Source organism: Bradyrhizobium denitrificans (assembly GCF_013179005.1).
In the GTDB taxonomy this organism is placed as follows: domain Bacteria; phylum Pseudomonadota; class Alphaproteobacteria; order Rhizobiales; family Xanthobacteraceae; genus Bradyrhizobium; species Bradyrhizobium denitrificans.
Map to the genome: position 1 here is coordinate 56,948 of NZ_JABFDP010000004.1, position 115,343 is coordinate 172,290.

Annotated in this window: 96 protein-coding genes (2 of these 96 running past the window's edge); 46 read left to right on the forward strand and 50 right to left on the reverse strand. The window is 65.9% G+C overall.

From position 1 onward, the window contains the following. Positions 1–2,005 carry the 5' portion of a transglycosylase domain-containing protein gene (locus tag HL671_RS05090; RefSeq protein ID WP_172235794.1) on the reverse strand. Its footprint begins 200 nt before the window's first position, so 2,005 of the gene's 2,205 nt are visible here — the first part of the coding sequence; its start codon is at positions 2,003–2,005; its stop codon lies off the left edge, out of view. A 154-nt stretch (positions 2,006–2,159) separates the two neighbouring features. On the opposite strand from HL671_RS05090, the gene HL671_RS05095 reads away from it, so the two are divergent. Continuing rightward, a complete protein-coding gene (locus HL671_RS05095) occupies positions 2,160–2,588 on the forward strand; it encodes a DUF1330 domain-containing protein (protein ID WP_172235795.1) in 429 nt (142 codons plus the stop codon). Between the two features lie 453 nt (positions 2,589–3,041). Here the strand turns inward: HL671_RS05095 and HL671_RS05100 are convergent, their stop codons facing one another. From HL671_RS05100 to HL671_RS05115, 4 genes are all read right to left on the reverse strand, one after another. Further along, entirely contained in the window at positions 3,042–4,289 is a 1,248-nt protein-coding gene (locus HL671_RS05100) for an ABC transporter substrate-binding protein (RefSeq protein WP_012047387.1), read from the reverse strand. A 416-nt stretch (positions 4,290–4,705) separates the two neighbouring features. Further along, positions 4,706–5,932 carry an ABC transporter substrate-binding protein gene (locus tag HL671_RS05105; protein WP_041751123.1) on the reverse strand — a complete coding sequence of 409 codons (1,227 nt, stop codon included), beginning with the start codon at positions 5,930–5,932 and terminating at the stop codon, positions 4,706–4,708. 318 nt (positions 5,933–6,250) lie between these two features. Continuing rightward, positions 6,251–6,616: a DUF1304 domain-containing protein gene (locus tag HL671_RS05110; RefSeq protein WP_041751122.1), complete on the reverse strand. Its 366-nt coding sequence runs from the start codon at positions 6,614–6,616 to the stop codon at positions 6,251–6,253. 98 nt (positions 6,617–6,714) lie between these two features. Beyond that, positions 6,715–9,510 (reverse strand): [protein-PII] uridylyltransferase, encoded by a 2,796-nt coding sequence (locus HL671_RS05115; protein WP_172235796.1) that lies wholly within the window; start codon positions 9,508–9,510, stop codon positions 6,715–6,717. A gap of 195 nt (positions 9,511–9,705) precedes the next feature. Here HL671_RS05115 and HL671_RS05120 point away from each other — a divergent pair, with 195 nt between their 5' ends. The 5 genes from HL671_RS05120 to HL671_RS05140 all read left to right on the forward strand — a co-directional run bounded on the left by HL671_RS05120 (position 9,706) and on the right by HL671_RS05140 (position 14,094). Then, entirely contained in the window at positions 9,706–10,680 is a 975-nt protein-coding gene (locus HL671_RS05120; protein WP_172235881.1) for an aliphatic sulfonate ABC transporter substrate-binding protein, read from the forward strand. A gap of 191 nt (positions 10,681–10,871) precedes the next feature. After that, entirely contained in the window at positions 10,872–11,720 is an 849-nt protein-coding gene (locus tag HL671_RS05125) for an ABC transporter permease (protein ID WP_172235797.1), read from the forward strand. Further along, positions 11,720–12,505 (forward strand): ABC transporter ATP-binding protein, encoded by a 786-nt coding sequence (locus tag HL671_RS05130; protein ID WP_012047381.1) that lies wholly within the window; start codon positions 11,720–11,722, stop codon positions 12,503–12,505. Before HL671_RS05125 ends, HL671_RS05130 begins: the two co-directional genes overlap by 1 nt. 65 nt (positions 12,506–12,570) lie before the next feature. After that, complete coding sequence (locus HL671_RS05135) at positions 12,571–13,086, forward strand: OsmC family protein (protein ID WP_172235798.1); 516 nt, start codon at positions 12,571–12,573, stop codon at positions 13,084–13,086. A 207-nt stretch (positions 13,087–13,293) separates the two neighbouring features. Then, positions 13,294–14,094: a hypothetical protein gene (locus tag HL671_RS05140; RefSeq protein ID WP_172235799.1), complete on the forward strand. Its 801-nt coding sequence runs from the start codon at positions 13,294–13,296 to the stop codon at positions 14,092–14,094. Positions 14,095–14,196: 102 nt separating this feature from the next. On the opposite strand, the gene mutS is transcribed toward HL671_RS05140, so the two are convergent. Further along, on the reverse strand, positions 14,197–16,929 hold the full coding sequence (mutS, locus tag HL671_RS05145; RefSeq protein WP_172235800.1) for a DNA mismatch repair protein MutS: 2,733 nt from the start codon (positions 16,927–16,929) through the stop codon (positions 14,197–14,199). A 424-nt stretch (positions 16,930–17,353) separates the two neighbouring features. On the opposite strand from mutS, the gene pcaF reads away from it, so the two are divergent. Beyond that, positions 17,354–18,562, forward strand: coding sequence for a 3-oxoadipyl-CoA thiolase (gene pcaF / locus HL671_RS05150; RefSeq protein WP_172235801.1), 1,209 nt, complete (start codon positions 17,354–17,356; stop codon positions 18,560–18,562). A 112-nt stretch (positions 18,563–18,674) separates the two neighbouring features. Beyond that, entirely contained in the window at positions 18,675–19,568 is an 894-nt protein-coding gene (locus HL671_RS05155; protein WP_012047376.1) for a dioxygenase family protein, read from the forward strand. A 317-nt stretch (positions 19,569–19,885) separates the two neighbouring features. Here HL671_RS05155 and HL671_RS05160 read toward each other — a convergent pair whose 3' ends face one another. From HL671_RS05160 to HL671_RS05170, 3 genes are read right to left on the reverse strand one after another with little or no spacing between them, the layout of a single operon-like run. Then, positions 19,886–21,445, reverse strand: coding sequence for a DHA2 family efflux MFS transporter permease subunit (locus HL671_RS05160; RefSeq protein WP_041751121.1), 1,560 nt, complete (start codon positions 21,443–21,445; stop codon positions 19,886–19,888). Between the two features lie 5 nt (positions 21,446–21,450). Beyond that, positions 21,451–22,608: an HlyD family secretion protein gene (locus HL671_RS05165; protein ID WP_172235802.1), complete on the reverse strand. Its 1,158-nt coding sequence runs from the start codon at positions 22,606–22,608 to the stop codon at positions 21,451–21,453. Beyond that, positions 22,601–23,080: a MarR family winged helix-turn-helix transcriptional regulator gene (locus HL671_RS05170; RefSeq protein WP_012047373.1), complete on the reverse strand. Its 480-nt coding sequence runs from the start codon at positions 23,078–23,080 to the stop codon at positions 22,601–22,603. The genes HL671_RS05165 and HL671_RS05170 overlap by 8 nt, the downstream gene beginning before the upstream one ends. Positions 23,081–23,254: 174 nt before the next feature. On the opposite strand from HL671_RS05170, the gene HL671_RS05175 reads away from it, so the two are divergent. From HL671_RS05175 to HL671_RS05190, 4 genes are all read left to right on the forward strand, one after another. Beyond that, entirely contained in the window at positions 23,255–23,746 is a 492-nt protein-coding gene (locus HL671_RS05175; protein ID WP_172235803.1) for a Fur family transcriptional regulator, read from the forward strand. A 48-nt stretch (positions 23,747–23,794) separates the two neighbouring features. After that, entirely contained in the window at positions 23,795–24,748 is a 954-nt protein-coding gene (locus HL671_RS05180; protein ID WP_012047371.1) for a DMT family transporter, read from the forward strand. 13 nt (positions 24,749–24,761) lie between these two features. Continuing rightward, complete coding sequence (ispG, locus tag HL671_RS05185) at positions 24,762–26,051, forward strand: flavodoxin-dependent (E)-4-hydroxy-3-methylbut-2-enyl-diphosphate synthase (RefSeq protein WP_012047370.1); 1,290 nt, start codon at positions 24,762–24,764, stop codon at positions 26,049–26,051. Between the two features lie 467 nt (positions 26,052–26,518). Next, on the forward strand, positions 26,519–27,031 hold the full coding sequence (locus tag HL671_RS05190; protein ID WP_012047369.1) for a GNAT family N-acetyltransferase: 513 nt from the start codon (positions 26,519–26,521) through the stop codon (positions 27,029–27,031). A 120-nt stretch (positions 27,032–27,151) separates the two neighbouring features. Here the strand turns inward: HL671_RS05190 and aptA are convergent, their stop codons facing one another. The 8 genes from aptA to HL671_RS05230 form a co-directional block, all read right to left on the reverse strand. Beyond that, entirely contained in the window at positions 27,152–28,489 is a 1,338-nt protein-coding gene (gene aptA, locus HL671_RS05195; RefSeq protein ID WP_172235804.1) for an omega-aminotransferase AptA, read from the reverse strand. Between the two features lie 43 nt (positions 28,490–28,532). After that, a complete protein-coding gene (locus HL671_RS05200; protein ID WP_172235805.1) occupies positions 28,533–29,591 on the reverse strand; it encodes an ABC transporter substrate-binding protein in 1,059 nt (352 codons plus the stop codon). A gap of 64 nt (positions 29,592–29,655) precedes the next feature. After that, a complete protein-coding gene (locus tag HL671_RS05205; RefSeq protein ID WP_172235806.1) occupies positions 29,656–30,504 on the reverse strand; it encodes an ABC transporter permease in 849 nt (282 codons plus the stop codon). Then, the gene (locus tag HL671_RS05210) at positions 30,504–31,349 is read right to left on the reverse strand and encodes an ABC transporter ATP-binding protein (protein WP_172235807.1); all 846 of its coding nucleotides are present in this window, start codon (positions 31,347–31,349) and stop codon (positions 30,504–30,506) included. Before HL671_RS05210 ends, HL671_RS05205 begins: the two co-directional genes overlap by 1 nt. 19 nt (positions 31,350–31,368) lie before the next feature. Continuing rightward, the gene (gene ggt / locus HL671_RS05215; RefSeq protein ID WP_172235808.1) at positions 31,369–32,952 is read right to left on the reverse strand and encodes a gamma-glutamyltransferase; all 1,584 of its coding nucleotides are present in this window, start codon (positions 32,950–32,952) and stop codon (positions 31,369–31,371) included. Continuing rightward, positions 32,945–33,766, reverse strand: a complete 822-nt coding sequence (locus tag HL671_RS05220) for an IclR family transcriptional regulator (protein ID WP_172235809.1) — start codon at positions 33,764–33,766, stop codon at positions 32,945–32,947. The genes ggt and HL671_RS05220 overlap by 8 nt, the downstream gene beginning before the upstream one ends. A 393-nt stretch (positions 33,767–34,159) precedes the next feature. Then, positions 34,160–35,767, reverse strand: coding sequence for a Na+/H+ antiporter (locus tag HL671_RS05225; protein ID WP_172235810.1), 1,608 nt, complete (start codon positions 35,765–35,767; stop codon positions 34,160–34,162). A gap of 30 nt (positions 35,768–35,797) precedes the next feature. Further along, positions 35,798–36,172: a nuclear transport factor 2 family protein gene (locus HL671_RS05230; RefSeq protein WP_172235811.1), complete on the reverse strand. Its 375-nt coding sequence runs from the start codon at positions 36,170–36,172 to the stop codon at positions 35,798–35,800. A gap of 216 nt (positions 36,173–36,388) precedes the next feature. On the opposite strand from HL671_RS05230, the gene HL671_RS05235 reads away from it, so the two are divergent. Continuing rightward, complete coding sequence (locus HL671_RS05235; RefSeq protein ID WP_172235812.1) at positions 36,389–38,293, forward strand: caspase family protein; 1,905 nt, start codon at positions 36,389–36,391, stop codon at positions 38,291–38,293. Here the strand turns inward: HL671_RS05235 and HL671_RS05240 are convergent, their stop codons facing one another. Together HL671_RS05240 and HL671_RS05245 are read right to left on the reverse strand one after the other, a co-directional pair. Next, on the reverse strand, positions 38,294–38,986 hold the full coding sequence (locus tag HL671_RS05240; protein ID WP_012047359.1) for a DUF1345 domain-containing protein: 693 nt from the start codon (positions 38,984–38,986) through the stop codon (positions 38,294–38,296). Positions 38,987–38,995: 9 nt separating this feature from the next. Next, a complete protein-coding gene (locus HL671_RS05245) occupies positions 38,996–39,919 on the reverse strand; it encodes a polyprenyl synthetase family protein (protein ID WP_012047358.1) in 924 nt (307 codons plus the stop codon). 185 nt (positions 39,920–40,104) lie between these two features. Between HL671_RS05245 and mtgA the strand changes: the two genes are divergently transcribed. The 3 genes from mtgA to HL671_RS05260 all read left to right on the forward strand — a co-directional run bounded on the left by mtgA (position 40,105) and on the right by HL671_RS05260 (position 42,027). Then, positions 40,105–40,776 carry a monofunctional biosynthetic peptidoglycan transglycosylase gene (gene mtgA / locus HL671_RS05250; protein ID WP_012047357.1) on the forward strand — a complete coding sequence of 224 codons (672 nt, stop codon included), beginning with the start codon at positions 40,105–40,107 and terminating at the stop codon, positions 40,774–40,776. Positions 40,777–40,943: 167 nt separating this feature from the next. After that, positions 40,944–41,126: a 50S ribosomal protein L32 gene (rpmF, locus tag HL671_RS05255; RefSeq protein ID WP_006610266.1), complete on the forward strand. Its 183-nt coding sequence runs from the start codon at positions 40,944–40,946 to the stop codon at positions 41,124–41,126. A gap of 187 nt (positions 41,127–41,313) precedes the next feature. After that, positions 41,314–42,027: a hypothetical protein gene (locus tag HL671_RS05260; RefSeq protein WP_172235813.1), complete on the forward strand. Its 714-nt coding sequence runs from the start codon at positions 41,314–41,316 to the stop codon at positions 42,025–42,027. Positions 42,028–42,049: 22 nt separating this feature from the next. Here HL671_RS05260 and HL671_RS05265 read toward each other — a convergent pair whose 3' ends face one another. Beyond that, positions 42,050–42,331, reverse strand: a complete 282-nt coding sequence (locus HL671_RS05265; protein ID WP_172235814.1) for a hypothetical protein — start codon at positions 42,329–42,331, stop codon at positions 42,050–42,052. Between the two features lie 279 nt (positions 42,332–42,610). On the opposite strand from HL671_RS05265, the gene HL671_RS05270 reads away from it, so the two are divergent. Beyond that, the gene (locus HL671_RS05270) at positions 42,611–44,302 is read left to right on the forward strand and encodes a bifunctional diguanylate cyclase/phosphodiesterase (protein ID WP_012047353.1); all 1,692 of its coding nucleotides are present in this window, start codon (positions 42,611–42,613) and stop codon (positions 44,300–44,302) included. Between the two features lie 96 nt (positions 44,303–44,398). Here the strand turns inward: HL671_RS05270 and phaR are convergent, their stop codons facing one another. Next, positions 44,399–44,992, reverse strand: a complete 594-nt coding sequence (phaR, locus tag HL671_RS05275) for a polyhydroxyalkanoate synthesis repressor PhaR (protein WP_012047352.1) — start codon at positions 44,990–44,992, stop codon at positions 44,399–44,401. A 385-nt stretch (positions 44,993–45,377) separates the two neighbouring features. Here phaR and HL671_RS05280 point away from each other — a divergent pair, with 385 nt between their 5' ends. The 4 genes from HL671_RS05280 (at position 45,378) to HL671_RS05295 (ending at position 50,799) form a co-directional block, all read left to right on the forward strand. Next, positions 45,378–46,556, forward strand: coding sequence for an acetyl-CoA C-acetyltransferase (locus HL671_RS05280; RefSeq protein WP_012047351.1), 1,179 nt, complete (start codon positions 45,378–45,380; stop codon positions 46,554–46,556). Positions 46,557–46,826: 270 nt separating this feature from the next. Then, positions 46,827–47,552, forward strand: a complete 726-nt coding sequence (gene phbB, locus HL671_RS05285; RefSeq protein WP_012047350.1) for a beta-ketoacyl-ACP reductase — start codon at positions 46,827–46,829, stop codon at positions 47,550–47,552. Positions 47,553–47,700: 148 nt separating this feature from the next. Then, positions 47,701–48,573 carry an aromatic amino acid exporter YddG gene (yddG, locus tag HL671_RS05290; protein ID WP_172235815.1) on the forward strand — a complete coding sequence of 291 codons (873 nt, stop codon included), beginning with the start codon at positions 47,701–47,703 and terminating at the stop codon, positions 48,571–48,573. A 210-nt stretch (positions 48,574–48,783) separates the two neighbouring features. Further along, a complete protein-coding gene (locus HL671_RS05295) occupies positions 48,784–50,799 on the forward strand; it encodes a putative bifunctional diguanylate cyclase/phosphodiesterase (protein WP_172235883.1) in 2,016 nt (671 codons plus the stop codon). A gap of 61 nt (positions 50,800–50,860) precedes the next feature. Here the strand turns inward: HL671_RS05295 and HL671_RS05300 are convergent, their stop codons facing one another. Both HL671_RS05300 and gloB read right to left on the reverse strand, forming a co-directional pair. Beyond that, complete coding sequence (locus HL671_RS05300; protein ID WP_172235816.1) at positions 50,861–51,295, reverse strand: cupin domain-containing protein; 435 nt, start codon at positions 51,293–51,295, stop codon at positions 50,861–50,863. Positions 51,296–51,310: 15 nt separating this feature from the next. Next, on the reverse strand, positions 51,311–52,078 hold the full coding sequence (gene gloB, locus HL671_RS05305; protein WP_172235817.1) for a hydroxyacylglutathione hydrolase: 768 nt from the start codon (positions 52,076–52,078) through the stop codon (positions 51,311–51,313). Between the two features lie 189 nt (positions 52,079–52,267). Between gloB and HL671_RS05310 the strand changes: the two genes are divergently transcribed. Continuing rightward, positions 52,268–53,035, forward strand: a complete 768-nt coding sequence (locus HL671_RS05310; protein WP_172235818.1) for a class I SAM-dependent methyltransferase — start codon at positions 52,268–52,270, stop codon at positions 53,033–53,035. Positions 53,036–53,113: 78 nt separating this feature from the next. Here HL671_RS05310 and HL671_RS05315 read toward each other — a convergent pair whose 3' ends face one another. The 5 genes from HL671_RS05315 to HL671_RS05335 all read right to left on the reverse strand — a co-directional run bounded on the left by HL671_RS05315 (position 53,114) and on the right by HL671_RS05335 (position 60,416). After that, the gene (locus HL671_RS05315; RefSeq protein ID WP_172235819.1) at positions 53,114–53,950 is read right to left on the reverse strand and encodes a DUF4167 domain-containing protein; all 837 of its coding nucleotides are present in this window, start codon (positions 53,948–53,950) and stop codon (positions 53,114–53,116) included. 521 nt (positions 53,951–54,471) lie between these two features. Then, positions 54,472–55,359, reverse strand: coding sequence for a peptide chain release factor N(5)-glutamine methyltransferase (prmC, locus tag HL671_RS05320; protein ID WP_172235820.1), 888 nt, complete (start codon positions 55,357–55,359; stop codon positions 54,472–54,474). Positions 55,360–55,438: 79 nt separating this feature from the next. After that, a complete protein-coding gene (gene prfA / locus HL671_RS05325; RefSeq protein ID WP_012047342.1) occupies positions 55,439–56,524 on the reverse strand; it encodes a peptide chain release factor 1 in 1,086 nt (361 codons plus the stop codon). Positions 56,525–56,589: 65 nt separating this feature from the next. Then, positions 56,590–58,857, reverse strand: coding sequence for a phosphoenolpyruvate--protein phosphotransferase (gene ptsP / locus HL671_RS05330; RefSeq protein WP_012047341.1), 2,268 nt, complete (start codon positions 58,855–58,857; stop codon positions 56,590–56,592). Between the two features lie 302 nt (positions 58,858–59,159). Then, entirely contained in the window at positions 59,160–60,416 is a 1,257-nt protein-coding gene (locus HL671_RS05335; protein WP_172235821.1) for an aspartate kinase, read from the reverse strand. Positions 60,417–60,562: 146 nt separating this feature from the next. Here HL671_RS05335 and HL671_RS05340 point away from each other — a divergent pair, with 146 nt between their 5' ends. The 3 genes from HL671_RS05340 to HL671_RS05350 all read left to right on the forward strand — a co-directional run bounded on the left by HL671_RS05340 (position 60,563) and on the right by HL671_RS05350 (position 63,030). Next, a complete protein-coding gene (locus tag HL671_RS05340) occupies positions 60,563–61,030 on the forward strand; it encodes a PH domain-containing protein (RefSeq protein ID WP_012047339.1) in 468 nt (155 codons plus the stop codon). Between the two features lie 47 nt (positions 61,031–61,077). Then, the gene (gene ubiG, locus HL671_RS05345) at positions 61,078–61,842 is read left to right on the forward strand and encodes a bifunctional 2-polyprenyl-6-hydroxyphenol methylase/3-demethylubiquinol 3-O-methyltransferase UbiG (RefSeq protein ID WP_374050092.1); all 765 of its coding nucleotides are present in this window, start codon (positions 61,078–61,080) and stop codon (positions 61,840–61,842) included. 288 nt (positions 61,843–62,130) lie between these two features. Further along, positions 62,131–63,030: an EamA family transporter gene (locus tag HL671_RS05350; RefSeq protein ID WP_012047337.1), complete on the forward strand. Its 900-nt coding sequence runs from the start codon at positions 62,131–62,133 to the stop codon at positions 63,028–63,030. Between the two features lie 7 nt (positions 63,031–63,037). Here the strand turns inward: HL671_RS05350 and HL671_RS05355 are convergent, their stop codons facing one another. From HL671_RS05355 to HL671_RS05375, 5 genes are all read right to left on the reverse strand, one after another. Continuing rightward, the gene (locus tag HL671_RS05355) at positions 63,038–63,475 is read right to left on the reverse strand and encodes an EamA family transporter (RefSeq protein WP_172235823.1); all 438 of its coding nucleotides are present in this window, start codon (positions 63,473–63,475) and stop codon (positions 63,038–63,040) included. A 182-nt stretch (positions 63,476–63,657) separates the two neighbouring features. After that, on the reverse strand, positions 63,658–64,140 hold the full coding sequence (locus HL671_RS05360; RefSeq protein WP_012047335.1) for a DUF1178 family protein: 483 nt from the start codon (positions 64,138–64,140) through the stop codon (positions 63,658–63,660). After that, positions 64,137–65,015 (reverse strand): carbon-nitrogen hydrolase family protein, encoded by an 879-nt coding sequence (locus tag HL671_RS05365; RefSeq protein ID WP_172235824.1) that lies wholly within the window; start codon positions 65,013–65,015, stop codon positions 64,137–64,139. Before HL671_RS05365 ends, HL671_RS05360 begins: the two co-directional genes overlap by 4 nt. Continuing rightward, the gene (gene grxC, locus HL671_RS05370; RefSeq protein ID WP_012047333.1) at positions 65,012–65,284 is read right to left on the reverse strand and encodes a glutaredoxin 3; all 273 of its coding nucleotides are present in this window, start codon (positions 65,282–65,284) and stop codon (positions 65,012–65,014) included. The genes HL671_RS05365 and grxC overlap by 4 nt, the downstream gene beginning before the upstream one ends. A 29-nt stretch (positions 65,285–65,313) precedes the next feature. Further along, positions 65,314–66,117: a ComF family protein gene (locus HL671_RS05375; protein ID WP_012047332.1), complete on the reverse strand. Its 804-nt coding sequence runs from the start codon at positions 66,115–66,117 to the stop codon at positions 65,314–65,316. A gap of 77 nt (positions 66,118–66,194) precedes the next feature. On the opposite strand from HL671_RS05375, the gene HL671_RS05380 reads away from it, so the two are divergent. Continuing rightward, entirely contained in the window at positions 66,195–67,040 is an 846-nt protein-coding gene (locus HL671_RS05380) for a methyltransferase domain-containing protein (RefSeq protein WP_012047331.1), read from the forward strand. 151 nt (positions 67,041–67,191) lie between these two features. On the opposite strand, the gene HL671_RS05385 is transcribed toward HL671_RS05380, so the two are convergent. After that, entirely contained in the window at positions 67,192–67,602 is a 411-nt protein-coding gene (locus HL671_RS05385) for a (deoxy)nucleoside triphosphate pyrophosphohydrolase (protein ID WP_012047330.1), read from the reverse strand. Between the two features lie 189 nt (positions 67,603–67,791). Between HL671_RS05385 and HL671_RS05390 the strand changes: the two genes are divergently transcribed. Then, positions 67,792–69,141, forward strand: coding sequence for a TadE/TadG family type IV pilus assembly protein (locus HL671_RS05390; RefSeq protein WP_012047329.1), 1,350 nt, complete (start codon positions 67,792–67,794; stop codon positions 69,139–69,141). Positions 69,142–69,201: 60 nt separating this feature from the next. On the opposite strand, the gene argJ is transcribed toward HL671_RS05390, so the two are convergent. Together argJ and HL671_RS05400 are read right to left on the reverse strand one after the other, a co-directional pair. Continuing rightward, complete coding sequence (gene argJ / locus HL671_RS05395) at positions 69,202–70,443, reverse strand: bifunctional glutamate N-acetyltransferase/amino-acid acetyltransferase ArgJ (RefSeq protein ID WP_012047328.1); 1,242 nt, start codon at positions 70,441–70,443, stop codon at positions 69,202–69,204. Between the two features lie 372 nt (positions 70,444–70,815). Then, positions 70,816–71,715, reverse strand: a complete 900-nt coding sequence (locus HL671_RS05400; RefSeq protein WP_172235825.1) for a peptidylprolyl isomerase — start codon at positions 71,713–71,715, stop codon at positions 70,816–70,818. A 394-nt stretch (positions 71,716–72,109) separates the two neighbouring features. Here HL671_RS05400 and secA point away from each other — a divergent pair, with 394 nt between their 5' ends. Further along, a complete protein-coding gene (secA, locus tag HL671_RS05405; RefSeq protein ID WP_172235826.1) occupies positions 72,110–74,962 on the forward strand; it encodes a preprotein translocase subunit SecA in 2,853 nt (950 codons plus the stop codon). 316 nt (positions 74,963–75,278) lie between these two features. Here the strand turns inward: secA and HL671_RS05410 are convergent, their stop codons facing one another. Then, positions 75,279–76,577 carry a flavin-dependent oxidoreductase gene (locus tag HL671_RS05410; protein WP_172235827.1) on the reverse strand — a complete coding sequence of 433 codons (1,299 nt, stop codon included), beginning with the start codon at positions 76,575–76,577 and terminating at the stop codon, positions 75,279–75,281. 213 nt (positions 76,578–76,790) lie between these two features. On the opposite strand from HL671_RS05410, the gene HL671_RS05415 reads away from it, so the two are divergent. Then, entirely contained in the window at positions 76,791–77,798 is a 1,008-nt protein-coding gene (locus HL671_RS05415) for a glycerophosphodiester phosphodiesterase (RefSeq protein WP_012047324.1), read from the forward strand. A 102-nt stretch (positions 77,799–77,900) separates the two neighbouring features. Here the strand turns inward: HL671_RS05415 and HL671_RS05420 are convergent, their stop codons facing one another. Both HL671_RS05420 and HL671_RS05425 read right to left on the reverse strand, forming a co-directional pair. Further along, positions 77,901–79,811, reverse strand: coding sequence for an acyl-CoA synthetase (locus tag HL671_RS05420; RefSeq protein WP_172235828.1), 1,911 nt, complete (start codon positions 79,809–79,811; stop codon positions 77,901–77,903). Positions 79,812–80,114: 303 nt separating this feature from the next. Continuing rightward, on the reverse strand, positions 80,115–80,558 hold the full coding sequence (locus tag HL671_RS05425) for a MarR family winged helix-turn-helix transcriptional regulator (protein WP_012047322.1): 444 nt from the start codon (positions 80,556–80,558) through the stop codon (positions 80,115–80,117). Between the two features lie 186 nt (positions 80,559–80,744). On the opposite strand from HL671_RS05425, the gene HL671_RS05430 reads away from it, so the two are divergent. Continuing rightward, the gene (locus HL671_RS05430; protein WP_172235829.1) at positions 80,745–81,926 is read left to right on the forward strand and encodes a substrate-binding domain-containing protein; all 1,182 of its coding nucleotides are present in this window, start codon (positions 80,745–80,747) and stop codon (positions 81,924–81,926) included. Between the two features lie 262 nt (positions 81,927–82,188). Here the strand turns inward: HL671_RS05430 and HL671_RS05435 are convergent, their stop codons facing one another. Together HL671_RS05435 and HL671_RS05440 are read right to left on the reverse strand one after the other, a co-directional pair. Beyond that, entirely contained in the window at positions 82,189–84,261 is a 2,073-nt protein-coding gene (locus HL671_RS05435) for a putative bifunctional diguanylate cyclase/phosphodiesterase (protein ID WP_172235884.1), read from the reverse strand. A gap of 228 nt (positions 84,262–84,489) precedes the next feature. After that, positions 84,490–86,889, reverse strand: a complete 2,400-nt coding sequence (locus HL671_RS05440; RefSeq protein ID WP_172235830.1) for a membrane-bound PQQ-dependent dehydrogenase, glucose/quinate/shikimate family — start codon at positions 86,887–86,889, stop codon at positions 84,490–84,492. A gap of 402 nt (positions 86,890–87,291) precedes the next feature. Between HL671_RS05440 and HL671_RS05445 the strand changes: the two genes are divergently transcribed. Continuing rightward, on the forward strand, positions 87,292–88,182 hold the full coding sequence (locus tag HL671_RS05445) for a hypothetical protein (protein ID WP_172235831.1): 891 nt from the start codon (positions 87,292–87,294) through the stop codon (positions 88,180–88,182). Positions 88,183–88,254: 72 nt separating this feature from the next. On the opposite strand, the gene HL671_RS05450 is transcribed toward HL671_RS05445, so the two are convergent. From HL671_RS05450 to HL671_RS05475, 6 genes are all read right to left on the reverse strand, one after another. Then, complete coding sequence (locus HL671_RS05450) at positions 88,255–89,718, reverse strand: hypothetical protein (RefSeq protein WP_172235832.1); 1,464 nt, start codon at positions 89,716–89,718, stop codon at positions 88,255–88,257. Between the two features lie 126 nt (positions 89,719–89,844). Continuing rightward, complete coding sequence (locus tag HL671_RS05455) at positions 89,845–90,543, reverse strand: hypothetical protein (protein ID WP_244424258.1); 699 nt, start codon at positions 90,541–90,543, stop codon at positions 89,845–89,847. Between the two features lie 296 nt (positions 90,544–90,839). Next, on the reverse strand, positions 90,840–92,315 hold the full coding sequence (locus HL671_RS05460; protein ID WP_172235833.1) for a L,D-transpeptidase family protein: 1,476 nt from the start codon (positions 92,313–92,315) through the stop codon (positions 90,840–90,842). Positions 92,316–92,619: 304 nt separating this feature from the next. Beyond that, positions 92,620–93,582, reverse strand: coding sequence for an acetyl-CoA carboxylase carboxyltransferase subunit alpha (locus tag HL671_RS05465; protein ID WP_012047314.1), 963 nt, complete (start codon positions 93,580–93,582; stop codon positions 92,620–92,622). Positions 93,583–93,800: 218 nt separating this feature from the next. Further along, the gene (gene xerD, locus HL671_RS05470) at positions 93,801–94,757 is read right to left on the reverse strand and encodes a site-specific tyrosine recombinase XerD (RefSeq protein WP_172235834.1); all 957 of its coding nucleotides are present in this window, start codon (positions 94,755–94,757) and stop codon (positions 93,801–93,803) included. Between the two features lie 171 nt (positions 94,758–94,928). Then, positions 94,929–95,075, reverse strand: a complete 147-nt coding sequence (locus HL671_RS05475; protein WP_012047312.1) for a hypothetical protein — start codon at positions 95,073–95,075, stop codon at positions 94,929–94,931. Between the two features lie 338 nt (positions 95,076–95,413). Between HL671_RS05475 and HL671_RS05480 the strand changes: the two genes are divergently transcribed. The 3 genes from HL671_RS05480 (at position 95,414) to HL671_RS05490 (ending at position 98,637) form a co-directional block, all read left to right on the forward strand. Then, positions 95,414–96,112 (forward strand): shikimate kinase, encoded by a 699-nt coding sequence (locus HL671_RS05480; RefSeq protein WP_172235835.1) that lies wholly within the window; start codon positions 95,414–95,416, stop codon positions 96,110–96,112. Next, positions 96,109–97,257, forward strand: coding sequence for a 3-dehydroquinate synthase (gene aroB, locus HL671_RS05485; protein WP_172235836.1), 1,149 nt, complete (start codon positions 96,109–96,111; stop codon positions 97,255–97,257). The genes HL671_RS05480 and aroB overlap by 4 nt, the downstream gene beginning before the upstream one ends. A gap of 75 nt (positions 97,258–97,332) precedes the next feature. Further along, positions 97,333–98,637, forward strand: a complete 1,305-nt coding sequence (locus tag HL671_RS05490; protein WP_012047309.1) for an HlyC/CorC family transporter — start codon at positions 97,333–97,335, stop codon at positions 98,635–98,637. A 63-nt stretch (positions 98,638–98,700) separates the two neighbouring features. On the opposite strand, the gene HL671_RS05495 is transcribed toward HL671_RS05490, so the two are convergent. Continuing rightward, positions 98,701–98,970: a BolA family protein gene (locus HL671_RS05495; RefSeq protein WP_041751115.1), complete on the reverse strand. Its 270-nt coding sequence runs from the start codon at positions 98,968–98,970 to the stop codon at positions 98,701–98,703. A gap of 110 nt (positions 98,971–99,080) precedes the next feature. Here HL671_RS05495 and HL671_RS05500 point away from each other — a divergent pair, with 110 nt between their 5' ends. After that, complete coding sequence (locus tag HL671_RS05500; RefSeq protein ID WP_041751114.1) at positions 99,081–99,722, forward strand: J domain-containing protein; 642 nt, start codon at positions 99,081–99,083, stop codon at positions 99,720–99,722. 43 nt (positions 99,723–99,765) lie between these two features. Here HL671_RS05500 and HL671_RS05505 read toward each other — a convergent pair whose 3' ends face one another. Further along, complete coding sequence (locus tag HL671_RS05505; protein ID WP_012047306.1) at positions 99,766–100,854, reverse strand: citrate synthase/methylcitrate synthase; 1,089 nt, start codon at positions 100,852–100,854, stop codon at positions 99,766–99,768. Positions 100,855–100,937: 83 nt separating this feature from the next. On the opposite strand from HL671_RS05505, the gene HL671_RS05510 reads away from it, so the two are divergent. Continuing rightward, the gene (locus tag HL671_RS05510) at positions 100,938–102,161 is read left to right on the forward strand and encodes a citrate synthase family protein (RefSeq protein ID WP_012047305.1); all 1,224 of its coding nucleotides are present in this window, start codon (positions 100,938–100,940) and stop codon (positions 102,159–102,161) included. A gap of 15 nt (positions 102,162–102,176) precedes the next feature. Here the strand turns inward: HL671_RS05510 and HL671_RS05515 are convergent, their stop codons facing one another. Further along, positions 102,177–102,833: a DedA family protein gene (locus HL671_RS05515; protein ID WP_012047304.1), complete on the reverse strand. Its 657-nt coding sequence runs from the start codon at positions 102,831–102,833 to the stop codon at positions 102,177–102,179. Positions 102,834–103,126: 293 nt separating this feature from the next. Here HL671_RS05515 and cobS point away from each other — a divergent pair, with 293 nt between their 5' ends. From cobS to HL671_RS05565, 10 genes are all read left to right on the forward strand, one after another. Further along, positions 103,127–104,125: a cobaltochelatase subunit CobS gene (gene cobS / locus HL671_RS05520; protein WP_041751113.1), complete on the forward strand. Its 999-nt coding sequence runs from the start codon at positions 103,127–103,129 to the stop codon at positions 104,123–104,125. A gap of 140 nt (positions 104,126–104,265) precedes the next feature. Beyond that, entirely contained in the window at positions 104,266–106,167 is a 1,902-nt protein-coding gene (cobT, locus tag HL671_RS05525; RefSeq protein WP_012047302.1) for a cobaltochelatase subunit CobT, read from the forward strand. Positions 106,168–106,227: 60 nt separating this feature from the next. Next, on the forward strand, positions 106,228–107,304 hold the full coding sequence (locus HL671_RS05530) for an esterase-like activity of phytase family protein (RefSeq protein ID WP_172235837.1): 1,077 nt from the start codon (positions 106,228–106,230) through the stop codon (positions 107,302–107,304). Between the two features lie 109 nt (positions 107,305–107,413). Next, positions 107,414–108,526, forward strand: a complete 1,113-nt coding sequence (locus HL671_RS05535) for an NADH:flavin oxidoreductase/NADH oxidase (protein ID WP_012047300.1) — start codon at positions 107,414–107,416, stop codon at positions 108,524–108,526. Positions 108,527–108,759: 233 nt separating this feature from the next. Continuing rightward, positions 108,760–109,860 (forward strand): LLM class flavin-dependent oxidoreductase, encoded by a 1,101-nt coding sequence (locus tag HL671_RS05540; RefSeq protein WP_012047299.1) that lies wholly within the window; start codon positions 108,760–108,762, stop codon positions 109,858–109,860. A gap of 78 nt (positions 109,861–109,938) precedes the next feature. Continuing rightward, positions 109,939–110,364 (forward strand): hypothetical protein, encoded by a 426-nt coding sequence (locus HL671_RS05545; RefSeq protein ID WP_012047298.1) that lies wholly within the window; start codon positions 109,939–109,941, stop codon positions 110,362–110,364. A gap of 353 nt (positions 110,365–110,717) precedes the next feature. Then, positions 110,718–112,265: an ABC transporter substrate-binding protein gene (locus tag HL671_RS05550; RefSeq protein ID WP_012047297.1), complete on the forward strand. Its 1,548-nt coding sequence runs from the start codon at positions 110,718–110,720 to the stop codon at positions 112,263–112,265. 82 nt (positions 112,266–112,347) lie between these two features. Continuing rightward, a complete protein-coding gene (locus HL671_RS05555) occupies positions 112,348–113,319 on the forward strand; it encodes an ABC transporter permease (protein WP_012047296.1) in 972 nt (323 codons plus the stop codon). Next, entirely contained in the window at positions 113,316–114,155 is an 840-nt protein-coding gene (locus HL671_RS05560) for an ABC transporter permease (protein WP_012047295.1), read from the forward strand. Before HL671_RS05555 ends, HL671_RS05560 begins: the two co-directional genes overlap by 4 nt. A gap of 3 nt (positions 114,156–114,158) precedes the next feature. Continuing rightward, positions 114,159–115,343 carry the 5' portion of an ABC transporter ATP-binding protein gene (locus tag HL671_RS05565; protein WP_172235838.1) on the forward strand. It continues 450 nt past the right edge of the window, so 1,185 of the gene's 1,635 nt are visible here — the first part of the coding sequence; it begins with the start codon at positions 114,159–114,161; the stop codon falls past the right edge of the window.

Genomic DNA, 115,343 nt, shown 5'->3' on the forward strand with positions numbered 1-115,343 from the left:
CCGCGACCGGCACGCCTTGATGCGCCGCGCGCATGAAGCGGGTCCAGACCTCGACCGGCAGGCCACCGCCGGTCGCCTTCTTGGTCGGCGAATTGTCGTCATTGCCGAGCCAGACGCCGGTGACCAGGCGTGCCGTGTAGCCGATGAACCAGGCGTCGCGGAAATCCTGGCTGGTGCCGGTCTTGCCGGCGGCGACCCAGCCGGGGATCTCGGCCTTCTTGGCCGTGCCCGAGATCAGCGTTTCCTGCATCATCTGGTTCATCATCGCGGCATTGCGCGGCTCGATCACCTGCGCCGGCGGCTCGCTCTGGCGCATGTAGAGCAGCTTGCCGTCGAGCGTCTTGATCCGCGTCACGACATGCGGCGACACGCCGACGCCGCCATTGGCAAACGGCGCATAGGCGCCGACCAGCTCGATCATCGACACTTCCGACGTGCCGAGCGCGATCGACGGGTTGGGATCGAGCTTCGAGGCGATGCCGAGCCGATGCGCGGTCCGCACCACGTTCTTCGGTCCAACCTCGAGGCCGACGCGGACCGCGACGGTGTTGAGCGACATGGCCAGGGCTTGGGTCAGCGTCACCGGGCCGAAATATTCGCGGCTGTAGTTCTCCGGCTTCCAGCCCTTCAGATCGAGCGGCGCGTCCTGGCGCACCGTGTCGGGGGTGAGGCCCTGCTCGATCGCGGTGAGATACACGAAGGGCTTGAACGCCGAGCCGGGCTGACGCTTGGCCGTGACCGCACGGTTGAACTGGCTGTCCGCATAGTTGCGGCCGCCGACCATGGCGCGCACCGCGCCGTCCGGCGTCATCGCCACCAGCGCGCCCTGGCTGACATTGAACTTGACGCTCTTGGCCGCGAGCTCGTCGATGACGGCCGCCTCGGCGACGGCCTGCAGCTTCGGATCGATCGTGGTCTCCACCACGATCGACTGCTCGATCTGGCCGACGAGGTCGTCGAGCACCTCGCCGATCCAATCCGCGACGTAGTTCACGGTCCCGGCGCCGGCCGGCTTCACCGCGACGGACGGATGCGCGATCTGTGCCTGCGCCTGGGCCTCGGTGATGAACTTGGCGTCGGCCATCGCCGCGAGCACAGTCTGCGCCCGTTTGGCGGCGCCTTCGGGGTTGCGGTTCGGCGCCAGCCGCGACGGCGATTTGACGAGGCCGGCGAGCATCGCGGCCTCGCCGATCGTCACCTGCTTCGCCGACTTGCCGAAATAGCGCTGTGCCGCGGCCTCGACGCCATAGGCGCCGGAACCGAAATAGACGCGGTTCAGATACAGTTCCAGGATCTCGCGCTTGGAATATTTGCGCTCCAGCCACAGCGCGAGCTCGGCCTCCTGCAGCTTGCGCGCCAGCGTGCGCTCCTGGGTCAGGAAGAGGTTCTTGGCGAGCTGCTGGGTCAGGGTCGAGCCGCCTTGCGACACGCCGCGATGCAGGATGTTGGCGACGAGTGCGCGGGCGATGCCGATCGGATCGATGCCCCAGTGCTGGTAGAAGCGGCGGTCCTCGATGGCGATGAAGGCCTTGGGCAGATAGGGCGGCAGATCCTTCAGCGCGACATTGGCGCCGGCCATCTCGCCGCGCTGGGCCAGCATGGTGCCGTCGACACCGACGATGTCGATGGTCGGCGGGCGCTTGGGAATCTCCAATGATTGGATCGGCGGCAGATGCGCACCGGCCCAGACGACCACCCCGACCAGTGCGATCACCCCCCACAGGCCGCAGACCAGCGCCCAATAGGCCATGCGTCCGATCGAGAGTCCCCAGCGGGATTGGCCGCGGCTCGGCTTCGGCTTGGGTGGTGCGGCCTTGGGCTCGCGCGCCGGCACATCGTCCTCGTCGTCAGGCTCGACCGGCTTTTTCTTCGCAGCCGATTTCTTCGGGGCGTCTTCGCCGGCGGGGATGCGGTCCTTGGGATCAAGACGCAGATCGGCCATCGCCGCCGCAAGGCCGAATCGCGGCTCCTTGCGCCCGCCGCCCTGTTTCCGTCCCCGCGCCATACGCAACCCGAGCCCGCGACCTGCCGTCCAGCCACGCTAATGTCCGGAGTTTAAGGGGCAGTTAGGAAGAGCTTAACGCGCGATTAGGAGTTTCGCGCTGCTAACGCGGCGTTATGGTTAAGCTCTGGTAAACAACAAACCGGCGAGGACAATCATGGGTCATATCGATCCTACCAAGGAGGTGTTTGCGCAGTTCCGGGAGAGTGACCGGCCGGGCCCGATCCACATGCTGAACCTGGTCCGGCTGCGCAAGGAGGCGGACTATCCCGACGGACGCAAGGTGAGTGGCGCCGAGGCCTATGCCGCCTATGGACGCGAGAGCGGCCCGGTGTTCGAGCGTCTCGGCGGCCGCATCGTCTGGCAGGGCCGCTTCGAGCTGATGCTGATCGGTCCACAGGAGGAGCGCTGGGACCACTGCTTCATCGCGGAATATCCAAGCGTGCAGGCGTTCGTCGAGATGATCCGCGATCCGGTCTATCGCGAGGCGGTGAAACACCGGCAGGCCGCGGTGGAGGACTCGCGGCTGATTCGGCACGCTGTGCTGCCGGTCGGAAAGAATTTCGGCGAGGTGCCGGCGGCGTAACGGTCCTTCTCCATTCTCTCTGTTGGTTTGACATTAGCGCCGCCGCGCAACCAGTGCGTTCCCTCCCCCCTTGTGGGGGAGGGCTAGGGAGGGGGGGGGCACGGAGACGGTCGCCCGTGGGCTCCGCTCCCCAACCCTTCCCCACAAGGGCGGGAGCGCAGCGATGGGCTGGGTGAGAGATGGCCCTCACTCTGTGAAAGCGCAGCGCAATGACTGTCGATTGAGATTGCAGGCGCTTGCCCCAATGTCGTCATTCCGGGCTCGCGCTTCGCGCGCCCCGGAATGACGTGGGGAGAGAGCAGGGGCCGCGAAGATAGGTGACTTTGTTCGGCGAGACACTTCGGATCAGCCGAGAGGCTGCGGCGTACTGCATGCCCCGCCTGCGCGGGGCATGACAGTGCTGTGTGCGGAAGCAGGCTCGGCCTCAAACAGCCCTGCTTCAGACAGGTCGGCTTATCCCGCGGCCCCCGTGTCCTCGATGATCGGGCCGAACAGCTCCCAGCGCTCGCCATTGAACCTCATCATCTGCATCTGCTTGTTGATGCGGAAGTCGGTCGGCGAGGTGTTGATCGACAGGCCGGGCAGCGCCAGGCTCGGCACGAAGCCCTTGATGTTGGCGGCTTGGCGCATGACGTTCTCGCGCGTCAGGTCGTCGCCGCATTGGCGCAGGATCTGCACCAGCAGCTCCGCGGTCGAATAGCCGTAGGTGTTGACCGTGTTGAGCTTGTCGCCCTCCGGGTAATATTTGTCCATGAACTCGAAATAGGCCTTCACGCCCGGATCGTCCTTCCATTGCGGATCGGCCGGGTCCTTGCCGTAATTGGTGCTGATGATGTCCTTGGAAATGTCGAGGCCGGCCGGCTTCAAGGTCGCCGACACCGGGCTGGCATTGATGTCGAGGATGTGCACCGGCTTCCAGCCGAGATCGGCGAGCTTCTTGATCGCCTGCGCCGCGAATTTCGGCGTCGAGGCATTGTACAGCAGATCCGCACCCGACGATTTCAGCTTGACGATCTGGGAGTCGACCGTCGGATCGGACAGCTCGTAAGACGCCTCCGCGACGATCATGGAATCCGCCTTGGCGCCAAGACCGCTGCGCAGGCCGGCGATGTAGTCGCGGCCGAGATCGTCGTTTTGGTAGAGGATGCCGATCTTGGCGTTGGGATGGTTGGCGAGAATGTATTTCGCGTAGATCCGTCCCTCCGATTGGTAGTTCGGATTATAGGCGATGGTCCACGGGAAGTTCTGCGGATCGGTGAAGCGCGAGGCGCCGGTCGAGGCCAGCAGCTGCGGCACCTTCTTGCCGTTGAGATATTTCTGTACGGCAGCGTTCGACGGCGTGCCGATGATCTGGAAGGTGAACAACACCTCGTCGCCTTCGACCAGCTTGCGGACCTGCTCGACGGCCTTGGGCGGCGAATAGGCGTCGTCATATTGAATCAGGTTGAGCTTGCGTCCGTTGATGCCGCCTTTGTCGTTGATCATCCTGAGATAGGCAGCCTGGGTCTTGCCGATGCCGGCATAGGCCGAGGCCGGGCCGGAGAACGGTACGGTCTGGCCGATCTTGATCTCGGTGTCGGTGGCGCCGGTGTCGTATTTCTTTTGGGCGAAGGCTGATGAAGCAGGCAGCGCGACGGCAAGCGACGTAGCAAGCGCCATCGCACATGTTTTGGCGCCGAGACCGAACAGTGACGTTCTCATGCGAGTCCTCCCTTCGGTGAGATAGGCCGATGGTCTTGTTGGTTGTTATGTCGCCATCGCTACACGCGAGTGTGGAGGAACCAAGTCGACAACGCAACGCTTCGTGGCGCGACGAACGGGCGCAATCTGTGCCGCAACGCAAAACGGGGCCGCGCCATCGCGCAGCCCCGTACCGTTGATCAGCGTGTTCGATGACGACTGCCGACTACTCTATTCTGTGGTGCGGCAACGGAGGTTCACCTCTCCCATTGGGAGAGGTCGGATTGCATCGCAAGATGCAATCCGGGTGAGGGGCTACGGTCGATCTGATCGTGTGGAAACACCCCTCACCCGGCGCTGCGCGGCGACCTCTCCCCGATGGGGAGAGGTCGACTGAGATCGTGGCAGCTAACTTGGTCAGATCGCGCGTGAGCCAGCTAACCCGCTGCGCCCTTGTCCTCCAGGATCGGGCCGAACAGTTCCCAGCGCTCGCCGTTGAACTTCATCATCTGCAACTGCTTGTTGACGCGATAATCCGTCGGCGAGGTGTTGATCTTCATGCCGGGAAGCGCGAGGTCGCCGACGACATCCTTGAGCGAGGCCGCCTGCTTCATGACGTTCTCGCGGGTGAGATTGTCGCCGCACATCTCGAGCACGCGGGCGAGCAGCTGCGCGGTCGAATAGCCGTAGGTGTTGAAGTTCGAGTTCTTGTCGCCGTCCGGATAATACTTGGCCATGAAGTCGAGATAGCGCTTCAGGCCGGGATCGTCCTTCCAGGTCGGATCCAGCGGCTCCTTGCCGTAATTGACCGAGATCACGCCCTTGGCGGCGTCGAGGCCGGCCGGCTGCATGACGGCGCCGACGGAGGTCGCGTTGATGTCGACGATATGAACCGGCTTCCAATTGAGCTCGTGCAGCTTCTTGATCGCCTGCGCGGCCTGCTTGGGGGTGGCGGCGGAGAACAGCAGGTCGGCGCCGGCCGATTTCAGCTTCAGGATCTGCGAGTCGATGGTCGGGTCGGAGACCTCGTAGGACGCCTCGGCGACGATCATCGTCCCGGCCTTGTCGCCGAGCCCGGCTTTGATGCCGTTGAGATAGTCCTTGCCGAGATCGTCGTTCTGATAGAGCACGCCGACCTTGGCGGTGGGATGCTCCTTCAGAATGTATTGCCCGTAGATGCGGCCCTCGGTGAAGTAGTTGGGATTGTATCCCATGGTCCAGGGGAAGTTCTTCGGATCGGTGAATTTGGATGCGCCGGTCGCGGCGAACAACTGCGGCACTTTTTTGGCGTTCAGGTATTTCTGAACCGCGGCGTTGGACGGCGTGCCGATGATCTGGAACGTCAGCAGCACCTCGTCGTCTTCGACCAGCTTGCGGACCTGCTCGACGGCCTTCGGCGGCGAATAGGCGTCGTCATACTGGACGAGCTTGATCTTGCGGCCGTTGATGCCGCCCTGCTCATTGATCATGTTGAAATAGGCGGCCTGCGTCTTGCCGATCGAGGCATAGGCCGAAGCGGGACCCGAGAACGGCACGGTCTGGCCGACCTTGATCTCGGTGTCCGAGGCGCCGGGATCATACTTCTTCTGGGCCGAGGCTGACGTGACGGAGAGGGTGACAGCCAAAGCGGCCGCTCCCGCGAGACGGAAAAATCCCTGTCGCATGGGGTCTATCGTTCCTCCTGATGTTTTATGCGGCTGGTCTGCCCCGGGCAGGGCGCCATCGCTTTCGGCAGTGTGGAGGAAGGGCTGGGCCAGCGCAAGGCGAGCGGGGGGAGGCGAGGAGGGTTCCGCGAGGCTGGGCGCGCCGCCGTGCGCAGAGCCGGGATCCATAGCCGTAGGCGGTCGTGTGGTGACGACCCGGAGTGGCGATGGCGCCTCAAACAAGTCCCGGGATGATGGATCCCGGGTCGGCGCACGCCACCGACGCTTCGCGCCGTCGTGCTTGCCCGGGACGACACCAGTGATGGGATGCAGTCCGCCTCAGCCCGCGAGCCAGACCAACACGAGTCCGATCGTGGCCGGCACGCTCTGGATGAACAGGATCTTGCGGCTGGCGGTGGCGGCGCCGTAGAGGCCGGCCACCAGCACGCAGAGCAGGAAGAACACCTTGATCTGGAATGCGAATGCCGGCGCCGGGTGCGCGAGGCCCCAGAACAGGCCGGCGGCGAGGAAGCCGTTGTAGAGGCCCTGATTGGCGCCGAGCACCTTGGTGGCCTCTGCGCGCTCGGGCGTGTTGTTGAACGCCTTCAGCCCGGCCGGCTTGGTCCAGAGAAACATCTCGAGCACGAGAATATAGACATGCAGCAGGCCGATCAGCCCGACGACGATATTTGCAATCAATGCCATGGTTCGGCTCCCCCAAGCCCATCTGGACCGGCGGTGGCGCCGGTCCCCTCAATTCGTTCCGTCGCGGACAGCCGCCGCGTCTGACCTGCTCGATGCCTTCAGGCCGCCGGCTGAGCCGCCGTGTCGTCGCTGGCGAGCAGATGCAGCAGCGCGCTCTTGATCGCTGCCTGCCGCGTCGGCGCGTTGATCTGCGCGCCCAGCAGGTCGGTGACGTAGAACACGTCGCGCGCGCGCTCGCCGAAGGTCGCGACATGCGCCGAGGCGATGTTCAGGTTCAGCTTCGAGATCGCGGTTGTCAGCTCATAGAGCAGGCCAGGGCGGTCGAGGCCGGAGACCTCGATCACCGTGTAGAGTTCTGACCACTGATTGTTGATGCTGACCTCGGGCTCGACCGAGAACGCCTTGTGCTGCTTGCCGCGCGTGGTCCGCCGCGCCACGGCGTCCGGCAAACGCAGCTTGCCTTCCAGCACCTGCTCGATGGTTTCGCCGATCCGCGTCGCACGGCGGCCCTCGTCCTCGTCGCGCTCATATTCGCGGGAGATCGCGATGGTGTCGAGCGCGCGGCCGTCGGTCGTGGTGTAGATCTGGGCGTCGACGATGTTGGCGCCGGCCGAGGCGCAGGCGCCGGCGATGATCGACAAGAGCCACGGATGGTCCATGGCGAAGATCGTCAGCTCGGTGACGCCGCGCGCCGGATCGAAGCCGACATTGATCGCGAGCTTATGGCCGGCATCCTCGCTCGCGCGCACGAAGCGGGCGTGGCGGATCTTGCGCGGCAGCTCGACCTTGAGCCAGTAGGCCGGATAGTGCCGGCCGATATAGGTGTTGAGCTCGTCCTCGGGCCAATCGGTGAAGGCGTTGCGGAACTCGGCCTGCGCCGCGGTGATGCGCTTGGCGCGGTTGACCTCGGAGAAGCCGCCGGTCAGCACCGGCTCGGTCTCGTAATACAGCGTGCGCAACAGCTGCGCCTTCCAGCCGTTCCAGACGCCGGGGCCGACGCCGCGAATGTCGGCGGTGGTCAGGATCGTCAGCAGCTTCATCTGCTCGACCGACTGCACCACGGCGGCGAATTTCTCGATGGTCCGGCGGTCCGACAGGTCGCGCGACTGCGCCACCGTCGACATCGTCAGGTGCTCCTCGATCAGCCAGGCCACCAGTTCCGTGTCGGCATTGTTGAATCCGAGCCGCGGACATAGCCGGCGCGCCACTTTGGCGCCGGCAATCGAATGATCCTCGGGCCGGCCCTTGGCGACGTCGTGCAGCAGCACGCTGATATAGATGACGGCGCGGTGCTCGGGCCGGATCTTGCGCATCAGGTCGGAGGCCAGCGCGAACTCGTCGATGCCGCCGCGCTCGATCTCCTGCAGGAACCCGATGCAGCGGATCAAATGCTCGTCCACCGTATAGTGGTGATACATGTTGAACTGCATCATCGAGACGATCCGGCCGAAGGCCCGGATGAAATGGCCGAGGACCCCGGTCTCGTTCATCCGCCGCAGCACGGTCTCGGCGTCGTTGGAGGTCAGGATCTCCATGAACAGCCGGTTGGCGTCGGGATTGTCGCGCAGCTCGGTATTGATCAGGTTCAGCGAGCGCGTCACCGCGCGCATCGCGTCGGGATGGAAGGCGAGGTTGTTCTTCTGCGCCAGCCGGAAGATGCGGATTAGATTGACCGGGTCGTGCTTGAAGACGTCAGGTGCGGCGAGATTGATGCGGTTGTTGTCGACGATGAAATCGTCGCTTTCCGGCACGCGCCGCCAGCTGTTGCCGGTTTTGAGGCGCGAGATCACCCGGCTCAGCACCGGCGCCGGCTTGGCCTGCTGGTCCTCCAGCTTGGCGCAGAGGATGGCGGTGAGGTTGCCGACCTCCTTGGCGACCAGGAAATAGTGCTTCATGAAGCGCTCGACGTCCTGCATGCCGGGGTGGCTGGTGTAGCCCAGCCGGACGGCGATCTCGCGCTGCAGGTCGAACGACAGCCGCTCCTCGGGCCGGCCGCTGACGAAATGCAGATTGCAGCGCACCGACCACAGGAAATCGGCGCAGCGTCGGAAGGTCCGGTATTCGTGGGCGTCGAATACCCCGCGCTCCACCAGCTCGGCGGTCTCGCGCACCCGGTAGACGTATTTGGCGATCCAGAACAGCGTGTGCAGGTCGCGCAGCCCGCCTTTGCCGTCCTTGACGTTGGGCTCCACCAGATAGCGTGATTGGCCGCCGCGGCGGTGCCGCTCCTCGCGCTCGGCGAGCTTGGCAGCGACGAACTCGGCCGCGGTGCCCTGCACCACCTCGGTGTCGAAGCGTTCGACCAACTCGTCATAGAGCGGCCGGTCGCCGGCGAGATAGCGCGTCTCCAGAATGGCGGTGCGGATGGTCATGTCGCCGCGCGCCTGCCGGATCGATTCATCGACCGAGCGGGTGGCATGGCCGACCTTCAGGCCCATGTCCCACAGCGAGTAGAGGATGGCTTCGGCGACCTGCTCGCCCCAGGCGGTCTGCTTGTAGGGCAGGATGAACAGGAGATCGATGTCCGACTCCGGCGCCATCAGGCCGCGGCCATAGCCGCCGGTCGCGACCACGGCCATCCGCTCGGCGCCGCTCGGCACCTGCGACCGGTACAGATGCTGGGTGGCCGCCGCGTAAAGGATGCGGATGATCTCGTCCTGCACGAAGCACAGCCGCTCGGCGCAACGCCGGCCGTGGCGGTCCTTCAGGAGCTGCGCCTGGGCCACGGCGCGGGCCTTGACCAGCTCGGCCTTCAGCAACTGCACCACGGCGGCGCGGAACATGTCCTCCCGGCCGGAATGTTGCGCGGCGAGCGCATCGACGGTCGCCGCGAGGCCGGCGCTGTCAAATTCGGGGAAGCTTTCGGGTCTGGAATTCGGAGTGACGCTGTCCATGGATGCAACCGGATATCGAACAAGGCCAGTGCTGTCACGAAACTTCCAATGCGGCAATCGATCCATGCTGCCGTCGGCCGCATGGAGATGAGGATTGTTCTCGGCGAGGCAATCGAAAGGAAAAACAATTCTCGCGAGCCCCTGGCATAACGCATTGAAACAACAGCGATGTTTTCTCGATCAGGAGGATTGATGATGGGTGGACTGTCAAGGCGCGGATTCGCCGGGCTTGCGGCCGTGTTTCTACTGGGCTGCGGCGCCGCACGCGCCGCCGAACCGGTCAAGGAGATCCGCATCGACTGGGCGACCTATAATCCGGTGTCGCTGGTGCTGAAGCAGAAGGGGCTTCTCGAGAAGGAGTTCGCCAAGGACGGCATCAGCATCGTCTGGGTACAGTCGGCCGGCTCCAACAAGGCGCTCGAGTTCCTCAATGCCGGCTCGCTCGATTTCGGCTCGACCGCCGGCTCCGCCGCACTGGTCGCCAAGATCAACGGCAACCCGATCAAGTCGATCTATGTCTATTCGCGGCCGGAATGGACGGCGCTGGTGACGGGCAAGGACTCCAAGATCGCCTCGGTCGCCGATCTCAAGGGCAAGCGCGTCGCAGTGACCCGCGGCACCGATCCGCACATCTTCCTGGTCCGCGCGCTGCTGGCAGCGGGCCTCACCGACAAGGACATCACCCCGGTGCTGCTGCAGCATGCCGACGGCAAGGCGGCTTTGATCCGCGGCGACGTCGACGCCTGGGCCGGGCTCGATCCGATGATGGCGCAGGCCGAGGTCGAAGAGGGAGCCAAGCTGTTCTACCGCAAGGCCGATGCCAACACCTGGGGCATCCTCAATGTGCGTGAGCAGTTCCTGAAGGACAATCCCGACATTGTCCGCCGCGTGCTCGCCACCTACGAGGTCGCGCGCAAGGATGCGCTGGCCAATTACGACGACCTCAAGAAGACGTTCATCGCCGTCACCAAGCTGCCGGACAGCGTGGTCGACAAGCAGCTCAAGGAGCGCACCGAGCTGACCCACAGCCGCATCGGCGCCCCTCAGCGCGAGTCGATTTTGGCAGCCGGCCTCGCGCTGCAGCAGGCCGGTGTGGTGGACGCCAAGGTCGACGTGAAGGCGACGCTGGACGCTCTGATCGACGATCAGGTCCCGCTGCCGACGAATTGAGGCTTGCTTCATCCTCCAGGGGCACCAGACCCGCGGAGAGTCCCCCTCACCCGGATTGCATCTTCGATGCAATCCGGCCTCTCCCCGCAAGCGGGGCGAGGTAAAGGGGAGAGCGCCGCGGCATGGCCGCCTGACGCGGCATGAACGCCATCGTCACGCCTTGCATTCTCGCGCGAGACACTGTTCTCACTATGACCATGACCGTCGAACTCCAGGCCCCCGCCGCGGCGGCGACACCGCAGACCGCCAGCCAGCCATGGCTCACGCGGCTGACGCGTCCGCTGCTCGGCTTGCTGCTGCCGCTGTCGCTCGCACTCGCCTGGGAGCTTGCCGTCTGGGGCGGCTGGTCGAACGGCCGGCTGGTGCCGCCGCCGTCAAAGGTCTTTACCACCATCGCCGAGCTCGCCCGCTCGGGCGAGCTGACCCGGCACATCGTCGCGACGCTCTCCCGCGTCGGCATCGGTTTCGGCTTCGGCGTCGCCGCCGGCACCTTGCTCGGCGGCATCTGCGGCTATTGGGGTCTCGCCCGCCGGCTGGTCGATCCGACCATCCAGGCGCTGCGCGCGATCCCCTCGATCGCCTGGGTGCCGCTGTTCATCCTGTGGCTCGGCATCTTCGAGACCTCGAAAGTGGCGCTGATCGCGGTCGGCGTGTTTTTCCCGGTCTATCTCGGCCTGACCGGCGCGATCCTGTCGGTGGACCGCAAGATCGTCGAGGTCGGCCGCATCTTCCGCCTCTCCGGCCCGGCGATGATCCGCCGCATCCTCCTGCCGGCCGTGCTGCCCGCCTATGTCGTGTCGCTGCGCGTCGGCCTCGGTCTGGGGTGGATGTTCGTCGTTGCCGCCGAGTTCATGGGCGCGTCCGAAGGCCTCGGCTACCTGCTGATCGACGGTCAGCAGCTCGGCAAGCCGGCGCAGATCGTCGCCGCCATCGTGATCTTCGCCATCATCGGCAAGGCCACCGACTGGCTGCTCGAGATCGCCACCGCGCCGCTGCTGCGCTGGCAGGACAGTTTCGCGCGCCAGAGCGGAGCGGCCTGATGCTGCAGCTCGCGTCCGTCACCAAGGTCTATCCCAACGGCGTCCACGCGCTGGAGCGGTTCTCGGCCGAGATCCAGCTCGGCGAGATCATCGCCATCATCGGCGGCTCCGGCTGTGGCAAGTCGACGCTTCTCCGCGCTGTCGCCGGGCTCGACCGCGCCAGCGCCGGCACCGTGACGCTGGACGGCGAGACGATCACGGCGCCACACGCCAAGGTCGGCATCATTTTCCAGGAGCCGCGGCTGCTGCCCTGGCTCACGGTCGCCGACAATATCGGCTTCGGCCTGTCCGAGCTGCCTGCGGCCGAGCGCCGCGAGCGCGTGGCCAAGGCGTTGGCGCGCGTCGGCCTTGCGGACAAGGCCAAGGTCTGGCCGCGCGAATTGTCCGGCGGCCAGGCGCAGCGCGTCGCGATCGCCCGCGCCTTGGTGGCGCAGCCGGAGGTGCTGCTGCTCGACGAGCCGTTCTCGGCACTCGACGCCTTCACCCGCAAGGATTTGCAGGACCATCTGCTCGATCTCTGGGCCGATACCCGCCCGACCCTGGTGCTCGTCACCCACGATGTCGAGGAAGCGGTGGTGCTGGCCGACCGCGTGCTGGTGATGCGGCCGCATCCCGGCCGGTTGTTCGAGGAGATCACCATCAATTTGTCGCGCCCGCGCGACCGCAATGCGCCGCTGTTCGAACAGTTCAAGCGCCATGTGTTGACCGCGCTGGACCGGTCGCTCGACCGGACGGTGCCGGACATGCAGGGCAGGCGTGACGCGGGCGGCGGGCTGTGGTGGTGACATCGGCGGCGCGGCCCGGTACATCTCTTGCGAATGGTAGGAAATGAATCCGGGAGAGAACGACAATGGATGCTGCCGAGCTGCGCGCCATGCAGGCGCCGATCAAGGAACGCTACAAGGCTGATCCCTCCGCTGCGGTCATCACGTTGAAGGCCAAGGGCGAGGTCGGCGGCGAAGGCCTGACCTGCAAGCTCGAAACCGGCCGCGCGCTGGCCGTCGCCGGCCTGCATCCGGCCACCGGCGGCTCCGGGCTCGAACTGTGCTCCGGCGACATGCTCTTGGAGGCGCTGGTCGCCTGCGCCGGCGTCACGCTGAAATCCGTCGCCACCGCCGTCGAAGTCCCGCTGAAGAGCGGGCTGGTGCTGGCTGAAGGCGATCTTGATTTCCGCGGCACGCTCGGCGTCGACAAGGAGGCCCCGGTCGGCTTCCAGGAAATCCGCCTGCGCTTCGAGGTCGACACCGACGCCCCGCAGGACAAGCTCGACCTGTTGCTCAAGCTCACCGAGCGCTATTGCGTGGTCTACCAGACCATCAAGAACGGCCCGAAGGTCTCGGTCAGTTTGAAGCGGGTGGCGGCGTAGCCGCTAGCAACGGTGTCGTCCCGGCCTCGTGCGTAATTGCGCATGCGGAGCCGGGATCCATAACCACCGTCGGTCATCGCTGACCCGGTTGGTCACTCCGATCTGCTCTTTCTCATGACCGCCTGTGGTTATGGGTCCCGGGTCAGCGCTCGCCGTGGCGGTGCGTGCGCATCGCCGCGGTCCGCTTGCCCGGGACGACGGCTGGACATGTCCCTCGATCCCACCTTACTGCTCGTCCTCGGTCTGCGCATGGCGATCGCGGCGTCGTTCGTGGTGTCGGCGTCGATGATCGCCGAGCGCACCGGGCCGGTGATCGGTGCGCTGGTCGCCACCCTGCCGATCTCGGCGGGGCCGACCTATGTGTTCCTGGCGCTCGACCACGATGCCGCGTTCATCGCGGAAGGAGCACTGACCAGTCTGCCGATCAACGCCGCGACGATCTTTCTCAGCCTCGCTTACGCCGTGCTGGCACAGCGCCACAGCGTGTGGATTGCGAGCGCCACCGCCGTCGCGGTGTGGCTCGGTCTGGCGTCGCTGATCAAGAGCGTGCAATGGACGCTCGCGATGGGCATCGTCGCCAACATCATCACCTTCGCGATCTGCCTCCCGCTGCTGCAGCGCTATCGCCATGCCAAGATGCCGCTGCTCACGCGGCGCTGGTACGACGTGCCGTTGCGCGCCTCGCTGGTCGCGACACTCGTTGCCACGGTCACCTCTGTCTCCGGCTGGGCCGGCCCCAGCGTCTCCGGCATCCTGGCGCTGTTTCCGATCGTCTTCACCTCGATGATGCTGATCCTGCAGCCGCGCATCGGCGGTCCTGCGACCGCCGCCGTGATGGCCAACGGCGCCTGGGGCCTGATCGGCTTCTCGCTGGCGGTGGTCGTGCTGCATCTCGGCAGCCTGCATCTGGGCGCCGTCGCCGGCTTGAGCGGCGCGCTGGCGACTTGCGTCGGGTGGAATCTCGGCCTGTGGTGGCTGGGGAGAAAGACGGCGCCCGCGATTCGCTAGCTCCATCCCCCGTCATTGCGAGCGAAGCGACGCAATCCAGGGCTCGGATGGGACCCTGGATTGCTTCGGCGCAACGGCGCCTCGCAATGACGGAGAGACAAATTAGCCCTTCGGCAGCTTCGCCTTCAGCGCATACAGCGCGTCCATCGCTTCGCGCGGCGTCATCTCGTCGGGATGCAGCGCCTTGACCGCGGCGATCAGCTCCTCCGCTTCTTTCGACATCGCGGGCTCGGCCGCCGCGCGCGACGGTACGGCGAACAGCGGCAGGTCATCGACCAGCGCCCGCGCGTTCTGGCCGCGGTCGGCGGCCTCCAGCTTCGCCAACACCGATTTGGCGCGGCTGATTACGGCCGGCGGCAGGCCGGCGAGCTTCGCGACCTGGATGCCGTAGGAGCGGTCGGCGGAGCCGGGCAGCACCTCGTGCAGGAACACCACGTCGCCGTGCCATTCCTTGACCCGCACCGTGGCGTTGAACAGCCGCGGCAGCTTGGCGGCGAGCGCCGTCAGCTCGTGATAATGCGTGGCGAACAGCGTGCGGCAGCGGTTGCTCTCGTGCAGATGCTCGATCGCGGCCCAGGCGATCGACAGGCCGTCGAAGGTCGCGGTGCCCCTGCCGATCTCGTCCAGGATCACCAGCGCGCGCTCGCCGGCCTGGTTGAGGATCGCCGCCGTCTCGACCATCTCGACCATGAAGGTCGAGCGTCCGCGCGCCAGATCGTCGGCGGCGCCGACGCGCGAGAACAGCCGGTCGACGATGCCGATGCGGGCCCGCGTCGCCGGAACGAACGAGCCGATCTGCGCGAGCAGGGCGATCAAGGCGTTCTGGCGCAGGAAGGTCGATTTACCCGCCATGTTCGGGCCGGTGAGCAGCCACAACTGGCCGCTTTTGTGCCCCGGCGTCGGCGACAGATCGCAGGAATTGGCGATGAAGGGCTGGCCTTCGCGCTTCAAGGCCTGCTCGACCACCGGATGGCGGCCGCCCTCGATGGCGAAGCCGAGCGAGCCGTCGACCTCCGGCCTGATGTAGTTGTCATCGACCGCGAGCTTGGCCAGCGCAGTCGCGACATCGAGCATCGCAAAGCCATGGGCCGCAGCGCGCAGATCGTCGCCGATCGCCAGCGCTTGTCCGCACAGCCGGTCGAAGATCTCGAGCTCGAGATTGAGCGCGCGTTCGCCGGCGTTCGCGATCTTGGCCTCGATCTCGCCGAGCTCCGATGTCGTGAAGCGCACCTGTCCGGCGAGCGTCTGGCGATGGATGAAGGTCGCGTTCAGCGGCGCCGACATCAATTTATCGCCGTGCTGCGCGGTGACCTCGACGAAATAGCCGAGCACGTTGTTGTGGCGGATCTTGAGCGCCTTGACGCCGGTCTGGTCGGCATAGCGCGCTTGCATCGAGGCGACGACGAGGCGGGACGCGTCGCGCAGATTGCGCGTCTCGTCGAGGGTCGAATCATAGCCTGAGCGGACAAAGCCGCCGTCACGCTTGATCAGCGGCAACTGCTCGTCGAGCGCGCGGCTCAATTCTTCGGCGAGCGCGCGCGCCGGCCGCGCCAGCGCCGCCATCGCGGCCGCGATCTCCTGCGGCGGCTGATCCAGCGCCGACAGCCGCCCGAGCGCCTGGTCGGCGGCGAGGATGCCGTCGCGTAAGGCCGCGAGATCGCGCGGGCCGCCGCGGCCGACCGACAGCCGTGCCATCGCGCGCGTCATGTCCGGCGCGCCGCGCAGGATCGCGCGGATGTCCTCGCGCGCGGCGCTGTCGGCGACGAACACGTTGACGGCATCGAGCCGGCGGCCGATCTGCGCCGGCTCCGTCAAGGGCGCCGCAAGCCGCTGCGCCAGCAGGCGTGAGCCGGCCGAGGTCACCGTGCAGTCGATGGCGTCGAGCAGCGAGCCGCGGCGCTCGCCGGCGAGCGTGCGCGTCAGCTCGAGATTGGCCCGGGTGGCCGGGTCGATCGCCATGGTGCTGCCGGTCGCCTCGCGCGCCGGCGGCGCCAGCGGCGGGCGCTGGCCGACCTGGGTGCGCTCGACATAGGTGACGCAAGCGGCCGCTGCGGTCGCTTCCAGCCGCGACAGCACGGCCAGCCCATCCATGGTGGCGACGGCAAAATAGTCGCACAGCCGCCGCTCGGCGGTGGCGCCGTCGAACACGTCGCGCGTCAGCGGCGTCACCGCGGCGAGCTCGCGCAGCACCGGTTCGAAGACTTCATCCGAATACAGCGCATCCGAGATGATCACTTCGTTCGGATTGATGCGGGCGAGCGTCGCGGTCAGCTCGGCGAAGGCGCATTCGGTGACGATGAAGTCCGAGGTCGAAATGTCGATCCAGGCGAGCCCGAGCCGGTCGCCGCCGGAGGAGCCGCGGCTGCGCGCGATCGCCAGCAGATAATTATTGGCGCGGGCATCGAGCAGATTGTCTTCGGTGAGCGTGCCCGGCGTCACCACGCGCACCACGCCGCGCTTGACCACGCTCTTGTTACCGCGCGCCCGCGCTGCCGCCGGATCCTCCATCTGCTCGCAGACGGCGACGCGGATGCCTTGCGCGATCAGCCGGTGCAGATAGTCCTCGGAGCGCTCCACCGGCACGCCGCACATCGGGATGTCCTGGCCCTGATGCTTGCCGCGCTTGGTCAGCACGATGCCGAGCGCCTTCGACGCGACCTCCGCGTCCTCGAAAAACAGCTCGTAGAAGTCGCCCATCCGGTAGAACAAGAGGAGCCCCGGATGGGCGGCCTTGATGTCCAGATATTGCTCCATCATCGGCGTGAGCTTGGCCGGCGCCTCGGCGGGCGCGGTTTCCTGTGGAACCGGGGCGGTGATGGGCTGCTGGATCGTCATGGCGCGGAAACTAGCCAATTTGCCCGGACGGTCCTACCGCTTTGCAGGCGATGTCCCGGTTTTCCACGATGGCAATGTCGCCCCCGATATGGTGCCTGAGATGATCGCAGCTCTCTCCTCTCGTCATTCCGGGGCGTGCGCAGCACGAACCCGGAATCCATCATGCGGCGGGTCGTGTGGACCGATCGATTCCGGGCTCGTCGCGCTTGCGCGCGCCGCCCCGGAATGACGGAGAGTTTGAGGCGGGGCCTGCGCTGAACCTCGGACGGTGGCCGGCTTTGCTCCTCCCCCGCGGGCGGGGGAGGTCGCATCCGACGGCGCCACGCATACCACCCCGCGCCCCCGTCATTTGACCTGCCTTCGGCGCACTCCTAAAACCGCCGTCAATTCTGACCAGAAAACATCGAGATCCCGGGAGAGAGCGATGCGAGACGTGTTCATTTGCGATGCGGTGCGGACCCCGATTGGCCGTTTCGGCGGCTCGCTGGCGAAAGTGCGCACCGACGATCTCGCGGCGACGCCGCTGAAGGCGCTCAAGGCCAAGCATCCGAATCTCGACTGGGCCGCGGTCGACGAGGTGTTCTTCGGCTGCGCCAACCAGGCCGGCGAGGACAACCGCAACGTCGCGCGCATGGCGCTGCTGCTCGCGGGCCTGCCCGACTCCATTCCCGGCCAGACGCTCAACCGTCTCTGCGCCTCCGGCCTCGACGCGGTCGGCGCCGCGGGCCGCGCCATCCGTGCTGGCGAGGTCGATCTCGCGATTGCCGGCGGCGTCGAATCGATGACGCGAGCGCCGTTCGTGCAGGGCAAGGCGACGGAAGCGTTCTCGCGCTCGGCCGAGATCTTCGACACCACGATCGGCTGGCGCTTCATCAATCCCTTGATCAAGCAGCAGTACGGCGTCGATTCGATGCCGGAGACCGGCGAGAACGTCGCCGAGGAATTCCAGGTGTCGCGCGCCGACCAGGACGCGTTCGCGATCCGCTCCCAGCAGCGCGCCGGCCAGGCGATCGCGTCAGGCTATTTCGCCGCCGAGATCACGCCGGTGTCCGTACCCGGCGGCAAGGCTGGTCCCATCACCGTCGACAAGGACGAGCATCCGCGTCCCGAGACCACGCTGGAAGGTCTCGCCAAGCTGAAGCCGATCGTGCGCAATCCGGGTACGGTGACCGCCGGCAACGCCTCGGGTGTCAATGACGGCGCCGCCGCGATGATCCTGGCCTCGGAAGCGGCGGTGAAGAAGCACGGCCTGACGCCGCGTGCGCGCGTGCTCGGCCTTGCCTCGGCCGGCGTGCCGCCGCGCATCATGGGCATCGGTCCGGTCCCGGCCGTGCGCAAGCTGATGGAGCGGCTCGGCCTGAAGATCACCGATTTCGACCTGATCGAGCTGAACGAGGCGTTCGCCAGCCAGGGCATCGCCTGCCTGCGCCAGCTCGGCGTCGCCGAGGATGCCGATTTCGTCAACCCGCATGGCGGCGCCATCGCGCTCGGCCATCCGCTCGGCATGAGCGGCGCGCGCATCGCGATGACCGCCGTGCACGGGCTGGAAGTCCGCGGCGGCAAGCGCGCGCTGGCCACGATGTGCGTCGGCGTTGGGCAGGGCGTCGCGCTCGCCGTCGAGAAGCTCGACTAATACTCCGCCGTCATTGCGAGCGAAGCGAAGCAATCCAGAGTCGCATGTGTAGCCCTGGATTGCTTCGTCGCTGCGCTCCTCGCAATGACGGAGAATGCCGAGGGATCGTGCCATGACCATCTCCCGCGAACAGGACGTCACGCCGGCGGTGCTGGCGGTGATGGAGCAGACCTCCAATCCGCGGCTGCGCGAGATCATGGTCTCGCTCGTCAAGCACCTGCACGGCTTCGTGCGCGATGTCCGTCTCACCGAGGCCGAATTCCGCGAGGCCGCCGCCCTCATCGCTGAACTGGGACAGCGCACCAACGACACCCACAATGAAGTGGTGCTGATGGCCGGTTCGCTCGGCGTCTCGCCGCTGGTCTGCCTGCTCAACAATGGCGATGGCGGCAACACCGAGACGGCGCAGTCGCTGCTTGGCCCGTTCTGGCGGCTGAACTCGCCGCGGACCGAGAATGGCGGCTCGATCGTGCGCTCGGCCACACCGGGTCCGGCGCTGTTCGTCACCGGACGCGTGGTCGATCCGCACGGCGCGCCGGTCGCCGGCGCCGAGGTCGACGTCTGGCACGCCTCGCCGGTCGGCTATTACGAGAACCAGGATCCGGAGCAGGCCGACATGAACCTGCGCGGCAAGTTCACCACCGATGACGACGGCCGCTTCTGGTTCCGCTCGGTGATGATGGTCGGATATCCGATTCCGACCGACGGCGTGGTCGGCCGGCTCCTGAAGGCGCAGGGCCGGCATCCGTATCGCCCGGCGCATCTGCATGCGCTGATCGTCAAGCAAGGCTTCAAGGTGCTGATCTCGCAGGTCTACGACCCCCACGACCCGCACATCGACAGCGACGTGCAGTTCGGCGTGACCAAGGCCTTGTTGGGCAACTTCATCCGCCACGACGAACCGCATCCGACCGACGCCGACGTCACCGCGCCCTGGTACGCGCTTGATCACGTCTACCGCATGGAGATCGGCGACACCGTGCTGCCGCGCGCCCCGATCAAGTAGCCGCTAAGCGGTGGTCGTTGCAGGCTTTCTCGCCTGCAGGCGAAATACGGCATTTCATGAGCGGAAAATCCCCGGGGGCTGGGGGCGGCGCTGGAGGAGCCACCGCCCCCGCCCGGCACATCACGAGTGGGGCGCTCATGAGGTGCAGTCTCTGCGCGCAACTCATACGCAGAGATCCGAGTGGGGTATGGAAACGATAGCTGGAATCGGGCCGGCTTGAAGTTACAATTGCATCACGAGCCGGTCACCTTTTCGCTATCCGACGCGCGCCGCGTCCGAACGCCGCACGCGCGTCCGCAGCATACGCATACCGGGAACTACTCCATCACAGCGTGCTCCGCCGGCGCGGACTGGGCGCGGAGCGCGGTGCGGGTCGAGCCGATCATGACGGCGAGCGGGATCGACACCAGGATGAACGTCATCACCAGCTGGTAATCGTGGGAGAACGCCAGGATCTGGGCCTGCATCATGACCATGGCATCGGCCATCGCGCGTCCGGCATCGGTCGACAGGTTGAGCAGCCCCGCCACGTTCGGCATCTGCAGAGCGTGGTTGAACGGGTTGATGTGCTCGACCAGGATCGCGTGGCTGCGGCGTGTTCCTTCCGTCAGCTGCGCGATCGCGATCGAGATCCCGATCGAGCTTGCGACGTTGCGCACCAAAGTCAGCATTGATGTTCCATCCGTGCGCAAATGGCCCGGCAAGGTGAGGAACGCCACGGTCGACAGCGGCACGAACACCAGGCCGAAGCCAAAGCCCTGCATGATGCTGACGGTGATGATCTCGGGCACGCCGGTGTGGTCGGTCCAGCCGGTCATCTGGAACAGCGACAACGCCGTCAGCGACAGTCCGACCACGATCAAGGTGCGCGCCTCGATAAAACGCAACAGCCGGCCGACCAGCATCATTGCGACCAACGTGCCGCAGCCACGGGTCGCCAGGAGGACGCCGGCGGTGATGATCGGATAGCCGATGACGTTCTGCAGATACGGCGAGGACAGCGCCATGGTCGAGAATAGCACAAGGCCCATCACGGTCATGAACACGCAGCCGCCGACGAAATTACGGTCCTTGAACAGCGCGAACTGGATGAACGGCCGTTGCGTGGTCAGCGAATGGGCAAGGAAGTAGTAGAAGCCGACGCCGGCAATGATGAACTCGATGATGATCTCGTTGCTCTCGAGCCAGCCTTGATCCTCGCCGCGATCGAGCGCGATCTGCAGCGAGCCGATGCCGATGGCGAGCGCGACGAAGCCGAACCAGTCGAACGTGAGTTCCGCATTCGGCTTGGTTTCCTCCATGAAGGCCATCAGGCCGAGCACGGTCACGGCGCCGAACGGCAGGTTGACGAAGAACACCCAATGCCAGGAATAAGTCTCGGTCAGCCAGGCGCCCAGCGAGGGCCCCATGATCGGGCCGAGCATCACGCCCATGCCCCAGATCGCCATCGCCTTGGCGCGCTCATGCAGCGCGTAGGAGTCGAGCATCACGGCCTGCGACAGCGGCACCAGCGAGGCACCGAACACGCCCTGCAACAGGCGGAACAGCACCATCTGGGTGATGTCCTGGGCCAGACCGCACATGACCGAAGCAATAGTGAAGCCGGCCGAGCAGACGATGAAGGTGCGCTTGCGGCCGAAGCGGTTGGCGATCCAGCCCACCGGCGCGGTCATGATCGCGGCCGCGACGATGTAGGAGGTCAGCACCCAGTTGATCTGGTCGGTCGAGGCTGACAGCGTGCCTTGCATGTAGGGCAAGGCGACATTGGCGATGGTGGTGTCGAGCGCCTGCATGATCGTCGCCGTCATGGCGCAGATCGTCACCATGTTGCGGCGGAACCCAGGAACCGCCGAGGATGAGGCCGCCGGCGCAGTCATCGCGGCTACTCCTCCTTCTCCGCCGCGTGGGCGGCGCCGAAAAGACCCGCCAGCGTGCGCTGATGGCCGGTGTCGATCGACACGTTGACGCTCATGCCGGCCTTGAGCCTGGTGACGAACTTGTCGGTCTTGTCGAAATAGATCCGGACCGGCACGCGCTGTACCACCTTGACGAAATTGCCGCTGGCATTCTGCGGCGGCAGGATCGCGAATTGCGCGCCGGTGCCCGGCGACAGCGAGCCGATGGTGCCCTTGAAGCGATGGTTCGGGAAGGCGTCGACATCGAGCTCGACCGGCTGGCCGACCGCGACATAGGTGAAGTCGCTCTCCTTCGGATTGGCGTCGACCCAGGGATTGCTGACGTCGATCACCGAGAACACCGGCGTGCCCGCGGTGACGAAGCGGCCGAGCTGGATCTGGTCCACCTGGGTGGCGACGCCCGGCATCGGCGCGCGCAGGGTGGTGTGGTCGAGGTCGCGCTGCGCGTCCTCGAGCTTGGCCTTGGCCTGGACGTAAGGCGGGAACTGCTCCAGCGGCAGATCGGGATTGCCGAGCAGCTGCGTCCTGGCGTTCGACAGCTGCTGCTTGATGAACTGCGCCTGCGCGCTCGCCGTCACCAGCGCATTCGCGGCATTGTCGAGATCGAGCTGCGAGCCGAAATTGTTCTTGGCCAGGGTCTGCTTGCGCTCGACGTCCTTCTGCTTCAGGTCGATGCCCTGCTGTGCCAGATCGAGCATCTGGCCGTAGATCTTGACGTTGGCGGTGAGATTCTCATAGCTCGTGCGCGCCTGCTCCAGCGCCGCCTTGGCTTGGTCCACCGCGAGGCGATAGGGCACCGGATCGATTTCGAACAGTTCGTCGCCCTTCTGTACCTGCTGGCCTTCCTTCACGACGACCTTGACGATCTTGCCGGAGATGTCGGGGGTGATGAGCACCTTTTGCGCCCCGACATAGGCGTCGTCCGTGGTCACGTAGCGGCCGCCATTGAGATAGAGCGCGAGGCCGCCGGCCGCGGCGAGCAGCGGCAGCACGACCAGCAGCAGCGGGCGGCGATAACGCCGCAAAAATCCAGGCCGCGCCGGCTTGGCTTCCACGGCCGGAGGCGGCGCCGCATCGGGATTGGTCTTCTGGTCAGGGGCGAGTTTCAGGGCTGGCTCAGCCATAGCGCTGCTCCTTTCGCTGCGCGTCACACAGGGACTGCAGGGCGTTTCTGACATTTTCTTTGATGGCTTCGAGATGGGTCATCAGCCGTTCGGCCTCGGCCGGGCTGATGCCCTGAAGGGCGGTGTCGGTCAGCTCGCCGCGCAGCACCGCCAGCTTGGCGAGCAAGGGGCGTGCAGCCTTCTTCAGATAAAGCCGGTTGACGCGGCGATCGGTATCGTCGCCGCGGCGCTCGATCAGACCGGCCTCGGCCAGCTTGTCGATCAGCCGCGTCAGGGTGATCGGCTGCATCTCCATCTGCTCGGCGAGCTCCGATTGTTTCAGGCCTTCGTTGCGCTCGACCTTGGCGAGCACCGCCCATTGCGCGCGGGTCATGCCGAAGCGCGCCGCCTCCTTGTCGGCATAGGCGCGCACCAGGCGCTGCAACTCGCCGAGCGTAAACAGGAAATTCACGTCCACGGACGTGCGGGGCATGGCTGATCTCGGGTGCAAGCGGGAAACGAAGCTGAGGCTCTTATGAGCCTCGAATATAATAAGCAAGCTTATGAATATTTGATGGTGACGGAGTGCGGCCGGGCCTTGTCACAAATGCATGGCTCGGCCGCCCGCCCTTTGGCGGGAGCCGAAGGGAATGCTAGATTGTCTGCAATGACCCTCGCAAAACCCACCTTCCCGGCGCCGGACCATGATCATGGCCGCTGTGCGGCCGATGGTCTGACCCACGCCGAGCGCGTCTGCGCCCAGCGCGGCCAGAAGTTCACGCCCTTGCGGCGCCAGGTGTTGGAGGCGTTGCTCTCCAGCCATCGGCCGCTCGGCGCCTATGAGATCATCGAGGAACTCGCGAAGGTGGCGCCGCGGCCGGCCCCGATCACGGTGTATCGCGCGCTCGAGTTCCTGATGGCCAACGGCCTGGTGCACCGCATCGAAAGCCGCAACGCCTTTCTCGCCTGCGCGCATGACCATGAGCAGACCGCGCTGGTGGCGTTCCTTATCTGCGAGAGCTGCGGTGCCGTCGGCGAGGTTCCCGCCGCGCCGATTGCGGAGAGTTTGAAGAGCGCGGCGGCGGCGTCGGGGTTCCTGCCCAAGATGTCGGTGGTCGAGATCACCGGCCTCTGCGCACATTGCCAGAAGGCGGCCTGAGCGCGATAAGCGTTCGGCCCAACGAAAATCAACGTCGGCCGGGAGCAAATGTCCGCAAACTCATCGCCACCGGCCGGGACCCGGCCGCTCGGTCCGGGCGCGATCGCCATCGTGCTCGTGCTCTGTCTGTCCTGGGCCTTCAACCAGATCGCGATCAAGCTGGCGCTGCCGGAGATTCCGCCGCTGCTGCAGGCGACGTTCCGATCGGCCGGTGCGCTGCCGGTGCTGCTGATCTTTGCGCAGCTGCGCGGCGTGAAAATGTTCGAGCGCGACGGAACGCTAGGGCTTGGTCTGGTCGCGGGGGCGCTATTCGGGTTCGAGTTCGTGCTGATCTATCAGGGCCTGCTGCTGACCTCGGCGTCGCGGGCCGTGGTGTTTCTCTACACGGCGCCGTTCTTCGTCGCGCTCGGCTCGTTCCGCTTCCTTGGCGAGCGGCTCGGCCCGGCGCAATGGGGCGGCCTCGCCATGAGCTTCACCGGCGTGGCGCTGGCGATCGGCATTCCCCAGGCCAATGTCGACGGCAGGGTGCTGCTCGGCGATCTCCTGGTGGTCGGTGGCGGCCTGCTGTGGGGCGTGACCACCGTGTTCGTCAAAGGCACAAGGCTGCGCTTCATCGCGCCCGAGCGCGCACTGGGATACCAGGTCGGTGTCTCGGTCCCGATCATGGCGGCGGCGGCCCTGATCGCCGGCGAACGGCTGGCCCAGGTTCCCAGCCCCTTCGTGATCGGGCTGATGGCCTACCAGTCGATCTGGGTGGTCGGCACCACGTTCACGATCTGGTTCGCGCTGATCAAGGCCTATTCGGCCAGCAAATTGTCGGCATTTACCTTCATCACCCCTTTATTCGGGGTCGTGGCGAGCTATTTCATCCTGCATGACGCCCTGACGCTGGCCTTTGGCCTGGCTGCTGTGCTTGTGATCATTGGGCTTTTTCTCGTCAACCGCCCGAACCGTGCGGTCCTGGCCGCGACTGATCCATTGCTGAACGTCACCAAAACCTGATATCCGAGCGCCCATGAACAAGCCCGAGATCATGACCCAGACCGATATCGCCGGACCCGCTCCCCGGCATCAGACCACCAAAGTCATGGTCGGCAACGTCGCCGTGGGCGGCGGTGCGCCGATCGTGGTCCAGTCCATGACCAACACCGACACCGCCGATGTTGAATCGACGGTGGCCCAGGTCGCAGCGCTGGCGCGCGCCGGGTCCGAGATGGTCCGCATCACCGTGGATCGCGAGGAGGCCGCGGCGGCCGTCCCGCATATCCGCGAGCAGCTCGACAAGCGCGGCATCACCACGCCCCTGATCGGCGATTTCCATTACATCGGCCACAAGCTCCTGACCGATTATCCGGCCTGCGCCGAGGCGCTGGCCAAGTATCGCATCAATCCCGGCAATGTCGGCTTCAAGGACAAGCGCGACACCCAGTTCTCGACCATCATCGAGCTCGCCAACAAATATGGCAAGCCGGTGCGCATCGGCGCCAATTGGGGCTCGCTCGACCAGGAGCTGTTGTCCAAGCTGATGGATGAGAACGCCGCGTCGGCGACGCCGCGCGACGCCCGCGCCGTGACCCGCGAGGCCATGGTGCAGTCGGCGCTGCTGTCGGCCGCACGGGCGCAAGAGCTCGGCATGCCCAAGGACCGCATCATCCTGTCGGCCAAGGTCTCGGCCGTGCAGGACCTGATCGCGGTCTATCAGGACCTCGCCGCACGCTCCGACTACGCCATCCATCTCGGCCTCACCGAGGCGGGCATGGGCTCCAAGGGCATCGTCGCCTCCTCGGCCGCGCTCGGCATCCTCCTGCAGCAGGGCATCGGTGACACCATCCGCATTTCGCTGACGCCGGAGCCCGGCGGCGATCGCACCCTCGAGGTCCAGGTCGCGCAGGAGCTGCTGCAGACCATGGGCTTCCGCACCTTCGTGCCGCTGGTCGCGGCCTGCCCGGGCTGCGGCCGCACCACCTCGACAACGTTCCAGGAACTGGCGCGTTCGATCCAGGATTTCATCCGCGAGGAAATGCCGGCCTGGAAGTCGAAATATCCGGGCGTCGAGAATCTCAACGTCGCCGTCATGGGCTGCATCGTCAACGGCCCCGGCGAATCCAAGCACGCCAATATCGGCATCTCCCTGCCGGGCACCGGCGAGGCCCCGGCCGCCCCCGTGTTCGTCGACGGCAAGAAGTTCCGCACGTTGCGCGGGCCGACCATTGCCGCCGATTTCAAGGCGCTGGTCATCGACTACATCGACCAGCGCTACGGCAGCGGCGCGAAGGCGCCGGAGAGCGTGACCGCGGCGGAGTAGGACGCGCCCGGATCTGGGCCGGCGGCGCCTCCTGCGCCGTGGGCTGATTGCGCGGTGCGTCAGATCGCGGCGCAAACGTCTGCCCTTGAGTTTCTCCGTCATGCCCGGGCTGTCCGGGCATCCACGTCCTTCCGTGGATGCCGAACGACGTGGATGGCCGGGACAAGCCCGGCATCACGGTGGGGAAGCAGACGAGCGCATCACTCCGGTCGCCATCGGCGATGGTGCTGTTGCAGACGGGTGGAGCTCAAGAAGACAAAGCCCGCGGTGAGATCTCGTCCTCAAGATCTCGTCTTCAAGATTTCGTCGTGAGCACGACAGCTGACTCAGCAGCCGTTGGCCGCTTGTGCAGCTTACCTCGGTCTGAAATTCGTCGCCCGCGGATCGGCCGCAACGCGCCGCCGCCGTGCCGCCCTACTGCAGCCCCGCATGATCGGCACCCTGACGCCTGGGGAAACGGCGTCTCGATGAATCTCGACATCCGCGACATGACACTCGACGAGACCGCGATGGTCATCGACTATTTCTATTCGTCGACGGTCGAGCAGCTCGATTTGATGGGTATCGATCCGACGCGGATGCCGACCAGGCCGGTCTGGAGCCATCTGTTCAAGTCACTCTATGAAACGCCGGTTGCCGAGCGCGCGGTGCTGATGGTGGTCTGGCAACTCGACGGCCGGCCGATCGGCTTCTCCAGCTGCGATCGGATCGTGCGCGGCAGCCACGCCAATATGCATCTGCACGTCACCGCGCCGGAGCTGCGCGGCCGCGGCCTCGGCACCGCCTGCGTCAGCCGCAGCGTCGACCTCTATGTCGAGCGGCTCGAGCTCAAGCGGCTGTTCTGCGAGCCGCATGCCTACAACACCGCCCCCAACCGCGCGTTGCAGAAGGCCGGCTTCCGCTATGTGAAGACCTATAAGACCGTGCCGGGTCCGATGAACTACCACCAGGCGGTGACGCGCTGGATGATCGAGCGGTAAGGCCGCCGGATCGCTCCGGCTGGGCCACAAGCGCCCGCGAATGTCGCCTTGCGTTCTCAGGAGGTGTTTGCGCCCGTCCTGAGGATCAGCCGGTGCCGGCGTTCGATCGCCGGCCCGCGCTCACGCGGCAAGTCGCCTGAGGCCGCTGCCGATGGCGTCGACGATCTGTCCGATCTGTCCCTCGTCGATCACCAGAGGAGGCGAGAGAATCAGGGTGTCGCCGAGGGCGCGGATGAACACCCCGCGCTCCAGGCAGACCTCGGCGCAGGCGCGCGCGCGTTCGCCCGGGGCGCCGTCTCCGCCGTCGATCTCGATGGCGCCCAGCAGGCCGAGATTGCGGATGTCCCTGACCGGTCCGAGCGTGCGCAGTCCGTGCAGCGCATCCTCCCAGATCGGCGCCAGCCGGGCAGCCCGCTCGAACAGCCCTTCGTCGCGGTAGACGTCGAGCGCGGCAAGTCCCGCTGCGCAGGCGAGCGGGTGGCCTGAATACGTGTAGCCGTGGGCGAGTTCCGGAACCGCCTCGGGCCCCTGTGACAGCCCGTCGTGAACGCGATCGCTGATCAACACGCCGCCCATCGGCACGGTGCCGCTGGTCATGCCCTTGGCGCAGGTGATGAGGTCGGGGCCGACCCCGAGGGCCTGGGCCGCGAAGGGGGCGCCGAGCCGGCCGAAGCCGGTCACCACCTCATCGAAGATCAACAGAATGCCGTGGCGGTCGCAGATCTCGCGCAGCCGCTGCAGATAACCTTGCGGCGGCGGCAGCACGCCGCCCGCGCCGGCGACCGGCTCGACGATGACCGCGGCCACCGTCGATGGATCGACCGCGAACAACAATCCCTCGAGCGCATCGGCGAATTCGACGCCATGCGCCGGCTGGCCGCGGCTGAACGCGTTGCGCGCCAGATCATGCGTGTGCGGCAGGTGGGACGTCGCCGGCAACAACGCGCCGAACTGCGCGCGCTGCCAGCCGATGCCCGATACCGACAGGCCGCCGAAGCCGACGCCGTGATAGGCGCGCTGCCGGCCGATCAGTCGCTGGCGGTGTCCCTCGCCACGCGCCCGATGATAGGCCAGGGCGAACTTCAGGGCGCTGTCGACGGCTTCCGATCCGGAGCCGGCAAGAAACAGATGGCGAAAGCCGGGTGGTGCGATCTCGACTACACGGTTCGCGAAATGGAAGGCCAGCGGATGACCGACGCCGAAGCTCGACGCGTAATCCAGCTTGCCGGCCTGAGCCCTGATCGCCTCGACGATCCTGGGATGGCAATGGCCCGCATTGACGCACCAGAGTCCGGCGATCGCATCCAGCACGCGGCGGCCATCGGGCGTCGCATAATACATGCCTTCGGCGGCGGAGAAGAACATCGGCGTCTTCTTGAAGCGCCGGTTCGCCGTCATCGGCATCCAGAAGGCTTCGAGATCGTTGGGTGGAACGTCGATCGATATCGCGTCTGGCATCTGTTTCTCTCTCGGGTGTTGATGAGACGGGTGCGGCTCGGACTTAGTTGGCCAGCGCGGCTTCGACAGCCTTCAGGTCAAGGTCCTTGTTGATGGCGTCGACCAGCTCGTTGGTCGCGATGTCGCGCGCATCCACCTTGTCCTTCAGGATGCCGGCATCGCGGAGCCAGTCGAGATAGCGCTGATAGGTATCGAGGCTGCTCTCGCCCCAGCGGATGTCGGTCGACTCGAGCGTCCATTTCGCGATGACCGTGCTGAGCATCGTGGTGGCCTGGTCCAGGGCCTGGACCGGGTCCATGCCAGCCGGGACCACCTGCGGATAGACGGCATGGAACATCTCGCTGGCTGCGCGCGGCTTGGCGATCGTGTACAGCACGCCCATCGTGTAGGCGCGCATCATGCGGCTCAAGAGATCGCTCTTGGTCTTGATGGTGTCGGGTGTGGCCACGAAGCTGTTGGCAGGGAAAGAGCTGAGAGATTTGTCGTCGAGCTGGCGCATCGGCACGCCGGCCAGTTCCATCAGCGCGTATTGCGTGTCCCATTGCGATACCGCGTCGATGTCGCCCCGCTTGAGCAGGACCGCAGTCTGGGCCGGCTGCCCGGACACCACGATCCGAATGTCGCGGTCGGGGTCCAGCGACGTTGATTTGGCGACCGATCGCGCGACGATCACACCCGCCGACGCCATCGAGGTGACGCCGATCTTCTTGCCGCGCAGGTCGGCGTAGGTCTTGATGGGACTGTCGGCCGGCACCGCCAGCCCGAAGATGTTGCGGCGATAGGCGGTGTAGAACACCTGGGTTCTGACGCCGGTCAGACTCAGGATGGCGACTGGATCGACCGTTGGCACGGCGACCAGCACCTCGCCGGTGGCGACATTGCGGACGCAATCGGAGGAGCCGGGAAAATTGACGAGCTCGACATCCACGCCGGCCTGCTTGAACCAGCCCAGCTTCGTCGCCACGGCGAACGGCACGGCACCTGTGGTCGGAACGCTGGTGCACCAGCCCACCCTGACCTTGGTCTGCGCGATGGCGGCCGTAGCCTGGAGCAGCACCGCAACGCCCAGCGATGCGGCGACGAGTGCAGACTTGTAGTTCATGTCCTCTTCCTCCGTTTGACCGACCCGCGACACGCAACGTCATGCTGCCGGGGGAGACGTTGGCTCAGCGCGAAACGGCCAGCGTGTTCTCGACCTCGGTCGCAGGCGACGCGCGCTTTGATGGGGTCGATGCGGCGCGGCCGGCATTTTCCCAGAAGATCATCCGGCGGCGCGCCGACTTCAGCGCCTGGTTCAGGACCAGGCCGACGATTGCGAGCACGATCAGGATCGAGAACACGCCGGCGGTATCCATGGAGAAATTCATGCTTTGCATCAGCATGCCCAGGCCCTGCTCGGCTCCGATCAGCTCGGCGACCACCGTTCCAATCAAGGAAAGTGTCATCGCGATCTCGAGCCCGGCGACGATCATGGGCAGAGCCGCGGGCAGCCGAAGCATGGTGAAGATCTGGCGCTCGGTACCGCCAAGCGAGCGGATCAGGTCGATGCCGTCGCGATCGGCGGCGTTGAGGCCGGCGATGGTGTTGACCATCACCGGGAAAAAGGTGACCAGCGCGGCGGTGACGATCTTCGATGTGATGCCGAGGCCGAACCAGAGCACGATCAGCGGCGCCAGCGCCACTTTCGGCATCGACAGGAACATCACGATGTAGGGATAGACGAAATAGGCGATGTGTCGATTGAGCGCGATTCCGACGCCGAGCACCAGGCCGACGGCGGAGCCGAAGATGAAGCCGAGCAGCACCTCCGCAACGGTGATCAAAGTGTGCTGAAGGAACGGCCCATTCGCAAAGCCGCGCCACAGCGCCTGTGCGACGGCCGATGGCGCCGGAAGGATGAAGGGCGCGATGCCGAACACGCGGATCACGACCTCCCAACTCACGAGCAGGCCGGCGAGCAGCAGAACACTCAGAAGACGGTTGCGCGGCGTGTCGACGGAGGCGAGGTCGAGCATTAGTCCGCTCCTTTGGCGCCGAAATGGGTTCTGATGCGGTTGACGTAGTGGCCGAACGCGGTGCTGCCCATCATCTCGAGCGTGCGAGGCCGCGGCAGATCGATCTCCAGCACTTCGGCGATCCGTCCCGGTCGCGCGGTCATCACCACGACGCGGTCGGCGAGGAAGACGGCTTCGGAGATCGAATGGGTGATGAGCAGGACGGTGTTGCCGTTGCTCTGCCAGAGCCGCTGCAATTCGACGTTGAGGTTCTCTCGCGTCATGGCGTCGAGGGCGCCGAAGGGCTCGTCCATGAGCAGGATCGCCGGATTGTTCACCAGCGCCCGCGCGATGCCGACGCGCTGTTGCATGCCGCCCGACAACTCCGCTGGATATCGGTGGGCGAAATCGGCAAGGCCGACCATGGCGAGCAGGTCGCGCGCCTTCGGCAGGTTCTGCTGGCGGCCGCGGCGCTGAACGTCGATGGGAATCAGGACGTTTTCGAGCACGGTGCGCCACGGAAACAGGACGGGTGACTGGAAGACGATGCCGATGTCGCGCCGCGTTCCCCGGACGATGTCGCCGCCCAGCCTGATCTCGCCGCGGCTCGGCGCGATCAGCCCGGCGATCATGCGCATCAATGTCGATTTTCCGCAGCCGGATGGGCCGACGACCGTGACGAACTCCCCTGCACGGATGTCCAGGTTGATGTCGTCCAACGCCATGACGCCGGTGTCGTCGGTGCCATAGGTCTTGCAGAGCGCGGAGACATGGATCGCGGAGGGGTGAGCACCGGGAGCGGCGGAGAAGTTCGGCGATGAAGCCCGGTATGGGGTCCGTTGGTCCTGCGAGATCCGGTCATCCATGGCTTCTTCCCTCTCCGCCTTAGAACCCGAGCGCCATCCCGTCCTTGCGCTGGTCGGATGCCCCGATCAGAATGCCGCGTTCGCGATCGATCCAGACCGCTTGGGCGCCACCGATCGGAAAATCAGACCACTCGACCGTGTGGCCGCGGCCTTCGAGGTCGCGCTTCACGTCGGCTGAGATGGCCGTCTCCAGAGACAGCTTGCCGTCGAAGGCGAACGAACGCGGCACGTCGGCAGCTTCCTGGACGCTGCGTCCGTGATCGAGGATCTGCGAGACGAAGTGGGCGTGGCCCGTCGCCTGGTAGTGGCCGCCCATCACGCCGAACGGCATCATGGGAAGGCCGTCGCGATAGAGCATCCCCGGAATGATGGTGTGCATCGGGCGCTTTCCAGGGGCGATCGCGCTTGGATGCGCCGGATCGGTCCGAAAGCCGAGCCCGCGATTATGCAAGAGCACGCCGGTCGTGGGCTCGTAGAGGCCGCTGCCGAACGGGGCGAACAACGAATTGATCAGCGAGACGGCGTTCAGATCGCGATCGACGACGGAGACATAGACCGTGTCCTTGTGCTCGATCTCGCCCCAGGCCTCCGGCGCGGTGGCGCGGTCGGGTTGGATCAGATCGCTCGCGCGCTGCGTCCAATCGTCGGACAGAAAGCTGGCGGCAGGCGTGTGTCCGAACGCGGGGTCGCAGAAATAGGCGTCGCGCGCACGGTAGGCGGCCTTGGTCGCTTCGGCCAAATAGTGGATCCGGTCGGCCTCGGAGTGCCGCGCATGGCCGAGCGCGAAGCGTTCGATCAGGCGCAGAATCATCAGCGCCGCCAAGCCCTGTCCCGCTGGAGGGCATTCGTAGACCGTGTGGCCGCGATAGGCCGTGCTGACCGGCTGCACATAGTCGCTGTGCTCGCTGGCGAAGTCGTTGATGCTGTGCAGCCCGTCATGGGCGCGCAGCTTGCGTGTCAACGCCTCCGCCACGCTGCCGCGATAGAACGCAGCCGCGCCGTCTTGAGCCACCGCACGCAAGGTGCGGCCAAGGGCCGGATTACGGAAGAGGTCACCGAACGCCGGCGGCTTGCCGCCAGGCAGGAAAACTGCGCGGGCATCGGGATCGCGCGAGAGCTTGTCGACCTGTCGTGCCCAGTCCCATGCGACGCGCGCGGTGACCCGCATGCCCTGCTCGGCGAGGCCGATCGCCGGCGCGAGGACCTCCGCGAGGGACTTTGCGCCATAATCCTTGTTGAGCGTGCACCAGGCTGCGATCGCGCCGGGGATGGTCACGGCATGGGCCGACTGGTCCGGAATCGCCGTCAGGCCGCGCTCGACGTACCACGCGGCCGTCGCAGCCTGCGGCGCGCGGCCCGAGCCGTTCAGCGCGATCGGCGACGCGCCGTTCCAGGATAACAGAGCGAAGCAGTCACCGCCGATTCCGGTCATATGCGGCTCGACCACGCATTGGACGGCGACGGCGGCGATCGCCGCGTCCATGGCGTTGCCGCCTGATCGGAGCATCTCGAGGCCCGCTGCCGACGCCGCCGGATGCGACGTACAGACCATGCCGCGTTCGCCGATGGCGTCCGAGCGTCCGGGCCTGCTGAAGTCACGCATGGCTGCGGTCCTGTGCCGAGAGTTGTGATGCTGCGCGGGCGAGTCGTGGACCGATCTCATGTTCGAGCCGCTCGGCCGTGACTTCCGACGGCATGCCGCCGCAATTGAGCGCGAGCACCAGCCCCTCGGGCGTGACCAGCGGCGCGCCGACCGCGAACACGTCCGGGCGCCTATCGCCGAGCGAGACGCAGAAGCCGCGCTCGGCCAGCGACGTGAACGCCTTGTCGATGCCGCCATCGATCGTCTGCCACTCCGCCTTGGTCCATTTCAGGCGCAGCCGGCGCAGCAGCAGCGTGCGCTCGTCCGCCGGCAGCGCAAACAGATAGGCCCGTCCCATCGACGTTGTTTCGATGGGAAGCCGCGCGCCGAGATCGAAGCGGGGCGGGCGCAGGCCCGCGTGCCGCGCTGTTTCGATCGTCAGCATCTCGTTCTGATCCGGCATGCCGAGAGAGGCGGGCAACCGGGCGAAATCGGCGATGTCCTGCAGCAGTGGCCGGGCGGCGAGGCGGTGCGGCATGCCGGCCAGCAGCGAGTGGCACAGCGCGACCACGCCGCCCCCCAATTGGTAACGACCCAGGCGCGGCACATAGGACAGATAGCCCAACGCGGTCAGCGTCTGCGTCAGCCGTGAGATCGTGCACTTGGCGAGACCGGTGCGTGCCGCCAGCTCGGTATTGCTCAGCGATGTCTCGCCGGGCTGGAAGGCCCTGAGCACCGCGAGGCCGCGAGCCAGTCCCTGAACGATCCGCGTATCCTCGCCGGGGTCCAGCAGGGCCGTATCGGTCTTGCGTTGCACCGGGGTGAGCCGAGCCATCGTGCACCTCATTTCTGAAATAGAATTTCAGATATCGAAATTAATCTGTCAAACGGTCATGAGGCCGCGGCTGCGGAACTTTTGAGCCTGACGTGCGGAAATTGGCGGCAAACGGCTGCCGCTTGGTCAGATCAGATCATCAGAGCGAGCGACGGTGCCGACGGTCATGTCCTGGGCATGATCCATCGAAGTTGTCCGGCATCTCCGCTACGGCGACCCGGGATCGTCGTTGGCGGGGATGGCCGACGCCGGCGTGCTGGGGGCATCGTGCGGCGGGCGTATGCGCCGCGGCGTCATCGGCGCCATCCGGCTCACGGATCGGCGCCGTTCGTCCACCGGAGAACGGGTGCTATTTCGGACGAGCAGCGCTGGCCGAGGACGGGATGTCGTCCGTTAAAGCGGCAGGTGCTCGTATTCCCGATTGGCGAGGCTTGCCTCCTCCAGATCGAGGTCGCGCTCGATGCGGCGGCGGGTCTCGTCGGTGATCTTGCCGTCGCGCAGCATCACATGGATGAACTTGCGTTCCGCCGTGATCAATTCGCGCGTCAGTTCGATGCCGAGCGCGGACGCGTCGTTGTCATCCGGCTTGAGACCCTCGGGCAGCTGGTTGGCCCGCACCTCGTGGCGTGCCCGCAGCAGCCGAACCACCTCATCCGACAGGTCGCGATCATTGGTCATCGTCTCCAGCGACCGCAGTGCGCTGTCGAGCGCCTCGCGCCGGGCGGCGATTTCCTGCTCGTGCTCGCGGGCATGCTCGGCGCGTCCCGTGCGGGCGACGCCGAGCCATTGCACGACCGTCGGCAGTGTGAGGCCGAGCCCGATCAGGGTGAAGAAGATGACGCCGAAGGCGATGAATAGGATCTGGTCACGATAGGGGAAGGCATCGCCGGTCGACAATGTCAGCGGCAGCGCCAGGGCGGTCGCCAGCGAAACCGTGCCGCGCACGCCGGTGAAGCCGATGATGAAGGTCTGCTGCCAAGGCGGCAGCGGATCGCGGGCGCGGAGCGAACTGCTCAAGAGGCGCGGCAGGATGGTCGCCGGAAACGTCCAGGCGAAGCGAGCGATCACGACGATGGCGAGCACCAGAGCGGTCGCGATGACGATCTCGTCGAGCGGAAAGATCTTCGACTTCTCGTAGATCAGCCGCATCTGGAAGCCGGTGAGCAGGAACAGCATGCCCTCGATCAGGTAGATCATGAGGTCCCAGAAGAAGACGCCCTGCAGGCGGGTTGCCGAGGAAATCCACAGCGGCCCGTTCCAGCTCATATAGAGGCCGCAGGCGACCGTTGCGATTACGCCGGAGCCCCCGACATGCTCGGGGATCCAGAACGCCAGATAGGGCGTCAGCACGGACAATGTGATCTCGACCTGCGGGTCGCGCGCATAGTGGCGGGCGCGCAGCATCAGCCAGCCGACGCCGATGCCGAAGGCGATCTCGCCGACCACGATCGCGGCAAACTCGCCGGCGGCAACCGGGAGCGAGAAGGTGCCGGTGATGATCGCGGCCACCGCGAAGCGATAGAGGATCAGCGCGGTCGCGTCGTTGGCGAGGCCCTCGCCTTCGAGGATCACCATGACCCGGCGCGGCAGATGCAGCCGGCGGGCGATGGCGAGCGGCGCCACGACATCAGGCGGTGCGACGATGGCGCCGAGCAGGAAGCCGATGCTCCAGGGGAGGCCGAGAAGATAGTGGGTCGCGATCGCCACCGCGGAGGCGGTGAAGAGCACGCAACCGACCGCCAGCAGCACGATCGGCCGCAGATTGCGCTTGAACTCGCGCCAGCTCATCGCGACGCTGGAGGAATAGATCAGCGGCGGCAGCACGACGAGCAGCACCAGCTCTGGCGGCAGTGCGAAGGCCGGCATGGTCGGCACGAAGGCCAGCGCGATGCCGGCCAGCATCATGAGGATCGCCGGCGCGAGATTGGCGCGCCGCGCGATCAATGCGGTTCCCGCCAGCACCGCCAGCAGGACCAGGAATATCTGAAAGTGAGCTTCCATCGGGATCGGCCGGGCGTCGCTGCGCCGGGCTCAGTCCCTGAGATCGTAGCGGTAGGACTTCGAGACGATCTGCCAGCCATCCTTCAGCTTCATGGCGACGAGATAATCGGTGAAATAGCGCGGTGGCAGCTGACAGTGCACCTTGATGAAGGCGGTCTTGTCGTCCGAGCGGTCGATGGTGACGATGAAGTCCTCGCGCGGCTTGCCCTCGGCCTTGGCGGACGGACGTTTGCGGACCCAGGCCAGCCAGTCCGGCACGGTCAGAATCTTGAGCTCGCCATTCTCGACCCAGCGCAGATCGGCCGTCGGATGGAACACGGCGCCCAATTTGTCGGCATCGCCCTCGTAGAGCGCGTCGAAATAACCCTGCACGACGGCCTCGATGCTGGAACGGTCTGTGCTCACGGCTCTCTCCATTGCGGCGAACGAACAACGATCGCATTTTCGATGCAAAAGCGTGCTTGGCAAGGCTTGAACTGCCGCCACCCCGAGAGCGACGCAATAAACGTGGGGAACTGGGCGAGAGCGGGATAATGGCTGCGTGATCCCAGTCACAAGCCGAACGATCCGGAATCTGATAGACAGGTTCCAGCAGGTCTCCCAGCGGTATGGGGAAGTCAAATGTCTTGGTCAGCTCGATGCGGCGGGTTCCTTTTGGCGGCAGCGTTGGTGCTGCTCTGCCATCCGGCGCTCGCGGAGAAGCGCGTGGCGCTCGTGATCGGCAACTCGGCCTATCAGAACGTGCCGCAGCTGACGAACCCCGCCAATGACGGGGCAGTCATGACCACGACGTTCAAGAACGCAGGCTTCGATGTCGTCGACTATCGCCGCGACCTGACGGCCAGAGAGACGCGGCGGGCGCTGCGCGATTTCGCCGATGCCGCCCGTGATGCCGATATCGCGGTGGTGTATTACGCCGGCCATGGCATGGAGGTCGAAGGCTCCAACTACCTGATCCCGATCGATGCCCGGCTCGAGCGCGACACCGACGTCTATGATGAGACGCTGTCGCTCGACCGGATCCTGGTTGCCGTCGAGCCGGCCAAGAAGCTGCGGCTGGTCATTCTCGACGCCTGTCGCGACAATCCGTTTACCAGGACGATGCAGCGCACGGTCGCGACCCGCAGCCTCGGCCGCGGCCTGGCCAAGGTCGAGCCGACCAGCCCCAACACGCTGATCGCCTATTCCGCCAAGGCCGGCTCCACCGCGCAGGATGGCGACGGCACGAACAGCCCGTTTACGCTTGCACTGTCGCGGCACATCGCGACTCCCGGTCTGGACGTCCGTAAGGCGTTCGGCTTCGTGCGCGACGAGGTGTTGAAATCGACCTCCAACCGCCAGGAGCCGTTTGTTTATGGGTCGCTCGGCGGCGAGGACGTGCCACTGGTGCCGGGCGTGCCGCGCGTCGTCACCCAGATGCCGGTGGCGCCGCCGGTCAATGCGCAGGCCGACACCCGTCGCGACTACGAACTCGCGATGCAGATCGGCAACAAAGGCGCGCTGAACGCTTTCCTGGCGCAATATCCCGACGGCTTCTATGCGAGCCTCGCCAAGCTGCAGCTCGAGAAGCTGGCCGCCGAGGAGAATCGCGCCGCTGCCGCCGAGAAGGCGCGCGTGACGGAGGCGGAGCGTGCGCGCCTCGCCTCCGAGGGGGCGCGCAAGGATACGCTCGCCAAGGCGGAGGCCGAGGCCAAGGCGGCCGAGCAGGCCCGCATCGCGGCCGAAAAGGCCAATCAGTTGGCGCAGCAGCAGGCCGCCGACGCCGAAAGGAAGCGGCAGGAGCAGCAGCTCGCGGCGACCGACAATCCGCGTGCGGCGACATCACCGGCCGCTTCCCCGCAACAGGGGCCGCAGGTCGCCGCGCTCACGCCGGCGTCGCAGCCCGCCGATTTGACCAAATCCGTGCAGCTCGAGTTGCGCCGCGTCGGTTGCCTCACCGAGGACGCCGATGGCGACTGGGGCTCCGCCTCGCGGCGTTCGATGTCGCAGTTCAACCGCTATGCCGGCACCAGGCTCGACACCCAGGCCGCCTCGGCCGATGCGCTGCAGGCGATCAAGCTCAAGCAGGCGCGGGTCTGCCCGCTGGTCTGCCAGCACGGCTACAAATCGGATGGCGATCGCTGCACCCGCATCGTCTGCGCCGAGGGTTCCTTCGTGAATGACGACAATGAATGCGAGAAGCGGCGCGACAAAAAGCCGGTCGTCAGGCGCGACACCAGCGATGACGAGGAGGCGCCGTCGCGCCGCCGTGCCCGTGCGACGCCTGAGCCGGGCATGCCGATGCCGCCTCCCAACGTGGGCGTCGGGGTGGGGATCGGTGTCGGCGGCGGTGGTCTCGGTGTCGGCATCGGCGTGGCGCCGAGCATTGCCCCGCCCAGGCCGCAGGCGCAGGCGCGTCCCAAGCCGTCCTCGGGCCAGATCTATTGCGACGCCTATCTGTGCCGTCCTGTCAGGCAGGGCTGCCGGCTCGAATATCGCGGCGGCGGCGGCCCCGCCAACAACGCCAGCGTGGAAGTCTGCAACTGATCAGGACGAGATCGCGCTGGCGGCGATATTGACCATCAGGGCGACCAGCGCGGTGTTGTAGACGAACGAGATGATGCCGTGGACGGTCGCGGTGCGGCGGATGATCTTGTCGGTGATGCCGACGTCCGAGACCTGGGCGGTCATGCCGATGATGAAGGAGAAGTAGACGAAGTCCCAGTAGTCGGCGTGCTCGTCCGTGTCGCCGCTCGGGAATTGCAGGCCGCCGGGCTTGGCGCCGCGGTAATAGTCATGGGCGTAGTGCAGGGCGAAGGTCGCATGCACCGCGGCCCAGGACAGGCTGACGGTGAGCAGCGCCAGCGTCAGCGCGGGCGCATCGCGCTTGGAGGCGCCGAGCTCGAACACGATGGCGGCGATGCTGGCGAAGGCGCCGAGTGCGGTGACCATCAGGATCACGAAGCGGCCGTCGTCCTGCATGATCGCCTTGCGGCGGATGTCATGATGCTCGCTGCGCAGCATCATGACCGCGACCAGGACGAGATAGATCGCGGTGAAGATGTCCCAGCTGATCAGGAGCCGCGTGACCAGCCGCAGCGCCGACGGCAACAGCACGAACGCGACGATCGCGATGCCGAGCGAGACGAAGGTGCGCGGACGCGCATAGACGATGCGCAGCGGCGCCGGCAGCCTGACGAAGCGGGCGAGGGCCGGATCATCGGGATGGAGTCCGGCCAACGCCTCGCCTCAGCTCTTGCGCTCGGCGACGAAATGGGCGGCGGCGCGCAGCACGTCGCCCTTGCTGCCGAAGATCGACAGCGCGGCATCGCCGCGGGCGAGCAGATCGCGCACGCGCTGCTTGGCGCCCTCGATGCCAAGCTGGGTAACGAAGGTGGTCTTGCCGAGTTCGGCATCCGCGCCGGCCGGCTTGCCGAGCGTGGCGGCGTCGCCCTCGACGTCGAGCAGGTCGTCGGCGATCTGGAAGGCCTCGCCGAGCGCGCGACCGTAATCGTCGAGCGCCTGGTATTCGGCCGGAGAGGCCTGGCCGAGCAGGGCGCCGGCGATGCAGCCGAAGCGCAGCAGGGCGCCGGTCTTCATCTGCTGGACGCGTGCGACGTCGACCGGGCCGCTGTCGCCGAACCGACCCTCGCCAGCGAGATCGAGGATCTGGCCGCCGGCCATACCGCCGACACCGGCGCAGCGCGCCAGCGCCCGGGTCAGCGCCAGACGGACGCCGGCGTCGGGGTGGATCTCGTCGCGGGTGATGATGTCGAAGGCGATGGTCAAGAGCGCGTCGCCGGCCAGGATCGCGGTGGCATCGTCATAGACCTTGTGCAGGGTCGGACGTCCGCGGCGGAGGTCGGAATTGTCCATCGCCGGCAGGTCGTCGTGGATCAGCGAGTAGCAGTGGATGCATTCGAGCGCTGCGCCCGCCAGCAGCGCGCCCTTGCGTGGCACGCCGAACACGGCAGCGCTTTCGACCACCAGGAACGGCCGCAGCCGCTTGCCGCCGCCCAGGCTGGAATAGCGCATCGACTCGATCAGCCGCTGTGGCCTGGCGATCTCGTCCGCCAGCGGCGCATCGCCAAGCAGCTCGCCGAGCAGGGCTTCGGTCTCTTCCGCGGTCTTGTCCAGGCGTTGGGTGAAGTCGGTGAGGGCCGTCGCAGTCATTTAAGAAGAGCTCCAGGGACGAAATTCGCCGGACAATCGTTGATGGCGGCGACTTCGTCAATTGCGGGGACAATGGGCCCTTTCGGCCATAATGACGGAAAAAAGCAGGAATCCTCATGCAGATGTCGGATAATCCGGGGCAACTGACCGCCGCCTCGGCGGTCCAACCCGGGCGACGCCTGCCATTGCGTACCGTCAGAACCATCCTGCTGATCGTCGTGCTGGTGCTGCTCGTGCCCTATGTGTTGACGCCGTTCTATGCTGCCGGTCACCCGGTTTCGACCCTGATGCTCTGGCGGTCCCTGACTGGCCAGCCGGTGACGCGGCATTGGATCGACCTTTCGGCGATGTCGCCTTATCTGCCGCGGTCCGTTGTGGCGGCCGAGGATGCCAAATTCTGCAGCCATCACGGCATCGATTGGGGCGCGCTGCGCGAGGTGATGGACGATGCCGAGGAGGGCGACGTCAGCCGTGGCGGCTCGACCATCACTCAGCAGGTCGCCAAGAACCTGTTCCTGTGGCAGGGCCGCAGCTATGTCCGCAAGGCGCTGGAACTGCCGCTGGCGCTCTGGATCGACCTCGTCCTCGGCAAGCGGCGCATCCTGGAGATCTACCTCAACATCGCCGAGCTCGGTCCATCCGGCCAATTCGGGGTCGAAGCCGGGGCAAATTACGCCTTCAACCGCTCAGCCGCCGGGCTGGGGCCGCGCGAGGCGGCGCTGCTGGCCGCGATCCTGCCGAATCCGGTCCGGCGCTCCGCCCGAACCCCTGGTCCTGGCGTGCGCCGTTTGTCGGGGACCTATATGGTGCGGGGCCAGGCCTCGGCCCTGCAGACCTGCTGGGGCGAGCGGCATTGAGCGCGGCGGGGACGCAAATTTGGCCAAAAATGCCTCGGAGAGCCCTAGCCATACCGGACCCCTTCCTCTATAAGCGCGGCCTGATCGGCATCCGGGCTCGCCAGCTTCATGGCTGCAGCCGTCCTTCGCGGACGATGCCTTACAAATTACCCCTAGAGGATACCGATATGGCCGTCCCCAGAAGAAAAACTTCGCCGTCGCGCCGTGGCATGCGCCGCTCGGCTGACGCGATCAAGAAGCCGACCTATGTCGAGGACAAGGACTCCGGCGAACTGCGTCGTCCGCACCACCTGGACCTCAAGACCGGCATGTACAAGGGCCGTCAGGTCCTGAAGAAGAAAGACGCCTGAGTGCCCGCAGGGCCGCTTTCCAAGCGGCCCGAATTCGGCCATCGATTGGGGTGAAAGCGGTCCCGTGCGATTTGATTCGCAGGGGCCGTTACGCATGAGTGCTGCGTGATCCCATCTCGCCGCCATTATCTTTCGACCAATCGATTTCGCGCAGGGCCGTGGCCCGCCCCACCCAAGGCTTTAACCGATGTCGATGATCGGTTTTCCGCTGCTGCTGATCCCGTTGGCGATCTACAACATGATCGTCTTCCTGATGCCTGGGGTCGCGTTCAGCGAAACGCTGCTGCGCCTTCAGCTCCCGTCCGGCGAGGTCTGGACGGTCTCGCTCGGCGACATGCTCCTGGCGCTGGCCGTGCTGCTGCTTCTGCTGGAGGTCATCAAGGCGGCGAAGCCCAATGGCAAATACCTGACCGACCATCTGCTCTCGCTGCTGGTGTTCGGCGGCGCCGCGGCCGAGTTCGCGATGTGGCCGAAATTCGGGAACTCCACCTTCCTGCTGCTGACGCTGCTGTCCATGGTCGATTTCTTCGGCGGCGTCGCGTTGCGCACCAAGCGCCGCGCCCGGGCGGCCGTCGCCGTGCCGGCCCCAGTGCCGGCCGCAGAGCCAGCAACGCTTCCGGAACCCACGGCGACGGAAGAACCGGCCAAGGCAGAGGCCGTTCAGCCGGGGGATGCTCCAGCGGTTGCGACGCCTGTTCATGCGGAGCCCAGCGATGCCGTGCCGGCCGCGGCCTCGGTCGCGGAATCGGTGCTGCTGGATCACTCGCTGCCGCGCCCGCCGAGCGCAGCGCCCGCTCCGGCCGAGCCGACCGCGCCGGACTTGCAGGCCGAAGGTGCCGCCGAGGCGCCGGCCGATCCCGCAAAAGACCCCATCAAGGCGCCGGACGCGTCGAAGCCCTGATTCCGGCGCACCACCTTCCTGTTCAAACCACCTGGCGGGTTCTGCCGCCGAGAGCGGTGGCCGGCTGAAGCCGGGCCGTATAGGCCGATTTCGCATCGGCTGGGGCCGCCCGTCGGAGCGCGCGGGTCTGCGGCAGCTTTTCGGCTGACGCGATCAGATGGGCGACGAAGCCGGCATCTGGGCGTGGGGCGCGAACCTTGGGCGCCTGCTGCTCGACCTGCGCATCGGTCCGGACCAGGGTCAGGCAGCGTGAGGCCTCGTCGGCGGTTGCCGGTCCGGTCTGATCCTGATCGATCGTTAACATCGTCCCACCATACCCGGCGCGATTGTCACGTTCTGAGACGCCGGAGCCCTTCACCATCCGATCTCGCAAGAGCAATGCCGCTCCCGGAGAGCGCGTTCCGACATGTTGCGTGATGGTTGACGTGGATTCCGACGCGTGTCTGTCGCATCGGCATGCTCTCCGTTAACCAGAGATGCGTAGTCTGATTCGCGAAATCCGGTGCTGTCGCTCGCGAGAGTAGGCGCCGGCTCCTTGCTGTTGACCTCGGGCCGCGCCCGCTTGTCCCGAAACGAGGCGATCTTGACACCCGAATTGCCCCAGACCGCGACGATCCTGTCGTCCCTCGGCCAAGCTGCCTTTGTATGGGATCTGGCCAGCGACGTGATCGTCTGGAGCGACCATGTCGGCGCCGTGTTTCCGGACGTGCCGCTGCCGCAGCTCTGCAACGGCACCGAATTCGGCAAGCTCATCGAGCCGGAGCGTGGCGTCCGTTCCGAGGCCATGCGTCAGGTCGCGCCGCTGCACGGCGTCGACGGCACGCCCTACCGCATCGAATATGGTGTGCGGACCCACTCAGCGGCGCCGCTGATCTGGGTCGAGGAAACCGGGTGCTGGTTCGCCGGCCCCGATGGCCGGCCTGCGCGCGCGCAAGGCATTGTCAGGATCAACAACGAGCGCCATGCGCGTGACGAGCAGCTGCTCAAATTGTCACGCCATGATCCGCTGACCGGCGAGCTCAACCGCACCCATTTGCTGGCGACGCTGGCGGAGGTGATCGAGGAGTCGCAGCGGTTTCGCTTTGCCTGCGCCTTCATGCTGATCGGGATCGATCATCTCGCCCGCATCAATGACGCGTTCGGCTTCGACGTTGCCGACGGGGTGGTGCTCGAGGTCGCGCAGCGCATCCGCGCCCGCTTGCGGGGCGGCGATACGCTCGGACGGTTTTCGGGCAACAAATTCGGGTTGATCCTGAAGAACTGCACGATGGACGACATGACCGTCGCCGCCGAACGCTTTCTCGCGGCCGTGCGCGACGAGGTGGTGCCGACCAAATCGGGTCCGGTGGCGGTGACCGTGACGATCGGCGCGGTCAGTGTGCCGCGGCACGCAAGGTCGGTCGAAGAGGCGGTCAACCGCGCCCATGAGACGCTGGATTCGGCCAAGCGGCGCCGCATCGGCTCGTTCTCGACCTGGCGGCCGAATGTCGAGCGCGACGCGCAGCGCAAGGTCAATATCCGGGTCACCGACGAGATCGTCACCGCGCTGAACGAGCGGCGCATCGTCACCGCGTTCGAGCCGGTGGTGCATGCCGACACGCGCCAGACCGCCTTCTATGAGTGCCTGGTGCGCATGCGTCAGGACGATGGACGCGCCGTGCTGGCGCCGGACATCGTGCCCGTCGCCGAGCGACTCGGCCTGATTCGCCTGGTGGATCACAGGATCCTGGAGCTCGTCGTGGCCGAGCTGGCCAGCGCGCCCGACGTGACCCTGAGCCTGAATATTTCCCCGGAAACGACGATGGACCCGGATTGGTGGGCCTCGATCGAATCGATGATGCGGGCCCATCCCGGCGTCGCCGAAAGGCTCATTGTCGAGATCACCGAGACGGTCGAAATTCAGGATATCGACGACCTCCGCGGCTTCGTGACGCGGCTGAAGGACCTGGGCAGCCGGATCGCGATCGACGATTTCGGGGCCGGTCACACCTCGTTCCGGAATTTGCGCAAGCTCGGCGTCGACATCGTCAAGATCGATGGCGCGTTCGTCCAGAACCTGGCGCGCTCGGCCGACGATCGCGCCTTCGTGCAGACCCTGGTCGAGCTGGCGCGGCGGCTGCAGATCAAGACGGTGGCGGAATGGGTCCAGGACGACAGCTCGGTCACGCTGCTGCGCGACTGGGGCTGCGACTACATCCAGGGCCGATTGATTGGGCTTGCCTCGATCGAGAAGCCGTGGGTCGCGAGCAGGGCTGTGCTGCCTGCGGCGAGCTGACGACGGGCGGCGCAAGCGGATTCGCGCAGCCCACCAGAGGCGTCGATCATGATGCGATGTCGTCGCATCGCACCATGATCCAAGCTCAGCCCTGATTTAGCTCTGCTCGTCCTTTTTCGGCTCGGACATGCGGTCCAGCCGGTCCTGCATTTCCTTCATCTGGCGGCGCAGATCGTCGATATTATCCTCCGCGGCGGCGGCCGGCTCGGCCGCCTTCTCGTCGGTGCGTGCAGGCACCGGCGCGAACGGCTTGAACATCGAGAAGGTTTGCTGGAACAGCTCCATGTTGCGGCGCACCTGCTCTTCCAGCGGGGCAAAGGGTGTGCCGCTGAAGGTGTCGGCGATCTGCTTGCGGAACTTCTCCTGCTCTCGGGTCAGCGTGTCGATCGACTGTTCCAGGTACTTCGGAACGACCATCTGCATGCTGTCACCGTAGAACCGGATCAGCTGGCGCAGGAAGGTGGTCGGCAGCAGGTTCTGACCGGCCTTGTTTTCCTGCTCGAAGATGATCTGGGCCAGCACTGAACGGGTAATGTCGTCACCGGTCTTGGCGTCATAAACGAGGAAATCCTCCCCGTTCTTAACCATTGCGGCCAGATCCTCGAGGGTCACGTATGTACTCGTCCCGGTATTGTAGAGCCGCCGGTTCGCGTATTTCTTGATTGTGGTCGGTTGGTCTGATTTCGCCATGGAGCTCACACATGCAATCCGGGAACGGGAAACCCTGCGGCGTTGCCGCAGGGCAAACGAGCTGCGCAATGCAATAACGTAATCACTTTCGAGCGAGTTCGGCTACGGTTTTGTGCGGAACGGTTAATCCGGCAGCAGAAATCTTGCCCATCAAACCGCCAAGCGTCCCATTTTGCGTGCGCCGCAACAGGAATTGCCCATGCCGCCAATTGACATGTCGCAACGACGTTCACAGGATAAAGAGCGAAGGTTGCGCACTTGCCAATCCCTCGGCTTGCGGACGGCCGGCACGACCGTGAACTAAAATATTTGGCTTCGTTTCAAATACTCCCAAGTCCTCAAGCCCTCGCTTCACCTCTCAAGATCAAGAACCCAGGAGATGCCCATGTCAGACGATGTCGTCATCGTCAGCGCCGCCCGCACCGCGGTTGGAAGCTTCAACGGTGCTTTCGCCAACCTTCCGGCCCATGAATTGGGGGCGGTGGCCATCAAGGCCGCACTGGAGCGCGCCGGCCTCGAGCCCGGCCGTGTCTCCGAGGTGATCATGGGACAGATCCTGACGGCCGCTCAGGGGCAGAACCCCGCGCGGCAGGCGTCAATCGCAGCCGGCATCCCGGTCGACAGCCCGGCCTGGGGTATCAATCAGCTCTGCGGGTCCGGCCTGCGCTCGGTGGCGCTCGGCTATCAGGCCCTGAAGAACGGCGATTCGGACATCGTGGTCGCTGGCGGCCAGGAGTCGATGAGCATGGCGCCGCATGCGCAATATCTGCGCGGTGGCGTGAAGATGGGCGCGCTCGAATTCGTCGACACGATGATCAAGGACGGCCTGTGGGATGCCTTCAACGGCTACCACATGGGCAACACCGCCGAGAATGTCGCGAAGCAATATCAGATCACGCGCGCGCAGCAGGACGAGTTTGCCGTTGCATCGCAGAACAAGGCCGAGGCCGCGCAGAAGGCTGGCAGGTTCAAGGACGAAATCGCGCCGGTGACGGTCAAGAGCCGCAAGGGCGACGTTGTGGTCGACACCGACGAATATCCGCGTCACGGCGCCACGCTCGATTCGATGGGCAAGCTGCGGCCGGCCTTCGAGAAGGACGGCACGGTCACCGCGGGCAACGCCTCGGGCATCAACGACGGCGCTGCGGCCGTGGTGCTGATGACCGCGAAGCAGGCGGCCAAGGAAGGCAAGACGCCGCTCGCCCGGATCGTGTCGTGGGGGCAGGCCGGCGTCGACCCGAAGATCATGGGCACCGGCCCGATCCCGGCGTCGCGCACCGCGTTGAAGAAGGCCGGCTGGAACATCGCCGACCTCGATCTGATCGAAGCCAACGAGGCTTTCGCCGCGCAGGCCTGTGCGGTGAACAAGGACCTCGGTTGGGATCCCGCCAAGGTGAATGTCAACGGCGGCGCGATCGCGATCGGTCATCCGATCGGTGCGTCGGGCGCGCGCGTGCTCGTCACGCTGCTGCATGAGATGCAGAAGCGCGATGCCAAGAAAGGCCTTGCTACGCTTTGCATCGGCGGTGGCATGGGCATCGCACTGTGCGTTGCACGCGACTAAAATCGCGGCACTGATTGCGAAGCATATCGCCTTCGCATTCGCACGCGCTTCAACTAAAGATCAACGCCCGGCGATTTCGCCGGGCGTTTTGTTCTTGATGTCCGTCAAACACGTCGCATAATCGATCAGTAAAAAAGAGCAGTTGAGCGATCAGGGATATCTCAGCGACAAGTTGATGTCGCGCAGCGGTCCATGGTCCAATAACAACGGAATGCGCGGCAGCATCTACAGGTTGTCGTGCTGGAGCAGTCATCGAGGGAAGGATTCGACATGGCACGTGTGGCGTTGGTGACGGGGGGAACGCGCGGTATTGGCGCAGCAATCAGCAAGGCCCTGAAGGCTGCGGGACATAAGGTCGCAGCGAACTATGGCGGCAACGATGCCGCTGCGGAGAAGTTCAAGAGCGAGACCGAGATCCCCGTCTACAAATGGGACGTCAGCTCATTCGACGCCTGCGCCGAGGGGATCAAGAAGGTCGAGGCCGAGCTCGGTCCTGTCGACATTCTCGTCAACAATGCCGGCATCACCCGGGACACGGCCTTTCACAAAATGACGCTCGAGCAATGGAGCGCGGTGATCAACACCAATCTCGGCTCGCTGTTCAACATGACCCGTCCGGTGATCGAGGGCATGCGCGCGCGGAAGTTCGGCCGCATCATCAACATCTCCTCGATCAACGGCCAGAAAGGTCAGTTCGGCCAGGTGAACTACTCCGCCGCGAAGGCGGGCGACATCGGCTTCACCAAGGCGCTGGCGCTGGAGACCGCCAAGGCCGGCATCACCGTCAACGTGATCTGCCCCGGCTACATCAACACCGAGATGGTGCAGGCGGTGCCGAAGGACGTGCTCGAGAAGGCCATCCTGCCGCTGATTCCGGTGGGCCGGCTCGGCGAGCCGGAAGAGATCGCGCGCGCCGTGGTGTTCCTCGCGGCCGACGAGGCGGGTGCGATCACCGGGTCGACCTTGTCGATCAATGGCGGCCAGTACATGGCCTGACACGCGCAGCGGCGTTGCGCCGGGATTAAATCTACGGCATGGACAAGGAATGCCCGCGCTCGCCGCGGGCATTCACGTCTCTGCGATTGCTCGATGCGGGCATCGGCGTGAATGGCCGGCCTGAGCCGGCCGCGACGGAGCCGGCCGGATGTCTCAACGCACAGCCACCCTCATTGGTCTGGCGGCGATCCTGATGTGGTCGCTGCTCGCCGTCATGACCGTTGCAACGGGTACCATCCCGGCTTTCCAGCTCGCCGCGATGACCTTCGCGATCGGCGGCGCCGTCGGCCTGCTGACATTGTTGCGCAATCCCCAGGCGCTGCAATTGCTGCGGCAGCCGGCGGCCGCATGGGCCGTCGGCGTCGGCGGCCTGTTCGGCTATCACGCGCTGTACTTCCTGGCGCTGCGCTTCGCGCCACCGGCCGAGGCCGGCCTGTTGAACTATCTCTGGCCGCTGCTCATCGTGCTGTTCTCGGCCTTTCTGCCCGGCGAGCGGCTGGCGATCCATCATGTCATCGGCGCCGCCCTGGGCCTGGTCGGAACTGTGCTGCTGTTCGTCGGCAATGGCGCGAGCTTTGCGGCGAGCCAGCTGCCGGGGCTGGCGGCGGCTTTCGTCGCTGCGTTCGTCTGGGCGATCTATTCAGTGCTGTCGCGGCGGCTGAAGGCGGTGCCGACGGAGGCCGTGGCCGGCTTCTGCCTCGCGACGTCGCTGCTCGCGGCAATTGTTCACGCTGCGATCGAGCGTACCGTGTGGCCCGGCACTCCAGCGCAATGGCTTGCGGTGATCGGCCTCGGAATAGGCCCGGTGGGCGCGGCGTTCTACGCCTGGGACATCGGCATGAAGCGCGGCGACATTCGCGTGCTCGGCGCCGCCTCCTATGCGACGCCGCTGCTGTCGACGGCTTTCCTGATTCTCGGCGGCTACGCCCGGCCGAGTGCCGCGATCGCGGTTGCGGCCTTGCTGATCGCCGGTGGAGGTTTGGTCGCAGCCAAGGACATGTTCCGTCTGCGTGGCCGATAGCGCAACGCTTTGCTCGGCTCGGCTCAAGGCCGCCGTCGCGTTCGCGAATCCGGTGCCATCCTTGATGCAAGCTTAACGGTGGGGCGGCACGAGCCGGTGTGGCGGTAGTTCGCAACCGTCCGTCGATGCGGCCAGTGCTGGCACCTAACGCGCCCTTTACCCGTCACGGGCAAAACTCTGCAAGCAATAGTGCTGATGACGGGGCAGCGGATGCCGGATGTGAGGGGCTATTTCGCTCGCGCTGCGGACTTGTTTCGCGTGCCTCCAGACCAGCCCGAGCTGACGCGGGCGCAGTTCCAGGCGTTCTCCAAACAGGTGCCGCTGCTCTATTTCATTCTGATCACCAACAGTCTCGCCCTCGCTTATACGTTCCTGCCGCTGGCGCCGATATGGCTGACGATGGCGGTTCCGGCGCTGCTGTCGGCGCTGACCGGCTTTCGCATGCTGTGGTGGTTGCGCCAGCGCGACGTCGGAGCCAGCAGTGATCAGATCCTGCACAAGCTGCGCGTCACCAATCGAATCGCCGGGCCGATCGGAGCGTTGTTCGTGGCCTGGTCGTTCGCGCTGTTTCCCTATGGCGATCCGTTCGCGAAGGGGCAGGTCGCTTTCTACATGGCCGTCACGGTCATCGGCATCATCTTCTGCCTGATGCATCTGCGATCGGCCGCGCTGATCGTCACGCTCGTGGTGATCGTGCCCTATGTGATCTTCTTCATGTCCACCGGCGTCCACGCGTTGCGTGCAATTGCAGTCAATCAGCTGCTCGTCTCGTGCGCGATGGTGATCGTGCTCTTTATCTACTACCGGGATTTCGCCGCGCTGGTCGCCAGTCGCAAGTCTCTGCTGGCCGAGCAGGCCGCGACCCAGGCGCTGTCGGACGAGAACTTCCGTCTCGCCAATCTCGATTCGTTGACGGATCTTCCCAATCGCCGTCGCTTCTTCTCGGAGCTTGCGCAAGCCTTCGAGGACGCCGAGCGGGACGGCACGCGGCTCGCGGTCGGCATCATCGATCTCGATGGCTTCAAGCCCGTCAACGACACCTACGGCCATAGCGTCGGCGATCGCGTCCTGATCGAGGCTGCGCGCCGGATCAGCGACGTGTGCGACAGCGTGGGCGACAACGTGCATCTCGCGCGGCTCGGTGGCGATGAATTCGGACTGATCGTCGCGGGCGATCCGGAGGATGACGAGCTTCTCGCGCTTGGACGACAAATCACCGAGCGGATCCAGCTGCCCTACGAGCTCGATACGGCGCATACGGGAGTGTCGTGCTCGACAGGTTTCGCGCTGTATCCTCGCTCCGCGACCGCCGCCGATGCGTTGTACGAATGCGCCGACTATGCGCTGTATCATGCCAAGCGCCATGCGCGCGGCCAGACGGTGATCTTCTCGAGCGAGCTGGAGGCGGAGATCCGCAGCCGCAACGTGATCGAGCATCTGCTGCTTGCCGCCGATTTCGAGCGCGAAATGGAGCTGGCGTTCCAGCCCATCGTCGACGCCGCGAGCGCGCGCACGACGGGCTTCGAGGTGCTCGCACGCTGGCGCAGTCCCAAGCTGGGCCTGGTCTCGCCGTCGGCTTTCATTCCGGCTGCCGAGCGCATCGGAGTCATCCGCACGCTGACGCGCGTCCTGCTGGTGAAGGCGCTGGCTGCGGCGCGGACCTGGCCGGAGGACATCCGGATGTCCTTCAATCTGTCGGCGCATGACATCTGCTCGCCTGACGGCATTCTGCCGTTGATCTCCGTCATTCACGCCAGCGGTGTGCCGCCACGGCGCATCGAGTTCGAGATCACCGAGACCGCGGTGACCTTCGATTTCGTTCATGCCGAGCAGTCGATCTCAGCGCTCAAAGCCATCGGTTGCGGGATCTCCCTGGATGATTTTGGCACCGGCTATTCCTCGCTCAGCCACGTTCACCGGTTGCCGCTCGACAAGCTCAAGGTCGATCGCAGCTTTGTCCATGACGTGAACGCCAACCCGATCAGCCACAAGATCATCAAGTCGCTGACCGGCCTCTGCGCCGACATGGAGATTTCGTGCGTCGTCGAGGGCGTCGAAACCAAGGAGCAGCTCGACAGCCTGTGCCGGCTCGGGGCCGACTACATTCAGGGTTATTATTTCGCTGAGCCGATGCCGGCAGACGCCGTGCTCGGCTTCCTGACCAGGGAGCGCCAACGTCTGGCCGAGCCGTCCGAAGGCAAGCTCGCCGGCGCCGGCGCTGCGTAGTCCGGAGCATGATCCGGTCGGCGAACGCACGTTCCGAACGGATCGTCCGCAAACAGCGGATCTAAATCGACGGCTCCCAGCCCTGCGGCGCGAGCTCGAATCCGGCAAATTCAAATCCCGGTGCCACCGTGCAGCCGACCAGGGTCCAGTCGCCGGTGCTCTCGGCGGCTTGCCAGGCATGAGCCGGGACCACCGCCTGCGGCTCCTGGCCGCCAGCGAGGTCAATGCCGAGCGTCGTTGTGCGCGGTGGCTGTCCTGCGGCAGCGATCCGCAAAGTGAGCGGCGCGCCGGCATAGAAGTGCCAGGTCTCGACCGCATCGACCCTGTGCCAATGTGAGCGCTCGCCGCGGGCGAGCAGGAAGTAGATGAGGGTCGACGCGGCGCGCCCGGCGGCATTCAAAGCCGGATCACGGAAGGTCTCACGAAAATGCCCGCCTTCAGGATGCGGCTGCAGACCAAGGCGTGCGATGATGTCGGCGGCCGACAAGGCGGTCATTGGGGACGTTCCGGCTCAGGATTTGTTCTTGCGCTCGCGCAATTCACTGAACACCTGCTCGGCCGTCGCGCCCTTCATCCGCAGCTTGATGGCGACGGCTGGGTCGTCGGCGCGCAGGAACACGTTGGTCTGCTTCTCGTCCCCGAGCAGAGACGGAATTGTCGACTCGTTCGCGGCGCGCAAACGCGTCACCTCGGCGGCGCGGGCCTTGAGGGCCTCGTTGTCGCCGTCGACGGTCAACGCGAACTTCACATTCGAGGCGGTGTATTCGTGGCCGCAATACAGCCTGAAATCGTCCGGCAGCGCCCGCAGTTTCAAGAGCGAGTCCCACATCATCGGATAGGTGCCCTCGAACACCCGGCCACATCCGACTGAGAACAGCGTGTCGGCCGCGAACACCGCCTTGTCGGCATCGAACACGTAGGAGACGTGATCAAGCGTATGGCCGGGCGTCTCCAGCACGCGGGCAAGCAACTCGCCGACCTTGATGACGTCGCCATGGCCGACGCGCAGATCGACATCGGCAATCGCGGTCGTCTTGTCATGCGGCGCGACCACCCGGCAGCCATACTTCTGTTTGAGTTCGGCGACCGCGCCGACATGGTCGTGGTGATGATGGGTGATCAGAATGTCGGTCAGGGTCCAGCCGGCAGCCTCGAGCTGGCGGATGATCGGACCTGCTTCGGGCGCGTCGACCGACGCGGTGGCGCCGGTGGCCGGGTCATGGATCAGATAGCCGAAATTGTCGGACAGGCAGGTGAAGACGCGGATGTCGGCGGCCATGATGTCTCCGTCGGCGGTACCTGGGCGGGAGCGCGGGGGTGGCGCTTGCTGTCAGAGGTCGGGGGAGGCCGGGCACGACGTTGCGGGCGGTCTCCGGGTCTCCAGTCGGCAGAGATATGGCGTTAACGTTGCAGGCGCAACGCAATATTGGGCGGGCGGCAACGTCCTCGAGCATGGTACATTGACGCGATGGACGTGATCGATCTGCGGAATTTCTATTCGGGTCGCCTTGGCATCGTCGCGCGGCTGTTGATCAACCGCGGCATCCGCGCGCGCTGGCCGAGCGCGACGGGACAGCGCGTGCTCGGCATCGGCTATCCCACGCCCTATCTCGGACTGTTTCGGGAAGATTCCGAGCGCTGCATCGCCTTCATGCCGGCGGCGCAGGGCGTGTTGAAATGGCCGACGGCGCGCCCGACGCTTGCGTCTTTGGTGGACGAGTTCTCGCTGCCGCTGCCGGATTCCGCCGTCGACCGCATTCTCATCGTGCATGCCCTCGAAATGTCGGACGATCCGGCCGGCTTGCTGCGCGAAGTCTGGCGCGTGCTGGCGCCCTCCGGACGATTGATCATCGTCATCCCGAACCGGCGCGGCGTTTGGACGCGGACCGACAACACGCCGTTCGGTCATGGCCGCCCCTATTCGCGCTCCCAGATCACGCAATTGCTGCGGCAGACCTGGTTCACGCCCAGCGCCTGGGGGGAAGCGCTGTTCATGCCGCCGATCGGCGGCTGGTTCCTGAAATCGGCAATGGCCTGGGAGCGGGTCGGCGCCGCGTTGTCGCTGCCGTTTGCCGGGGTCCATATCGTCGAGGCGACCAAGCAGGTCTATCGGGTGATCCCCGCCCGGCGCGAGCGCATCAGGCTGATCCCGCGGCTCGAGCCGGTGCTGGCGCCGTCGCCGTCAACCCAAGGGTCGAGCCGGGAAGGAACTGCTCCGTCCCCGCGCGACCGGTAGAAGCTGTTTGTTGCCGCCGGAAAAAAAAAGCGGGCGGGCTCGTCGCCCACCCGCTTCTTCAACAGTGGTCCTGATCGATTACTCGCCCGGATTGAGGTCTTCGCTCGGGGCCGGCGCGGCAGCGGCTGCTTCCGGACGCGGACCATGCGGGCGGCGGCGCCGACGCGGATAGCGCTCAGCGGCACCTTCGAACGCCGCCGGCGCATTGGCGATCTGCGGCTGCGGGCCGGTGATGAAGGACGGCAGGCGGTCGACCCCGCTATCGGCGATCACCGGCTGCGGCTGCGGTTGCGGCTGATACTGGGCTGGCTGCGGACGCTCGCGGTGCTCGCGCGGCTCCCGTTCGCGATGCTCGCGCGGCTCGCGATGCTCCCGGGGCTCGCGATGCTCACGGGGTTCGCGGTGCTCACGAGGTTCGCGCGGCTCACGCGCTTCCCTGTGCTCGCGCGGCTGCTGATCGCGCTGATAGGGAGGCTGGTTGTCGCCGCGCTCGCGCTGGCCGCCTTCGCGCATGAACGGTTGAGGCTGCGGCTGCGCGGGAACGAAACCGGGCTCCTGGCCGAAATGCGAGAAGCTCTCGCCCTCGTCATCGAGATCGTCAACGGTCAGGTCATCGGTGTTGCGCGGCTGCTGCGGCTGGTTCTGGCGGAACTGCTCCTGGGCGGCGGCAATCAGGCGGAAATAGTGCTCAGCATGCTGGTAGTAGTTCTCGGCAGCCACCGGGTCGCCCGAGGAGCGGGCGTCACGGGCGAGTTGGACATATTTCTCGGCCACATGGGAGGCGGTGCCGCGGATCTTGATGTCCGGCCCGTTGGATTCGAACACGCGGGTCAGCGGGTTCTGGCCGCGCCGGTTATTATTATTGTTACCGCTATTCCGGTTGCGCATCCGCTTGTTGTTCTGACCGTTTCTCATGTCCTGCCTTTATTCCAACCCTGCGTTAGGACCACTGATTGTCATCGGAATACCGATACCGTATTGAAATACCGCAGCGGATTTGGCCGCATCTTGCGCGGTCCAAAGGGGCTGGCCCGGCTCATGCCGGTTCCGACCCGTGCCGATCTGATCGACAGCCGATTCTCTCGACAAAAGCGCGTTCAAAACGCGTTCCCCACCCACCAGCCCGTTCGGCCGGCGAACCACGTCATTCAGCCCGCGTGCGCGACATGCGCCACGACAGACCCAGTTTGCTTAGCGTAAGACGTCAAGTGCAAAGTCAGGCTTTCGTTCGCTTTGCAGTCGCGGGCTGCGCAGCCATCCGGCTCTCGCGCTCAACAGATCTGCGTTCTGGAACCAATCGCCCGGCGCGGCTCTCTGGTATCTCTCCGCAGCGGTGTTCCGTGAATACCGCTCAGCGGGGCCTGCGCCGATGCTATGAGCGGAACGTAGTCGCTCCCGGGGGATATTCCAAGAGCTTTTTCTGCAATTACGGGCCTTCAGCGGACCTTTTTTAGACCCCTGACGGCGCGTGGAATACCGGCAAGATCGGCCTTGATGGCCGACGAGTCGATCGCCAGCCGGGCCGCCCTCATCAGCTCTGCGACGTCCTCGCTCTGGCCCTGACCGACCTCCACCACGAGCGTGCCGCCCGGCTGCAGCAGCTGCGCAGCCTGCGGGATCAGCGCCCGATAGGCGTCGAGCCCGTCCGCGCCGCCATCGAGCGCGCGCAGCGGGTCGTAAGCGCGGACGTCGATGGCGAGATCATCGATCTCTCGCGATGGAATGTAGGGCGGGTTCGATACGATCAGGTCAAAGGGCGGCGACAGCGCCGAGGCATAGGAGCCGGCGATGAAGCCGGCGCGATCGCCGAGCCCGAGGATCCGCGCATTGTCCCGTGCGGTCTGAAGCGCCGCGTGGCTGATATCGGTGCCGACGCCATAAGCCGCCGGCAGCTCGGACAACAGCGCCAGCAGGATGGCGCCGGAGCCGGTGCCGAGATCGGCGATGCGCAGCGGCCGCTTCAGGTCGCCGCCGGCGGCGAGATGCTCCAGCGCCAGTTCGACCACGGTCTCGGTGTCCGGCCGCGGCACCAGCGTATCGGCCGACAATTGCAGCTCCAGGCCCCAGAACTCCTTGGTGCCAAGGATGCGCGCCACTGGCTCGCCGGCAAGCCGGCGCTGCATCAGCGCCTCAAGCCATGTAATGTCGGCGGCAGAGAGCGCGCGTTGGCCATGCATGACGAGGCCGGTGAGGTCGAGCTGGAGCGCATGGCCCACCAGCAGCCGCGCATCGAGCTCCGGCGACTCGAGACCCGCAGCAGACAAGCGCGACGCCAGCATACGCCGGGCCGAGTCGATGGTCGCGCCGGCGACGATCTCGGTCATCGCCAAGGTTCCCTCGCCGGGACGACACCGTGGTTGTCGCGACAATGCCGCGAGACGAACAACAGCGTTCGGACGCTCGTCACGCCGCGGCGCCTTGCGCCGCGAGCTGCGCCGCCTGGTGCTCGGTGGTGAGCGCGTCGATCAGTTCGCCCAGCGCTTCGCCGGCGATCACCTGCGGCAGCTTGTAGAGCGTCAGATTGATGCGGTGGTCGGTGACGCGTCCTTGCGGAAAATTATAGGTGCGGATGCGCTCCGAGCGGTCGCCCGATCCGACCTTCTCCTTGCGCTCGGCAGAGCGCGCCGCGTCGACCTTCTGGCGCTCGGCATCGTAGATCCGCGAGCGCAGGATATTCATCGCCGAGGCCCGGTTCTTATGCTGCGAGCGGCTGTCCTGCATCATCACGACGATCCCGGTCGGGATGTGGGTGATGCGGATCGCCGATTCCGTCTTGTTGACGTGCTGGCCGCCGGCGCCTTGCGCGCGCATGGTCTCGATGCGCAAATCGTCCTGCTTGATGTCGACGTCGACCTCCTCGACCTCGGGCAGCACGGCAACCGTCGCGGCCGAGGTATGGATGCGTCCCTGGGTCTCGGTGTCAGGCACGCGCTGCACACGGTGCACGCCGGATTCGAATTTCAGCTTGGCGAAGGCGCCGCGGCCCTGCACCTCGGCGATGATTTCCTTGTAGCCGCCGACCGTGCCCTCGGACGCCGAGATCACCTCGACCTTCCAGCCCTGCAGGGAGGCGAACCGCTCATACATGCGGAACAGGTCGCCGGCGAACAACGAGGCCTCGTCGCCGCCGGTGCCGGCGCGGATTTCGAGCACGACGTTGCGGTCGTCCATCGCGTCCTTCGGCAGCAGTGCGACGCGGATCTTCTGCTCCAGCTCGCCGCGGCGCGCGATCAGCTCGTCGCGCTCGGCCTCGGCCATCGCGCGCATCTCGGCATCGGTGGCCGGGTCCGCGATCAGCGCCTCGGTGTCGGCGAGCTCCTTCACGCCGGCGCGATAGGCCTTCACGGCCTCGATCAGCGGATTGAGCTCGGCGAGCTCGCGGGTGATCTGCACGTAACGGTCGGAATTAACCTGGCCGAGCAGCTCCGCCTCCAGCGAGGCGTGGTGCGCGAGCAGGACATCCAGTTTGGCTTCGGGGAGCGACGACATCGTGCGATCTCAGGACGGCAATAGGGAACATGGGGCTCAGGCGGAGCGGACGCGAGGCAAGCCCGCTACAACGCCAGGCCTTCGCTCTCGGCGAACTCGGTCAGCTTCTGCCGCATCGAGAGGCTGCCCGCCGGCGCGGCCAGCCATTCCGCCATCTTCGCCTCCGCCTTGGCGGCGTCGAGCTCGAGGATCATCGCCTTGACGGGCCCATGCGCGGTGGCCGACAGCGACAGCGAGCGGTAGCCGAGCGCGATCAGCGCCAGCGCGCCGATCGGCTTGGAGGCCATCTCGCCGCACAGCGACACCGACCGCTTGGCGGCCTTGGCCTTGCGCACGATCTGCTGCAAGGCCCGCAGGATCGGCGTCGACAGCGTGTCGAAACGCTCGGACACTTTGGCATTGCCGCGGTCGACCGCGAACAGGAACTGAAACAGGTCGTTCGAGCCCACCGAGATGAAGTCGACCCTCGAGAGCAGCTCGTCGAGCTGATAAAGCAGGGCCGGCACTTCAAGCATGGTGCCGATGTCGACGCGCTCCGGCAGTGTATGGCCATGCTGGCGCAGATAGGTCAGCTCGCGTTCGACGATCGCCTTGGCGGTGTCGAACTCGGCGACCTCCGAGATCATCGGGAACATGATGCGCAGCGAGCGGCCGCCGCCAGCGCGCAGCAGCGCCCGGATCTGACCACGCAGCAGGCCCGGACGATCGAGCCCGAGTCGGATCGCGCGCCAGCCGAGCGCCGGGTTCTCCTCGATCACGGTCTCCATGTAAGGCAGCGCCTTGTCGCCGCCGATGTCGAGCGTCCTGAACGTCACCGGCTTGGTGCCGGCGGCGTCCAGCACACTGCGATACAGCGCAAGCTGGTCGCTCGAGCGCGGCAGGCTGGCTGAGACCATGAACTGCAGCTCGGTGCGGAACAGGCCGATACCGGCGCTGCCGGTGTCCTCGATATGCGGCAGGTCGATGACAAGGCCGGCATTGATCATCAGCTCGACCGGCTGACCGTCCTTGGTGACGCAGGGCTTGTTGCGCAGCTCGCTATATTGCGCCTGGCGGCGGGCGCGGAAACGCACCCGCTCGGCATAGGCCGATTCGATCTCGGCCGAGGGCCGCACATAGATCGAGCCGGAGGTGCCGTCGACGATGATGGCGTCGCCGGGATCGGCGATGCCCGGCGCATTCGGCACCTCGCCCACGGCGGGAATGCCGAGCGCGCGGGCGACGATGGCGACATGCGAGTTGGCGGTGCCTTCCTCCAGCACCAGGCCACGCAGCCGCTTGCGGTCGTAGTCGAGCAGCGCCGCAGGACCCATCGCGCGGGCGATCAGGATCGCATTGTCCGGCAGGTGCTCACGGCTCGGCGCGTGGTCCTGGCCGACCAGCTGGCGCAGCAGCCGATAGCCGAGATCTTCCAGATCGTGCAGGCGCTCGCGCAAATAAGGGTCGGTGGAACGCAGCATGCGGGCGCGGGTGTCGGACTGCACGCGCTCGACGGCGGCTTCCGCGGTGAGGCCGGTCGCGACCGCCTCATGCAGCTTGTGCGACCAGCCCTGGTCGTTGGCGAACATGCGATAGGCTTCGAGCACCTCGCGATGCTCGCCGCCATCGGCGACGTCGCCGCGTTCCAGCATGCGATCGAGATCGGCGCGCAGCTTGACCAGCGCGGCATCGAGCCGCTTGATCTCCTTCGGCAGGTCCTCCGCGATGTAATTGTTGACGACGACGCGCGGCTCGTGGAGCACGACATGGCCGAGCGCGATGCCGTCGGACAGCACGGCGCCGGTCTTGTGGACCGAATGCCGGACCGCCGGCTCGGCACCGGGCTGCGCCAGCGCCGCGAGCTCGCCGGAGGCGATCATCTCGGCGAGCACCATCGCGGTGGTCTGCAGCGCCTCGACCTCTTCCTCGACATAAGTGCGCTTGGCGCGGTTCTGCACCACCAGCACGCCGAGCGTATTGCCGGCGCGCAGGATCGGCACGCCGAGGAAGGAGTGGTAGATCTCTTCGCCGGTCTCCGGGCGATAGGAGAAGGCCGGGTGATTCTGTGCGTCGCTCAGATTGAGCGGGGTCGCCTCGCTGGCGACGAGGCCGACCAGGCCTTCATGCGCACTCAGAACCGTCATGTGGACGGCGTCGCGGTTCAGACCCTCGGTGGCATAAAGTTCGAGCGTATTGTCGACGCGCAGCACATAGACCGAGCAGACCTCCGCGACCATGTTGGCCGCGATCAGCACCACGATCTTGTCGAGCCGCTCCTGTGCCGAGACCTGCTCCGCCATGGTCTCGCGAAGCCGTCTGAGCAGGACGCGGGGGCCTCCCGACGTGCTTCGCATGTGGCACAATCCCCCTTCCTGGGGCCAGCCCGGCGCGGAGCCGGGATCTGGCGCTAAACTCGCGAAATCGAACAGCTTTCTTGATTCGCAGCTGTAGCACGCCAAGAGTGCCGGTTCGAATCAGGACAACCATCACTGAGCACACTTCGCGGCAGCCATCCTGCGAGGCGTATAGCGAATTAGGGCTTGTTTTGCCAAGCAAAACGCCTGCCAAGGAGGGCGGCGTCAACCGCTTTCGCGCACGTCTGCGCGATGTCCCGCTGTTGCGAAACGGGACATCGGGCGCGACGGGGGAGATTATTCTAGGCTTGGTCCAATCCGTAGAGCGTATGCAGCGTGCGGACGGCCAGCTCGGTATAGACGGCGTCGATCAGCACCGAGAACTTGATCTCGGAGGTCGTGATCGCGCGAATATTGATGTTGCGGGCGGCCAGGGCCGCAAAGCCCTTGGCGGCGACGCCGGCATGGCTGCGCATGCCCGAGCCGATCACCGAGACCTTGGCGACGTCGGTCGCGGTATCGAGGCGCTGGTAGCCGATCTTGTCCTTGGCCGCCGCGATCGTCTCGCGGGCCCGGTTATAATCGGTGGCCGGCACCGTGAAGGTCAGATCGGTGGTCTTGCCGTCTTCCGACACGTTCTGCACGATCATGTCGACATTGATGTTGGCATCGGCCAGCGGCCCGAAGATCGAGGCGGCGATCCCGGGCTTGTCCTCGATCTGGCGCACCGAGATCTGGGCCTCGTCCTTGGAGAAGGCGATGCCGGTCACGACGTGATTTTCCATGATTTGTTCCTCGCTGCAGATCAGCGTCCCCGGCGGCTGCTTGGCGTGCGGGTCGATATCCTCGGGCTTGTCGAATGAGGAGCGGACGAAGATCGGCATGTTGTGGACCATGCCCAGTTCCACCGAACGGACCTGCAGGACCTTGGCGCCCTGGGAGGCCAGTTCCAGCATGTCCTCGAAGGCGATCTTGTCGAGCCGCTTGGCCTTCGGCACGACCCTGGGATCGGTGGTGTAGACGCCGTCGACGTCGGTATAGATGTCGCAGCGGTTGGCCTTGATGGCGGCGGCGATCGCGACCGCCGAGGTGTCGGAGCCGCCGCGGCCCAGCGTGGTGATTCGATTGGTGGCGGGATTGATGCCCTGGAAGCCGGCGATGACCGCGACCTCCTTGCGCTCCTGGAAGCGCTGAATCAGCTCGGAGCCGTCGATGTCGACGATGCGCGCCGAAGCATGCGCGTCGCTGGTCTTGATCGGGATCTGCCAGCCCTGCCAAGAGCGGGCCTGGATGCCCATGCTCTGCAGCACGATGGCCAGCAGGCCGGACGTGACCTGCTCGCCCGAGGCCACCACGGCGTCATATTCCCGCGCATCGTGCATCGGCGACGCCTCGGTGCACCAGGCGACCAGTTCGTTGGTCTTGCCGGACATCGCCGAGACCACGACGGCGACCTCGTGGCCGGCGTCGACCTCGCGCTTCACGTGGCGGGCGACATTGCGGATGCGGTCGATGTTGGCGACGGAGGTGCCGCCGAATTTCAGCACGAGGCGACCCATGACGACGCGCCCATTCCCATCAGGAGGATAAGTTGACCGGCCCTGCGCGAAACCGGAGGCGCGCCAGCCGAAACGCGCGTATACATAGCGGCGCGGCCCGGGGCAAGACGGTTCCTGGTGGTGTTGGAGTGGGCTAGAGGCGGAGTATGGCGCGTTACATCGACGAAATCCTGCAACCCGGCGAGAAGGTGCTGTATTCCACCAATGCACACTGGATGTTCTACCTGCCCGCCATCGGCGCCTGGATCGTGGCCTTCGCGCTGGTCATCCTGTCCCGCACGACCGTCAACGATAATCTGACGATGCTCTGTCTGGCTTCGGCCGCCGTCATCGCCGTGGTCGCGCTGTATTGGACGGTCCGCGCCTGGTTCCACCGGCTGACCACCGAGACCGACGTCACCAACCGCCGGGTCGTCCACAAAACCGGCTTCATCCGCCGCCGGACCTTCGAAATGGCCCTCGACAAGGTCGAGAGCGTCGACGTCAACCAGACCATCATGGGCCGGCTTCTCAATTACGGCGACGTTACCATCTTGGGTGTCGGTGAGGGCAGGGAGACCATCTCGACCATTGCCGAGCCGCTGGCGTTCCGCAACGCCATCACCGCGCGTTAGGCCGATACGACGCGTCAGGTCAGATCATTGAGTATTCAGCGATGACAATGCCTCAGGATTCCCACAGCACCTCCGTTCCTCCGGGCTCGACCGTCGATCCGGCCGAGATCGCGAAGTTCTCGAAACTGTCTGAGACCTGGTGGGACCCCAAGGGCAAGATGGCGCCCCTGCACAAAATCAATCCGTTGCGCCTGACCTATATTCGCGATGCCGCCTGCCGGAAATTCGAGCGCAATGCCAAGAGCCTGAACTGCCTGTCGGGCTTGCGCATGCTCGACATCGGCTGCGGCGCGGGCCTGTTGTGCGAGCCATTCACGCGGCTGGGCGCCCAGGTCGTCGGCGTCGATCCGTCGCCCAGCAACATTGCCGCCGCCAGGCTGCACGCGGAAAAGGGCCATCTGTCGATCGACTATCGCTGCACCACGATCGAGGACATGGATCCGCGCGAGCGCTTCGACATCGTGCTGGCGATGGAGGTGGTCGAGCACGTTACCGACGTCGGCGCCTTCCTCAGCCGCTGTGCCGCGGTGCTGAAGCCGGGCGGCATGATGGTGGTCTCGACCCTGAACCGCAACTGGAAGAGTTTTGCCCTCGCCATCGTCGGCGCCGAATATGTGCTGCGCTGGCTGCCGCGCGGAACGCATGAATGGAGCAAATTCGTCACCCCGGATGAGCTGACGAAATACCTGCTCGACAATCGCCTCGTCATCACCGAGCAGAGCGGCGTCGTCTACAGCCCGTTCGCCGACCGCTGGAGCCTGTCGACCGACATGGACGTGAACTACATGGTCGTCGCCGAGCAGATGGTGTAGCCCGGCCGTTCGCTTCGGCCGCTGGCGAGAATATAGACGTAGTACATGGCCACACCATCGCGTGGAGGGACCGCCCAAGAACAACGGGAGCCGGTGGTTATGGGTCCCTGCGTTCGCAGGGACGACACCGTCATTGTAGCGCGATTGTACCATAGCGACCCGAGTTTGGCCGGCCATCCCGCCGCGATCTGCAATCCTGACATGCGGCTGAATTTCCGCCTGCACGGTTGACCCGGCGCGCCCCGCTGGTCACGGTGGCCGTCCCTCACCGCCGCGCAGTCGCCCCGAATGTTGTCCGTCGCCTCGCTCTGGATTCCCTTCACGCTGGTCGCTGCCGCCGGTCAGGTCGCGCGCAATGCGATGCAGCGCTCGTTGACGGCCAAGCTCGGCACCTGGGGCGCGACCAATATCCGCTTCCTGTTCGGTTTCCCGTTCTCGCTGGTGTTCCTGGCCGCGGTGCTGCTGGCCACGGGGGACCATCTGCGCTGGCCTCCGGCTCTGTTCTGGCCGTGGCTGCTGCTCGGCGCGCTCAGCCAGATCGTCGGCACCGGACTGATGTTGCTGGCCATGACCGACCGGTCCTTCGTGGTGACCACGGCCTATCTGAAGACGGAGGCGATCCAGACCGCCATCTTTGGCTTTGTCTTTCTCGGCGACCCGCTCTCGCTGCCGAAGGTGATTGCGATCCTGATCGCCACCATCGGCGTCGTGATCACCGCGCTGCGGCCCGGTGGCGACAAGAGCTTTGCGGAGCTGAAGCCGACCGTCACCGGTTTGGTGGCTGCGGCGGCGTTTGCGCTCTCGGCGGTCGGCTTTCGTGGCGCCATCATCAACGTCCAAGGCGTCTCCTTCGTCACCGCGGCGTCGACCACGCTGGTCTGGGGCCTGTTCGCGCAGACGGCGATCCTCACCATCTATCTGCTGGCGCGCGCGCCGGACATCCTGCGCGGCATCCTGTCGCTGTGGCGGCCATCGATGATGGCTGGCTTCATCGGCGCCTTCGCCTCGCAATTCTGGTTCCTGGCCTTTGCGCTGACGGCGGCGGCCAACGTCCGCACCCTGGCGCTGGTCGAGGTGCTGTTCGCACAGGGCGTGTCCTACTACTCGTTCAAGCAGCCAGTGTCGCTGCGCGAGGTCTGCGGCATCGTGCTGATCGTCGGCGGCGTGGCGCTGCTGATCGCGGTGTAGTCAGCCCTCAGCTCTTGATGGCGATCAGCACGGCACCGCAGGCGATCAGCCCGATGCCGATCCAGCCCTGCAGGCTGGGGCGCTCGCCGAGAAAGACGACGCCGAACAGGGCGACCAGCACGACGCTGAGCTTGTCGATCGGTGCCACCAATGTGGCGGGGCCGAGCTTCAGGGCGCGGAAGTAGCACAGCCAGGACGCGCCGGTACCGAGCGCGGACAGGGCCAGGAAGATCCAGCTCTTTGTGGAAATCGGGCCGGGACTCGTGAGCTGGCCGGTCGTGAACAGGATCAGCGCCAACGTCACCAGCACGATCGCGGTGCGGATCAGCGTCGCGAGATCGGAGTTGATGCCCTCCACGCCGACCTTGGCGAAGATTGCGGTGAGCGCGGCGAAGAATGCCGAGAGGAGCGCCCAGAGCTGCCAGGAGGAGGAGAGAGGAGACATCGTCATCTCGCGGAAAACGGTCGTCGTTCAAGCCGAACTGTCTCGACCGTCATTGCGAGCGCAGCGAAGCAATCCAGGGCTGCGGGCGGGACTCTGGATTGCTTCGCTGCGCTCGCAATGACGAAGTGCGAATTGACGGAACGCAAAACTGAATGCGCCGCTGATGATCGACGCGCCTCGCCTCAGTTCCGATCATCCGGCAGCACCGGGATCGGTGCGACTTCGATGCCTTCCTCGATCAGTTCGCGCGCTTCCTCGATGGACGCCTCGCCATAGATCGGCCGGTGCTCGGTCTCGCCGTAATGCATCTTGCGCGCCTCGGTCGGGAAGCGCTCGCCGACATCGTCGGCATTCTTGACGATATGGTCGCGCAGCTCCTTGAGCTTGGCGCGCAGCTCGCGCTCCTGCGCCATCAACAGCGAGGTCGGTCCGGGCGGGATCACCTCCGGGGCCGGCGCGGGCACCGGGGCGGCCGGCACCGGCGCAGCGTCGCGGCCCTTCTTGCTGACGATGCGCGGCGCCATGATCGCCTTCTCGACCTTGGTCGAGCCGCAGGTCGGGCATTCCACCAGCTTGCGCTTCACCTGGGACTCGTAAGCCGAGGAGCTCTGAAACCAGCTTTCGAACGTATGATCACGCTCGCAGCGCAAGGCGTAGCGGATCATGCCGAGCCCCGCACCAGGTGCAGATGATCCGGCCCCGCTTTGGGATCGGCGATGCCGAACCGGCGGCCATGCTGCAGCGAAGGGATGGTCTGGCGGACGGTCTCGACGCGCGCCGGGTCGATCCGCGCCACGATGACGCCGGGTTCGACGCCGCCCTCGGCGAGGATCTCGCCCCAGGGATCGATGATCAGCGAGTGTCCGAAGGTCTCGCGCTTGTTCTCGTGCAGGCCGCATTGCGCGGCGGCGAACACGAAGCAGCCGGTCTCGATCGCGCGCGCGCGCAACAGCGTGTGCCAATGCGCCTCGCCGGTTTTGCGGGTGAAGGCCGAGGGCACGCTGATGAAGGAGGCGCCGCTCTCGGCCAGCGCGCGATACAGCGCCGGGAAGCGGACATCGTAGCAGATCGTCAGTCCCAGCCGGCCCCACGGCAGATCCGAGATCACGGCGGTCTCGCCGGGCTGGTAATTGGCGGATTCGCGATAGCTCTCGCCGCCGGGCAGGTCGATGTCGAACATGTGGATCTTGTCGTAGCTCGCCAGCACAGTGCCGTCGGGCCCGATCAGGAACGAGCGGTTCACCGCCTTCTCATCCGAGAAGCGCAGCGCCAGCGATCCGATATGCAGATGGATACCCAGCTCCTTGGCCAGCGCGCGATAGGCCTTCAGCGAGGGATCGTCCTCCTCGCTCTTGAGCTGCGCGAACAATGCCGTCCGGTTGAGCTGCATCATGTTGCTCACTTCGGGCGTCTGAACATATTCGGCGCCCTGCGCGACCGCTTCCCGGATCAGCCTGGTGCCCTGCTCGAGGCTCGGCTCGGGCAGCAGCGCGGTGCGCATCTGCATCATGGCGGCGGTAAAGCTGCGGTCATTGCTCATGATGTCGTCTCTCCGGCCAGCATGGCGTCGAGCTTGCCTTCGCGATCGAGCGCATAGAGATCGTCGCAGCCGCCGACATGGGTCGTCCCGATGAAGATCTGCGGAAAGGTCGAGCCGGGTCCGACCCGATCATACATCTTCTGCCGGATCGTCGGATCCTTGCCCGCGTCGTGCTCGGTGAAAGGGACGTTCTTGCGGGTCAGGAGCGATTTGGCAGCGGTGCAGTAGCCGCACCCCGGACGGGTATAGATTTCAATCGCAGCGGTCATGTCGCGCTCAGCTGTTACGGAACGTTGGATTATATGGGAGCGCGGGGCGCATCGACAACCCGGGCGAAGACCAGCACGCTGACCTCGGCCGCCTTGGCGCGCAGCAGCGCGCGGGCGCAGGCATCGACCGTCGCGCCGGTGGTCAGGACATCGTCGACGATCACGATGCGGCGCCCCTGCACCTCGTGCAGACGGTCTGGGGATACCTGGAATGCACCCTGCACATTGCTGCTGCGCTGGGACCGCGACAACCCGACCTGCTGCGCGGTGGCCCGGACGCGGCGCAGCGCATCGCCCTGGAGTCTGACGCCGCTGCAGCGGGCGATCACCCGCGCCAGCGCGCCGGACTGGTTGTAGCGGCGGCTGAAGCCGCGCTGCCAGTGCAGCGGCACGGGGACCAGGAGATCCGCATCCGCCAGCAGTTCGCGGCCCGCGCGCGCCATCCAGCGCCCCATGATCGGCGCCAGATCGGTACGATCCTGATATTTCAGTTGATGCACCAGGGTGCGCGCGACCTCGTCATAGCGCACGGCGGCGCGCGCCTTGGCATAGGCCGGCGGCGCCGCGATCGCCTCCATCGACAGCAACTCGGGGCCGGGATCGTACACGAAGGGGATGCCGAGCTTCGGGCAGTAGGGCCGCTCGATGAACGACAATTTGCCCCAGCACGCCGCGCAGACGCCTTCGCCATCCACCGGCTCGCGACAGGAGATGCAAAGAGTCGGCAGGGCAATGTCGAGCGCGAGCTTGGCGATGTGGGCGAAGGCGCCCCGCGCCGCATGGGCGGCAGGACCGAGTCGTCTGATGCTGATCGGAGCAAAGTTGAGGCCCATGCATTGAGGCTAGCCGCGCACTTGGTTTGGCTCAAGCGCGCATTGCCCGGTCGGCAGGATCGTCGTAACCAGCCGCCATGACCCAGCCTGCCACCGCTCCCGTTCTGTTCGATCGACGCCTGCTTGCGCTGAGGCAGCGCCGGGCAGCAGGCGCGCCGGAGACGTTCCTGCTGGAGCGCGTCGCCGAGGATCTCGGAGATCGGCTTGCCGCGGTGAACCGGTCCTTTACGGCAGCCGCCGATGTGTGGACGCCCGGCGCCGGCCTCAAGCCGCTTCTGACGGACCCTATGGCGCAGCTGGTGCATCTCGCGGCACCCGAGACGGCCGATGAGACGCTGCCGCTGGCGCCGCATTCGCTCGATCTCGCGCTGTCGGCGCTGGCGTTCCAGTTCGTCAATGATCTCCCCGGCGTGCTCGCGCAGATCCGCCGCGCCTTGCGCCCCGATGGGCTGTTGCTCGCGGCGATGATCGGCGGCGATACGCTGACCGAGCTCAGGCAATCCTTTGCCGCCGCCGAGGCCGAATGCGAGGGCGGCGTCTCGCCGCGCGTCGCGCCGTTCGCCGATCTGCGCGACATTGGCGGCCTGTTGCAGCGCGCCGGCTTTGCGCTGCCGGTCACGGACGTCGATCGTGTCGTCGTCCGCTATGCCAGCGCGTTCGGGCTGATGCATGATCTGCGCCGCATGGGGGCCGCCAACAGCCTGGTCGAGCGCCGCCGCACGCCGCTGCGCCGCGCCACCTTGCTGCGTATGGCCGAGATCTATTCCGAACGCTTCGCCGATGCCGATGGCCGCATCCGCGCCACCTTCGATATCATCTGGATCTCCGGCTGGGCGCCGCATGAAAGCCAGCAGAAGCCGCTGAAGCCGGGCTCGGCGACGGCAAGCCTGGAGGCGGCGGTGAAGCGAACGCCGCGGGAATGATCGCACTGCTCGTCATCGCCGGGCTTGACCCGGCGATCCATCGTCTTCGGAACTGATGGATGCGCGGGCCTTCGCCGCGCCGAAGGGGCTTCGGCCCCGCAGGCGGGTCAAGCCCGCGCATGACGACTGGGGATAGGCAAATCGCCGTGCCTCACAGCAACAGATCAATCAGATGCGGCAGCAGCGGAATGTCCGCCGGTGGCATCGGATAGTCGCGCAGCTTGTTGGGCCGCACCCAGGCCAATTGCTGGCCCTCGCGCGCGGTCACCACGCCTTCCCAGCGCCGGCAGATGTAGAGCGGCATCAGCAGATGGAATGTCTCATAGGCGTGGCTCGCGAAGGTCAGCGGCGCCAGACAGGCTTCGCGCACGGTGATGCCGAGCTCCTCGTCGAGCTCGCGGATCAGGCTGGCCTCCGGCCGTTCGCCGGGCTCGAGCTTGCCGCCGGGAAACTCCCAGAGTCCGGCCAGGGCCTTGCCGGCGGGGCGCTGGGCCAGAAGGACGCGATTGTCGGCATCGACCAGCGCGCAGGCGACCACGAGGGTGAGTTTCAAGTCAGGCATGATCCGGTCGGGCGAGGTGGCAACGCATCACGGCATGATCGCATGCGTGAGCTGCGTCTGTTGAGGGAATCTTAACCTAGGCGGTTTCGTGCCGTGTTTCCACGATTGAGATAAGCCAACCTTAATCGGCCCATGCGTATTTTCACGGGAGAACGCCGTGACCCCATCATGGTTCGTTAGGCATCCTTCATGCGCATGTTATCGAGTCTGCTCGCCCGCTTCCGCAGCGACATCCAGGGCAACGTCGCGGTGACGTTCGCCATCGTCTGCGTGCCGCTGATCACGGCGGTCGGTTGCGGCGTCGATTACAGCCGGGCGAACCAGCTGCGCGCCAAGTTGCAATCAGCGGTGGACGCCGCCTCGGTCGGAGCGGTGTCGCGGACGTCGCCGGCCTTCATCGCCGCTGGCGCGATGACCGCGGACGGCATCATCACTGCCGGCAATGACGATGCCCGCAATATCTTCAACGGCAACATGAACGGCACCACCGGCTACACGCTGAACAGCGTCACGCCTGAGGTGAAGAAGACCGGCTCGGTACTGACCGCAACCGTGTCGTTCTCGGCGAGCGTGCCGATGATGTTCATGAACATCGTCGGGATCAAGACGATGACGTTGCAGGGCATGTCGAAGGCGACCGCCTCGATGCCGAAATATATCGACTTCTATCTGCTGCTCGACAACTCGCCTTCGATGGGCGTGGCGGCGACGCCCGACGACGTCACCAAGATGGTCAACGCGACCTCGGATGCGAAGTATGGCAGCAACCGCTATTGTGCCTTCGCCTGCCACGACTACAACGATTCGAACAACTTCTATAATCTCGCGAAGAGCATCGGCGTCACGACGCGGATCGACGTTCTGCGCAGCGCCACCCAGCAGCTGATGGATACGGCCACGCAGACCCAGACCTATCCCAATCAGTTCCGCATGGCGATCTATGATTTCGGCGCGGCGTCGAAGACGATCGGCCTGCGCGCTCTGTTCGCGCTGTCGGCCAATCTGTCGAGCGCCAAGAGTGCCGCAGGAAATATCGACCTGATGGGCGTCTACGGCAACAACGATGCCTATACCGCCGACAAGGACACGCCGTTCACGGCGGTCTTTCCGGCCGTCAACAATGAGATCTCGACGCCGGGCGATGGCACCACGGGATCACCGCTGAAATATCTGTTCTTCGTGTCCGACGGCGTTGCCGACGAAAGCAATGCGGCGTGCCTGAAGCCCAAGGCAAGCGGCAATCGCTGCCAGTCGCCGATCAACCCGGCGCTCTGCACCACGCTGAAGAACCGCGGCATCAAGATCGCGGTGCTCTATACGACCTATCTGCAGCTGCCGACCAACAGCTGGTACATGAGCTGGATCGATCCCTTCAACAAAGGGCCGTTCGGCCCGTCGCCGAACAGCGAGATCGCGCAGAACATGCAGGCCTGCGCTTCGCCCGGCTTCTATTTCGAGGTGTCGCCGACACAGGGCATCGCCGACGCCATGAATGCGCTGTTCAAGAAGGCGGTGGCGGACGCGCGCATTTCGAGCTGACCCAGCAATCATCCCGGGACGGCCGAGCCCGGCCCGGGATCTGTTGCAGAGCGTGGAAAGCTACGAGCGGTAGTCGCCGTTGATCGCGACATACTCCTTGGTCAGGTCGCAGGTCAGCACGCGGTCGCGGCCCTTGCCGAGGCCGAGCGCGACCTTGATCTGAATGGTCTGCGCCTTCATCGCATTCGACACTTCCGTCTCGTCATAGGACGGATCGCGCGCGCCCTTCGACGCGACGCGGATGCCGTTGAACGAGATCGACAGCTTGTCGCGATCGGCCGGCTCGCCAGCCTTGCCGACGGCCATCACGACGCGGCCCCAATTGGCGTCCTCGCCGGCGATCGCGGTCTTCACCAGCGGCGAGTTGGCGATCGACATCGCGATCCTGCGCGCCGACTGCTTGGTCTTGGCGCCTTCGACGATGATCTCGACCAGCTTGCGCGCGCCCTCGCCGTCACGCGCCACCTGCTCGGCGAGATCGGCCAGCACGGCGTTGAACGCCTTCACGAAGGCCTTGGCGTTGGGATCGCTGATGCGGCTGATCTTCGGTGCGCCCTTGGCGGCGGCGGCGCCGGTGGCGAAGGCAAGCAGCGTGTCGGAGGTCGAGGTGTCGCCGTCGATCGTCACGGCGTTGAAGGTGTCCTCGACGCCGGCCTTGAGCAGCGCCTGCAGCGCGGGCGCCGTGATCGGCGCGTCGGTGAAGATGAAGGACAGCATCGTCGCCATATCAGGCGCGATCATGCCGGCGCCCTTGGCCATGCCGTTGATCGTCACCTTGGCCTTGCCGAGCTTGACGGTGGCGGTCGCGACTTTCGGGAACGTGTCGGTGGTCATGATGGCGCGCGCGGCGCCCATCCAGTCCTCCGCGTCAGCGGTCCCGGCGAGACCTTCGAGCACGCCGTCGAATTTGGTGGCATCCAGCGGCTCGCCGATCACGCCGGTCGAAGCGAGGAAGATCTCGTCCTGCTTGCAGCCGACCGCCTTGGCGGCGATCGCCGCGGTCAGCGCCGTCGACTGCTTGCCGGTCTTGCCGGTGAAGGCATTGGCATTGCCGGAATTGACGACCAGCGCGCGCGCCTTGCCGCCCTTCAATTTGGCGCGGCACCATTCGACCGGCGCCGACGGGCATTTGGATTTGGTGAATACGCCCGCGACGGTGGTGCCGGGATCCAGCAGCGCCAGCAGCACGTCGGTGCGGTTCTTGTAGCGGATGCCGGCCGCGGCGGTGGCGAGCCTGACGCCGGCAAGCGCCGGCATGTCGGGGACGTCGGTCGGGGCGAGCGGGGAGACGGCTGAGGACATCGAGAGGCTTCCGACAGGGAATGAGCGGGAAGCGCTCTGTATCATCTCGCTTGTCGTTGGGGGAGTGGATGTTGCCACGTCAACAGCTGCCAACGTCGCTGCGGCAAACTCAGTGTCACCCTCCCCTGGAGGGGGAGGGTCGGCGCGTGTCGCGATAGCGATACGCGCCGGGGTGGGGTGAAGCCACGGGCACCGGCGCGCATGGAGAGATCACCCCACCCCGCCTCGCATCTCGCTTCGCTCGTTGCGACCCTCCCCCTCCAGGGGAGGGTGGCGGCAGGCTTTAGTCGGGACGACACCTTTTGTGACGCGAAGGTGACGACCCTGACGCGACGACAGCGTGTCGCGCCTCAAGCCAAGCGGCCTCGCCGCTTACTTCTTCGCCGGCTCGGCCGGCTTCGCGTCTGCCGGCTTGGCGGCGTCGGCGGCCGGCTTGTCCAGACGCTCGATCTTGGCGGCCTCGCGCAGCTTGCTGACATAGTCGGCCTGGGCCTTGCGGGTGACATAGGTCTCGATCTGGCTCTTGACCTGGTCGAACTCCGGCGGCTTGCGGTTGCGCTTTTCCTCGACCTTGATGATGTGCCAGCCGAACTGGGTCTTCACCGGGTCCGAGATCTTGCCCGGCTCCAGCGCGAATGCCACGTTGGCGAATTCCGGCACCATCTGCTCCTTGGTGAAGAAGCCGAGATCGCCGCCATCGGAGGCGCCGGGGTCCTTGGACTTCTTCTTGGCGAGTTCGGCGAAGTCGCCGCCCTTGGCGAGCTCGGCCTTGACGGCCTTGGCCTCGTCCTCGGTCTCGACCAGGATGTGGCGGGCATGCACTTCCTGCTCGCCGCCGATCTGCTTGGAGGCCTCCTCATAGACCTTCTTCATCGCGTCCGGCGTGGTCGCGGCCTTGCCCTCGCTGGCGAGCAGGCTGTCCATCAGCAGGCGGTTGCGGGTGAAGGCAAGGCGCTTCTTGAACTCCTCGCTGTCGGCGACCTTCTTGTCCTCGGCCGCCTTGGCGACGAGCTTCATGTCGATGAGGAACGACAGCACGTTGTCGTCCTTGGTCGCCGGATCCATCTGCGCGAGGCTCGGCCCGAGTTCCTCCTCGGCGAGCGTCACGTCGCTCTTGCGGATTTCGGCGCCGTTCACCTTGGCCAGCACCGGGTTGGCATCGTCAGCCGCGCGTGCCGGGGCGACCAGCAGGGACAATGCGAGACTGCCGGCGAGAGCGGTGGCAAGGCCGAAGCGCAGGCCGGTTTTCGTAACCGGGAACGACGTGGTCATGGAAAATCCTTGTCTTGGAAGAGGGGGCTCCAGGGGCGTGGCCTCAGGGCGGCGGGGACACTCGCCCAATCGCGATGCCTTGGCAACGCGAAAAGTCTGTCAATTTCGTGAAATCGGCGACAGGTTTGGGGCTGATGTCCCGGTGTCGGGCGCCGTTGACAACGTTCCCCCCCAGCCATATCTCTCCCCGATCGCTGCAAGGGCGATAGCGCTTATTTTGCTGCGTTTTTGGCCGTTGAACCCTGGTTTGCTCGTCTCCCACTCATCTGACGGCCGCCCCCCGGCGCCGACGTTCGAGCCTGGCGCGGGTGCTGCGGTGCATCACGTCGGGAACAGCAAACCCAAAGCATGAGTTACGGCTGCAACGCAGACCCATAGAGGCAGGATTTCAGCAATGATCGGCGCGCTCGCCCGTAAGCTTTTCGGCTCCGCCAATGACCGTCGCGTCAAGGGTTACCAGGCCCGTGTCAACGCCATCAACGCGCTGGAGCCGGAGCTCGCCAAGCTGACCGACGAGCAGCTGAAGGCGCGCACCGCGGAGTTCAAGGCGCAGCTCGCCGAGGGCAAGACGCTCGACGACATCCTGGTCCCGGCCTTCGCCACCGTCCGCGAGGCCTCCAAGCGCACCCTCGGCCAGCGCCATTTCGACGTCCAGCTGATCGGCGGCATGGTGCTGCACGAGGGCGACATCGCCGAGATGAAGACCGGTGAAGGCAAGACGCTGGTGGCCACCCTCGCCGTCTACCTCAACGCGCTGGCCGGCAAGGGCGCCCACGTCGTGACGGTGAATGATTACCTCGCCCGGCGCGACGCCGGCTGGATGAGCCAGATCTACGGCTTCCTCGGCCTGACCACCGGCGTGATCGTCCACGGCCTCGACGATGCCGAGCGCAAGTTGGCCTATGCCTGCGACATCACCTACGGCACCAACAACGAATACGGCTTCGACTATCTGCGCGACAACATGAAGTACCGGCTGGAGGACATGGTCCAGCGCGGGCACTATTTCGCCATCGTCGACGAGGTCGACTCCATCCTGATCGACGAGGCGCGCACGCCGCTGATCATCTCCGGCCCGCTCGACGACCGCTCCGACTTCTACAACACCATCGACACCTTCGTGCCGAAGCTCGACAAGTCCGACTACGATGTCGACGAGAAGCAGCGCACGGTGACCTTGACCGAAGCCGGCATGGAGAAGATCGAGACCCTGCTGCGCGACGCCGGTCAGCTCAAGGGCGAGTCGCTCTACGACGTCGAGAACGTCTCCGTCGTCCACCACATCAACCAGGCGCTGCGCGCCCACACGCTGTTCACCCGCGACAAGGACTATATCGTCCGCGACGGCGAGGTCGTGATCATCGATGAGTTCACCGGCCGCATGATGCCGGGCCGGCGCTATTCGGAGGGCCTCCACCAGGCGCTCGAGGCCAAGGAGCACGTCCAGGTCCAGCCGGAGAACCAGACGCTGGCCTCGATCACCTTCCAGAACTATTTCCGCATGTACGAGAAGCTCGCCGGCATGACCGGCACGGCCGCCACCGAGGCGGACGAGCTGTTCGACATCTACAAGCTCGAGGTCGTGGAGATCCCGACCAACCTGCCGGTCGCGCGCCTCGACGAGGACGACGAGGTCTACCGCACCCAGCAGGAGAAATACGCCGCCATCCTGGCCGAAATCGAGCGCGCGAATTCCCGCCTGCAGCCGGTGCTGGTCGGCACCGCCTCGATCGAGAAGTCGGAAGTGCTGGCCGCCTATCTCAAGCAGCACGGCTACAAGCAGATCGATTTCGGCAGCGAACGTGCGCTCGACAAGCTCTATGCGGCGGCCCGCGCCGGCAAGCCGGCGAAGCTGTTTGCGGTGCTGAATGCGCGCTTCCACGAGCAGGAGGCCTATATCGTGGCCGAAGCCGGCGTGCCCGGCGCGATCACGATCGCGACCAACATGGCGGGACGCGGCACCGACATCAAGCTCGGCGGCTCCTTGGAGATGCGCATCCAGCAGGAGACGGCCGGGATCACCGACGAGACGGAGAAGGCCGCCAAGATCGAGCAGATCAAGGCCGACATCGCACGCTTCCGCGAGATCGTGCTGAAGGCCGAGGAGACGGTCGAGATCGAGCCGGCCAAGGGCTCCAAGCCGGCCAAGACGGTGGTCAAGCCGGGCGGCCTCTACATCATCGGCTCCGAGCGCCACGAATCCCGCCGCATCGACAACCAGCTGCGCGGCCGTTCCGGCCGCCAGGGCGATCCCGGCCGCTCGAAGTTCTTCCTGTCCCTGGAAGACGATCTGATGCGGATCTTCGGCTCCGACCGGCTCGACAGCATGCTGACCCGGCTCGGCCTGAAGGAAGGCGAGGCCATCATCCATCCGTGGATCAACAAGGCGCTGGAGAAGGCTCAGCAGAAGGTCGAGGCGCGCAACTTCGACATCCGCAAGAACCTCCTGAAGTTCGACAACGTCCAGAACGACCAGCGCAAGGTGATCTTCGACCAGCGCGTCGAGCTGATGCAGGACGAGAGCGTCGCCGAGACCATCGCCGACATGCGCCACGCCTTCATCGACGACCTCGTCAGCAAGCACGTGCCCGAGCATGCCTATGCCGAGCAGTGGGACGTGGCCGGGCTGAAGGAGGAGCTGAAGCGCGTGCTCGACATCGAGCTGCCGGTCGACGAATGGGCCAAGGAAGAAGGCATCGCCGACGAGGAGCTGCTCAAGCGCATCGAGACCTATGCCGACGAGCGCATGGCCGCCAAGGTCGGGCAGTGGGGCCCGGATGTGATGCGCTACGTCGAAAAGACGATCCTGCTGCAGACGCTCGATCATCTGTGGCGCGAACATCTGGTCATGCTCGACCATCTGCGCCAGGTGATCGGCCTGCGCGGCTATGGCCAGCGCGACCCGCTGCAGGAGTACAAGTCGGAAGCCTTCACGCTGTTCGAGGCGATGATCGCGCATTTGCGCGAGGCGGTCACCGCGCAACTGATGCGGGTCGAGATCGTGCCGCCCGAGGAGCAGCAGCCGGTGCTGCCGCCGATGCAGGCGCATCACGCCAACCCGACCACCGGCGAGGACGAGATGGCCTTTGCCAACGTCTCCCTGGTGCCGTCCTCCGGCGCCGCTCCGGTCCCCGCCGAAGCGCGCAATCCGAACGACCCCTCGACCTGGGGCAAGGTCGGCCGCAACGAGGACTGCCCCTGCGGCTCCGGCAAGAAGTACAAGCACTGCCACGGCCGCTACGCGTAAGCGCGGCCGCAGCATTCTCCATCGTCATTGCGAGCGGCAGCGAAGCAATCCAGAGTCCCGCCCACGACTCTGGATTGCTTCGCTCGCAGTGACGTTGTTGGTGGAGCTGTTTGCCAAACTAACAGTGTCGTCCCTGCGGACGCAGGGGCCCATCACCACAGGACGATGTGCTGAGGCACGCCGGTAGCTCCAGCGTTGCGCCGCACTGCTGCCTGGGAGTATGGGGTCGTGGGTCGGCGCCCCGCCACGCTACGCGTCGCAGGGCTTGCCCGGGACGACAGTTGCGGGATGGGCTGCGTTAGGCCGCCTTCGCCAATTAGGCCGCCTTTGCCGCGTCGACTCGTGCGCCGTCCGCAATCGTGCGCGGCGCCGTGTTCAGCTGTTCGATGGCAAAGCCTGCGGCCTTCTTGTAGCCGGCCATGAAGGCCTCGCGCTCGGCCGGCGGGATCACGTCGTCGATATTGCTGAACGTGCCGCCGCAGCGCTCGTCGACCAGGTTGAGCAGGCCGAACGGGCCGGCACCGCGGTTGCGCAGGATGACCTGCGAGATCGGGCCGCAGAGTTTCTCGTCATAGGCTGACAGCGCCGCAGGCGTGACGCCATGTGCCAGCAGTGATGCGCCGAGCACGCGGGCATCGACGATGGCCTGGCTGGCCCCGTTGGAGCCGGTCGGGTACATCGCATGCGCGGCGTCGCCCATCAGCGCCACCGGGCCGTCGACCCAGGTCGGCACCGGATCGCGGTCGATCATCGGGTTCTCATAGGCGCCGTCGGCGCCGGCGATCAGCGCGGGCACGTCCAGCCATTCATAGGTCCAGCCGGCGAAATGATGCGCGAACTCGCTCACCGGCACCTGGCGGAACCAGCCGGTCTGCTTCCAGCCCTCGCTGTTGTCCATCGTGACTTCCGCGATCCAGTTGATCAGCGCCAGCCCGGTGTTCGGATCGGGATGCGAGATCGGATAGACCACGACGCGGTGCCGATGGGTGCCGAGCCCGACGAAGGACGCACCGGTGCGCATCGGCTTCGCCCAGGTGACGCCGCGCCACATCACCGCGCCGCCCCAATGGATCGGCGGCTGCGTCGGATGCATCTGGGCGCGGATCGCCGAATGGATGCCGTCGGCGCCGATTAGCAGCCGCCCGCGGGCCTCCGATGCCGATCCATCGGCATGCTCGATATGGGCCGTGACTGAGCCGTCCGCATTCTTCTGATAGCCCGCGATGCGGCTGCCGAGCCGCACGGTCTGAGCCCCCGCGCGCTCCACCAGCCGGCTGTGCAGCAGCATATGCAGCTTGCCGCGATGCACGGCATATTGCGGCCAGTCGTAGCCGGCGAGCAGGCCGCGCGGCTCGGAATAGATGTCGTTGCCGTTCAGCCCGACCAGCGCCCATTCCTTGGCGGGGACGCCGACCTGGTCGAGATCACCGGCCCCGATGCCGAGATCGTACAGCTCGCGCACTGCGTTGGGCTGCAGGTTGATACCGACCCCGAGCGGCCGCATCTCGCGCACGCTCTCATAGACGACGCAGGGCACGCCGATCTGCTGCAGGGTCAGCGCGGTCGCGAGGCCGCCAATGCCGCCGCCGGCGATGATTACGGGAAGGTCGGTCATACGCGTGATCCGTTGGACGCTGAAAGGGAGCGGTGGGGACGAAGCGGGCCGGCAGCCGCCGCGGTGAGCCGGTTCTGGCTGCCCAAACCTGTCCTCCCATGGTCTCGCCGGCCGGTGTCCCGCCCGGCCGCTGCCGAAAGGCCTAATTCAGAAGAATTGCCGAGACAAGCGAAATGGCCCGCGGGGTCTGACAGGGTATGATAGTCTGCCCCGATGTCGCAAACCTCTCTTGTTTTCAGCCTGCTGTTCCTGGGTCTCGCCAGCCCCGCAACGGCGTTCGATATCCAGGCGCATCGCGGCGGTCGCGGCTTGCATCCGGAGAACACGCTGCAGGCGTTCAGCAGGGCGCTGGACCTTCATGTCGATACGCTCGAGCTCGACGTCGGTGTGACCCGCGACGGCGTGCTCGTCGTCTCGCATGAGCGGCGGCTCAACCCCGATCTCGCCCGCGATGCGGCCGGCGACTATGTTGCGCCGCCCGGGCCGCTGTTGAACGCGCTGCCGCTCGCCGAGGTGCAGTCCTACGATATCGGCCAGATTCGACCCGGCAGTGAGTACGCCAAGCAGTTCTCCGAGCAGCGCGCGCTGCACGGCCCCGGCGTCGCGCCGCCGCGCATTCCGACGCTGAAAGAGGTGATCGATTTCGTGCGGAGCTCGGGAGACGAGCATGTCCGTCTCAACATCGAGACCAAGCTCGATCCGGCGTTTCCCGCCGAGTCGCCGAACCCGGAGCGCTTCGTGACGCTGCTGCTCGGCCTGATTCAGGCGGAGCATTTCGCTGGCCGCGTCATGATCCAGTCGTTCGACTGGCGGACCCTGCAGCTGGTGCAGCAGCGCGCGCCGGACATCCCGACCGTGTATCTGTCCCGGCAGAGCGGCGAGACGCCCACGGTGTCGCTGACCGCGGCGACCCGCTGGACCGCGGGATTCAACCCCGCCGATCATGGCGGCTCGTTGCCGCGGACCGTCAAGGCGGCCGGCGGCAAGGTCTGGTCGCCCTATTTCACCGAAGTGACGCCGGAGCTGATCGCCGAGGCGCATGCGCTGGGGTTGAGCGTGATCGTCTGGACCGTCAACCGTCCGCAGGACATGGGGCGGCTGATGGACATTGGGGTCGACGGCATCATCTCCGACCGGCCGGAACTGCTGCGTCAGGTCGCGCTCGGCAGGGGCGCCACCCAGCCGCTCGGGCTGTCGCTGAAGCCGTCGTCCCCGAAATAGGGCGTGATCCGGAAACAGGAAGCTGGATTTTCCGAACAGATCGGAGAAGAGGGCGGCTGCTCCAGCCGCCCGAATGGTTGCGAGGACAGCGACCCAGGTCGTTCACTCCTGCACCACCTCGTGCCGGATCACGAACGGCGCGAGCAGGGTGTGCACCTCGTTCGCGATCGCCTCGCGGCTCTCCGCCGGCACGTTGCGCAGGGTGACCGTGGCGATGCTGCCATGGCTGCCATGGGCGCCGACCTTGACGGTGCAGTCGATGCCGCGATCGGTCAGTTGCGACAGCACCTTCGTGAACACGCGCGTCGCCGCGTCCCAGCGCAGCTGCGGTTTGAACACCTTGCCGACGCCGGTCACCGGCATCGGATCGATCGGGATGATCTGCACCGGCACCGCGGCGCGCTCCGGCGTGCGGGCGCGCACCCAATCCTCCAACTCGCCCGGCTGCACGCTCGCGCCCGGCTTGAGCTGGACGTAGCCGATCGGCAGCTCGCCGGCATAGGCGTCGGGCTGGCCGACCACCGCGGCGAAGCCGACGGCCGGATGCTGGAAGAGGATCTCCTCGACCGGCGCGGGATCGATGTTGTGGCCGCCTCGGATCACCAGGTCCTTAGCGCGGCCGGTGATCCAGAGGAAGCCGTCGGCATCGAGTCGGCCGAGATCGCCGGAATTGACCCAATGGCCGTCGATGAAGGCACCCTTGTTGTGCGCGGCGTCGAGATAGCCGGAGAACACGCCGGGGCCGGCCATGATGACGACGCCGATCTCGTCCACGGCACAGTCGCGTTCATAACGCCCGTCGGCATCGAGCTTGACGATGCGCACCTGCGCGTAAGGCAAGGGCAGGCCGACCGAGCCGAGCCGGATCGGCTGGTCCGGATAGGCCATGGTGTGCACGCTCGCGGTCTCGGTCATGCCGTAGACCTCGACCACCGGCAGCTTGAGCTTGTCCATGATCGCCTGCCCGACCGCGACCGGAATGGCCGAGCCGCCGCCCGCGGCATAGCGCAGGCTGGAGATGTCGGCTGCGCCTGGCGGCACGGCGAGCGTTGCCGCCAGCACCGTCGGCACGCTCGACAGCGTCTCCGGCCTGTAGCGGGCGACCAGGCTCCAGATGTTGCGCACCGCATTCGGATTGCGCCAGCCGGCGCCGGAGAGCACGACGAGGCTGCCGCCCGCCGAAAAAGTCTGCAGCGCCTGCGTCAGCGAGCCGCCGACGTGGAACAGCGGCATGCCGAACAGCAAGGTGCCGCCGGGCTTGGCTTTCAGGACGAGGTTGATCGCCCAGGCCTGGTAGACCTGGTTGCCATGGCTGTGTCGCACCAGCTTCGGCGTGCCCGTGGTGCCGCCGGTGTGGAAATAGGCCGCGGTGTCGCTGGCCTTGATCTGCCGGCCACTGACGAGGTGATCCGCGGGCTGCGGCTTGATCAGGTCGTTGAAGGCGTGGATGCCGTTCGCCGGATCACCGCCGCCGCCATACACCTGCACGATCGCCTTGAGGTGCTTGAGGCTACCGCGCACCTTCTCGACCTTCTGCCAGATGTCGGTGCCGGGCAGGGGACCGAGCGCCACCAGCACCTTGGTCTTGGCGGCCTCCAGGATCTCGGCGATCTGGTGCGGCTCCAGCAGCGGGTTGACCGGGTTGGCGATGCCAGCGGCCTCGGCGCCGAACAGCGTGATGAAAGCTTCCGGCACCAAGGGCAGCATGAAGCTGACGACGTCATTGGGGCCGACGCCGAGCGCATGAAACATGTTGGCGGCCTGCGTCACCTTCGCGATGAAATCGCGATAGGTGATCACGACCGGCGTGTCGGCCGGATCGGCATTTGGCAGGAACTGGATCGCCGGCGCGTCAGGATTGGCGGAAGCCCCGCATTTGAGGGCCTCGTAGGTGCTCTGTGCGGCGATGCGTTCGCTGTACGGCGTCTGCTCGAAGGCGCGGATGTCAGCGGTGCTGGCGAATGTCGGATAATCGCTGCCGATGGCGCGATCGAGCAGATGAATGCCCGTCATGGCCTGTCCTCCCTGTGTCGTGTCCTCGTCCGGCCGGACATGGTCCAGCCGGTGGTCGCGCGCGGGCTCTGTGCGGCCCGTTCGTCGCGATCGTGATGGAGCAGGATGAGGGAGGATTCGTCTTGCGTCTATCCCGGCGTTGCCGGGCAAGCCGATACATTTGCCGCAGGCAAGTCGGCGAACAGGGATCAAGTCTCTTTGATGCGCCGCGAGACCGCTCCGAACTCCGCGTCATTGCGAGCGCAGCGCGCAGCGACGGGGAGGATGGAGCTCGGTCTTGAATGCCTGCCGAGCAGAGTGCCGTCAGCTCGCCGCGTCGATCAGGTTCTCCAGCAGCCGCTTCAGCTCGCCGGTCGCCTTGTCGCCGTAATTCTCCAGGATATGCGCCTCCTGGCTGGCGGCGAGCGAGTTCAGCCGCTTGCACAGCGCCTTGCCGCGGTCGCTGATGAACATCAGCACCTTGCGGCGGTCATGGGCGTCCTGGCGGCGGTAGACCAAGGAGTCCGACACCATGCGGTCGATCATCTTGGTCAGGGTCGGATGGTTCAGCAGCACCGCCTCGGCAAGATCACCCATCGAATGCCCTTCGCCGTCGGAGAGCACCTTGAGGATGCGCCATTGCTCGACGGGCACGCCCTCCGTGCTTAGGCGTGTCTCCAACTGCCGGTTGATCTCCCGGTTGGCTTGCGCGAGCAGGTAGGCGAGGTGTTCGGTGAGGGGGGTGTTGGGATGGGGCGATTTGGCCACGGTGAACTTCGCTTGCGGGTCCCGAATTGAATGATTGTCCGGCAGTTGCTGCCCGATCTATATGCATCCCAATTCTTGAACATTCAACATTTTCGAATAGGATATTTGTCGAACCTGTGCTGATTTTGACGGCGTATGACCGCCGGCCCACAGTGGGCCAACCACGGTGCGGGCCAAGGAGTGGGTGTGCTCTCGACAGGATCTGTCACGGCCGGGCGCCCCGGCCTGCCGCCATCCCTGCTATTCAGGAGCCCGCCCCGGCGGGGCGCCGTTCCGTTCCTCGCTCCCTTCGATCCTGACCGCGCCGAACGGCGCGGCGCGCGCAACCGGCTGCGCATCGGCAACTTTCTCACCTTCTCCGGCTCACCCGGCATCTGGGGCCCGGCGGCGACCAACAGCGCGCTGCTCGCGGTGTCCGAGATCAACCGCCGCGGCGGCATTCTCGGCCGCGAGATCGAATTGTCGTTCTACGACTCCGGCGGGGCGGTCGAGGACGTCGCTGCGCGCGCCAGGGACGCGCTCGACTTCGACGACATCGACGTCGTGATGGGCTCGCATATCAGCGCCGTCAGGCTGGCGCTGCGCCGGCTGACCCGCGGCCGCATTCCTTACGTCTACACCCCGGTCTATGAAGGCGGCGAACGCACGCCGGGGGTGATGGCGATCGGCGAGACGCCGCACAGCCAGACCCGCCCCGCCATTCACTGGCTGGCCGAGAACAAGGGCGCCAAACGCTGGTATCTGATCGGCAGCGACTATGTCTGGCCGTGGCAATCGCACCTCCAGACCAAGATCTATATCGGCGAGGCCGGCGGCCATGTCGTCGGCGAGGAGTTCGTCCCGGTCGGCCATGATGATCACGAGGCGCATCTGGCGCGCATTCGCGCCACCAGGCCCGACGTTGTGTTGATCTCGTTGATCGGCACCGACAGCATCACCTTCAACCGCGCTTTCGGCGAGTCCGGCCTCGCCGCGACCACCCTGCGCCTGGCCGGCGCCGTCGATGAGACCGTGCTGCTCGGCATCGGCGCCGACAACACCGAGAACCTGTATTCCGCCTCGGGCTATTTCAACTGCATCGGCTCCCGCGCCAATGACGAGTTCATGAGCCTGTACACCGCGATGTTCGGCGTCGATGCGCCGCCGGTCGGTTCGGTCGGTCAGTCGAACTATGAAGGTCTGCGCTTCCTGAAGGCCGCCGCGGAGCGGGCCGGTTCGCTGTCCCTGCATCCGCTGGCCGCCGCCGGCCGCAACATCGTCTATTCCGGTGCCCGTGGCGAGGTTGCCATCCGCCAGGGCTGCGCCGGAATGGCGATGCATCTCGCCGCCGCCGACGGGCTGGATTTCAGGATCATCCGCACGTTCTGACCCACGCCACGGAAGGTCTTCCGCGGGACGTTCCGCTGCCACCCTCCCCTGGAGGGGGAGGGTCGTCTCGCATGGAGCGAAGCGGAATGTGAGACGGGGTGGGGTGATCTCTCCTCTGGCACCGGCGTCTGTGGAGAGATCGCCCCACCCCGCTCTCCCGCTGCGCGTGCGATCGACCCTCCCCCTCCAGGGGAGGATGGCCCTGCATTGGCGGTCGGGTGCCCAGTCAGCAACGAGGACATCACCATCACCAGATCTGCGGTTACGCCGCCGCGGCGTTCTTGACAGCCACCTCGGCGACCACCGCCTGCGTGGCACCGACGTCACGGATCATCCGGTGGATCGCCTCCTGCGGCAACGGCTTGCCGAACAGGAAACCCTGCACGCTGCTGCAGCCTTCCTCGCGCAGGAAGGCGAGATGCTGCTCGGTCTCGACGCCTTCGGCCAGTACGGGGATGTTGAGGCTGCGCCCGAGCAGCAACGTCGCCTTGACGATCGCCGCGGCATGCACGCTGGTCTCGACCGACTGGATGAAGCTCTTGTCGACCTTGATCTTGTCGAACGGAAACACCTGGAGGGTGGATAGCGACGAATAGCCGGTGCCGAAATCATCCATCGCCACGGTGACGCCGATCGCCTTCAGCGCCTGCATCACCTGCAGCGCGTGCTGGCGGTCGGCGATGATGCCGGTCTCGGTCAGCTCGATTTCGAGCCGCTCCGGCGCCAGGCCGGTCTCGCGCAGCACCTCGGCGACACGCTTCGGCAGGTCGTGATTGAGCTGCATCGGCGCGACGTTGACGGCCACCTTGAACGGCTGGCTCCAGCTGGCCGCAGTGGCGCAGGCGGTGCGCAGCACCCAGTCGCCGATGTCGACAATCAGCCCGGTCTGCTCGGCCATCGGGATGAAATCATTCGGCGGCACGCGGCCTTTCACCGGATGATTCCAGCGCAGCAGCGCCTCGAAGCCGATGATCTCGCCGCTCTGCGTATCGTTCTGCACCTGGTAGTGCAGCTCGAACTCGTTGCGCACCAGCGCGCGCTTCAGATCGATGGCGAGCTCGGCGCGACGACGGCTCGCTTCGTCCATCGACGGCTCATAGGTGCAGATCTTGCCTTGGCCGAGGCTCTTGGCGCGGTACATCGCCAGATCCGCGCGGGTGAGCAATTCGTCCGATGTGAGGCCGTGCTCGGGATGCAGCGCGATGCCGATGCTGCAGCCGACCGAGAGGCTGCGTTCCTCCCAATCGACCGGCGCGAGCACCAGGCTGCGAATGCGGTCGGCGAATTTCGCGGCTTCCGTGCGTGCGAAGATCTCGCTCTTGACCGCAACGAACTCATCGCCACCGATGCGTGCCAGAAACTCGCCCCGCTGCAAGGTCGCCGCGATGCGTTCGGCGACGGTCTTCAGCACCGCGTCGCCAGCGGCGTGGCCATGCGCGTCGTTGATGTCCTTGAAGCGGTCGAGGTCGATCGCGAGCACGACGAGATGGGCGGTTTCGTCGCCTGTCGCCAGCAGCGGCGCCAGCCGGTGGCCGAGACCGTTGCGGTTGGGCAGTCCGGTCAGTGGATCCTGCAGCGCCAGCTGCCGATAGCCCTCCACCGCCTCCTGCGCCGCCTGCATGTCGATCATGTAGGCCGAGGCCGCCATCGCCATGATCAGGCCGATGCCGGTGACGATGCTGATCAGCAGCAGGCTGTCCGGCAGCGCTTGCGCGGGGGTGTCGAGGCCGGCCATCGGCGCCACGGTCAGCGCGGCCATGCCGGTGAAATGCAGACTGAGGATCGCGAGCGCCATCGCCAGCGAGCCGCCATACTTGCAGAACCGCGTCACAGGGCGCGCGATGCGGTTGGCGGCGACGGCGCCGAAGCCCATCGCCAGCACGAGCGAGAGCCAGATTGCCGGCGCGTGCCAGGTCTTGATGCCATCGAGATTGAGCGCGCTCATGCCGGTGTAGTGCATCGCGGCAATGCCGAAGCCGAACACCGCGCCACCGGCCTCGATCAGCGGCCCGCGCTGGGTGCGCGTGGTGATGAAGAAGCCGAGCAGGGAAAACACGACGGCGAGGCCGAGCGAGGCGAAGGTAAGCCCTGCCTCGAACGAGCGATGTCCCGGCGCATCGTAACCGAGGATGGCCGCGAAATGCGTGGTCCACACCGTGCCGCCGGCGACGAGGCCGGCCAGGAATAACAGGTGAAAGCGGCGAAGGCCGGTGTTGCGGCGTACGCGGGCGAGCAGCCGCATCGACAGAATCGAGCCGAGCCCGCAGACCAGCAGCGCGGCGGCGACGTAACGCAGATCGTGATCGGCAGGCAGGCAGGACAGGATCGTCAGCATCGGCAATGAACCCTCATGCAGGCGAGCTACGCATCGCGGCAGGACGGGTTTTGCGCGATGGACATCGCGGTTACCGAAGCGTCAACCCGACCGGCAGCGACAGCCTCGAGTGATGCATGAGCTTCGGAAGCCGATGCTTAAGGCCGTCCGGGTTCCAGGCGGGAACCCGGGACATCATGACGAAACCAACAATTTGGCGCGTCATTCTGGGCGCAGCTGGAACCCGCTTCAGCGGCTGGCGACGTTGCCCGGCAGTGCATAGGCGCGGACGTAATCGCCGAGCCTGGTGCCGAACGATCCGTGGCCGCCATCCACGGTCACGATGTACTGCCTGCCGCCGGCCTCATAGGTCATGGGCGTGGACTGTCCGCCGGCGGGCAGCCGGTCCTGCCACAGCAGGCGGCCGTCCTTGACGTCGAAGGCGCGGATATAGTCGTCCATCGTGCCGGTCAGGAAGGCCACGCCGCCCGCAGTCACCATCGGGCCGCCGAGCATCGGCACGCCGAGCTTGAACGGCAGCGGCAGCGGCGCCTGGTCGCGGATGGTGCCGACGCGGTGCTGCCAGACGATCTGGTTGGTCTTCAGGTCGATCGCAGCGAGACTTCCCCAGGGCGGCGCCATGCAGGGGATGCCGAGCGGCGACAGGAAGATGCCGAGCTCGACGCCATAGGGCGTGCCGTACATCGGCTGCACGCCGAGCTCGGTGCCCGGCGGATGCGCCGAATTCGGCGCGGCCGGATTGTCCTTGCCGCGCGGCACCAGCCGCGACACGAACGGGATCGATTGCGGATTGGCGATCGCGATCTTCCTCACAGGATCGATGGCGATGCCGCCCCATTCGAACATGCCGAAATCGCCGGGAAACACCAGCGTGCCCTGCTCGGACGGCGGCGTGAACGGCCCCTCATAGCGCAGCCGCTTGAACATGATGCGGCAGGCGAGCTGATCGAATATCGTCGCGCCCCACATCTGCGCGCCGGTGAGATCCTTGCGCGGGCGGAAGCTCAGCTCGGAGAACGGCTGCGTCGGCGACAGCCGCTCGCCGGGCGCAGCCCCCTGCGGTACCGGCTTCTCCGGCGCGGGGACCGACAGATGGCCATCGCGGCGGTCGAGCACGAAGATGTTGCCGGTCTTGGCCGGCACGTAGATCGCCGGCACCACGCCGTCCTTGCCGGGCATGTCGACCAGGCTCGGCTGCGACGGCATGTCCATGTCCCAGAGATCGTGATGCACGTTCTGGAACGACCAGCGCAGCTTTCCCGTGGCGATGTCGAGCGCCACCAGCGCGGAATCGTAGCGCTCATTGTTGGCCGAACGATTGCCGCCCCAGATGTCTGGCGAGCTCGAGCCGAGCGGGATGTAGACGAGGCCGAGCGCCTCGTCGGCGGCGCCGACGCTCCAGCCATTCGGCGAGCCTGGCGTGAAATGATGCGTCGCCGACGGCATCTCGTTCGGATCGGGATTGCCTGGATCGAACGCCCACAGCAGTTTGCCCGTGTAGACGTCGAAGCCGCGGATCGCGCCCGACGGCACCTTGTTGGAGTAGTTGTCAATCACGGCGCCCGCCATGATCACCACCTTGTCGGTGACCACCGGCGGCGACGTGCCCTCGTAGAAGCCGAGTGTGGTGATCTCGTTGCCGGCCTTGAGATCGATCTGGCCGTGGGCACCAAAACCCTCGCACGGCTTGCCGCTGTCGGCATCGAGCGCGAACAGCCGTCCGTCATCGGTCGGCAGGAAGATGCGCCTGGCGCATTCGGCCGGCGCCGCGGCGCCTGCGATATCGACCGCGCCCGGCCTGGTCTCGTGATAGGCGACGCCGCGGCAGGTCATGTGCTGGAAGTTCTTGTGGTGCTCGATCTTGGGATCGAATCTCCAGCGCAGTCTGCCGGTGGCGGCGTCCAGCGCGAACACGATCTGGTGCGGCGAGCAGGTGTAGAGCAGATCGCCGATCTTCAGCGGCGTTACCTCGTTGGTGAACTCGTCGGGATCGTCGGGGCCCTTGTGGTCGCCGGTCTGGAATTCCCAGGCGAGTTGGAGGTTCTTCACGTTGTCCGCGGTGATCTGCTTCAGGCTCGAGAACCGGGTGCCGAAATTGCTGGCGCCATAGGCGGTCCAGTCGGCTTTCGCCTCGGCCGGCGCGGTGTCGGTGCCAGCCGAGGCCTCTGCAGCCTGCGGCAAAGCGCCATTGACCCCGAAACGATCGCCGTGGAGCGCGGCGCCGAGCACGACCAAGGCGACCGCGAGCACCGCGACCAAACCCCAGCGCGCGGAGCGCATGTCGCCGACCAAATGCGCGGTGATGAACGGCAGCAGCAGCCAGACGCCGAGCGGCGCCAGCACGTCGCCGCGCGGGGCCAGTGACCAGAAATCCAGCCCGACCTCAGAGATTGCCCAAGTCATCGTGCCCAGCAGCAGCGCTGCATACAGCCACAACGCCGCGGCCCGCCGCTGCCACAGCAGCCACGCGGTGCCGAGCAGGGCGGCGCCTGCCATGACGTAATAGAGCGAGCCGCCGATCGCCGCGAGCCAGGCGCCGCCGGCAAGCAGAGCAAGGCCCATCAGGCCGACGATGACGGCAGTGAAGGTCAGCAGCGGTGCACGCTGCAGATCGCGGGCAGCGGCCATGTGCTTCTCCAGGCTGAGGATGACCAAAGCGCGGCGCAACGCCGCAGTCGCGTCATGAACGGCGCGGCAGGGCGGAAGTTCCCTGCTGGGAGACAGCATCTCCTGTGGCCATCCTGCGAGACGACCGCCTGCGGCGGTCTCCTCAGGACGAGGACTGAATGCGTAGCATGACGCCGGGGGCGTGACCCTCATGGTGAGAAGCGCCGCACCTGTGTCTGGCGATTGCTGATACCGCCAGCTCGCGGCGCGTCTCGAACCATGAGGCCCGTGAACGCTCCGGTTCATAGCCCCGCCCGCTGCCTCCACACGGTCTTTTGCTTCCCCCCGGGCCTGCAACGGGTTGCTGATACATGACAGAATTAATACGATCACATGTCGTTCACATGAAGATTGGAGTGCCGGATGCGTGCGCAGTCGCGAGCCTTGTCGAACCCGGTCGCCCTGTGGTGGGCGATGCTGACCCTGGTCAGCTTCGCCAACATCGCATTCTGGTTCATCCTGTACCGGCAGCTCAGCGGCGCTGGCGCCGCGGTGACCCACTCCTCCGACACCAGCTCGATGCTGGCGCTGTCGGCCGCCTATGTGTTCGGCTGCGCCTTCCGCTCGGTGCTGCCGCGCGCCGACGTGCAGCGGATCTGTCTTGTCGACAGCTGGCTGTCGAGCGTGTTCGTCGGCCGCAGCGTCGCGACCATCGCCGAGATCGCCTTCGCGGCGCAATGGGCCATCATTCTGGCGCAGCTCGGCGCGATCGCCGATGCCGAGACCGCGGTGAACATGGCGCGCGTCATCGTGCCGATCATCGTCGTCGCCGAGATCTGCTCCTGGTACGCGGTCGTCACCAAGAACTTCCTCTACAATGCGATCGAGAACTCGCTGTGGGCCGTCGCCTTCCTGTTCGTCGGCATCGGGCTCGGCCGGCTGTTGCCGGAGTTCGACGGCCTGGTGCGCTGGCTGCTGATCGCCGGCCTCGTCGGCATCGCCTGCTATCTCGCCTTTCTCGTCGTGGTCGATGTGCCGATGTATGTGAGGCGCTGGCGGATCGAGCGCGCCGCCGGCACGCCGCTGCTGCACCCGCTGGTCGGCCTGCGCGATTCCGCGACGCGTTGGACCGTCACCCACGACATCGAGCACTGGAGGGAAGAGATCGCCTGGATGTCGCTGTATTTCAGTGCCGCGGTGTGGGGCTCGCTGGCTCTCTGTGCATTGTCGGCGATGAACGATCATCTGCCGCATGATCGCGCGCAGGCCTCCGTGGCGCCGCCGGCGATCGCCCAGCCGGCCACTGTGCGCTAAGCATCCGGCATCCCTGAGACAACAGAGAACCCGCGGTGATGGTCACCGCGGGTTTTGCGTGTCTCGCCCATCTCAGCCATGCAGCGTGAAGTGATGCGAGTCGTCCATGTGAGCGACGTGGCTGAAATCGTGGTGCGGGGCGTCGTGCGCGCCACCGGCGTGGCCGATGTCGAAGTGCGGCGGAACGATGCCGGTGTTGCCCGCATGGCCATGATCGCCATGGCCGTGATCGCCAATCCCATGGTCGCCGAAGCCGTCGGCGATGATCGGGTGATGCGACGAGCCGTCGCCATGCAGCGGCAGGTGGAACACGCCGGAATTCGCGTTGCCGCCGTGGGCGTTGTCGCCGGCATGGTGGATCGCCTGCGCGATCTGGTCCCAGAACCCGCCATGACCGCTCTCATGGCCGCCGCTGTGGCCGCCATCATGGCTGCCGAGCACGTCACCGGCGAGCTTGAACAGGTCATTGAGCGCCGCATGCGCGTTGCCGTGGCTGAGGTCGCTGGCCAGCGCGCCGAGATCGTGGCTGATGGCGCCTGCCTGGTGTCCGATCGATTGCGACAGGTCACCGGCGGCATTCAGCACGCCCGACACGCCCGCGCCGACCGCGTGGCTGATGCCGCTCGTCAGGCCTGAGCCGAGCGTATCGGCGGTGTGTGCGACGTCCGAGATGATGTGACCGAGCGGTCCGCCGACGAGGTGACCCGCGCCCGAGACCGCGTCGGTGACCGCGCCGAGCGCACCGTGACCCAGCGACGTTCCGACGTCGAGGCCGCCCTTGACCACGTCGCCGGCCAGATGCAGCGCGTCGGCGCCGACATGGCCCGCGGTGTCGACGATCGTGCCGGCCATGCCGAGCGCGCCGTGACCGATCGCGCCGGCCGCTTCGAGCCCGGCGTGTCCGAGACCGACGGCGCCGTGGATGGCATCACCCGCCGTGGCGATCACACCATGCGCGAGATCGCCGCCGACCTTCACGCCGCCATTGACGATATCGCTGCCGATATGCGCGACGTCGTGGAGAACTCCGCCGATATCGCCATGAGCAAGATGGTTGAGGCCGGAGCCGACGTCGCCGATCACATGGGCGCCAGTGTTGACGATATCGCCGGCCACATGCCCGGCGGTCGAGACGACGTCCTGAACCGTGTGAATGAGGCTGCCGCCGACCGCGGCGCCGGCATGCTCGACCGCGTGGACTACGCCGCCGACGGTATGGATGGCTTCGCTGCCGAGATGGCCGATGCCGTGCGCCACATCGCTCACGGCATGCCCGACGTCGCCGGCGACATGCCCGACGGTATGGACCGCGCTCGACGCCGCGTCGCCCACCGCATGGGTGACCTTGCCGATGGTATGGATCAGCGACCCGCCGAGATGGCCGACCTCATGCGCGACGCCGCTCGCCGCATGCTCCACGGTATGCACCACCCCGGAGGCGGCGTGACCGACCGCATGACCGACGTCCGACGCCACATGCGCCACACCCTTCACCGCCGACCCCAGAGCGTGTCCGATATCGCCGAATAAGCTCATTGTTGTTCTCCCTCGGTTTGACGTCACCTCACCGCGGGTGACGGCCGAGTTGTCGCAGAGCTTGCGCTTGCGCTCCGTGAGGGACGTCACGCAGCGATGTGAGCTGGCGGAGGGCTGCGGGACGCGTCAGGCGTCGCGGGCCGGGTCCGCCTTCACCACCCGGACCCCCACCACATGCGTGCCCTCGAACTCGCGCACGATGCGCTCGTCCCGACCGACTTCGCCGAGATCGAAATCCTGCCCCGGCGTGATCAGGATCATGCGACGGCCAATGATGACGAGAACCGTGACGTCATTGTCTTCCCCGCGACGCGCCCATTCACGGATCTGCGCCTCATAAGGCGGACGCCGCCACGCCTCGGGAAAGCCAGGGTCGCAGCGAACCTCGACGCCATCCGCCGACATCGTCAGCACGAGCTTCGCCCGGCTCGGTTTCCAGCTGTCGTCGAGCTGGACGTTGGAGAGCCACAGGCAGCGGAAGTCCACGCATTCGATTGGACGGGTCTGATAGATGGCGCAGCCGTGCCGGGGCCGGCAATGCCGGCACCATGTCTGCGCCGGCTTATCGAGCTGCTCGATTTCCATGATCTTGCAGCAGAGCGTGCAGTCGCCGCACTGGCGCGATGTCTCGCATGAGGATGTCATGCCGATATCGTCTCGCTGACGAGGCTTGTCATCAAGCGGCCGCGCGTCGGGCGACTCGGTCATTGCTGCTGGAGTTCGACGGGCCGAAAGCGTTTCGCTCGGCCTCGGCGCGGCCGGCGCGAGTAAACCGATTATACTTGCGCGTTCAAGCTGATTTGCCCTGTCCAGTCCCGCCAGCAAAGATTGTTAAATTCGATTTTTCAGAATTTTATGATCTTATCCGGTCGTCCCGCCTCATCGACGAGGTGCGCTGCGCGGTCGTCACGAAGCGTGGAACCGCGAGGACAAAGGCGCATGTCCAAAACTGCCGCAGAACCTGTTGACCGCGGCGCTGCGGCGAGCGCCGCTCGCCCGCTTCGCGTGCGATCGACCCTCCCCCTTCAGGGGAGAGTGGCAACGCGTGTGGAGTTTAGCTGTTGTGAAGCCGATTCTCGTGAAGCCGGGCAGCGACGGAGCAAGGGCGCCGATGATTGGGCCTACTTGAACCCGGCGAAGCGGCTGTCGAACGAGTTCGACTGCAGCACCGGAGCGGCGCCGGAGACCAGCGCGGTCTGGGTCTGGGCGGACGCCGAGCCGGTCGTCGTCGGCGCCTCATTTGCGGCGGGCTTGTACGGGGGCCGCGCAGCGGCCTGCTTGGTCTCAGCCGGCTTGGCAGCGACCGGCTTCGGCGCCGGCTTGCCCTCGGTGGGCTTGGCCTCGGCGGTCTTGCTGTCAGCGGTCCTCTCGGCCGGTTTCGCTGTCGCGGTCGTCTCGGCTGACGCAATGCCGACCTTGCGGGCGAGGTTCGACATGAAGCTTGGCTTGTCGGGCGCGCTGACGGCGGCTACCCGGGCCGAGGGGGCCGTCGTCGGAGGCGGCGCGGAGTCGGCCGGAGCAGCGGCGACCTCGTCCTCGGTGGGCGCACGCGGCGGATTGACATGACCCGGGATGGTGCCGGGCGCCGGCGTGAAGTTCGCGAGCGACAGCCCCGGTGCCTCGCCGGGGACCGACAGGCCCGTCGATGCGCCCGGCACGCGGGCGGCGAAGATCGGATTCATGCCGCCGTCGATGCCGGTGTTGAGCTTGGCGACCGGCGTGCCCTTCGCGACGAGCTTGGCATACTCGGCTTCGTCGGCCTGCTGCTTCTCGCGCACAGCGGTCGTGATCTCATCGGGCACGACATAGGCCGGGCACTTCGCGGCGGCGTCGAACACCGGATCATGCGTGGCGCCCGGCGGCTTCTGGGCATTGAAGACGTATTTCTTCTCGCAGAAGTCGACCTTCGGTTCCTGGCGGGTCACCTCGAAATGGTCGTAGCCTTCCTTGATCATGCGCCAGAACGGCATGTTCGGATTGTTGCGATGCCGCGCCATGTTCATGGGCGTCATCCGGAACGGATAGGCCTGGAACTGGAAAGCGCGCTGTCCGCCGAAGAAGGATTCGCGTCCGAGCGCATAGATCTCGGCGATCTGCTCGTCGGTCATCGCGAAGCAGCCGCGCGAGGAGCAGTCGCCATGCACCATCAGCTGCGAGCCGGTGCGGCCCAGCGCCTTGTCGAAGGCGTTCGGATAGCCGGTGTTGAACGAGAGATAGTAGGCCGATTGCGGGTTCATCTGGCTCGGATTGATCGAGTAGAAGCCCTCCGGCGCCTGGCGGTCACCCTCGCGCACTTTCGGCCCGAGATCGCCCGACCAGCGGCAGATCGGATAGGTCTTGAGCAGCGCGAACTTGCCAGAGCGGTCCTGCTTCCAGACCTCGAGCTCGGCCTCCTGCTTGAACACGCGCACCAGGATCGGCGACTGCGTATCCATATCCTTCTCGGCGATGGTCGCCACGAGCTTGGGCGGCACCGGCTGATTGGCCTTGGCACTGGTGGCGAGCGCGACCTGATCGCTGTTGCAACCGGTCAGCAGCGCACCGGCGGCCAACGCCGCCGAGGTCATCAGAACCCGGACGAAAGCGCGGTTGATCAAAGCGAAGCTCCCCGCAAACCCAGCATGCCGCAATACCCCAGTCTCGTCTCGATCGATCGGCCGGGAAGCTGGATGGATCCCGGATCGACCATGCGTCATGCCACCGTCAAACCAATGATTAAAATTGTATCCGTTGGTCCGAAGCGCTGCAACCCGCGGTGCAGCGGTGCCGACGCGCCCTGGCCCTTGTGGTCAACAAGTTCTAAACATCAGACGCCGACGGCTGGGCCGAAATACGGCCAAACGGCTGGAAAGACTCACAAAACCGCGAGCGAGATCGGCCCTCGGCAGGGCCGCTCCGAGCTCAGCTCAGCTTGCGTCCGATGTCGATGAACTTCTGCCGGCGCTGCTTGCGGATGGCATCGGCGTCGAGGCCCTTCAGCTCGTCGAAGGCCTGGGCGATCGCCTCGCCGGTCGCCGCGATCATCGCGGCGGGGTCGCGATGCGCACCGCCGACCGGCTCCTTCAGGATGGTGTCGACCACGCCGAAGCGCAGCATGTCCTGGGCGGTGATCTTCATGCTGTTGGCCGCTTCCTGGGCCTTGGTGCCGTCGCGCCACAGGATCGAGGAGGCGGCCTCCGGCGAGATCACGCTGTAGATCGCGTGCTCCAGCATCAGCACCCGGTTGGCGGTGGTCAGCGCGATGGCGCCGCCCGACATGCCCTCGCCGGTGATGATCGCCACATTGGGGACGCCAAGCGACAGGCAGGCATCGGTGGAGCGGGCGATGGCCTCGGCCTGGCCGCGCTCCTCGGCGCCGATGCCCGGATAGGCGCCGGCGGAATCGACCAGCGACAGCACGGGGATGCCGAAACGCTCGGCCATCTCCATCAGCCGGACGGCCTTGCGGTAGCCCTCCGGGCGGGCCATGCCGAAATTGTGCTTGAGGCGGGATTCGGTGGTGGCGCCCTTTTCCTGGCCCATGACGCAGATCGGCTCGCCGCGGAAACGACCGAAGCCACCCAGCAAAGCGGCGTCCTCGCCGAATTTGCGGTCGCCCGCCAGCGGCGTGAACTCGGTGATCAGGCCGTTGACGAAGTCGGTGAAGTGCGGCCGCTGCGGGTGGCGCGCGACCATGGTCTTCTGCCATGGCGTCAGATTGGCGTAGAGGTCGGCCAGCGCCTGGCCGGCCTTCTCCTCGATCCGGCTGACCTCCTCGCCGATATCGGTGCCGGCGGCGGCCATCGCCCGGAGTTCATCGACCTTGGAATCGAGCTCGGCAACGGGCTTTTCGAAATCGAGGTAGCTGCGCATGGGATCCGGCATGGAGGAGCTGAAGGAAGAGCGCTGGGAAACGAAATCGGTTCGGCCTTCGGACCTGAAGATCAATGTCCTCAGGAGCTTAGGGTGCGATCGGTGCGCCGCGGCCAGGCCTCATGCCAGGATCACGGGCAGGATGGCGCTCTTTCGGGGCAGACGGGCGCGAAGTCAAGCGGGCCGCGCGCCGCGCCCAAGGATTTGGTTTCGGGATTGTGTGGGGCGGGTCAGGTCTCGGCGAGCGGGTGCAGGTCGCGCACCAGGCTCTTGAGCCGCTCCTCGACCACATGGGTGTAGATCTGGGTGGTCGAGATGTCGGTATGGCCGAGCAGGGTCTGGACGATGCGCAGGTCGGCGCCATTGTGCAGCAAATGGCTGGCGAAGGCGTGGCGCAGCACGTGCGGTGAGACGAGCCGGGCCGGCAGGCCGCTCGCCACCGCCAATTCCTTGAGGTCGCGCGCGAAATGCTGTCGGGTCAGGTGGCCGCTCTCGCCGAACGAGGGAAACAGCCATTTGCCGAAGGTGGCGCTGGCCTTCTTCTCCGGCTTCAGCGCATCCAGCGCCGCCAGATAATCCGCCATGGCCTGGCGCGAGGCCTGGTTCAGCGGCACCAGCCGCTCCTTGTTGCCTTTGCCGCGCACCACGATCATGCGGGCGTCATGGCGTGCCGCCGTGCGCGGCAGCGCCACCAGTTCGGAGACGCGCAGGCCGGTCGCGTAGAGCACTTCGAGCAGGCAGTACAGGCGCAGCGCCCGCAGCCGTTGCGCCGGGGACGTATCGGCGGTCTCGGTCAGCTCCTTGGCGCGGGTCAGCATCCGGTCGACATCGCCGATCGAGAGCACCTTGGGCAGGGGACGGCCGCGCTTGGGGCCGGACAGGATGGCGGCGGGGTCGTCGCTGCGGATGTGCTCGCTCAGCAGGAAGCGGAACAGGTGCCGCATCGCCGACAGCCGCCGCGCCACGCTGGACGATTTGAAGCCTCTCGTGTCGAGATCGGAGAGATAGTCGCGCAGCGCCTGGGTGTCAGCGGTGGTGAAGCTGTTCGCCTTGCCAGCGAGAAACTCGGACAGATCGCTGAGGTCGCGGCGATAGGCGTCCAGCGTATTCTGGCCAGCGCCCTGTTCGGCGGCCATCATGTCGAGGAACAGGCTCATCAGCCGGGCGTCAGAGGCCTTGACCTTCATGTCGTGAAATCCGCTGCGTCGGAGGCGATCGAATCAGGACCATTAGTTCGCGCCGGCACGTCAAGCGGTGGCCTCAAATCTGGCCGATATCACGGCGCCGGGCCACCTCAGACAATCGTAAAAATCTTAATCAATGCCCTGTGGCTTTTCGGTCCGCCGCAGCCATCCGGATCATTTCTTCTGGAACTTGTCCGGGGGGATCGTCACCGTCATCTCGCGCGGCTTCGGGGTGACGAAATTGGCAAGCGCATAGATCGCGCCATAGACCACGCCGACGATCACGGCGATCACGGTCAGAAAGCGGAACAGGCTGGGCATCGGGGTCGCGCGGGCCACCAAAGAGGGACTGTTTCATCCAACATGTTCGCACCCGGCTGGCAAGTCCGGCCGCCGCCGCTGTCCCCCTTGCTCGGTTATCCGGGGCGGCGCGCGCAGCGCCGCGAGCCCGGAATCCACAACCACAGGACGATGTCGTGCGCGAGATGCCAACGAGCAGCCTGCCTCACGCTGCATCCTGTGGGTATGGGTTCCGGCCTCGCGCTTCGCGCGCCCCGGAACGACGTCCGGGAAACGACGTCCGGGACGTGGGCCTCCGGCTGCATGGGCTGGAACAGGATGCCTTTGAAAGCAGCAAGGGCTGGGCTAGAAGCCTAGTGATGACCGAACCGACACAATCCGCACCCAACCCAGCCGCTCCGGAGGCCGCGATTACCGCGGCTCTCGGCAAGCGGCTGATCGTGCTGGTCGGCATGATGGGCGTCGGCAAGTCCACGGTTGGCCGGCGGCTCGCGGCGCGGCTGCGGTTGCCCTTCGTCGATGCGGATACCGAGATCGAGACGGCGGCCGACATGACAATCCCGGAGATCTTCGAATCCCGCGGCGAGGACTATTTCCGGAATGGCGAGGCCCGCGTGATCGCCCGCCTGCTGGAGAATGGTCCGGCGGTGCTGGCGACCGGCGGCGGGGCCTTCATGCGCGAGGAGACACGCCGCCGCATCCACGAGAAGGCGGTCTCGATCTGGCTGAAGGCCGATGCCGACGTGATCATGCGCCGGGTTCGCCGGCGGGCCGATCGGCCGCTGCTGCAGACCGCCGATCCTGAAGGCACGGTCGCGCGGCTCTTGAGCGAACGCGAGCCGGTCTACCAGCTCGCCGACCTCACGATCTGCTCGCGCGACGTGCCGCACGACCGTGTGGTCGAGGATTGCATCGAAGCGCTGCAGGCGTTGCTGTTGCCCGCGCCGGAGGCCGAGGTCCAGCCTGCCACGCCGCAATCCGATCCGGGCCAGGCGGATCCGGTTCAGGCGGATTCCATGCAGACCGATTCCATGCAGGCGATGAGCGCGCTCCGATGACTGCCCCCCTGAAGACTTTCGATCCGATCATCGTCGACGTCGCGCTGGGTGAGCGTGCCTATGACATCGTCATCGGCCGCGGCGTGCTGGCCTCGCTCGGTCAGCGCATCGCGGCGCTGCGTCCGGGCGTGCGGACAGCGATCGTCACCGATCGGACCGTGGCCGCACACTGGCTGAAGCCGACCGAGGCGATCCTGGCGGAGGCGGGCATTCCGTCTTCGACCATCGTCGTCGAGGAGGGCGAGGGCTCCAAGACCTATGCCGGCCTGGAAAAGGTCAGCGAGGCGCTGATCGCGGCGAAGATCGAACGCAACGATCTCGTCATCGCGCTCGGCGGCGGCGTGGTCGGCGATCTCGCCGGCTTCGCGGCAGCCATCCTGCGCCGCGGCGTCGACTTCGTACAGGTGCCGACCTCGCTGCTGGCGCAGGTCGATTCCTCGGTCGGCGGCAAGACCGGCATCAACTCGCCGCAGGGCAAGAACCTGCTCGGCGCCTTCCACCAGCCGGTGCTGGTGATCGCCGACACCGCCGTGCTCGACACGCTGTCGCCGCGCCAGTTCCGCGCCGGCTATGCCGAGGTGGCCAAATACGGCCTGCTCGGCGACGCCGGCTTCTTCACCTGGCTGGAGGCCAACCACGCTGACATCGTCACGGGCGGTGCGGCACGCGAACATGCCGTCGCCACCTCTTGTCGCGCCAAGGCGGCGATCGTCGCCCGCGACGAGCGCGAGACCGGCGACCGCGCGCTGCTCAATCTCGGCCATACTTTCGGTCATGCCCTGGAGGCGATCACCGGCTTCTCCGATCGCTTGTTCCATGGCGAGGGCGTCGCGGTCGGCATGGTGCTGGCGGCGCAGTTCTCGGCCGAGCTCGGCATGCTGCCGCCGGACGATGTCACGCGGATCGAGCGTCACCTTGCCGCGGTCGGCCTGCCGACCCATCTGCAGGATATCGCCGGCTTCGCCCAGGAGGGGATCGGCGACGCCGACCGGCTTTTGGCCTTGATGGCGCAGGACAAGAAGGTCAAGCGCGGCAAGCTCACCTTCATCCTGATGGAGGCGATCGGCCGCGCGGTCATTGCCAAGGACGTCGATCCGGCGCGCGTCCGCGACTTCCTGCAGGCCAAATTGCACCGTCGCGGCTGATCTTGTGCGCTTTACGCCGCGTTGAGCAGTGGCGGCGCATCATCGGCAGCTTTCATCGAGGGTGACATCGGCGTCATGGACTGGATCACACTCACCATCGTTCTCGTCTGTCTCGGCGCCTCCGCCTTTTTCGCGCTGAGCGAGACCGCCCTGACCGGCGCCTCCCGCGCCTCGATGCTGCGGCTGTCGAAACAGGGCAATCGCGACGCCGACGTGGTCTCGAGCCTGTTCGACATGCGCGAGCGGCTGATCGGCGCGCTGCTGCTCGGCAACAACATCGCCAATATCGCCGCCTCGGCGCTGGCGACGGGCATCTTTACCGCCTGGTTCGGCGAGGTCGGCGTGCTCTATGCCACGGGTGTGATGACCGCCTTGGTCGTGATCTTCGCCGAGGTGCTGCCGAAGACGATCGCCATCAACGCGCCGGATCGCGTCTCGCTCGCGGTGGCCCGGCCGATGCGCGCGACCGTGATCGTGCTCGGTCCGGTGCTCGCCGTCATCGAGGCGATCGTGCGCGTCCTGATGCGGCTGATCGGCTTCAAGGTCGGTGCCAACCAGCCGATCCTGTCGCCGACCGAGCGCCTGCGCGGCGCCGTCGACCTGTTGCACCACGAGGGCAAGGTCGAGAAGCAGGACCGGGACATGCTCGGCGGTCTGCTCGACCTGCGCGAATTGCAGGTGTCCGATGTGATGGTTCACCGCACCGAGATGGTGATGGTGAATGCGGACCTGCCGCAGGAGGAACTGGTGCGCGAGGTGCTGGCGTCCGAATATACGCGTATCCCGCTGTGGCGCGGCACGCCGGAAAACATCATCGGCGTGCTGCATGCGAAGGATCTGTTGCGCGCGATCCGCTCAGCCGAGGGCGATGTGTCGCATATCGATGTCGCGTCGCTGGCGCTGCCGCCCTGGTTCGTTCCCGAGATGCGTTCGGTGTCGGAACAGTTGAAAGCGTTCCGCCGGCGCAAGACGCATTTCGCGCTGGTCGTCGACGAGTATGGTGAGGTCGAAGGTATCGTCACGCTCGAGGATATTCTCGAAGAGATCGTCGGCGACATCTCCGACGAGCAGGACGTGCAGGTCGCCGGCGTGCGCGTGCAGCCGGATGGATCGGTCGTCGTCGACGGATCCGTGCCGATCCGCGATCTCAATCGCGCGATGGATTGGACGCTGCCGGATGAAGAAGCGACGACGGTGGCCGGTCTCGTGATTCACGAGGCGCGCTCGATCCCCGAGCGCGGCCAGAGCTTCACCTTCCACGGCTTCCGCTTTCGCGTGCTGCGTCGGGAACGCAATCGCATCACCGCGCTGCGCATCGTGCCGGTGCCGCGCGGCGAGACAGAGGAGACGCGGCCGCGCCGTGCCGGCACGGCGTTCTAATCATGGTCGCGCGCGCCGGTATCTGGGATTTGTTGCCAGGCTTCTGGTGTCAGCGTTCTGATGTCAGGCTTCGCCGGGTGCCTTCGCATGCAGCGCCAGCGCATGCACCGAGCCGGCAAGTTCCGCCGCCAATGCGGCGTTGATCAGGCGGTGGCGATCGACCCGGCTCTTGCCGGCAAAGGCCTGCGACACAATATACACGCGGAAATGGGTTTCACCGCTCGGCCGGTGTCCCATGTGGCCTGCATGCAGATGTGATTCGTCCTGCACATCGAGGCTTTCCGGCGAGAAAGCTTCGCGCAACTTTTCGATGATAGCATCTTGGGTCCGCATGGTCTCTGGAAATACGCATCAAATTATTTTTCGTCAATCGGCGGTCCCCGCCTGAGGTATTCGCAATGTCAAGACTTGAAGCTTTTCGCGTTGCGTAGTCAAAGTCCGCCATGCCGATCGATTCAAACAAATTCTTCGACTCCATCCGCATCAAGCCCAAAAAGCAGGCTGCGCGGCAGCCGGTGCGCGAGGAGGCTCAGCCGTGCCAATGGCCGGACTGCACGAACCGAGGCTCGCATCGCGCGCCGAAGGGGCGCGAGAACGCGCGCGAGTATTGGCACTTCTGTCTCGACCACGTGCGCGAGTACAACCAATCCTATAATTTCTTCTCAGGCATGAACGCCGAGGCGGTCGCGCGTTATCAGAAGGATGCGCTGACCGGACATCGCCCGACCTGGAAGATGGGCGCGAATACCTCGGCCAAGCGCGGCACCGGCAGCCCCGAGGCCGATCTCGGCGATGCGTCGGATCCGTTCAGCGTGTTCGCCGAAATCAACGGCCGCGGCAGCTGGCGGCCCAATCCGCAGGCGGCGCCCAAGGCGGAGACGCGCAAGGTCTTCAACGCCGAGCGCAAGGCGCTGCAGGTGATGGGCCTCGGCCCCGATGCCACGCTCGAGGACGTCAAGGTCAAGTACAAGGCGCTGGTGAAGCAGCACCACCCCGACGCCAATGGCGGCGATCGCTCCACCGAGGATCGCCTGATCGAGATCATCAAGGCCTATAATTACCTCAAGACCGTGGTGAAGGGCTGACGCGGCAGCGGGGTCACGCTGCCGCGTCGTTCATGCGACGGGGTCAGGGCTTCGGCCCGATATAGGCCGAACTTGGCCGGATCAGTCGTCCCGTCCGCTGTTGCTCGCGGGCATGTGCGGTCCAGCCGGCAACGCGCGCCACGGCGAAGATCGGGGTGAACGCCTGGCGCGGAATCTTCAGCGCATCGAGCAGGATGGCGGTGAAGAACTCGACATTGGTATCGAGCACGCGCTCGGGATTTTTCTGCCGCAGCGCGGCGCGGATATAGGCCTCGACCTCGCTCGCGAACGGCAGATCGGCGCCACTGCCGGCCAGCCGCGCGATCGCTGCCTTCAAGACGTCCGCGCGGGGGTCGCGCACCCGATAGATGCGGTGGCCAAACCCCATCAGCCGCTCGCCACGCCCGAGCGCCGCATCGACCCACGGCTTGATGTTGTCGCGGGTGCCGATCGCATTCAGCATCTCCAGCACAGGCTCCGGCGCGCCGCCATGCAGCGGGCCGGTGAGCGCGCAATAGCCGGCGGTGACCGAGGCGAACAGATCGGCCTGGGTCGAGGCGATCACGCGTGCGGCAAAGGTCGACGCGTTCATGCCGTGATCGCTGACCGTGACCAGATAGGTATCGAGCGCGGTGACCTCGCCAGCCTCCGGGGTGCCGCCGCGTACCATGCGCAGGGTGTCCGCGGCGTGGGTCGCGGTGGGGTCGGGAGCGATCGGCTGTGATCCCAGTGCGCGCTGGACGAGCGCGCCGGCGATGACCGGGCAGGCGCCGACGATCGTCGCCTCGTCGGAGAGTCCTGCTTCCGGCCGCAACGCGGCGACGGCCGCGCGGAAGCCGTCGATGATCGGCAGTTCGGCGGTGGCCGCCAGCAACTCGGGAAGTCGCGCAAAGGCGCGCTGGCGGGCAAGCCCGAGGCTGGCGCGGACCTCCGCGTCGCTGACGCTGCGCTTGGTCGCTGCGCTCCACAGCCGGGCGGTGACACCTTCGAAGCCTGCGCTGGCTGCAAGATCGGCCACCCGGCGACCGGCAATGATGAGCTCGCCCTGCTGACCGTCGACATGGCTGAGCACGGTCTCGGCAGCGGGGATGCCATCAAGGCCGATAGGGGACTTTGCGAGCTGAATCGTCATGGCGGGATCTCCTTGTGTGAATGATCACGCCGGTAAGATCCGTCCGGTCGACAGCTTGATCAATCTTGATTAAGCTGATCAATATGAAAAAAGACAGTGGCCTTTACCTATCGGCCCGCGAAGCCTCGGCCGAACTCGCGATCTCGCCTGCGACCCTCTACGCCTATGTCAGCCGCGGCCTCGTGCGCTCGGAGCCGTCGCTGGATTCGCGGAGCCACCGCTATCGCGCCGAGGACATCCGGGCCTTGAAGGAGCGGCGGGCGCCGGCTCCGGAGCCGCGGGTGTTCCGCAGCTTCGATGCGGACCTGCCGGTGTTCGATTCCGCGGTCTCGACGATCACCGAGGCCGGTCCGATCTACCGCGGTGTCAATTGCGTCGATCTGGCCGAGCGCGATTCGCTTGAACACGCTGCGACCCTGTTGTGGGACATCACCGCGATCGATCCGTTCGCGCCCGACAACATGCCCCACATCTCCGGCGAGATGCGCCTGATCGCCGAGGCGGCGCGCCGCGCGGCGCCGATCGACCGGGCCATCGCCGTCCTGGCGCTGGCGACGCAAGCAGATCCTGCCGCGTTCAACCGCGCACCCGACGGTCGTGCCCTGGTCGGCGCGCGCATCCTTCGCCTTGTCGTTGCGGCCATGCTGGACGCCGCGCCGTCCGCCGAGCCGCTTCACATCCAGGTCGCCAAGGCCTGGGCAGCCGAGCACAAGCATGCGCCCGACCTGATCCGCCGCACTTTGGTGCTGCTTGCCGATCACGAGCTGAACGCCTCGACCTTCACTGTCCGCTGTGCGGCGTCGACGGGGCTCAGCCTCTATGATGCGGTCATTGCGGGTCTCGCCGCCCTCAAAGGCCCGCAGCATGGCGGTGCCGGCGTGCTGGCCTCGCAGCTGGTGAAGACCCTCATCGATCGCGACGTGGCACCGCTGATCCGCGAGCGGGTGGCGCTCGGCGAGCGCTTCGCGGGCTTCGGCCACGGCGTCTACAAGCGCGGCGATCCGCGCGCGATCGCGCTGCTGGATGCGCTGACGCGCGCCGGCGCGCCGCGCAAATTCACTCGTGAGGTGCCGGAGCGGATCGCGGAGGCGACCGGCGAGTTCGTCAATATCGACTATGCGCTGGCGGTACTGGTGCACAGCCTGCGGCTGCCTGCGGGCAGCGAGCTGGCGTTGTTTGCGATGGCCCGCTGCGTCGGCTGGATCGCCCATGCCTGCGAGCAGCTGCAGTTCGGCCGCCTGATCCGGCCGCGCGCCCGCTACACCGGACCCGTGCCCGGCCGCGGCGCCATTCTGGATCCGCTTTAGCGGGTGAGGCCGCGCCTATTCGGCCGTCCCGGCCGCCAGCTGCGTCTCCCGCCGCTTGCGCACCAGCCGCAGCACCAGCCAGACCACGATCGTGCCGGCGACCGCCGCGATGATCCAGGTCGATTTGGCGATGTGGCTGTGATGCGGGATGCCGCCATAGCGATGCAGCAGCTGCACCGCGAAGACGCCCGGCAGCACGTGGGCGCAGGCCCACAGCGCGATCGCGGGAATGTTCACGGCGTAGAAGCGAAGGGGCGGGATATCGAGCGCGCCCGCCGTGATCGGTACCACGGCGCGGATCGGGGCCACGAACCGGGCGAAGAAGATCGCGAGCGTGCCGAAGCGGTGGAAGAAGGCCTCGCTCTGCGCCACCAGCCGCGGATAGTTCGAGAACGGCCAGGCCGTGAGGATTTCGCGCTGCTGGCGATGGCCGATCCAGAAGGCCCCGCCATCGCCGAGCACCGCGCCCAGAATGGCCGCGGCCAGCACCCATTGCAGCGTCAGCTCGCCGCCCGGAATCAGCGCGCTCAGCGCCAGGATGATGGTCGTGCCGGGGACCACCGAGCCGACGATCGGGACCGCCTCGAGCAACGCCGCCAGAAACAGGGTGAGATAGGCCAGTCCCGCATGCGCGGAGACGAAGGCAATCAGGGGATCAAGCAGATGGGCCACGCGGTTCCTGCTGATGGGAAAGGTTGGAGGCTTATCGATAAGTAGGAACCCCGCTCCCGAGTGCCACGCCAGAAGGCTGGACGCGAGACTCGCGGCGAAACGGTGGCGCTTTCCGCAGGGCAGCCTTCCAAAAACGTCGTCCCATGCCTATCTCGATGATATAACGACGGAACTTTGATCAAGGCTTAGGCTTCTGCCCGCGCGTGCTCTCTGCTAGGCTGGCGCCCGAAGCCCTTCAACCGCAGCCAAACATGAAATCTGGTTTCGGGAATGCCCGGGACCTCGGAGGATGAATGACGACCGCCGCTACGACCAATGCGCAGGAGATGACCGGTGTGCCCGACATGAAAGTGTCGGTGCGGCAGGTGTTCGGGATCGACAGCGACCTTGAGGTGCCGGCCTTTTCCGAAAGCGATCCGCACGTTCCCGAAGTCGACGCCGACTACCGTTTTGACCGCGCCACCACGCTTGCGATCCTGGCCGGCTTCGCCAAGAACCGCCGCGTAATGGTGACCGGGTATCATGGCACCGGAAAATCGACCCATATCGAGCAGGTCGCCGCCCGCCTGAACTGGCCCTGCGTGCGCGTCAACCTCGACAGCCATATCAGCCGCATCGATCTGGTCGGCAAGGATGCGATCGTGGTCAAGGACGGCAAGCAGGTCACGGAATTCCGTGACGGCATCCTGCCCTGGGCGCTCCAGCACAATGTGGCGCTGGTGTTCGACGAATATGACGCCGGCCGCCCGGACGTGATGTTCGTGATCCAGCGCGTGCTCGAAGTCTCGGGTCGGCTGACCCTGCTCGACCAGAACAAGGTCATCAAGCCGCATCCGGCCTTCCGTCTGTTCGCGACCGCCAACACCATCGGCCTCGGCGATACGTCGGGCCTCTATCACGGCACGCAGCAGATCAACCAGGGCCAGATGGACCGCTGGTCGATCGTGACGACGCTGAACTATTTGGCGCATGATGAGGAGGTCGAGATCGTGCTGGCCAAGGCCAAGCACTATCAGAACCAGCAGGGTCGCGACACGGTGAACAAGATGGTCCGGCTTGCCGACCTCACCCGCAACGCGTTCGCCAATGGCGACCTGTCGACGGTGATGAGCCCGCGCACGGTGATCACCTGGGCCGAGAACTCCGAGATCTTCGGGGATATCGGCTTTGCCTTCCGCGTGACGTTCCTCAACAAATGCGACGAGCTCGAGCGTCCGCTGGTCGCGGAATTCTATCAGCGCTGCTTCAACGCCGAGCTGCCTGAATCCGCCGTCAACGTGGCGCTCAGCTGACAAGGCGTCGTCCCGGCCGCGAGACCGGGACCATACGTCGTGACATTCGGCACGACGCTGACATTGGCGTCGACACGAATGAATGACCGCCGGTGGCTACGGCTCCCGGCGTTCGCCGGGACGACAGCGGCAGGGACAAGATGACGACATCCAACAGCAAACTCCGTCCCGGAACCAAGGAGGCGCCGACCGAGCCGTTCAAGCGCTCGGTGACCGGCTGCCTGCGCGCGATCGCGAGAGCGCCCGAGCTCGAAGTCTCCTTCGCCGCCGAGCGGCCGGGCCTTGCGCCGGGCAAAGCGCGGTTGCCGGAGCCCGCGCGCAAGATGACCAAGCGCGATGCCGCGGTCGTGCGCGGCCATGCTGATTCCATCGCGCTGAAACTCGCCTGTCATGATCCGAAGATTCACCGCAAGCTGATCCCGGGCAATCCGCAGGCGCGCGGCGTGTTCGAGGCGGTCGAGCAGGCCCGTGTCGAGGCCATCGGTGCCAAGCGCATGGCCGGTGTCGCCAAGAATCTCACCGCGATGCTCGACGATCACTTCCATCGCGGCAAATATGACGAGATCACCGACCGCGCCGATGCGCCGCTGTCGGATGCGCTCGCGATGATGGTGCGCGAGCGGCTGACCGGTCTGGCGCCGCCGAATGCGGCGCGCAAGGTGGTCGATCTCTGGCGGCCCTTCCTGGAGGAGCGAATCGGCTCGCAGCTCGACGAGCTCGGCCGCTTCACCGAGGATCAGGCCAAGTTCGGCGACCTCGTCCATGACCTGTTGTCGGCGCTCGATCTCGGCGATGAGCGCAACGCCGATTCGGAAGAGGATGAGGACAACGACGACAATCGCGACGGCGACAACGACCAGTCCGGTGCCGAGGGCTCGCCGGAGTCCGACGCCGCGCAGGAGATGAGTGCCGACCAGGCGCAGACGACGTCGGACGAGATGTCGGAGAGCGCGATGGAGGCGGCGCAGGCGTCTGCGTCCGATACGCTGGATGACGGCGAGCTTGGCGATGACGAGACGCCGGGCGAGGCGACACGGCCGAACCGCGGTGGCGCCAACGAGCCGCGCGGCCCCGAATATCACGCCTTCGCGCCGAAATTCGACGAGATCATCGCGGCCGAGGACCTCTGCGACCATGACGAGCTGGAGCGGCTGCGCTCCTATCTCGACAAGCAGCTCGCGCACCTCCAGGGCATCGTCGCGCGGCTCGCCAACCGGCTGCAGCGCCGGCTGATGGCGCAGCAGAACCGCGCCTGGGAGTTCGATCTGGAAGAGGGCATTCTCGATCCGGCGCGGCTGTCGCGCGTGGTCATCGACCCCTACCAGCCGCTGTCCTTCATGCGCGAGAAGGAGGCCACCTTCCGCGACACGGTGGTCACCTTGCTGCTCGACAATTCCGGCTCGATGCGCGGACGGCCGATCACGGTGGCCGCGACCTGCGCCGACATTCTCGCCCGCACCTTGGAGCGCTGCGGCGTCAAGGTCGAGATCCTCGGCTTCACGACGCGGGCCTGGAAGGGCGGGCAGTCGCGCGAGGCGTGGCTCGCGGCCGGCAAGCCGGCCAATCCCGGCCGTCTCAACGATCTGCGCCACATCATCTACAAGGCCGCGGACGCCCCATGGCGCCGGGCGCGCAAGAATCTCGGCCTGATGATGCGCGAGGGTCTCCTGAAGGAGAACATCGACGGCGAGGCGCTGGACTGGGCGCACAAGCGCCTGCTCGGCAGGCCCGAGCAGCGCAAGATCCTGATGATGATCTCCGATGGCGCGCCGGTCGACGACTCCACGCTGTCGGTCAATCCCGGCAACTATCTCGAGCGCCACCTGCGCCACATCATCGAGGAGATCGAGACCCGCTCGCCGGTCGAGCTGATCGCGATCGGCATCGGTCACGACGTCACGCGCTACTACCGTCGTGCGGTCACGATCGTCGATGCCGAGGAGCTTGGCGGCGCCATCACCGAGAAGCTCGCCGAATTGTTCACCGAGACTCACGCGGCGCCGCAGCCTGCGCGTGGGCCGAAGCGCAAGCTGCATTCGTAATCGGGAGCGGATGCGTTCCTCCCGCATGTGGGAAGCTGTGGGGAGGGGGCCCCTCGAGCGATGTCGCTGCAGGCGATCTCCGACCGCAGGCGCTTTCTTGCGCTGACCTTGGCCGGGGTGGCGACGCTCGCGGGCGCGGGGACAGCTCGCGCGCAATCGACGCCGGCGCCGGTCCGGAGGCGGGCGGCCACCGACGAGCATTCGGTCACAGCGGCCGTCAAGATCGAGGTCAAGGCGCGGCCGCTGCCCGCGTTCGACCTGCGCGATCGCACGCGTCTGCAGTTCGGGAAATTGCACTACCGCACCGGTGTGGCGCTGACCTCGTCCTATCCGGGGTTCGGCGGATTGTCCGGCCTCCGGCTGGATGCCAAGGGCGAGCGCTTCCTTGCCATCAGCGACAAAGGCGGCTGGTTCACCGGCCGCATCGTCTATTCCGGCCACGAGATCACGGGGCTTGCGGAGGTCGAGGCGGCGCCGCTGCTCGGGCCCGACGGACGGCCGATCACCGATCGCGGCTGGTATGATTCCGAGTCGCTCGCTCGCGATGGCGACGTCGTCTATGTCGGCCTTGAGCGCGTCAATCAGCTGCTGCGCTACGATTTCGCCAAAGGCGGCACCGGCGCACGCAGCGAGATCATACCGTTGCCGCCGGCCGCCAGGCGACTGCCCAACAACAAGGGCCTGGAGGCGCTGGTGGTGGTGCCGAAGGGCCTGCCGCTCGCGGGCAGCGTGATCGCGATCTCCGAACGCGGCCTGGACGCGAACGGCAATCTGCTGGCGTTCCTGATCGGCGGCCCGGCTGCGGGACAGTTCAGCATCATCAGAAGCAACGATTTCGACATCAGCGATGCCGTGCTGCTGCCGTCGGGAGAGCTCCTGATTCTGGAACGCAAATTCTCGCTGTTCAGCGGCGTCGGCATCCGGATTCGTCGGCTGTCACTGGCGCAGATCACGCCGGGCGCGCTGCTCGACGGTCCCGCGATCTTCGCAGCCGATCTCGGCCAGGAGATCGACAATCTCGAAGGCATCGATGCGCACGTCACGCCGGAGGGCGACACCGTGCTGACATTGGTGTCCGACGACAATTTCTCGATGATCCAGCGTACTTTGCTGTTGCAGTTCACGCTGATGGAATGAGCTGCGACATCGCTTCGGACGGCGCGTTGACCGCGGGCCGCCGATGGCCGACACTTGCGAAACATCAGACCAGCGCGCCTTCCGTCGTCCACCCTTCCGGAACATCCGCATGAGCGTCCTGTTTACTCCGATCAAGCTGCGTGGCCTCGAACTCGCCAACCGCATCGTTGTCTCGCCGATGTGTCAGTATTCGGCCGAGAATGGCGCCGCCAATGACTGGCACTTCACCCACATCAACACGCTTGCGCTGTCAGGCGCGGCGATGTTCTGCATCGAGGCGACGCATGTCGAACCGATTGGACGCATCACGCCGGGCTGCCTCGGCCTGTGGGACGATGCGACCGAAGCGGCGCTGGTGCCGATTCTGACATCGGTGCGCAAGCATTCGAAGACGGCGATTGCGATGCAGCTCGCCCATGCCGGCCGCAAAGGGTCCAGCCATAAGCCTTGGGATGGTGGCCAGCAGATTGCTCCCGCGAGCGGCGGGTGGCAGACGGTCGCACCTTCAGCCGTGCCCCACAAAGACGGCGAGCTTGCCCCAGAGGCGCTCGATACCGACGGCTTGGCGCGCATCCGCGACGCCTTCGTTTCGGCAGCGCAGCGGGCTGCGCGGCTCGGCATCGATGCGATCGAGCTGCATGCTGCGCACGGCTATCTGCTGCATCAGTTCCTGTCGCCGCTCGCTAACCGGCGCAGCGACGCCTATGGCGGTTCGCTGGAAAACCGCATGCGGTATCCGCTCGAGCTCTTCGATGCCGTGCGCAGCGTGTTCCCGGCCGACAAGCCGGTGGGCGTGCGGGTGTCGGCGACAGACTGGGTCGACGGCGGTTGGGATCTCGACCAGACCATCGTCTTCGCGCAGGAGCTCAAGCGCCGCGACGTCGATTGGATCGACGTGTCCTCGGGCGGCGTGTCGCCGTTGCAGAAGATCACCCTCGGGCCCGGCTATCAGGTGCCGTTCGCGGCGGCCGTGAAACAAGCGACGGGACTTCCGACCATGGCGGTCGGCCTCATCACGCAGGCGCAGCAAGCCGAGGAGATCGTTGCATCAGGCAAGGCCGACATGGTCGCGCTCGCCCGCGGCATGCTCTACGATCCGCGCTGGGGCTGGCATGCCGCGGCCGAACTCGGCGGGCAGGTGGCCGCGCCTCCGCAATATTGGCGCTCGCAACCGTCGACGCAGAAGGAGCTATTCGGCCGAACGACGTTCGGCGCACGTTGATGTGAAATTGGCGGCGGGCCCCGGCGTCCGGGGCGTGATGTTGCGGCGCCTCGACACAGAATTCGCGTCATCATTCCGCCAGCGACACAGCGGACGATTGTCGCTGTCCGACGAAGTGCTAGACTTCGCAGACCACGTGCGGCGTTGCCGACTCGGTTGGTCGTGTTTCGTCTCGCGTGACGATGAGCGCATCGCAAAGATGCGCCGCAATATAACAGCGAGAGGAAAGCGCCATGGAAATCGGATATTTCACGATGCCCTCGCATCCGCCGGAGTGCGGATTGAAGGAGGGCCACGATTGGGACCTGAAGGTCCTGCGATGGCTTGATGAGCTCGGCTATCAGGAAGCCTGGATCGGCGAGCATCACACCGCGCCCTGGGAGCCGCACCCGGCACCCGATCTGCTGCTTGCGCAGGCCTTCCGCGAGACCAAGACCATCCGGCTTGGGCCGGGCGGTTTCCTGCTGCCCTATCATCATCCGGCTGAGCTCGCCAATCGCGTCGCGATGCTCGATCATTTGTCCGAAGGTCGGCTCAATTTCGGCATCGCCGCATCAGGCCTGCCGAGTGACTGGGCGATGTTCAACGTCGACGGCATGAGCGGCCAGAACCGTGAGATGACGCGCGAGGCGCTGGAGATCATCCTGCGGCTCTGGAGCGAGCCGGCGCCGTTCACGCACAAGGGCAAATACTGGACGGTGACCAAGCCGGACGTGATGTTCGACTTCCTCAAGCCGCACCTCAAGCCGGTTCAGGCGCCGCATCCGCCGATCGGCGTCGCCGGCCTATCGAAGAACTCGGATACGCTGAAGCTCGCCGGCGAGCGGGGCTTCATTCCGATGAGCCTGAACCTCAACCCGGCCTATGTGTCGTCGCATTGGGATTCGGTGGAAGCCGGCGCCGCCAAGTCCGGACGCAAGGCCAACCGCAGCGATTGGCGGCTGGTGCGTGAGGTATTCGTCGCCGACACGGACGAAGAGGCATGGCGCCTGTCGAGCGGCGACATGATGGGCCGGATGATGGGCGAATATTTCCTGCCGCTGCTCGGCCATTTCGGCTTCAAGGATTATCTGAAGCACGCGCCCGACGTGCCCGATTCCGACGTGACGGTGGACTATTGCGCCAAGCGCAATTGGATCATCGGCTCGCCGGCGACGGTGACCGAAAAGATCGAGAAGATCTGGCACGAAGTCGGCGGCTTCGGAACCCTGTGCGTGTTCGGCTTCGACTACAAGCACAGGCCGGAAGCTTGGCACAACTCGCTCCGCCTGCTCAAGCAGGAAGTATTGCCGAGGTTGCGCCATCTCAATGCCGATATGACCAAGGCGGCGTAGCCTTGCATTAATCACTTCTTGCGTTGATGACGGACGGATCGGCGGACCCCGCCGATCCATCATTTCCGAGGACTGCTCATGCGCCTTCGTGTGCGACAATTCGCCCATGTCCTCGAGCGCTCCGGTCTTGCTTTGGCGGGCGCCGCCTGCGGCCTGTTCGTCGGTGCCCATGTCGGCTCCAGCGTACCGGCCCTGACCACCCAGGGCTTTCTGCTGCTGATGATGGTGTCCGGCGCGTTCGGCTTCTATCTCGGGATCGACACGCCCCAGATACCTTTCCATCCGCATGAGGAGGGGACGCCGGCGGAACGCAAGATCGATGCTGCGGAGTTTCTCAGTGCGGTCGGAACCTTCCTTGCGACGCTGACGGCTTTCTTCGCCGTCGGCATCATCATTCTGCGCGAGGACCCGCACATCGTCTGGACCTCATTGATCATGGCGGGCTGGGTGATCGGCGTGGTGATGCAAATCGTCGCTGGTACAATCGCCCGTCTGAGGCGCTGATCGCGCTGGGCAAATCTCGGCCGCCAGACGATCTCGAGAGCGGTCACGCTGTTCAATTTTTGGGCTGATCCTGTCGCCACTTTCATCTCGCGACGATGACGACGACTTCGCGCGGCGATTCATGACAGCCGCGAAATCCACGATGCCCTGCCGGCAAGGCCCTGCGAACCCGCTCACGGGGCGTCCAGAGCATCGCAAGTGCGACGACCGCGGCCAAATCATCCGACAGCGCGCGTCATCGCTCCCGTCCATGCGCCCAGAGCAGGCGTCAGGTCGGAATGCCGCATGGCGATTCGTCGCGCGTTGGCGCGCTTGATGCATTGCAGCGGATCGAAACAGTTGGGAAGTTCATCATGTTGAAACGGGTATTGCTGGGTGTCGCCATCGGCTGCGTTCTGTCCGCGGCTCATGCTGAGGAGCCGAAGTCGGGCGGTGTCGTCAATGCTGTCATCCAGCCCGAGCCTCCCGGTCTGATGCTGGCCATGGTCCAGAACGGCCCGACCCAGATGGTGTCCGGTAATATTTTCGAGGGCCTGCTGCGCTACAGTCCCAAGCTCGAACCGTTGCCCGGCCTCGCAGAGAGCTGGACGATCAGCCCGGACGCGAAGGTCTACACCTTCAAGCTCAAGCCCGGCGTGACCTGGCATGACGGCAAGCCGTTCACCTCGGCCGACGTGCTGTTCTCGATCGAGATGTTGAAGCAGACCCATGCGCGCGCCCGCAACAACCTCGTGATGGTCGATAAGGTCGAGGCGCCGGATGATCTCACCGTGGTGTTCACCTTGAAGGAGCCGTTCGGTCCCTTCATCGGCATCTTCGAGGTCGGTTCGATGCCGATGGTCCCGAAGCATCTCTATGAAGGGACCGACTTCAAGACCAATCCGAACAACAACGCGCCCATCGGCACCGGGCCCTTCATGTTCAAGGAGTGGCAGAAGGGATCGTTCATCCGCATGGTGAAAAATCCGAACTACCACGAGAAGGGCAAGCCCTATCTGGACGAGGTCTATTGGCAGATCATTCCGGATGCGGCGGCGCGCGCCGTGGCGTTCGAAACCGGCAAGGTCGACGTGCTGCCGGGCGGCTCGATCGAGAATTTCGACGTGCCGCGCGTCTCCAAGCTGCCCGGCGCCTGCGTCACCGGCGCCGGCTGGGAGTTCTTCTCGCCGATATCCTGGATGTGGCTGAACCTCCGCAATCCGATTCTCGCCAACAAGAAGGTGCGGCAGGCGATCATGTATGCCATCGATCGCGACTTCGCCAAGGACGTGATCTGGAACGGGCTCGGCAAGGTCGCGACCGGCCCGTCGGCTTCGACCATCAAGTTCTACACTGACGACGTGCCGAAATATCCGTACGATCCGGCCAAGGCCAAGGCGCTGTTGAAGGAGGCCGGCTACAAGGGCGAGAAGATCCGCATGCTGCCGCTGGCCTATGGCGAGACCTGGCAGCGCTGGGGCGAGGCGGTGAAGCAGAACCTGCAGGACGTCGGCATGACGATCGAGACCATCGCGACCGATGTTCCCGGCGGCAACCAGAAGATCATGGAGTGGGACTACGATCTCGCCTTCACCTATCTCTATCAGTACGGAGATCCCGCGCTCGGCGTGTCCCGCAACTACATCACCTCGGCCATCGCCAAGGGGCAGCTGTTCAACAATGTCGAGGGCTATTCGAATCCGGAGGTCGACAGGCTGTTTGCCGAGGGGGCAACCGCGCCGACCGACGCCAAGCGCAAGGAAGCCTATGAGAAGGTGCAGAAGATCCTCGTCGAGGACGTGCCTGTCGCCTGGCTTCTGGAGCTGCAGTTCCCGACGATCACCAAGTGCAAGGTGAAGAACCTGATCACCACGGGCGTCGGCGTCAACGACGGCTTCCGGGACGCCTGGCTCGACAAATAGCGCTGTTTGAGGGAGCGCGGCCATCAGCGCCGCGCTCCAGCGCATCACTCGATCATGCCGAGCTGACCACCACGGGCCCACTATGCTCTCCTTCATCGCCCAGCGCGTCGCGAAGGGCGTCATCGTCCTTCTCGCCATCATCGTGCTGAACTTCTTCTTGATCCGGCTGGCGCCGGGCGACCCGGCCGTCGTGATGGCCGGCGAAGCCGGTGCGTCCGACCAGCTGTTCGTCGCGCAGTTGCGCGAGAAGTTCGGCCTCGATCGTCCGCTGCCGGAGCAGCTCCTCATCTACGTCAAGGGGATCGCCAGCCTCGATCTCGGCTTCTCGTTCCGACAACAGGCCCCGGTGGCGAAGCTCATCGCGGAACGGTTGCCCGCGACCTTGCTGCTCACCCTATCGGCGTTCGCGATTTCGCTTCTGCTCGGCGTCTTCTTCGGTGTGCTGGCCGCGCGCTTCGCCGGCACCTTCCTGGATACCGCGATCACGGTGCTGGCGCTGATCTTCTATGCCACGCCGCTGTTCTGGATCGCGCTGATCGCGATCCTGCTGTTCTCCGTTTGGGCCGACTGGCTGCCGAGCTTCGGCTATGAGACGGTGGGCGCCGGCTACACGGGACTTCGCCATGCGCTCGATGTCGCCGCGCATCTGGTGATGCCGGCGGCGACGCTCGGGCTGTTCTTCATGGCGACCTACACCCGCATGACCCGCGCCTCGATGCTCGAGGTCAGACGGCTCGATTTCGTCAAGACCGCCAGGGCCAAGGGCCTGCGTGACGGCGTCATCCTTCGTCGCCACGTGCTGCGCAACGCGCTGCTGCCGGTGGTGACCTTGGCCGGCGTCCACGCCGGCACCCTGGTCGGCGGCGCGGTGCTGACCGAGACCGTGTTCGCCTGGCCCGGCATCGGCCGGCTGATGTACGACGCGCTGATCCAGCGCGATTACAATCTCCTGCTCGGCGTGTTCGTCGTCTCCTCCGCCATGGTGCTGATCTTCAATCTCATCACCGATCTCGTCTACCGCCTGGTCGATCCGCGCATCGAGTACGCCTCATGAAGCAGTTCTGGCGTACGATGCTGCGCAGCCCGAGCGGGATCATCGGGCTGATCATCCTGGTGCTGGCGATCGTGATCGCGGTGGCCGGGCCGTTCTATTTCCCCAACTCGCCCTGGCGCATGGTGCAGCGGCCGTTCGTGCCGCCGTTCACGGTGGCCAAGGTCCCGCTCGGCACCGATGCGCTCGGGCGCGACGTGCTGGCCGGCTTGATCTTCGGCGCGCGCGTTTCGCTGCTGGTCGGCTTGGTCTCGACCCTGGTCGCGCTGGTCGTCGGCGTGCCGCTCGGCGCCATCGCCGGCTATTTCGGCGGCCGTATCGATGATGCCCTGATGCGCTTCACCGAGTTCTTCCAGACCATCCCGAGCTTCGCGCTCGCCATCGTGCTGGTCGCGATCCTGCAGCCCTCGATCTACTCGATCGTCGCGGCGATCGGCCTCGTCAGTTGGCCGCCGGTCGCGCGTCTCGTGCGCGGCGAGGTCCTGAGTCTGCGGACGCGGGAATATGTTCAGGCCGCCATCGTCACCGGCCAGAGCAATGCCTGGATCATCTGGCGTGAGATTCTGCCCAACGCATTGTCGCCGGTTATCGTGCTGGCCTCGCTGATGGTCGCGACTGCGATCCTGCTGGAATCATCGCTATCGTTCCTCGGGCTCGGTGATCCCAACCTGATCTCCTGGGGCTACATGGTCGGCGCCGGCCGCACTGTGATTCGTCAGGCGTGGTGGATCACGGTGTTTCCCGGCGTCGCGATCCTGCTGTCCGTGCTCGGCCTCAATCTGATCGGCGAGGGCCTCAACGACGCGCTCAACCCGCGCCTGTCGCGCGAGGGCCGGTGACCCATGTCTGATCCCGTCGTTTCTGATCCCGTCGTTGCCATCAAGAACCTGCGCATCGCTTTGCCGAACGGCGCGGAGCGCACGCATGCCGTCGATGGTGTCTCGTTCGATCTCACTGCGGGGAAGATCGTCTGCGTCGTCGGCGAGTCCGGCTCGGGCAAGTCGATGTGCGCCCATGCGCTGCTCGGCCTGCTGCCCGACACAGTCAAGGTGGACAGCGGCGAGATCCGCTTCGACGGACGCGATCTGCTGACCGTCGACGAGGACGGCTGGCGCGATCTGCGGGGCCGCCGCATCGCGATGGTGTTCCAAGAGCCGATGACCGCGCTCAATCCGTTGATGCGGATCGGCGACCAACTGATGGAGGTGTTCGAGGCGCACGATTTGCTGACGCCGCGGGAGCGCCGCGCGAAGGCGCTGGCGCTGGTGCGCGAGGTCGGCCTGCCCGATCCGGAGCGCATCATCCGGGCCTATCCGCACCAGCTCTCCGGCGGCCAGCGCCAGCGTGCGATGATCGCGATGGCGCTCGCGCTCGAGCCGGCCGTGCTCGTCGCGGACGAGCCGACCACCGCGCTCGACGTCACGACGCAGGCACAGATCCTCAAGCTGATCCGCAATCTCCAGGCCAGCCACAACATGGCTGTCATGTTCATCACCCATGATTTCGGCGTCGTCGCCGATATCGCCGATCAGGTCGTGGTGCTGCGCCATGGCAGGGTCGTCGAGGAGGGCACGGCCGCCGCGGTGCTCGGCAGCCCGCAGCACGACTACACCAAGGCGCTGCTTGCTGCGGTTCCGTCCTTCGATCCGCCGCCGCGGCAATCGCGCGAGGCGGCGCCGCGGGCCGTGGAGGTGATCGGCCTCGACAAGACCTATTTGACGCCGACGGGCTGGTTCCGCCCCAAGCGCGAGACGCGCGCCGCCCATGCGGTGCATTTTGCCATCCACCAGGGTGAGACGCTCGGGCTGGTCGGAGAGTCCGGTTCGGGCAAGTCATCGGTCGCGCGGCTCGTCATGCGGCTGATCGAAGCGGACCGCGGCACGGTGCGCATCGGCGACGTCGATCTCACCGCGCTGGAAGGCCGCGCGCTGCGCGCCCAGCGGCATCGCATCCAGATGATCTTCCAGGATCCATTCGCGTCGCTGAACCCGCGCCGCAAGGTTGGTCGCATCATCGCCGATGGCATG

Excerpts from the sequence above, each read along its gene's own strand:
- HL671_RS05380 (WP_012047331.1), top strand. The coding sequence starts at position 66,195 with ATGACCCAGCCTGCCACCGCTCCCGTTCTGTTCGATCGACGCCTGCTT.
- HL671_RS05235 (WP_172235812.1), top strand. The coding sequence starts at position 36,389 with ATGTCTTGGTCAGCTCGATGCGGCGGGTTCCTTTTGGCGGCAGCGTTG.
- HL671_RS05495 (WP_041751115.1), bottom strand. The coding sequence starts at position 98,970 with ATGCGGACCCAAGATGCTATCATCGAAAAGTTGCGCGAAGCTTTCTCG.
- HL671_RS05135 (WP_172235798.1), top strand. The coding sequence starts at position 12,571 with ATGGATGCTGCCGAGCTGCGCGCCATGCAGGCGCCGATCAAGGAACGC.
- HL671_RS05435 (WP_172235884.1), bottom strand. The coding sequence starts at position 84,261 with ATGCTGACGATCCTGTCCTGCCTGCCTGCCGATCACGATCTGCGTTAC.
- HL671_RS05465 (WP_012047314.1), bottom strand. The coding sequence starts at position 93,582 with ATGCCGGATCCCATGCGCAGCTACCTCGATTTCGAAAAGCCCGTTGCC.
- HL671_RS05280 (WP_012047351.1), top strand. The coding sequence starts at position 45,378 with ATGTCAGACGATGTCGTCATCGTCAGCGCCGCCCGCACCGCGGTTGGA.
- HL671_RS05105 (WP_041751123.1), bottom strand. The coding sequence starts at position 5,932 with ATGCGACAGGGATTTTTCCGTCTCGCGGGAGCGGCCGCTTTGGCTGTC.
- HL671_RS05555 (WP_012047296.1), top strand. The coding sequence starts at position 112,348 with ATGCTCTCCTTCATCGCCCAGCGCGTCGCGAAGGGCGTCATCGTCCTT.
- phaR (WP_012047352.1), bottom strand. The coding sequence starts at position 44,992 with ATGGCGAAATCAGACCAACCGACCACAATCAAGAAATACGCGAACCGG.
- ubiG (WP_374050092.1), top strand. The coding sequence starts at position 61,078 with ATGCCTCAGGATTCCCACAGCACCTCCGTTCCTCCGGGCTCGACCGTC.
- HL671_RS05295 (WP_172235883.1), top strand. The coding sequence starts at position 48,784 with ATGCCGGATGTGAGGGGCTATTTCGCTCGCGCTGCGGACTTGTTTCGC.
- HL671_RS05505 (WP_012047306.1), bottom strand. The coding sequence starts at position 100,854 with ATGACGATTCAGCTCGCAAAGTCCCCTATCGGCCTTGATGGCATCCCC.
- HL671_RS05385 (WP_012047330.1), bottom strand. The coding sequence starts at position 67,602 with ATGCCTGACTTGAAACTCACCCTCGTGGTCGCCTGCGCGCTGGTCGAT.
- mutS (WP_172235800.1), bottom strand. The coding sequence starts at position 16,929 with ATGACGATCCAGCAGCCCATCACCGCCCCGGTTCCACAGGAAACCGCG.
- HL671_RS05175 (WP_172235803.1), top strand. The coding sequence starts at position 23,255 with ATGACCCTCGCAAAACCCACCTTCCCGGCGCCGGACCATGATCATGGC.
- HL671_RS05100 (WP_012047387.1), bottom strand. The coding sequence starts at position 4,289 with ATGAGAACGTCACTGTTCGGTCTCGGCGCCAAAACATGTGCGATGGCG.
- HL671_RS05440 (WP_172235830.1), bottom strand. The coding sequence starts at position 86,889 with ATGGCCGCTGCCCGCGATCTGCAGCGTGCACCGCTGCTGACCTTCACT.
- HL671_RS05120 (WP_172235881.1), top strand. The coding sequence starts at position 9,706 with ATGGGTGGACTGTCAAGGCGCGGATTCGCCGGGCTTGCGGCCGTGTTT.
- prfA (WP_012047342.1), bottom strand. The coding sequence starts at position 56,524 with ATGTCGTCGCTCCCCGAAGCCAAACTGGATGTCCTGCTCGCGCACCAC.
- HL671_RS05210 (WP_172235807.1), bottom strand. The coding sequence starts at position 31,349 with ATGGATGACCGGATCTCGCAGGACCAACGGACCCCATACCGGGCTTCA.
- ptsP (WP_012047341.1), bottom strand. The coding sequence starts at position 58,857 with ATGCGAAGCACGTCGGGAGGCCCCCGCGTCCTGCTCAGACGGCTTCGC.
- cobT (WP_012047302.1), top strand. The coding sequence starts at position 104,266 with ATGACGACATCCAACAGCAAACTCCGTCCCGGAACCAAGGAGGCGCCG.
- HL671_RS05355 (WP_172235823.1), bottom strand. The coding sequence starts at position 63,475 with ATGTCTCCTCTCTCCTCCTCCTGGCAGCTCTGGGCGCTCCTCTCGGCA.
- HL671_RS05530 (WP_172235837.1), top strand. The coding sequence starts at position 106,228 with ATGTCGCTGCAGGCGATCTCCGACCGCAGGCGCTTTCTTGCGCTGACC.
- aroB (WP_172235836.1), top strand. The coding sequence starts at position 96,109 with ATGACTGCCCCCCTGAAGACTTTCGATCCGATCATCGTCGACGTCGCG.
- cobS (WP_041751113.1), top strand. The coding sequence starts at position 103,127 with ATGACGACCGCCGCTACGACCAATGCGCAGGAGATGACCGGTGTGCCC.
- HL671_RS05130 (WP_012047381.1), top strand. The coding sequence starts at position 11,720 with ATGCTGCAGCTCGCGTCCGTCACCAAGGTCTATCCCAACGGCGTCCAC.
- HL671_RS05560 (WP_012047295.1), top strand. The coding sequence starts at position 113,316 with ATGAAGCAGTTCTGGCGTACGATGCTGCGCAGCCCGAGCGGGATCATC.
- HL671_RS05510 (WP_012047305.1), top strand. The coding sequence starts at position 100,938 with ATGAAAAAAGACAGTGGCCTTTACCTATCGGCCCGCGAAGCCTCGGCC.
- HL671_RS05260 (WP_172235813.1), top strand. The coding sequence starts at position 41,314 with ATGTCGATGATCGGTTTTCCGCTGCTGCTGATCCCGTTGGCGATCTAC.
- HL671_RS05360 (WP_012047335.1), bottom strand. The coding sequence starts at position 64,140 with ATGATCCGCTACGCCTTGCGCTGCGAGCGTGATCATACGTTCGAAAGC.
- HL671_RS05390 (WP_012047329.1), top strand. The coding sequence starts at position 67,792 with ATGCGCATGTTATCGAGTCTGCTCGCCCGCTTCCGCAGCGACATCCAG.
- pcaF (WP_172235801.1), top strand. The coding sequence starts at position 17,354 with ATGCGAGACGTGTTCATTTGCGATGCGGTGCGGACCCCGATTGGCCGT.
- gloB (WP_172235817.1), bottom strand. The coding sequence starts at position 52,078 with ATGGCCGCCGACATCCGCGTCTTCACCTGCCTGTCCGACAATTTCGGC.
- HL671_RS05315 (WP_172235819.1), bottom strand. The coding sequence starts at position 53,950 with ATGAGAAACGGTCAGAACAACAAGCGGATGCGCAACCGGAATAGCGGT.
- HL671_RS05095 (WP_172235795.1), top strand. The coding sequence starts at position 2,160 with ATGGGTCATATCGATCCTACCAAGGAGGTGTTTGCGCAGTTCCGGGAG.
- secA (WP_172235826.1), top strand. The coding sequence starts at position 72,110 with ATGATCGGCGCGCTCGCCCGTAAGCTTTTCGGCTCCGCCAATGACCGT.
- HL671_RS05480 (WP_172235835.1), top strand. The coding sequence starts at position 95,414 with ATGACCGAACCGACACAATCCGCACCCAACCCAGCCGCTCCGGAGGCC.
- HL671_RS05400 (WP_172235825.1), bottom strand. The coding sequence starts at position 71,715 with ATGACCACGTCGTTCCCGGTTACGAAAACCGGCCTGCGCTTCGGCCTT.
- prmC (WP_172235820.1), bottom strand. The coding sequence starts at position 55,359 with ATGACCGAGATCGTCGCCGGCGCGACCATCGACTCGGCCCGGCGTATG.
- HL671_RS05110 (WP_041751122.1), bottom strand. The coding sequence starts at position 6,616 with ATGGCATTGATTGCAAATATCGTCGTCGGGCTGATCGGCCTGCTGCAT.
- HL671_RS05335 (WP_172235821.1), bottom strand. The coding sequence starts at position 60,416 with ATGGGTCGCCTCGTGCTGAAATTCGGCGGCACCTCCGTCGCCAACATC.
- ispG (WP_012047370.1), top strand. The coding sequence starts at position 24,762 with ATGAACAAGCCCGAGATCATGACCCAGACCGATATCGCCGGACCCGCT.
- yddG (WP_172235815.1), top strand. The coding sequence starts at position 47,701 with ATGTCTCAACGCACAGCCACCCTCATTGGTCTGGCGGCGATCCTGATG.
- HL671_RS05410 (WP_172235827.1), bottom strand. The coding sequence starts at position 76,577 with ATGACCGACCTTCCCGTAATCATCGCCGGCGGCGGCATTGGCGGCCTC.
- HL671_RS05200 (WP_172235805.1), bottom strand. The coding sequence starts at position 29,591 with ATGAACTACAAGTCTGCACTCGTCGCCGCATCGCTGGGCGTTGCGGTG.
- grxC (WP_012047333.1), bottom strand. The coding sequence starts at position 65,284 with ATGACCGCTGCGATTGAAATCTATACCCGTCCGGGGTGCGGCTACTGC.
- HL671_RS05170 (WP_012047373.1), bottom strand. The coding sequence starts at position 23,080 with ATGCCCCGCACGTCCGTGGACGTGAATTTCCTGTTTACGCTCGGCGAG.
- HL671_RS05550 (WP_012047297.1), top strand. The coding sequence starts at position 110,718 with ATGTTGAAACGGGTATTGCTGGGTGTCGCCATCGGCTGCGTTCTGTCC.
- HL671_RS05415 (WP_012047324.1), top strand. The coding sequence starts at position 76,791 with ATGTCGCAAACCTCTCTTGTTTTCAGCCTGCTGTTCCTGGGTCTCGCC.
- HL671_RS05190 (WP_012047369.1), top strand. The coding sequence starts at position 26,519 with ATGAATCTCGACATCCGCGACATGACACTCGACGAGACCGCGATGGTC.
- HL671_RS05535 (WP_012047300.1), top strand. The coding sequence starts at position 107,414 with ATGAGCGTCCTGTTTACTCCGATCAAGCTGCGTGGCCTCGAACTCGCC.
- HL671_RS05125 (WP_172235797.1), top strand. The coding sequence starts at position 10,872 with ATGACCATGACCGTCGAACTCCAGGCCCCCGCCGCGGCGGCGACACCG.
- HL671_RS05445 (WP_172235831.1), top strand. The coding sequence starts at position 87,292 with ATGCGTGCGCAGTCGCGAGCCTTGTCGAACCCGGTCGCCCTGTGGTGG.
- argJ (WP_012047328.1), bottom strand. The coding sequence starts at position 70,443 with ATGTCCTCAGCCGTCTCCCCGCTCGCCCCGACCGACGTCCCCGACATG.
- xerD (WP_172235834.1), bottom strand. The coding sequence starts at position 94,757 with ATGAAGGTCAAGGCCTCTGACGCCCGGCTGATGAGCCTGTTCCTCGAC.
- phbB (WP_012047350.1), top strand. The coding sequence starts at position 46,827 with ATGGCACGTGTGGCGTTGGTGACGGGGGGAACGCGCGGTATTGGCGCA.
- HL671_RS05310 (WP_172235818.1), top strand. The coding sequence starts at position 52,268 with ATGGACGTGATCGATCTGCGGAATTTCTATTCGGGTCGCCTTGGCATC.
- HL671_RS05450 (WP_172235832.1), bottom strand. The coding sequence starts at position 89,718 with ATGAGCTTATTCGGCGATATCGGACACGCTCTGGGGTCGGCGGTGAAG.
- rpmF (WP_006610266.1), top strand. The coding sequence starts at position 40,944 with ATGGCCGTCCCCAGAAGAAAAACTTCGCCGTCGCGCCGTGGCATGCGC.
- HL671_RS05375 (WP_012047332.1), bottom strand. The coding sequence starts at position 66,117 with ATGGGCCTCAACTTTGCTCCGATCAGCATCAGACGACTCGGTCCTGCC.
- HL671_RS05545 (WP_012047298.1), top strand. The coding sequence starts at position 109,939 with ATGCGCCTTCGTGTGCGACAATTCGCCCATGTCCTCGAGCGCTCCGGT.
- HL671_RS05265 (WP_172235814.1), bottom strand. The coding sequence starts at position 42,331 with ATGTTAACGATCGATCAGGATCAGACCGGACCGGCAACCGCCGACGAG.
- HL671_RS05300 (WP_172235816.1), bottom strand. The coding sequence starts at position 51,295 with ATGACCGCCTTGTCGGCCGCCGACATCATCGCACGCCTTGGTCTGCAG.
- HL671_RS05490 (WP_012047309.1), top strand. The coding sequence starts at position 97,333 with ATGGACTGGATCACACTCACCATCGTTCTCGTCTGTCTCGGCGCCTCC.
- HL671_RS05160 (WP_041751121.1), bottom strand. The coding sequence starts at position 21,445 with ATGACTGCGCCGGCGGCCTCATCCTCGGCGGTTCCTGGGTTCCGCCGC.
- HL671_RS05155 (WP_012047376.1), top strand. The coding sequence starts at position 18,675 with ATGACCATCTCCCGCGAACAGGACGTCACGCCGGCGGTGCTGGCGGTG.
- HL671_RS05220 (WP_172235809.1), bottom strand. The coding sequence starts at position 33,766 with ATGGCTCGGCTCACCCCGGTGCAACGCAAGACCGATACGGCCCTGCTG.
- ggt (WP_172235808.1), bottom strand. The coding sequence starts at position 32,952 with ATGCGTGACTTCAGCAGGCCCGGACGCTCGGACGCCATCGGCGAACGC.
- HL671_RS05420 (WP_172235828.1), bottom strand. The coding sequence starts at position 79,811 with ATGACGGGCATTCATCTGCTCGATCGCGCCATCGGCAGCGATTATCCG.
- HL671_RS05115 (WP_172235796.1), bottom strand. The coding sequence starts at position 9,510 with ATGGACAGCGTCACTCCGAATTCCAGACCCGAAAGCTTCCCCGAATTT.
- aptA (WP_172235804.1), bottom strand. The coding sequence starts at position 28,489 with ATGCCAGACGCGATATCGATCGACGTTCCACCCAACGATCTCGAAGCC.
- HL671_RS05140 (WP_172235799.1), top strand. The coding sequence starts at position 13,294 with ATGTCCCTCGATCCCACCTTACTGCTCGTCCTCGGTCTGCGCATGGCG.
- HL671_RS05205 (WP_172235806.1), bottom strand. The coding sequence starts at position 30,504 with ATGCTCGACCTCGCCTCCGTCGACACGCCGCGCAACCGTCTTCTGAGT.
- HL671_RS05165 (WP_172235802.1), bottom strand. The coding sequence starts at position 22,608 with ATGGCTGAGCCAGCCCTGAAACTCGCCCCTGACCAGAAGACCAATCCC.
- HL671_RS05180 (WP_012047371.1), top strand. The coding sequence starts at position 23,795 with ATGTCCGCAAACTCATCGCCACCGGCCGGGACCCGGCCGCTCGGTCCG.
- HL671_RS05350 (WP_012047337.1), top strand. The coding sequence starts at position 62,131 with ATGTTGTCCGTCGCCTCGCTCTGGATTCCCTTCACGCTGGTCGCTGCC.
- HL671_RS05365 (WP_172235824.1), bottom strand. The coding sequence starts at position 65,015 with ATGAGCAATGACCGCAGCTTTACCGCCGCCATGATGCAGATGCGCACC.
- HL671_RS05475 (WP_012047312.1), bottom strand. The coding sequence starts at position 95,075 with ATGCCCAGCCTGTTCCGCTTTCTGACCGTGATCGCCGTGATCGTCGGC.
- HL671_RS05540 (WP_012047299.1), top strand. The coding sequence starts at position 108,760 with ATGGAAATCGGATATTTCACGATGCCCTCGCATCCGCCGGAGTGCGGA.
- HL671_RS05340 (WP_012047339.1), top strand. The coding sequence starts at position 60,563 with ATGGCGCGTTACATCGACGAAATCCTGCAACCCGGCGAGAAGGTGCTG.
- HL671_RS05245 (WP_012047358.1), bottom strand. The coding sequence starts at position 39,919 with ATGACTGCGACGGCCCTCACCGACTTCACCCAACGCCTGGACAAGACC.
- HL671_RS05500 (WP_041751114.1), top strand. The coding sequence starts at position 99,081 with ATGCCGATCGATTCAAACAAATTCTTCGACTCCATCCGCATCAAGCCC.
- HL671_RS05225 (WP_172235810.1), bottom strand. The coding sequence starts at position 35,767 with ATGGAAGCTCACTTTCAGATATTCCTGGTCCTGCTGGCGGTGCTGGCG.